This window comes from Cellulomonas humilata (assembly GCF_030814415.1).
GTDB classification, from domain to species: Bacteria; Actinomycetota; Actinomycetes; order Actinomycetales; family Cellulomonadaceae; genus Cellulomonas; species Cellulomonas humilata_A.
Genome location: NZ_JAUSVB010000003.1, coordinates 57,672 through 171,093, shown reverse-complemented (window position 1 = coordinate 171,093; position 113,422 = coordinate 57,672). Strand labels below are relative to the sequence as shown.

Sequence of the window (113,422 nt, the reverse complement as noted above, 5' to 3'; positions counted from 1 at the left end):
GCGCGGAGCTGGTCCGTCAAGCGGTCCGCGGCCGTCCGCGCAGCGAGCAGCTCGCGTTCGTACCGCGAGCGCTCGGTGGCCCGGGACAGCGCCACGTCGACCCGGCGCCCGCCGTCGGCCGCGGTGTGCACGAGCGCCGACATGAGCACGGGAAGGCGACCGTCCGGGCCGCGCAGCTCCACCGCGACCTCGTCGAACCGGCCCTGCATGTGCAGCAGCGGGGACAGGTGCGTCTCCCAGTAGATGCGACCGCCCACGGAGAGCAGGTCGGCCAGGCGCAGGCCCTGCGCGGGGCGACCGACCCAGTCGAGGAGCACGCGGTTGGCGTCGAGGATCGTGCCGTCGCCGTCCAGCCGCAGGAGCGCGACCGGAGCGGCGTCCCAGGCGTCGTTATCGGGAGGGGACACGGGCCAGGTACGCGGTGATGGCCTCGACGACCTGGTCCGGCGCGCTGAGGTTGGGACAGTGCCCGACGGCGTCCAGGAGCACGAGCTCGCTGCCGGCGAGGTGCTCGTGGACGTACCGGCCGACCTCCGGGGGCGCGATGACGTCCTCGCGGCACTGGAGCACCAGGGCCGGCGTGGTGACACCCGCGAGGTCGGCGCGGTTGTCCGCCAGGAACGTGGTCCGCGCGAACCGCCGGGCGATCGCGGGGTCCGTGCGGCAGAACGAGTTGGTCAGCTCCTCGCCCAGCCCGGGCCGGTCCGCGTTGCCCACGATCACCGGCGCGATGAACGCGGACCAACCGAGGTAGTTGTCGTCCATGGTCGCCAGCAGCTCGTCGATCTCCGCAGCAGAGAAGCCACCCCTGTACCCGCCGTCATCATCGTCGACGTACCGCGGGCTGGGTCCGACGAGCACCAGCCGGTCGAACAGCTCCGGCCGGCGCGCCGCCGCGAGGACGCCGATCATCGCGCTCACCGAGTGCCCGACGAACACCACCGGGCCCACGTCGAGCGCGTCCAGGATCTGCACCACGTCGTCCGCGTACCCGTGCAGCGAGCCGTACCGCTGCGGGTCGTAGGCGCCCAGGTCGGAGCCGCCCGCGCCGACGTGGTCGAACAGGACCACCCGGTGGGTCGCCTCGAACGCGGGCGCGACGAACCGCCACATGCTCTGGTCGCACCCGAACCCGTGAGCGAACACCATGGCCGGCGCGCTCGGGACGCCCGAGAGCACGACGTTGTTCCGGGTGAGCACGCTCATAGGGTCGAGCGTATGCGTCAGACCGCGGAGGTCGGTGACCCGTTGGTCGCCGGTACCGGCTCCGTCGGCACGACCAACGTGGAGGAGTCCGTCAGCTGGTGCACGATCTGCGTCAGGTCCAGCCCGGTGGTCGACTTGATCAGCTCCTGGAGCTGCAGGAAGTTGCCCGCGACGGCCTTGGGCAGCGCCGACGCGCCGTCCGTCGAGACGACCGTGAGCGTGTCGATGCTGGCCATGGGCGCGGCGAGCTGCTTGGCGATCTCCGGGAGGGTCTCCAGCAGACGGTCGAACACGGCCGCCTGGTTGAACTCCTTGTACGCCTCCGCCCGCTTCTGCAGCGCCTCGGCGTCGGCCTTGCCGCGGGCGAGGACCGCAGCGGCCACCGCCGCACCCTCGAGCTCGGTGGCCCGCGCCTGGGCCGACCGGAGCGCCAGCTCACCGGCGCCACGGAGCTCGTTCTCGGCCTTGGCCGCCTCGGCGGCCTTGACGGCGGTGACGCGCTGCGCCTCGGCCTGCTGCTCGAGGCGGTAGCGCTCGGCGTCGGCGGGCCGGCGCACGGTGGTGTCCAGCTGGCGCTCGGTCAGGGTGGCCTGCCGCTCCGCGACGAGCTCCTCCTGGGCGAGGATCTCCTGCTGGCGGGCAGCGGCCTCGAGCGGTCCGGCCGACGCCGACAGGGCCTTGGCACGGTCCGTCTCGGCGAGGATCTCCGCCTGCCGCAGGTCGAGCGCGCGCTGGTAGTTGGCCACCTCCGTCTCGGAATGGATCCGCTTCTCCTCGGAGAGCCGGCGTGCCTCGGCCTCGGCGATCTCGGCCTCGCGGCGGATCGCGGCGGCCGACGCGCGGCCCATGTCGAGGATGTACGAGCCACCGCCGTGGTCGCCGACCTCCTGGATGGTGAACGCGTCGAGGCTCAGCCCCTGCGCGCTCAGCGACCCGGTGACCGACTCGAGCACCTGCTGGGAGAACGACTCGCGGTCCCGGATGACCTGCTCCACGGTCAGGTTGCCGACGATGGCGCGCAGCGCACCGGAGAGCTGGTTCGTCGTGAAGCTGTCGATCTCCTCCTGCTGGCTGCCGAAGCGCTGGGCGGCCGCGCGGATGGAGACGTCCTCGTTGTGCACCTTGACGATCGCGACGCCTGACACGTTCAGCGCGATGCCCTGCGACGACGGGGCGCCGTTGACCTCGACCGTGATCCGGCGGGACGACATGTCGAGCACCGACAGCTGCTGGACGAACGGCAGGACGAACACGCCACCACCGGTCACCACCTTCTGCCCCGACAGGTCGTTCGACGTCTTGCCCTTGCGGCCCGTGACGATGAACGCCTCGTTGGGCCGGGCCACGCGGTAGCGCTTGGCGATCGCCATGCCGACGAGCAGGACGACCAGGACGAGACCTGCGACGCCGGCGACGGGAAGCCAGGATTCGGGCACGGAGAGCTCCTAGAGAGACTGGGTGGAGGTGGTGGCGACCTTGACGACGCCGGGACCGAGGTTGGCGACGACCGTCACGCCGGCGCCGGTGGGCACCGGGGCGTCGGCGCGGGCCGCGAGCGCGGTGCTCTGACCGGCGACGACGAGGGAGATCTGACCGAGCCCGTCGGACGGGATCGAGGTGGTGACCGTGGCGGGCTGGCCGACGTAGTCGCTGCTGGTGATCTGGTGGGCCGTCGGGCCGTTGGTCAGCGCACGCGTGGCCACACCGGCCCCGGCGCCGACCGCGGCACCGGCCACGACGCCGGCGAGGGTGGCGAGCAGCACGCTCGCGTCCGTCGTCGCCAGCACCAGGCCACCGACGATGCCGAACGCGGCCAGGAACGACAGCACGACCGTCGACGAGAGGTACCCGCCGGTGACGTCGATCGCGTCGATGACCCCGTCGAGGAAGTCGCCGAAGACGACGGTGAGGAGCAGGAGCAGCAGCGCCACCCCGGCGATCACCCAGAAGATCAGCATGCGTCGGAGTCCTCGGGTCGGCGAAGATGGCGGCCGCTCGGTTATACCGTGCGGGATCGCGTTCGCGAGCCGGTTTGGCGCCCGTGTGGGCGACGAGTTCAGAAACCATCCGAACGGCGGCGCACATAGCCCCGCAACCTGTCCACCACGAGCTCGGGAACCGCGTCCGCGTCGTCCCCGACGGACCTCTCGGGGAAGTCGAAGACCGCGAGCATCATCTGCATCGGGTACGTCGGCGGCCGGGGGCAGCGGCGCACCACCATGCCGTCGACGAGGAACGTGGCCTGCTCGGCCGACCAGTCGACCGCGTACGTGTGGAGCTCGGCGACGTCGAGCGGCAGCCGGACCGCCGCGAAGTCCTCGGCCACGGAAGGGTCGCGGAACGCGTGCAGACCCATGCCCACGGCCGCCGACCCGGGCTCGACGGCGTCGCCGAACATCTCGGTCACGCAGACCTCCGCGCAGCGGTCCGGCTCGTCCTCGAGCCCCACCATCCAGAACGCGACCATCGACCGCGGCGTGACCACGGCACGCGCCCGCAGCTCGACGTACCCGCCGGACGGGGTCCAGCCCCAGAACGCCTCCTGCGCCTCGCGCACGCGGACACCGTCCTGGTACGGCTGCTGCCCCCGGGTGCTGCCGACCGGGCCGGAGAAGTTGCCGGACTGGATGCCCGACACGCGCATCGGCGGCACGTGGTCGTCGGCGCACCACAGCCCCTGCTCCGGCGGGATGCGCAGGTGCAGGCAGGAGTCGCGCAACTCGTAGGAGGCGGCCGTCTGCGCGCGGGAGCTCCACGCCGGCAGGTAGTGCGGCAGCCACACGGCAGGATCGAGCCCGGGGCCGTCGAAGTGGTCCTCGAAAGCCAGCACCCATCCGTCGGGGCGGTCGGTCACGAACCCAGTCTCCGACACCTCCCGACCAGAAGGCAGCCCCCATGACCGTCCCCCGCTGGGCGCTCGCGTCCGCGATCGCCGCCCCCGTCGCCATGATCGGTGGCTGGACGCTGGCCGCCGCACGGCAGCCGTCGTTCGACCCCGTGCAGGAGACGATCAGCGCGCTCGCGACCTCGACGGCGACGGACCCGTGGATCATGACGGCGGGTCTGGCGATCACCGGCGTCGCGCACATGGTCACCGCAGCCGGCCTCCGACCGGTCCCGCGGCGGGCGCGGGTGCTGCACGCGATCGGCGGGGCCGCCACCCTCGCCGTCGCGCTGTTCCCGTCCGACGCCGCCCCGCAGGCGCACGGCGTCGCCGCCGGGATCGGGTTCGGCGCGCTCGCGCTCTGGCCCGCGCTGGCCGCACGCCGCGGTGCGCCCGGCGTCCTGCGGCCGGCCGTCACCGTCGGCGCGTCGGTCGTGCTCACGGGGCTGCTCGGCTGGTTCGTCGTCGAGCTGCAGGGCGACGGCGACCTGATCGGCCTCTCGGAGCGGGCCGTGGCCGGCGCTCAGGCGGTCTGGCCGCTGGTGGTCGTCGTCGCCCTGCGTCGCGCTACGCCAGGTGCCGCGTGAGGACGTCGAACGCCGAGTCCCAGCCGTCGTAGACGCTCTCGTCGCCGGGCTGCCCGCCGTGGCCGTCCACGTGGAAGACCATCCGCGTCCGCTCCCCCAGGTCCTCCAGGGTCACCGTGACCACCGGCGCCCCGTCCTGCGGGTCGCCCGGGTCGGCCCACGTGAACACGAGCCGCTCCGGCTCGACGACCTCGTGGTAGACGCCGCCCGTGGGGTACTTCCCGCCCTTGGGATCGATCATCGTGTACCGGTACGAGCCCCCGGGTCGGACGTCGAGCTCGACCGAGTCCCGAGGGGTGACGACCCCCTCCGGGTGCCACCAGGCCGCAGCCTCGTCGGGGTCGGTCCACGCGTGCCAGATCGCTGCCCGCGGGGCGTCGAAGATGCGCGTGATGGTGAAGGTCTTCTGGTCGGTCTCGGTCATGGTGCCTCTCCTTGTCTCTCGTGGAGCCGCCGCAGCCGCTCGTCCAGCAGGTCGAACCGCTCGTCCCACAGGCGTCGGTGGCTGTCCACCCACGTCGCGACCTCGTCGAGCGGCTCGGTGCGCAGGACGCAGGTACGCCACTGCGCGGTCACCGTCCGCTCGATCAGACCGGCGTCCTCGAGCACCCGCAGGTGCTGGGAGATCGCCGACCGGCTCATGGCGAACGGTGCTGCCACGTCCCCGGCGGTCGAGGGTCCTTGCTGGAGGTGCGTGAGGATCGCGCGCCTCGTGGGGTCGGCGAGCGCGGCGAAGACCACGCTCAACGCGTCCCGAGCTGGCATTTCAGCAACTCCTTAATTAAGGAACGTCTTCAACGTACATCGGCTCCCTGCGGCGGTCAACCGAGAAGATCGGCGACCCGCAGGATCGCGTCCGCGACGGCCGGCGTCCGGACGTTTCCGTAGCCGAGCACCAGCTGCGGACCTGCGGCGACGGACGACGTTCGGTATCCGCTCATCGGGTACAGCCCGACCGACCGCTCCCTCGCAGCCGCGATGACCTCCTCCTCGGACACACCCGGAGGCAGCGTCGCGACGACGTGGAAGCCGGCCGCCAGCCCACCGACCCGCACCCCCGGTGCGTGCTCACGCAGAGCCCCGACCAGCACCGCCCTCCGCTGTGCGTAGCGCACGCGCATCCGGCGCAGGTGCCGGTCGTACCGGCCGGAGCGGACCATCCATGCCAGCGCCAGCTGGTCCAGCACGGGTGACCCGCGGTCCGCGAGCGCCTTGCCGTCGGCGACCGACCGCACCAGCTCTGGCGGGCACACGACCCAGCCGAGCCGGAGCCCGGGCGCCAGCGACTTGCTCACCGAGCCGAGCAGCACCACGCGGTCGGGCGCGAGGCCCTGGAGCGCCCCGACGGGCTCGTCGCCGTACCGGAACTCGGCGTCGTAGTCGTCCTCGAGGATCGCGGCGTCGCGCTCCCGCGCCCATGCGACGAGCTCCTGCCGGCGCCGCGCGCTCAGCAGCACCCCGGTGGGCGACTGGTGCGCCGGGGTCACCAGCACCGCTCCGGCCTCACCGAGCGCCTCGACCACGATCCCGTCGGCGTCGACCGGCACGGGCACCACCCGGATGCCGAGCCCGGCCGCGACCGCGTGCGAGTCGCGGTCCCCCGGGTCCTCGACGGCGAGCGTGGTCAGCCCGCGCGCGACGAGCGCCTGCAGCACGAGGTGCAGCCCCTGCGCGAACCCCGCGCAGACGACGACCTCCGAGGCGCGGGCGTGGGCGTTGCGCACGCGGCGCAGATAGCCGGCAAGAACCTCGCGGAGCTCCGGGACGCCGGCCCCGTCGGGGTACCCGAGCACCGCGTCCGGGGCGTCGCGGACCGCGTCCCGCAGGCAGCGGGCCCAGTCGGCACGCGGGAACGACGACAGGTCGGGCAGCCCCGGACGCAGGTCGACGCGCAGCGGCGGCACCTCGACCGACGGCAGGGCGGCTTCGGCCGTCGGCAGGCCCGCGTCACCCACCCACGTGGCCGAGCCGCGCTGCGAGCGGAGGTACCCCTCAGCCTGGAGCTGTGCGTAGCACTCGGTCACCACCCCCCGCGCGACCCCCAGCTCGCCGGCGAGCGCGCGCGACGACGGCAGCCGCTCCCCTCGCACCAGGCGTCCGTCACGGATCGCGTCCCGCAGCGCGTCCTGCAGCTGGTCGCGCAGGAGGTCCGGCGCGTCGCGGTCCACCCGCAGCACCAGCGGCGGTGGAGAAGTGGACCACTCGACGGTCACAGAAGTGGACCTTACCGGTGGTCCGGTCGCGACCTAGCGTGGGCCGCATGGGAATCGTGCGAGTGAGTGCATCGGTGTCGTTGGACGGGTTCAGCGCCGGACCCGACACGTCGGACGCGGCGCCGTTGGGCGTCGGCGGCGAGCGGCTGCACCGCTGGCTGTTCCCGGCGGGTGGCGACCGTGACGTCGCCGCCGCCGGAACGACACCCACCGGAGCGGACGCCGCCGTCGCGGCGGAGGCGTTCGCCCGCACCGGCGCCGTCGTCGTCGGGCGCCGGACCTACGACATCGGGGTCGAGCTGTGGAAGGACACCCCGTTCCCGGTGCCCACGTTCGTCGTGACGCACCGCCCTCACGAGCCGCGGCCCATGACGAGCGCCACCTTCACGTTCGTCACGGACGGCGTCGCGAGCGCCGTGGCCCAGGCCGTCGCTGCCGCGGGCGACCGGGACGTGCTGGTGATGGGCGGCGCCGACGTGTCCCGCCAGGCGCTGACCGCCGGCCTGGTCGACGAGATCACCCTCAACCTGGTGCCGGTCCTCCTGCACCGGGGCGAACGGCTGCTCGACGTCGACGGGGACACGACGACCGAGCTGGTCCGCACCGGCCTCGTCGCGACGGACGAGGCCACGCACCTCACGTTCCGCGTCGTGCGCTGACGCGTCCCGTCAGGCGCGGCCGATCGCCCGGGCGATCCGCTCGGCGTCGATCCGCAGCTCGCGGAACATGCCACTGATCGGGTTGGTGTACCCCGTGAAGTAGAGACCGGGCGCCGAGTGGAAGTTCCGCGGTCCGTGCACCCGCGGCAGCCCGCGCTCGTCGAGCACGCCGAGGTCGCCGACCAGCGCCTCCAGCCCGCGGCGGTAGCCGGTGGCCGCGACGATCACGTCCGGTGTGAGCCGCGAGCCGTCGGACAGCACCACGGCGCCGTCGTCGTCGAACGACTCGACCGCCGTCACCGGCTCGACCAGCCCCGCCTGCACCGCGGCGATCAACCCGACGTCCTGCAGCGGGACCGAGCCCTCCTTCACGCGCGAGTACAGACCGGTGGTCGGTCGCGGGAGGCCGTACGACGACAGGTCCGGTACCTCGACGCGGGCCACCAGGGCCGCGATGCGGTCCACCACCGGGACGGGCAGGTGGCGCACCAGGATGCCGGTGCCCTGCGCCGGCCAGCCGAGGTTCGAGCGCCGGACGATGTGCGGGGCCGTGCGGATGGCGAGCCGGACGCGCGACGCCCCGCCCTCGGTGAGGTCGACCGCGATCTCCGAGCCGGTGTTGCCCGCGCCGACGACGAGCACGTCCTTGCCGCGGTACGGCGCGGCGTTCCGGTACTCCGAGGCGTGCACGAGCTCACCGGGGAAGTTCTCGACGCCCGGCCACGCCGGCGGCACGGGCGTGTGGTTGTACCCCGTCGCGACGACGACGGTCGACGCGGTGAACGACTCCCCCGCCTCGGTCTCGACCACCCAGCTGCCGTAGCCCTCCCGGGCGACACGCTTCACCTGGACGCCGGTCCGCACGTCGATCCGGTGGTGCACGGCGTACATCTCGAGGTAGTTGACGACGTCCGCGCGGGCGACCCACCGGCCGAAGCGGTGCGGGATCGGAAAGCCCGGCAGCCCCGACCAGCGGCGGGTGGTGTGCAGGTGCAGCCGCTCGTAATGCCGCCGCCACGAGGCGCCGACGTCGTCGGCACGCTCGAGGACCAGGGCGCGCACACCCTGCTGCCGCAACGAGGCGGCGACCGCGAGGCCGGCGGGTCCGGCGCCGATGACGATGACGGGAGAGGTGCTCATGCCTCTTCCTATCGTCTAATGGACGCCCGTCCAAGAGGGTGAGGTGCGCTCGAGAAGTGTGAGCACCTCGTAGTGGGTCGTCTGGGGGAACATGTCGAGCACCTGCGCGCGGCGGGGGCGCAGAGACGGCATGAGCGCGAGGTCGCGGGCGAGCGAGGCCGCGTTGCAGCTGGAGTAGACGACGTGCCGCACGTCGGAGGCCTCCAGCCAGCGGCTCAGGACCTCGCCGATCCCCCGCCGCGGCGGGTTGACGATCACCAGGTCGGGGGCTGGGGCGCTCAGCGCGAACTCCGTCGCATCCCCGGCGGCGAACCGCACGCCGGCGAGGCCGAGGTCAGCGGCGCTCAGGGTCGCGCTCGCGATCGCCTCGACGCTCGTCTCGATGCCGACGACCTCACGGCCACGCGCGGCCACGTGCAGCGCGAACCCGCCCACGCCGCAGTACAGGTCCCACACGGTGGCCGGCGCCAGCTCCTCCACCCAGGACGCCGCGTGCCGGTACAGGGCGGCTGCGACCTCCGTGTTCGTCTGGAAGAAGCTCTGTGGGCGCAGGTGCAGGTCGATCCCGTTCACGCGCATCCGCAGGGTCTCGGTGGCCGTCAGCAGGATCTCCCGCTCGCCCTCGAGCACCGCCTTGTGGTCGGGCAGCAGGTTCACGGACACCACCCGCAGCTGTGGCAGCGCGTCCAGGAGCCACGGCAGGTGCTTGCGTATCCGGGCCACCGGTTCCTGCGAACGCAGCACGAACCGGAGCAGGAGCTCACCGTCCGGGGACTGCGTGAGCAGCAGGTTCTTCAGCTCGCCGGTGCGCGCCGGGACGTCGTAGGGCGTCAGGGTCGCGCGGGTGACGAACGCCGCGAGCACCGGGAAGCAGGCCGCGAGCGAGCCGGGATACAGGCCGCAGCCCTGCAGGTCCACGCCCTGGCCGCCGGCATCGAGGATGCCGAGGGTCGGGTGCTCGACCGTCCCACCGACCACCATCTTCGCCTTGTTGCGGTACCCCGACTCGCGGCCCGCGACCGGGGGCAGCCACACCAGGTCGTCGCGCTCGCCGAGCAGGTTGGCGCAGTGCCGCTCCTTGTCGGCCACCTGCTCGCCGTGCGGGCGCCCCATCCAGGTGCAGGAGCGGCAGACCCCTGCATCGAAGTAGGCACACCGCATGGTCGGGAAGCCTACGCGGGTGGGATCGTGAAAGGATTCAGGGGTTCCGACGAGGGAGACGGTCCATGGACGAGCACGAGATCGCGCTGCGCGAGGACTACGCACCCTGGTCGTTCGGGCAGCTGGCCTCCCCCGCGACCCGCGCCGACCAGGCCGCCTACCAGGACGAGCTGCGTGCCCGCGGCCACACCATCGGGCGGGACTGCGTGGTGTCCCGGCTCGCCGCGGTCCACCCCGACACGCTCACCCTGGGTGACCGGTCGACCGTGGCTGCCTACGCGCACCTGTCGGGTGACCTCGTCATCGGCGCCGACTGCACCGTCAACGTCAGCACGGTCGTGCGCGGGACGGTCCGGCTGGGCGACGCCGTGCGGATCGGCGGCCAGACCAGCCTGCTCGGGTTCGACCACGGCATGGCCGACCTCACCGAGCCGATCTTCCGGCAGCCGATGTCCTCGCTCGGGATCACGGTCGGCGACGACGTCTGGATCGGCTCGCACGTCGTCGTGCTCGACGGTGTCCGCATCGGCTCGCACGCCGTGGTCGGCGCCGGGTCCGTCGTGACCCGGGACGTCCCCGAGTGGGCCGTGGTCGTCGGGAACCCCGCTCGGGTCGTCCGCGATCGCCGGACCGTCGGGGCGTCACCCGACGCCCTGCGCTCCTTCGCCGACCAGGCTCGCGCCGACGCCCCGGACCTGCTCGCGCGGCACTGGGACGGTTCTGCGTGGACCGACTCCCCCGGCCGCGAGCCCACCGTCCGCGCGCACTGCGACGCCGTCGAGATCGCCGACCTGCTGCTCGGCACCCCACCCGCGCCGTGGTCCCGCGCCGAGCACCTGGCCCGGCTGCGCGGCTGGCAGGCGGACGACGGACTGGTCCACGAGCTCGGCTCGTCGGTGGCCGTCCCTGACCTCCCGCTCCCGGGGCTCGGGGACGACACCGACGTCTACCACCTGCTCTGCGTCGGCTATGCCCTCGACCTGCTCGGATCCGGGTGGCCGGCCCCGCTCGCACCCGTCGCCACGCTCGACCCCGCGGGGGTGGTCCGCGCGCTTCAGGACCTCGACTTCCCGCACGACGCCTGGTCGGCCGGCCACCGCGCCGACGCGCTGGGCACCGCGTTGACCTGGGAGCTCCGGGCGGGCCGTCCCGTTCCGGACGGGGTCGTCGATGCCCTGCTGGGCTGGCTCCTGGTGCACCGAGACCCGGGCACGGGCCTGTGGGGTGTCGCGAGGGACGTCGACGGTCTACGGCTCCCCGTCAACGGCTTCTACCGGACGGTCCGCGGGACGTTCGCCCAGCTCGGCGTCGACCTGCCCGGCACCGAGGCGACGATCGACGCGATCCTTCGCCACGCCGCCGACCCCCGCACGTTCGGCCCCGGCCGCGAGACCGCGTGCGACGCGCTCGACGTGCTGCACCCCCTGTGGTGGCTGACCCGGCACGACCGACGCCACCGGTGGCCCGAGATCCAGCAGGTCGCCCGCACGCACGCCGAGCGGATCGTCCGGCGGTGGGTCCCGGGCCGAGGCTTCGCGTTCGAGACCGGGCCTGGCGGCACCCCCACCCTGCAGGGCACGGAGATGTGGCTGGCCACCCTCTGGTACGCGGCCGACCTGCTCGACCAGTCCGACGCCCTCGGCTACCGGCCACGCGGCGTGCACCGGCCGGAGGCGGCGCTCACGCTCGGGTAGAGCGCTCCAGCAGCCCACGCACGTACGCCGCCTGACCGGCGTGCTGGAGGCTGTCGCCGACGATGCTGACCAGCCGGACACCGAGCGTCACCGGCGGGTCCCAGCGCTCGTCGACCACGCGGTCGAGGTCGCTGTCCGTGAGCCCGGCGAGGTAGTCCTGCGTGCGGTCCGCGACCGCCCGGGCATAGGCGAGCAGCAGGTCCGACGACGCCCGCACCCGGCCGACGTCCTGCGCGCTGTGGCCGTAACCCGTCGCCGAGTCGTCGAACGGCAGGTCGAACCGGTCCGCCCAGCCCTGGCTGGTCCACACCTGCTCGGAGCCGGCGACGTCGGCGATCTGCGCGTCCTCGCCGCGCGCGGCGTGCCACGCGAGCCACGCGATGGAGTTCGCCTGCGGGTCGGGCCGGAAGGCCAGCTCGTCGACGCTCAACGCGTCGACGGCGCGGGTCAGCACCCCGTCCAGCCGTCCGAACGACTCGATCAGGAGTCCGGCAACATCCATGCAGCACCATCCTTTGTCAGAGACGATCGACGGTACGTCGGCGTTCGGCCGAGCGCGCGACGGAGACCGGGAGGATCGATGGGCGACACGGTGGTGGTGGTGACCGGCGCGGCGGGCCGCATCGGCACGTACCTGCGGCGGGTGGACGGGGGCCTCCCGGCGCGGGGGTGGGAGCTCGTCCTGGTCGACACCGCGGACCCCGGCGAGGCGCACGCCGCGATCGACATCGGCGACGACGGCGCCCTCGACGCCCTGACGGACGCGATGGCCGGCGCGGTCGCCGTCGTGCACCTGGCCGCCATCCCGCACGAGGACACGTGGGACGCCCTCCGCCGGACGAACATCGACGGCACCTACCGCGTCCTGGAGGCCGCGCGCCGTGCCGGTGTGCGGCGCGCCGTCCTGGCCAGCTCGTGCCACGCCGTCGGGTTCTACCCCACCGGGTCGGTCGCGCCGACGGACCGGCCCGTCCGGCCGGACACCCTCTACGGCGTCTCCAAGGCGGCGCTCGAGGCGCTCGGCAGCCTCTACGCGGACCGGCACGGGCTGGAGGTGGTGTCGTTGCGGATCGGCAGCTGCGTCGACCGGCCGCTCTCCGCGTTCGACCTCGGCATCTGGCTGAGCCCGGGCGACGCCGTCCGGCTCGTCGACGCCGCGCTGCGCGGTCCGGTGAGCGGTCCGACCGTCGTCTACGGCATCTCGGCGAACACCCGCGGCTGGTGGGACCTCACTGGTGCGCGGGCGCTGGGCTACGCACCGCAGGACGACGCCGAACAGTTCGCCGGTGACGTCACCGAGTACACGGGTCCGAGCCTGCTCGGCGGCGACATGGCGGCGTCATGACGTACGAGTTCGAGGCGCCGCTGTGGTTGTGGGACGCCCGCAAGAGCGACGCGTGGACGTTCGTCAGCCTGCCCACGCAGGTCGCCGACGAGGTGCTGGACCTCGTCGGCGACTCCGCACGCGGCTTCGGTTCGGTGCGCGTCGAGGTGACCGTCGGCACCACCGTGTGGCGGACGTCGATCTTCCCGTCGACGGACACGTACGTGCTGCCCGTGAAGAAGGCGGTCCGCAAGGCCGAGGGGCTCGACGTCGGCGACACCGTGCGGGTGCACCTCGCCCTGGTGGACCTCTAGACGAGCTCGGCCAGCATCGCCGCCGCCCGCGCCGCACCGTCCGTGGCGACCGGGCGGTACCGCACGTCGCGGCTGGCCTCCTTCACGATGGCCTCCGCGAGCGCGTCCGGGTCGACCGCGTCCTCGTAGGCCAGGTGCCGGCCCGCCTCGTACCGGTCGAGCCGCTTGCGCACGTGCAGGTTCTGCTCGAAGTGGTGCCGCAGAGGGACGTACACGAACGGCTTGTTCAGGGCCGTCAGCTCCATGGTCGTGGTCAGGCCACCCTGGACCACCGCGACGTCGCACGCGGCCAGGTGCCGGAACAGGTCGGGCACGTAGCCGAGCACCATCGAGCCCTCCCAGGCCGGCAACGACGACGGGTCGATCCGGGGGCCGGTGACGAACGCGAACCGGAGCTCCGGCGCGAGCTGGCGGACCAGCGGCACGACGTCCATGACCCGGCGCAGCAGCGACGTCCCGACGCCGGACCCGCCGACCGTGACCAGGCAGAGCTTCTCCCCCGGACCCACACCGAGCTCCGCACGCAACCGCTCGATGCCCTCCAGCTCCGCGGGGTCGAACCCGGTGACGTACCCGGCGAAGTCGAAGTTCTCCTCCGTCCACGTCCGGATGCTCGGCAGCCCGGGGCCGAAGTCGTCCTCGACCACGTCGTCCGGGTCCCCGACGAACACCGAGCGATCCCGCACACGCGCGAACCGGGCACGCTGCTCGATCATCTCCGCGTTGTAGTCCGCGGTCAGCGCCGCCTCGCGCGGGCCACCGTCGGGCATCGGGAGCCAGCCGACGAAGTCCGTCATCCACGCGAACGAGAACCGCTTGAGCTCGGGGTTCTCGTGCAGGAAGTAGTCGACGTCCCACGCCTCGTCGCCGATCACCAGGTCGTAGCCGCCGTCGGCCACCACCTCGTCGAAGACCATGAAGTTGTGCACCAGGATCTCGTCCATCCGGCGGATGGCCTGGAACGCGTGCAGGTCGTGCTCGCCGGCCTCGTGCTCGATGTGGCCCGACTCGTTGCGCAGCCACGCCGACGCGGGGTGGACCGTCTCGCCGTGCCGCGCGAGCACCCGGGTGACCGGGTTCTGCGCGAGCCAGTCGATCTGCAGCTCCGGCCGGCGTGCCCGCAGCTCCGCCGCGACCGCGACGTCCCGCTGCGCGTGCCCGAGCCCGATGGGCGACGAGAGGTACAGCGCCTTCCGCGGTCGTCGCATCGCCCGCACCCATGTCGTGCGGGATTCCCTGTGCGGGACGAACCGGTCGACGAGCTGTGCGATCAGGTGGTTGATCTTCACCGGGTCGCGCGCCGACGGACCGTGCCCGGCGTGCTCCAGCAGCACGAGCTCTCCGCCGGTGAGCTCGGCCAACCGCTCACCGAACGCCGCCGGCCGGATCCGGTCCTCGGTGCCGTGCACCACGACGACCGGGCACGTCACCTGCCGGGCCAGCGGGGCCACCGGCTCGCACACCGCGCCGTCGCACCCGATCCGCCCTGCGGTGGTGTCCGCGAGCGTCTGCGGCGAGATCTCGTGCGCCCAGCCGACGCAGTCCTCGATCTGCTTGGTCGAGTGCGGCTCGGAGAACATCTTGTGGAAGAAGAACTCCGTGAAGTCGTCGTAGCCGTCGCCGAGCCAGTAGTGCTTGTTGTACTTGGCCCAGCCCTCGGTCGAGTCCAGCGGCTCGTCCCACGGCACGTGGTCACGGCCGGGCGTGGCCACGTCGAGGCCGCACGACGGGGCGATCGCCATGATCCCGAGCACCCGCTCGGGGTCCCCCACCGCGACGTGCACCGCCCAGGACGCACCGCACGACTCGGTGACCAGCACGGCGTTCTCGGTCGCGGTCGCGTCCAGCACCGCCAGGATGTCGTCGGCGTACTGCCGGTCCGTGTACGCCTCGGCTCCCTCCGGCCGGCCCGACCGCCCGCTCCCCCGGCCGTCGAACGTGATCACCCGGTAGTGCCGGGCCAGGAACCCGATCTGCGCCTTCCAGAACCGCGAGGGCACGATCGACCAGGTCGGAACCAGGACCACCGTGGTGGGGTGGTCCTGGTGGAAGACCTCGTACGCCAGCTCGACGCCGTCCCGCACCGTGACGCCCGTGACGTCGGGATCGGCGGACCTGCTCGGGTGAGCACTCACCCGAGCAGTGTCCGCCTGGAGAGGATCCCGAGTCACGGACGGACCTCGAACACGTTGTTGAACGGGGTGGACGCGGCGGTCCGGAACGCCGTGAACCCGGCCGCCGTGGAGACGTCGCGGATCTTCGCCGGACCCGCCTGCGTGCCGAGAGCCAGACCGACGTCCTGGCTCAGCGACGCCGGGGTGCACAGCAGGGTGGAGAACCCGTAGTACGCCCGGCCGACGGTGTTGAAGTTGTCCTCGACGCGGTCGCCGGCCATCGGCTCGACGACCATCCACGTGCCGTCCGGGGCGATCGCCTCGCGTACGTGCCGGGCCGCACCCACCGGGTCGCCCATGTCGTGCAGGCAGTCGAACATCGCGATCAGGTCGTACCCGGTCCCGGTGAACCCGGTCGCGGCCGTGACCTCGAACGTCACCCGGTCGGAGACCCCGGCGGCCGCCGCGCGCTCGCGGGCGACCTCGATCGAGGCCGCGTGGTAGTCCGAGCCGACGAACGTGGCGTTCGGGAAGGCCTTCGCCAGCAGGATCGTCGACGCACCGTGGCCGCAGCCGACGTCGGCGACCTTGCCACCCGCCTCGAGCTTCGCCGCGACGCCGTCGAGCGCCGGGATCCACTCGTTGAGCAGGTGCCCGTTGTACATCGTGCGGAAGAAACGCTCACACCCGTGGTGGACGTCCGTGTGGTGCTCGTGCCAACCGATGCCGTCACCGTCGCGCGCCGCCTGGTAGATGCTCTCGGCGCCGTGGACCGTGCCCAGCGCCAGCTGGAAGAAGCCGGCCAGGTACGCCGGGCTCGTCGGGTCCGCGAGCGCGACGGCGTGCTCGGCGGGCAGCGTGTACCGGCGCGTCTCGGCGTCGTACTCGACGATGGCGCCCGCGGCCTGGTTGTTGAGCCACTCGCGGGCGTAGTGCTCGCTCGTCGACGTCTGCTCCGCGAGCTCCGCGGGGGTCACGGGTCGGCCGTCGGCCATCACCGCGTAGTAGCCGAGCTTGTCGCCCATCACCACCGTCGCGGTGTTCAGGGTGGCGCCGACCTCGTCGACGGCGCGGAACACGAAGGACATGAGCTTGTCGGGGTCGATGGTCCGCTGGGGAAGCGTCTCGGTCATGATCGTGGTTCTCCTCGGAGACGGTGTCGGATATGTCGTGTCCGACCCTGGCCGTCCGGGTGCGACCATCGCATCAGGGGACCCCCCTGGTGTGCTCCCTAGACTCGATCCGTGCTGGTCGGACGCGAGCGCGAACGGCAGGTCATCAGCAGGCTGGTGGCCTCCGCGCGCGTGGGTGAGAGCGGCACGCTCCTGCTGTCCGGCGAGGCGGGGATCGGCAAGAGCGCGCTGCTCGACGACGCCGAGTCGGCGATCGGCGCCGCGGGCATGCGGGTGCTGCGCGCGGCCGGCGTCGATGCCGAGCGGGAGGTGCCGTTCGGAGGTCTGCTCCAGCTCCTGCGCCCCGTGCTGGACCAGCTCGACGCCCTCCCCGCACCGCAGGCCGAGGCCCTGGGCTCGGCGCTCGCGCTGGTGCCGGGATCCAGCGGTGAACGGTTCGCGGTCGGCGCCGCCGTGCTCAGCCTGCTCAGCCGCGTCGCCGAGGACCGGCCGCTCGCCGTCATCGTCGACGACGCCCACCTGCTCGACCCACCGTCGGCGCAGGCGCTCTGCTTCGCCGCCCGACGCCTCACCGCCGACCCCGTCGTCGTCCTGCTCGCCGCGCGCGACGAACCGTCGGTGGTCCGCTCGGCCGGGCTCCCGGAGCTCGTGGTCGGCGGCCTCGAAGCGGCCGATGCGGAGTCGCTGGCGGCCGGGCTCGGCCACCGCCTCTCGGCCGAGGCGCGGTCCCGCCTGCTGACGTCGGCCGCCGGCAACCCGCTCGCGCTGCTCGAGCTCACCGACGAGGGGTTCGACGCCCTGCCGCCCGGTGCACCCGTGCCGGTCCCGGCCTCCCTGGCCCGTACGTTCGCCCGCCGCGCCGACGCGCTCTCGGCGGACACCCGGACGGCGCTGCTCGTCGCGGCGGCAGCCGGCGGGGACCTCGCGACCGTCGCGGGCGCCTGCGTGCTGCTCGGCGTGTCCGTCAGCGATCTCGACGAGGCGGCGCGCGGTGGGCTGCTCACCGTCGACGCGGCCCGGATCGTGTTCCGCCACGACCTGGTCCGGTCCGGCGTCTACGCCGAGGCCCCGCCGACGGCCCGTCGCGCGGTGCACGCCGCCCTCGCACGGGCGGTGCCCGCGGCCGACGTGGACCGGCACGCGTGGCACCTCGGCGAGGCCACGGCCACCCCGGACGCCGCCGTCGCGGGCGTTCTCGACGACGCCGCCACCCGCGCCCGGGCCCGCGGCGCGTGGGCCGTGGCCTCCGCCGGGTACGAGCGCGCGGCGCGGCTGACCCCCGACCCTGCCGACCGCGCGGTGCGCCTCATCTCAGCGGCGGAGAGCGCCTGGCGCGCAGGACTCCCCGACAGCGCCCGCGACCTGCTCGACCGCGCCTCCGCCCTTCCCCTGTCCAACGGGCTGCGCACGCGGTCCGCGGCGCTCGACGGAGCCGTCGCCGCGCGGACCGGTGCCGTCGAACGTGCCCGCGACGTCTACCTCGCCGCCGGCACGCGCGCCGCCGACGACGACCCCGACACCGCCGTCATGCTGCTGGCCGAAGCGATCCTGGCCAGCCAGTTCGCCGGGGACGTCGCCGCGGCAGAGTCGGCGGCGCGGCTCATCGCCGGGCTCGACCCGCAGACCGCGGAGGCCCGATGGGTCGGGGCGATGGCGACCTCCGTGGCGGACATCCTCGCCGGAGCCGGCGGACCGGAGCTCCTGCGGTCGGCGTCCGCGGAGGTCGACACCTTCCTCGACGACCCCCAGCTGGCCCCCTGGCTCGTCGTCGCGCCGCTGTACCTGCGGGAGAGCGCGGTCGGCCGTGACCTCATCCCCACCGTCGTCGCCCACTCGCGACGCCGCAGCGACATCGGCGGACTGCCGATCCTGCTGTTCTACGTCGCCCGCGACCAGGCGACCACCGACCGGTGGGACGACGCCGTCGCCGGGTACACCGAGGCGATCCAGCTCGCGCGCGAGGCCGGTCAGGCCACCGACGTCACCGCGTGCCTGGCGGGGCTGTCCTGGCTCGAGGCACGACGCGGGGACGTCGACGCCTGTCGAGCACACGCCGAGGAGGCCCTGGCGCTCGCCGGTGAGCACCACCTCGGGTTCTTCCAGACCTGGGCGATGACCGCCCTCGCCGAGCTCGAGCTCGGCCTCGGCCGCACGGACGCCGCGCTCGAGCGGTACCGCGAGCTCGACGCCGTCCTGACCGACCTCGGCCTCGTCGACGTCGACCTCTCCCCCGCCGCCGAGATGGTCGAGGCGATGGTGCACCTGGGGCTGGCCGACGAGGCGAGCACCCTGGCGCGGACGCTGACCGAGCGCGCCGAGATCAAGGGCCAGCCGTGGTCGATGGCCCGCGCTGCACGCGCTGCCGGCATGACCTGCCCCGACCCCGACGTCGACGTGTGCTTCTCGGTCGCCCTCGCCTACCACCAGCACACCCCCGACGACTTCGAGGCCGCCCGCACCGAGCTCGCGTACGGCTCGCGCCTGCGGCGCCTGAAGCGTCGCGTCGACTCCCGGCCGCACCTGCGCACCGCACTGGCGGCCTTCGAGCGCCTCGGCGCCGTCCCGTGGGCCGACCAGGCCGCCGCCGAGCTGCGCGCCACCGGAGAGACTGCCCAGCGCCGCAGCTCCACCGGGCTCGACCACCTCACGCCGCAGGAGCTGCAGGTCGCCCGCATGCTGGCCAGCGGGCGCACCACGCGGGAGACCGGCGCGGCACTGTTCCTCAGCCCGAAGACGATCGAGTACCACCGGCGCAACGTGTACCTGAAGCTCGGGATCCGGTCACGCGAGGAGTTGGCGGACGCGATCCCGGTCTGACGGCGCGGTCCTGGCTGAGCACCGTTCAGCCCGCGACGACCACGCGGATCTCGTTGTTCCACGGGTCCTCGAACGTCAGCACGCGGCCGTCGTCGCGGGTCGCGATGCCGCGACTCGCGAGCCGGGCACCGAGGGCTCCGCGCTCGTCGTCGGTGGGCAGCTCGATGGTGACCTCGCCCAGGCCGAGCGCAGGCCACCGACCCTGCGCGCCCCGGCTCTGCCACGTGTTCATCGCGAGGTGGTGGTGGTAGCCGCCGGCGGAGACGAACAGCGCCTGCGTGCCGTACTCGGCGGTGACCTCGAACCCGACAGTGTCGACGTAGAACTCGTGCGCGGTGGTGATGTCGCCGACCTTGAGGTGGACGTGGCCGACGGCGGCGGCCCCGTCGAGGGCGTCGGGGTCGACGAGGTTCTCCCGCAGGAACGCGTTCGGGTCGAGGTACTCGGTGGCCATCGCGACGCGACCGTCCTCCCAGCCCCACTGCTCGCGCGGCCGGTCCCAGTACAGCTCGACGCCGTTGCCCTCGGGGTCGTCGAAGTACAGCGCCTTGGACACGAGGTGGTCGGAGCTGCCGGTGAACGACGTCGGGAAGTGCCGGGCGACGGAGAACACCGACGAGGCGAGGTCGCTCTGCTCGCCGAAGAGGATCGCGGTGTGGAAGAGCCCGGCCGCCGACGACGGCGCGTGCTTGAGCAGGGGGGTGTGCTCGAGCACGACGGACGGGACGCCCAGCCGGCCGAGGGTGACGCGGTCGCCCTCCTGCCCGAGGACGCTGAGGCCGATGCCGCGCGCGTAGTAGTCGGTCATCGCGTCGAGGTCGCCGACCTTGAGGGTGACGGCGCCGACGTCGGTCCGGGCGTCGAGGATCTCGGTCATGCCGTCAGCCCGAACCCGCCGGTCCACGACGTCTGCTCGGTCGCGGCGAGGGTGAGCTGCAGGAACCCGAAGGCCTCGAGCTCGTGCGCGCGCTTGAGCGAGCCGGCGTCGACCACCCGCAGCCCGCCCGCGTCGACGACGGCAGCGAGCGCGGCCTTGGCGTCGGCGTCGTCGCCCGCGACGAGGACCGTGGTCCGCTCGTTGCCCACCTCGCCGGTGGTGAGCGTCGCCGCGAACGTGGTGTTGAAGGCCTTGAGCACCGACGCGCCGGGCACGGCCTCGGCGATGACGGCGGCCGCCGAGCTGCCCGTCGGGACGACCAGGGAGTCGAACGTCGCGAGGTCGACCGGGTTGGTGATGTCCACGATGACCTTGCCGTCGAGCTGGCCCTCGTACTGCGCGAGCACCTCGGGCACGGCGGCGTACGGGAGCGCGAGGACGACGATGTCACCGGTGATCGGGTCCCCGACCGTGCCGTGCTTCGCCCCAGGGATGGCGACCTTCAGCGGCGTCCGGGTGAGCACCTGCGCGTCGTTCCCGCCCGCGATCACGCGCCACGCGATGGCCGCACCCATGTTGCCCGCTCCGACGATCGTCACCGTGCTCATAGCGTCCTCCTCGATTGGTTGTTGCTACAAGTACTCTACGCCTGATAGTTGTAGCGTCAAGTATTTGGTACGGTCGGTGTCGTGACGGACACGCGATGGCTCAGCGACGAGCAGCTGCGCGCCTGGAAGAAGCTCATCGCGGTCGTCGAGCTGCTCCCCGGCACCCTCGAGTCCCAGCTCCAGCGCGACTCCGGCCTGAGCCACTTCGAGTACTTCACGCTCGCGATGCTCTCCGAGGCGCCCGACCGGACCCTGCGGATGACCACCCTCGCAGCGCACACGAACTCCACCCTCGCACGCCTGTCCCACGTCGTCTCGCGGCTGGAGAAGCGCGGGCTGGTGCGCCGGGAGGCGTGCGCGGAGGACCGCCGCGCCACCAACGCGGTCCTCACCCCGGCCGGCTGGACGACAGTCGTGGCCGCCGCCCCGGGGCACGTCGGCACGGTCCGGCAGACGGTGATCGACCCCCTGACCTCGGCCGACGTCGCCGACCTCGACCGCATCATGGGGCGCATCCTCGAGGTTCTCGACCCGTCGCACGTCATGGGCGGGGCCGCACCGACCGATGACTGAGGTGTGCTCCTCCTCCTGTCGCTGATCGGTTTCCTCGCGCTCGCCGCGAGCATCGTCGTGCGGTGGCTGAGGCGACGCGTCGACGTGCTCGGCCGCGTCGCGCCGTTCCCGGCGATCAGCGTCGGGCTGTCGCTCGTGCTGGCGCTGGGCTGCGCGGTCCCGATGGCGCTGGAGGCCTGGCTCGAGCACCGGCTCGAGGCGGCCGCCACCCGGATCGCGGGCGTCCCCGTCGAGGTCGACTGCCAGAGTTTCGGGCAGGCCTTCGTCGATGTCGGGCAGGAGCTCGGCTACGTGAGGTGGCAGCCCGACGGCGTCCCCGAGCGCGCGACCCTCATCAAGGTGCGCGTCTGCAACGACCTGCGCGCCTGGCTCGGCTCGCGGAAGAACGACCCCTCGCTCGACCAGGTCATCGCCGTGCACGTGCTCACGCACGAGACCATGCACATGGTCGGCGTCGTCGACGAGGCCCGCACCGAGTGCGCGGCCGTGCAGCGGGACGCCGCGATGGCCACGGCGCTCGGCGCGTCGCCCGCACAGGCGAGCGCCCTCGCCCTGCGGTACTGGACCGAGGTGTACCCGCGCATGCCGGCGAACTACGTCGGGGGCTGCGGACCGGGCGGCGAGTTCGACGAAGGTCGCCCCACAGCGCCCTGGCTCCCGCGCGGCTGACGCGCCGTAACGTGGGCGGGGTGGGGTCCGTCCGGCGGAGCCCGTGCCGAAGGAGGCCGTCGTGTGTCGTTGGCTCGCGTACACCGGATCGCCCGTCCTCATCGACGACCTGATCTACAAGCCGACCAACTCGCTCGTCGTGCAGAGCCTGCACAGCCGGCTCGGCGCCGAGGCCACCAACGGCGACGGGGTCGGCGTCGGCTGGTACACCGAGGGCTCCCCGACCCCCGGCGTCTTCCGCAGCATCGAGCCCGCCTGGAGCGACCGGAACCTGCGGGAGCTGGCCGAGCACGTGCGCTCGGGCATGGTCCTCGCGCACATCCGCGCCACCTCCGGCTCCGCCGTGCAGCAGACCAACTGCCACCCGTTCCGGCACGGTCGCTGGCTGTGGATGCACAACGGTCTGCTCGCCGGGTTCTCCGCCATGAAGCGTGATCTGGTGCTCGCCGTCGACCCCGACCTGTTCCCCTTCATCGAGGGGTCGACGGACTCGGAGGTGCTGTTCTACCTCGCCCTGACGTTCGGGCTCGAGGACGACCCGCCCGCCGCCGTGGCCCGCGCCGTCGGGCTGGTCGAGGAGGTCGGTCGCGCGCACGGCGTCGCGTTCCCCGTGCAGATGACCGTGTGCACCACCGACGGGCAGCGGCTGTGGGCGTTCCGCTACTCGACGGAGGGCCAGAGCCGGTCGCTCTTCCACAACGCGGACGTCGCCGTGCTCAAGGAGCAGTACCCGGAGAACCCGGTCCTGCACGACCTGTCCGACGAGACGCGGATCGTCGTCTCGGAGCCGCTCGGCGATCTCAAGGGCGCCTGGCACGAGGTGCCCGAGAGCACGTGCCTGCTGATCGACGCCGGTCGCGAGGAGCTCATCCCGTTCGAGCCCAGGTCACCGGCTCACTGATCGGCCAGGCACAGGCAGAACGGGTGTCCCGACGGGTCCGCGTACACGCGGAACGGGTCGTCCGCGTGCCCCTCCTCCTCGGGCGTGCCCGTGAGCGGACGCGCACCCAGGCGTACGGCGTCGTCGTGCCCGACATCCAGGTCGTCGACGTCGAGGTCGAGGTGCACGCGGGCGCCCACCCGCCACGGCGCCACCGTCGCGTCCGAGCGCTGGAACCCCAGCCGCACCGGACGGTACGGGTCGATCAGGAGGAGGAAGTCGTCGCCCTCGGGGTCGGGCTCCTCGTGCCCGTCCGCGTACACCCAGCCCAGCAGCTGCCGGTAGAACTCGGCGAGCTCGCGCGGCTCGGCGCAGTCGAGGGTCGGTTGGCGCAGGTGCCGGGTCGTCATGGATCGACGCTAGGACGAACCGCCTGTCGTCACACGCCGGACACGTGGGTACGGTTCACTCGGGCAGACCATGGACCTCATCTCGCTGGACCGCATCCGTGCGGCACACGACCGGACCGAGCTCGCGCTCGGCCCCCGCAGCGCGCCGCTGGCCGGGGGCACGTGGCTGTTCTCTGAGCCGCAACCCGGCCTGGAGGAGCTCGTCGACCTCACGACGCTCGGCTGGCCCGCGGTCGAGCAGACGGCCGACGGTCTGACGCTCGCCGCCACCTGCACGATCCGGTCGCTGGCGGACCTGCCTCCGGTCGCGGGCTGGCGGTCGCAGCACCTGGTGCAGGAGTGCGCGCGGTCGCTGGTGGCCTCGGAGAAGATCTGGGACTGGGCGACGGTCGGCGGCAACATCTGCCTGGCGCTCCCGGCAGGCGCTCTGACCTCCTTCGCGGTCGCGCTCGACGCGACCGCCGTGGTGTGGACGCCGGACGGCGGTGAGCGCCGGGAGCCGGTCGCGTCGCTGGTCACCGGGGTGCGGACCACCTCACTGAGCCAGGGCGAGGTGCTCCGCTCGGTGTCGGTGACCGCCGAGGTGCTCGCGCAGCCGGTCGCGTTCCGCCGGGTCGCGCTGACCAAGCACGGGAGGTCCGGGGCGATCGTGGCGGGCCGTCGCGACGACGCGGGTGGGCTCGTCGTCACCCTCACCGCCGGTGTGACCCACCCGCACCGCCTCGCGTTCCCGACGATGCCGACCCCCGACGAGCTGTCCGCCTCAGTCGACGCGGTCGACGACTGGTACGACGACCCCCACGGCGCCCCGGACTGGCGCCGGGCCATGACGCTCCGGCTCGCCGAGCAGGTGCGGGAGGAGCTCGCATGAGGTTCGAGGTGAACGGCACGCCCGTCGACGCCGAGCCCGCCCCCGGCCAGGTGCTGCGGACGCTGCTGCGCGAGCAGGGGCACGTCGAGGTGAAGAAGGGCTGCGACTCGGGCGACTGCGGCGCGTGCACCGTCCTGCTCGACGGACGCCCCACCCACTCCTGCCTGGTCCCCGCCTACCGGGCGTCGGGTCGTTCCGTCACGACGGTGACCGGGCTGGACCCGGTGGTGGGCGACGCCTTCGTCGACGCCGCCGCGTTCCAGTGCGGTTTCTGCACCGCCGGCATGGTCACCACGGTGGCGGGTCTCGGCCTCACGACGGACGACGACGAGACCACCCGCCTGCTCAAGGGCAACCTCTGCCGCTGCACGGGCTACCGGTCGATCTGTGACGCCGTCGCCCGCCGCTGCAACACGGTCGACCCCGTGGCCGGCCAGGACGCCGGGCGCTCCGTCCGCTCCCCCGCGGCGCGCCGGATCGTGACCGGGCGCGAACCGTTCACGCTCGACGTCCCCGCCACCGACCTGGCCCACCTGGCCGTCCTGGGCAGCCCGCACGCCCACGCGCGGATCGTCTCGATCGACACCACCGCCGCCCTGGCAGCCCCGGGCGTGCTGACCGTCCTCACGCACGAGGACTCCCCGGCCACCCTGTTCTCGACCGCCCGCCACGAGAGCCGCCTCGACGACCCCGACGACACCCGCGTGCTCGACCCGGTCCTGCGGTTCCACGGGCAGCGCGTCGCCGTCGTCGTCGCCGCGTCGCTGCGCGAGGCGTCGCGGGCGCTGCGCCTCATCGAGGTCGAGTACGAGGTGCTGCCCGCCGTCCTCGACCCGGAGCAGGCGCGGGAGCCCGGCGCTCCCCTGGTGCACGGCGACAAGGGTCCGGAGGCGCGCATCTCGGAGCCGGGCCGCAACGTCGTCGCGCAGCTGCACGCGGAGATGGGCTCCGTCTCGGAGGCCCTCGCCGCCTCCGCGCACCGCGTCGGCGGCACGTACCGCACCAGCCGCGTGTCGCACGCGGCCCTGGAGACGCACGCGACCCGCGGCTGGCTGGACGAGGACGGCCGCCTCGTCCTGCGCACCAGCACCCAGGTCCCGTACCTGGTCCGCGACGAGATCGCACACATCTTCGCGCTCGACCCCGCCCAGGTCCGCGTGCTCACCGGTCGCGTCGGCGGCGGGTTCGGCGGCAAGCAGGAGTTGCTCACCGAGGACGTCGTCGCGCTCGCCGTCCTGCGCACCGGCCGCCCGGTGCAGTACGAGATGACCCGGGCCGACGAGTTCACCATCGTGCCCAGCCGGCACCCGGTCCGCGTCGAGGTCGAGCTCGGTGCCGACGCCGACGGCGTGCTGACCGCGATGCGCATCGACGTCCTCACCAACACCGGCGCCTACGGCAACCACGGGCCGGGCGTCATGTTCCACGGCGTCAGCGAGTCGGTCGCGGTGTACCGGTGCGCCAACAAGCGGGTCGACGCCGAGTCCGTCTACACGCACACGCTGCCGTCGGGCGCTTTCCGCGGGTACGGGCTCGGGCAGGTCATCTTCGCCATCGAGTCGGCGATGGACGACCTCGCGCGGTCGGTCGGGATCTCCGCGTTCGACGTCCGCCGCCGCAACGTCGTCGTCCCCGGCGACCGGCTGCTCGTGGCCGACCCCGACGAGGTGGGCGACCTCGACATGCACTCCTACGGCATGGACCAGTGCCTCGACCTCGTGGAGGACGCCCTGGCCGAGCGCTCCGCGGACCTGCCGGCTCCCCCCGGAACCCTCGTCGGCTCCGGGACGGCCGTCGCCATGATCGCGACCATCGCCCCGCGCGGGCACTACGCCGAGGCGTCGGTCCGCCTGCTCGACGACGGCCGGTACGAGATCAGCGTCGGGACCACCGAGTTCGGCAACGGCACCACGACCGTGCACGGCCAGCTGGTCGCCCAGGCGCTGGGCACCACGGTCGACCGCATCGTGATCCGGCAGTCCGACACCGACGTGACCGGGTACGACACCGGCGCGTTCGGGTCCGCGGGTGTCGTCGTCGCCGGGCTCGCCCTGCACCGCGCCGCCCTCCAGCTGCGCACCAAGATCCTCTCGGCGGCCGCCGCCCTGCGCGACCACCCGAGCGACGAGCCGCGCACCTGGGACGCCCAGGACCTCGGACCCGAGTCGGCGAGCGGCGTCCCGCTGACCGAGATCGCGCGGGCCGTCCCCGGCCTCACCGGCCAGGGCACCCACGACGGCTCCCCACGGTCGGTCGCCTTCAACGTGCACGGGTTCCGCGTCGCGGTCGACCCCGCGACCGGCGAGGTCACCGTCCTGCGGTCTGTGCAGGCGGTCGACGCCGGCACCGTGCTGCATCCCGAACAGCTGCGCGGCCAGGTCGAGGGCGGCACCGGGCAGGCCATCGGCACCGCGCTCTACGAGGAGATGCGGCTCGACGACGAGGGCCGCGTGACCACCGCCTCGTTCCGCAGCTACCACGTGCCGCAGATGATCGACCTGCCCCGCACGGAGGTGCTCTTCGCGCAGACCGCCGACGACCTGGGACCCCTGGGTGCCAAGTCGATGAGCGAGGCCCCGTACAACCCGGTCGCGCCGGCGCTGGCCAACGCCATCCGCGACGCCGTCGGCATCCGCCCCCACGAGCTCCCCATGTCCGCCGACCGCCTCTGGCGCCTGCGGCGGCCCTGACCACCCCCTGCCCCGCCCGGACGTCCGCACATCCGCGCGTCCCGACGACCGAACGTGCGGACGTCCCGTGGTTTTCCTAGGGGACGTCCGCACATTCGCGCGTCCCGACGACCGAACGTGCGGACGTCCGCGTGGGTGGGGGGCGCGCGTCAGCCTCCCGTCGCTGCGTCCGAGCATCTGGCCGACCTGGCGACCGGATGCTCGGACGTCAGGGGTGGGGTGTCGGGGTCGGGCGGTGGATCGGGCCCGCCAGGTCCGTCAGTGGGAGGCCTGTTGCGCCCGTGCGGGACGCGAGGACCTCTGCGAGCACCGACACCGCCGTCTCCCCCGGCGTCGAGGCGCCGATGTCGAGGCCGATCGGGGCGTGCAGCCGGGCCAGCTCGTCGTCGGTGACCCCCCGCTCGACCAGCTCCGCGATGCGGCGGTCCTGCGTCCGTCGCGACCCCATCGCACCCACGTACCCCGCCCCGGACCGCAGCGCAGCGAGGACCAGGTCGGCGTCGAACCGGTCGTCGTGCGCCATGACGCAGACGACGTCGCGAGCACCGAGACGCTGCTGCGCGAGGTGGCGGACAGGCCAGTCGACGACGACCTCGTCGGCCCCGGGGTGGCGGCGCGGGGTGGCGAGCACGGCCCGGGCGTCGCACACGGTGACGCGGTAGCCCACGGCCCGCGCCACGAGGGCGAGGGCCGACGAGAACTCGAGCGCGCCGTAGACGACCATCCGGGGCGGGGCCGACGCGACCTCGACGAACACCTCGACGCCACCGTCGGGACCCTGGACGCGGACGATGCCGGACCGGGCCGGGACGGGCACGTCGTCCGGCAGCGGACCGTCGAGCGCGGTCAGGAGGACGGCCTCGTCGCCGCGGGCCGCCGCGGCGAGCACGGGCACGTCGGCCGGGCCCAGCTCGCGCGCGTGCACGCGCAGCACGCCGCCGCAGGTCAGGCCGACGGCGAACGCGTCCTCGTCGGTGACGCCGTACTCCTGCAGGCCCGGCGCGGCGCCGTCGAGCACCGAGGTGCACAGGTCGTACAGGGCTCCCTCGACGCACCCTCCCGCGACGCTGCCGAGCGCGGCGCCGGTGTCGTCCACGGCCATCGACGTGCCGACGACGGTGGGCGCGCTGCCGGTCATCGACACGACCGTCGCGACGGCGACCCGGTGGCCGGCGGTCAGCGTGGCCAGCAGGCGGTCCGCGATCTCGAGCACGGCGGTCACCTCCCGGGACGCTGACGGGGTTCGACGAGCGTAGACCGCTACCGGATCGCCGCGAGTAGCGTCGGCCCATCGTCCAGGAGGAAACGCGCATGTCACATCAGCCGGGCACACTGCGGCCATGACGGCCCGACTGCACGCCCACCAGTACGGCAAGGCCGAGACGCGCGTGGTCCGGATCGTGCGCGACACGCCCCGCCACGAGATCCGCGACCTCAACGTCTCGACGGCCCTGCGCGGTGACTTCGCGGCCGCCTACCTCGACGGCGACCAGTCGGCCGTGCTGCCCACGGACACCCAGAGGAACATGGCGTTCGCGTACGCCAAGGAGCACGGCGTGTCCTCCCCCGAGGCGTTCGCCACCCTGCTCGCCCGGCACTTCGTGGACGACGTGGTCCCCGTGACCGGCGCGCGGGTCGACGTCCAGGAGCACGCCTGGGTCCGCGTCCTGGTCGACGGTGTCGAGCACGACCACACGTGGGTCCGCAGCGGGCAGGAGGTCCGCACCGCCTCGGTGACCGCCGACGCCGAGGGGACGACCGTGATCGCCGGCCTGAAGGACCTGACCGTGCTGAAGTCGACCGGCTCGGAGTTCCGCGGCTTCCTCACCGACGAGTACACGACGCTCCCGGAGACGTCCGACCGGGTGCTCGCGACCTCGCTCGTGGCCCAGTGGCGCTACGCGGGCGACGACGTGGACTTCGACGTCACCTACGCCCGCGTCCGCGAGGTCATGCTCGCCACCTTCGCCACCCGGCACTCCCTGGCTCTGCAGCAGACGTTGTGGCAGATGGGCGAGGCCGTCCTCGACGCGGTCCCGGAGGTGGTGGAGATCCGGTTCGCGGCGCCGAACAAGCACCACTTCCTGGCCGACCTGAGCCCGTTCGGGCTGGAGAACCCCGGCGAGGTCTTCTTCGCGGCCGACCGGCCCTACGGACTGATCGAGGCGGTGGTCGTGCGGGACGGCACCCCGGACGCGGGCGACGCCTGGACGCGATCGGTGGGTGCACCGTGACCCCCGACGACGAGAGCTGGCTGTCGCAGGCCGTCGCGCTCGCGACCGCGAACGTCGCCGACGGCGGTGGCCCGTTCGGGGCGGTCGTGGTGCGCGCCGGGGTGGTGATCGGCGCCGGTCAGAACCGTGTCACGCGCGACAACGACCCCACCGCGCACGCCGAGGTCCTGGCCATCCGGGCGGCGTGCCAGACCATCGGCACCTTCTCGCTGGCCGGCTCCACCGTCTACACGTCGTGCGAGCCGTGCCCCCTGTGCCTGGCCGCCTGCCTGTGGGCGCGGGTGGACCGCGTCGTCTTCGCCGCCGACCGCAACGACGCCGCCCGCGCGGGCTTCGACGACAGCGTTTTCTACGACCTGTTCGACTCCGACCCCGCCACGTGGCCGATGCCCGTGCTCGGGCACCGGGTCCCGACGGCGACCGCCCCGATGGAGGCCTGGCTGGCCCGGCCGACGCGCGTCGAGTACTGAGCCGTCAGCTTCCCCGGTACGTCGAGTACGCGAACGGGCTGAGCAGCAACGGCACGTGGTAGTGCCCGTCGTCGACCACGTCGAACACCACGACGACCTCCGGGTGGAACCCCACCTGCCCGGTCGCGGCGAAGTAGGCAGCGGTGTCGAACACGAACCGGTACCGCCCGGGCGGCACGGCGTCCGGTCCGAGCGACCGTGCCCGGCCGTCGTCGTCGGTCATCCCGGACGCCAGCTCGGTCCAGACTCCGGACACGGACGCCGCCAGGGTCACCGGTACGCCGGCCGCGGGCTGCCCGAGGGTGGTGTCGAGGACGTGCGTCGTGAGCTGGCTCATGAGGCGAACAGGGTCGGGAGGCGCAGGAGCGCGATCTGGCGGAGCTGGTCGGCCACCTCGGCGGCCTCCTCGGCGTCGGAGAGCCCGAGCCTGCGGTGCAGCTCGGCGAGGACCTCGACGCGGCTGCGACCGGCGGCGCGGATGAGGAAGATGCGACCGAACCGCTGCTCGTACGTCTCGTTGCCGACGGCCATCGCCTCGATGAGCGCGGGGTCGTCGGTGGCGGACGCGGCCTGCTCGGCGCTGCTCAGCCCGGTGGACCTCTCGCCGATCCGGGGGTGGGCGGCGAGGGCCTGGTCGACCTCCGCGGGGGTCAGGGTGCGCGCGGCGAGGTCCGCGACACCGAGGAGCGCGTCGACGGAGGGGTAGGGGCAGCCGGACGCGACCTCGTCGATCCAGCGCGGGACGTGCAGGGCGGTCGCCAGCAGCGACCGCGTCTCGGGTCCGTCGTCGATCATCAAGGCCGCCTCCCGGGTAGCGCTCCGCACGCGCGCACTGGCACCGTACGGGACGTGCCTCCCACCGACGCAAGCCTCAGCGGCATCGTGCTCGCGGCTGGGGCGGGCACGCGGCACGGCGGCCCGAAGGCGCTGGTGGTGCCCTGGCTCGCCGACGCCGTGCGGCTCCTGCTCGACGGCGGCTGCGCCCGCGTCGTCGTGGTCCTGGGCGCGGCGGCCGACGAGGCGCGCAGCCTCGTCCCCGACGACGCCCGGGTCACGACGGTGGTCGCGCGGCAGTGGGCGGACGGGCTCGGCGAGTCGCTGCGCACGGGGCTCGCGCACGCAGCCGGCGACGCGGTCGTGGTCACGCTCGTGGACCTGCCCGGCACCCCGGTGAGCGTCGTCGAGCGCCTGGCCGCGACGTGGGACCGGCACACGCTCCGGCAGGCGGTCTACGACGGGCGCCCGGGGCACCCCGTGCTCATCGGCGCGGACCACTGGGCTCCCCTGTCCGACACCCTCACCGGCGACCGGGGTGCGCGCGGCTACCTCGTCGCGCACGGCGTCGTCGAGGTCGAGTGCGGCGACCTGCACGACGGGCTGGACGAGGACGTGTCGAGAACCGCGGACCCTCCGCGTCATGCCCCGACAGCACCCACACCAGGAGGTCCATCGTGAAGTACCTGATCCTCATCCACTCCAACCCCAAGCCGTGGGCGCACCCGACGTCGCGATTCACCGACGAGGGCCGCGCGCTGAGCGTCGCCGAGCACGAGGAGGGCGACCGCAAGTTCGACGTGCTGCTCGGGGAGCTGTCCGCGAACGGCGAGCTGGTCACCGCGGAGGCCCTGGCCGATCCCGCGTCGGCCACCGTGTACCGCTGGCGCAGCGGCGACTCGCTGGCCAGCGAGGGGCCGTACGCCGAGACGCAGGAGCACCTGGCCGGCTTCTTCCTGGTCGACTGCGCCACCCGCGAGCGCGCGGAGGAGGTCGCGGCGCAGTTCGCCGGGCCGGGGAGCATCGCGGAGCTGCGGCCGGCGTACGTCTGGGAGTGAGCGGCCCGAGGGCGGCTCGCACCCCGCCCAGGGTGCGGGTCGCTCGGGCCGAACGTCCCTGGTCGGGCACGCCTCGCACCGGAAGGATCGTGGGTGTGAACGCACCCTGGTGGCGTCTGGCGGCCGACAGCCGGCAGACCACGAACGACAGCTCCACCCGCACCGAGAACGTCGACGACGCCGCCGACCTCCTGCCGCCGTTCTACGACTGACGGGCGCTACCCGACGGTCCTCGACCGCGTCGCAAACTCCTCCGACACCGGCGGCAGCAGGCAGAAGAGCAGCCCGACCGGGTCGGCCATCACGGCGTAGTCGTCGTAGCGGGTGCGCACGGTCGCGCCGAGCCCTTCGAGGCGCGCGATCTCGGCCTCGAGGTCGTCGGTCTCGATGTCGAGGTGGAACCGCGGCCCGTCGTCGCCCCCGAGGCTCTGGGTCGCCACGTGCGGCAGCGACGCGGCGCCCCGCAGGGCCACGAACGGCTCCCCCGGGATCGGCTGCGGGCTCGCGTCCAGCGCGCCCGACCAGAACGTGGTGACGGCGTCGATGTCGGCCGCGGGTGCGTCGATGATGACCTCGCGGAGCATGATCCGGTGCATGTCGCAACCCTAGTGTCGGCCCGATGTCAGACGTAGGTTCGAACATGTGTTCGTGCGCTCCACCATCCTGCATGCCGACCTCGACGCCTTCTACGCGTCCGTCGAGCAGCGCGACGACCCCCGCCTGCGCAACCGACCTGTCGCCGTCGGCGGTGGGGTGATCCTGGCGGCGTCGTACGAGGCCAAGCGCCGCGGCGTGACCACGCCGATGGGCGGCCGCCAGGCCCGGGCGCTGTGCCCTGGCCTGATCATCGTGCGCCCGCGGTTCGACGCCTACCTCGAGGCGAGCAAGGCGGTCTTCGAGCTCTTCCGGCAGACGACACCGCTGGTCCAGGGGGTGTCGATCGACGAGGCGTTCCTCGACGTCGGCGGCCTGCACAAGATCGACGTGCCGCCCGTGGACATCGCGGCGCGGCTGCGCGCGCAGGTCCGGGACGTCGTCGGCCTGCCGATCACGGTCGGCGTGGCGCGGACGCCGTTCCTGGCCAAGGTCGCGTCCCGGGTGGCGAAGCCGGACGGGCTGCTGCTGGTGCTCCCGGCCGACGAGGAGTCGTTCCTGCACCCGCTCCCGGTCGAGATGCTGTGGGGCGTCGGCGCGGTGACCGCGGCCAAGCTGCACGCCTACGGGCTGCGGACCGCCGGGGACGTCGCCCTGCTCCCCCAGTCGGTCCTGGTCGGCGCGCTCGGGCCGGCGGGCGGGCGGCACCTGTACGCGGTCGTGCACGGGCACACGCCGGCGAAGGTGGTGGTGGGCGGGTCGCGCGGGTCGATCGGTGCGCAGCGCGCCCTCGGCCACGGACCGCACGACCAGGCGTTCGTCCGCGCCGCGCTGCTGGGGCTCGTCGACCGCGTGTGCCGACGGATGCGCAAGGCGGACCGGATCGCGCGGACGGTCGTGCTGCGGCTGCGGTTCGAGGACTACACCAAGGCCACGCGGTCGCGGTCGTTCCATGCCGCCACGGACTCGTCCGAGGACATCGCGGCCGCCGCAGTCGGGCTGCTGGAGGCCGCCGGACCGCTGATCCGCGAGCGCGGGATCACGCTGGTGGGGGTCGCACTGACGGGGCTGTCGTCGGACCGGTTCGTGCAGCTCGCCCTTCCCCTGGACCACCCCGACCACGGCGGGCTCGACGAGGCGGTCGACGCGGTCGCGCTGCGGTTCGGGACGCAGGCCGTGATGCGCGCGAGCCTGCTGCGCCGCGGCGAGGGGATCGCCGTGCCGCTGCTGCCCGACGCGTGAGGCCCCGGCCGCGACCGGGGCCTCCACGCGGATGCGGTCAGGAGACGGAGACGCTCTCGCGTCGCCCGGACCCGACCACCTCGGAGGTCTCGGAGACCTCGGAGGTCTCGGACGTGTCGTCGTCGGAGAACAGGTCCTCCGCGGACGCCGACGCGTACCGCTCCAGGTCGAGGATGCCCTCACGCTTCGCGACGACCGTGGGCACCAGCGCCTGCCCCGCGACGTTCACGGCCGTCCGGCCCATGTCGAGGATCGGGTCGATCGCGAGCAGCAGGCCGACTCCGGCCAGCGGCAGCCCGAGCGTCGAGAGCGTGAGGGTCAACATGACCACGGCGCCGGTCAGGCCGGCGGTCGCGGCCGAGCCGACGACGGAGACGAACGCGATGAGCAGGTAGTCGGTGATCGACAGGTCGATGCCGAACAGTTGCGCGACGAAGATCGCGGAGATCGCCGGGTAGATCGAGGCGCAGCCGTCCATCTTGGTGGTGGCCGCTAACGGAACCGCGAACGAGGCGTAGGAGCGCGGCACGCCGAGGTTGCGCTCGACCACCCGCTGCGTCACGGGCAGCGTGCCGACGGACGACCGCGACACGAACGCGAGCTCGATCGCCGGCCACGCGCCCCGGAAGAAGCTGCGGATCCCGAGCCCGTTGGTCCGCAGGATCACGGGGTAGACGACGAACAGCACGAGCGCCAGGCCGACGTAGATCGCGACGGCGAACGACCCGAGCGGGGCCAGCAGGTCCCAGCCGTAGGTCGCGACGGCACGGCCGATGAGGCCGAGGGTGCCCAGGGGCGCGAGGCGGATGACCCACCAGAGGATCTTCTGCACGACCGCGAGCGCGGACCGGGTGAAGCCGAGGAACGGCTCGGCGGCCGTGCCGCTGCGCAGGGCTGCGATGCCGACGACGATCGCGACGACCACGATCTGCAGCACGTTGAAGGAGATCGCCGTCGTCAGAGACCCGTCGGTCTCCTGCGTGCTGGCACCGAGGCCGAGGAAGTTGCTCGGGATCAGACCGTTGAGGAAGTCGAGCCAGCTGCCCGTGGTGCCGACCTCGGAGCCCGACTCGGGACTGAGCGTCGAGTTGTTGCCCGGCTGGAAGACCAGCCCGAGGCCGATACCGATCGCCACGGAGATGCCTGCGGTGATGGCGAACCAGAGGAGCGTCTGCCAGGCGAGCCGAGCGGCGTTGGTGACCTGCTGCAGGTTGGCGATCGACGCGACGATCGCGAGGAACACCAGCGGAGGCACGATCGTCTTGAGCAGGGTCACGAACGAGGCCCCGATGGTGTCCAGCGTCGTGGTCAGCCAGTTCGGGTCGCCCGACGCGGTCGGGCCCATCTGCAGCGCGACCCAGCCGAGGAGGATGCCGAGCCCGAGGCCGAGCAGGACCTGGACCGAGAAGGACGGCAGGCGCAACCGGCGCGCGCGCTGCGTGGTGGTGTCGGACACGGGACTCCCAGAGGGTGCGACGGCGGCCGGCGTTCTCCAGCCTCCGTCCGCAACAGGACGAGCCGGGTGTCTTCTTCCGAGACGGTGGTCACAGTCCGACGTTCGTCTCCATCGTTGTATGTCCATTTCCAACGTTGTAGAAATGTGCCAGGATGTGCCACGGCGAGCCCCCACGACGATGTGGAAGTAGAGGACACCCGATGAAGCGCACCTCCCTGACGACCGTCCTGATCGCGATCGCGGCCCTGCTCGGCGTGATCGGCCTGACGGCCCCCGCGACCGCGGCACCGACCGCGCCCACGTCCCGACCACCGGCCGCCCGGCCCGTCGACCCCATCGCGCACGACCCGACGATCGTCAAGGAGAAGGGCTGGTACTACGTCGCGATCACGGGCGACGCCGCCTTCGACGACACCTACCTGCCGCTCAAGCGCTCCCGCGATCTGGTGCACTGGGAGGAGCTCGGCCCGGCGATCACCGAGCTCCCGACCTGGGTGCTCGAGTCGCTCGGGGTGACCCCCGAGAACGCACCGCGCGACGCCTGGGCACCCGACCTGAGCTGGTCCGGCACCGAGTGGCGCCTCTACTACGCGGTGTCCCAGTTCGGCACCAACAACTCCGTGATCGGGCTGCTGACCTCGCCGACCCTCGCGAACGCGCAGTGGGAGGACCGCGGCCTGGTGGTCCGCTCGCAGCCGGGCGTCGACACGTTCAACGCCATCGACCCGAACCTCGTGACCGACGCCGACGGCGGGACCTGGCTGTCGTGGGGCTCGTTCTTCTCCGGCATCCACGTCGTGCCGGTCGACGTCGCCACCGGCAAGCCCGTCGCCGGCGAGCAGCCCGTCCGGATCGCTCAGCGCCAGTTCGCGCCGAACGCCGAGGAGAACCCGACGATCGCCTTCCACGACGGCTACTACTACCTGTTCGTGTCCTGGGACTACTGCTGCCGCAGCGTCGAGAGCGACTACCGGACGATCGTCGGCCGCTCCCCCAGCCTGACCGGCCCGTACGTCGACGCCGACGGCGTCCCGCTGCTCGGCGACAAGGGCGGCACCGAGATCCTGCGCGGCTACAACGAGTTCGTCGGCGCCGGTGGCGGCGACCTGCTCATGGACAAGAACGGCCGCACCGGGCTCTTCGTGAACCACTACTACGACGCGACCGACGGCGGCGCCCCGCGACTGAACGTCCGCACCCTGACCTGGGGTCGCGACGGCTGGCCGGTCATCGGCGACCCGATCAACCCGAGCCGCTCGATCGGCCACGGCGACGCGTTCGTGCAGATCGTCCCGCGGGACGGCACGGCGGTCGTCGAGAACGCCGGCTGCGGGTACGAGGGCGCGAACATCGCCCTCTGGCTCGACCTCGACAACCGGTGCCAGCACTGGCAGCTCTCCGACCGCGGCAACGGGACCCGGATCCTCAACCGGTTCAGCAACAGCGTCGCCGAGGTGGGCGCGTGCCAGAACGTCGACGGCGGGAACGTCGCGCAGTGGGGCTGGCTCGGGTTCCTGCCGAACAACGACTGCCAGCGCTGGAGCTTCACGGCGGCGGGCGACGGCTGGACGACGGTCGCGAGCGTGCTGCCCGGCAACCGCGCCTGGACGGTGCAGGGCGGCCCGGTGGCGGGCGCCAACGTCGCGATCAGCTCGCCGACGGGCGGGGCGGAGCAGCAGTTCCGCGTCGAGCCGGTGGGCGACGTGCTCCTGGCGAGCCCCACGGACGCCGACCGGACGCTGAGCGTGGCGCGCTGCCAGGCGAAGCACGCGCCGAAGGCAGGCACGGTCACGTTCGAGCCTCGCGACCCGCGTGCGTGCCAGACGTGGCGGGTGGAGTCCGTGCCCGGGACCGCCGGCTACACCGTGCGCAGCGTCGAGGCGGACGTCCGGCGCGGGCAGGTCGCGTGCCTCGGCTCCGACCTGACGCTCGTCCGCTCGGGCAGCGACGGGGCCGGGTGCGGCACGTGGACGCTGCTGCCGACGGACGACGGGACCTGGTCGCTGAGCAGCGGCGGGACCACGCAGGCGGTGCGCGTCCTGCTGGTGTGACCGGCGCGCACCGGTCGGCGCCGTGATACTGGCGAGTAACGCCAACGACGGCCGACAGGAGCACACACGTGAAGACGACGCACACCCTGGACGCACCGGGAGCGACCCTCACCTACGACGTGCGAGGGCCGCTCCCGGCCGCGGACGGCAGTCCGCCGCTCCTGCTGATCGGCCAGCCGATGGACGCGTCCGGCTTCGGCACGCTCGCGTCCCACTTCCCGGACCGGACGGTCGTGACGTACGACCCGCGCGGCCTGGGACGCAGCACGCGTCGCGACGGTGAGCTGGTGAACACCCCGCAGCAGCAGGCCGAGGACCTGCACCTGCTGGTCGGCGAGCTGGGTGGGACGGTCGACCTGTTCGGGAGCAGCGGCGGCGCCGTCACGGGGCTGCACCTGGTGGCGACGCACCCCGAGGACGTCCGCACGTTCGTCGCGCACGAGCCGCCCGTGCTGTCGGTCCTGCCGGACGCCGCCCAGGCGTTCGCGGCGGAGCAGCGCGTCCAGGAGGTGTACCACCGGCGCGGCTGGGGCGCCGGCATGGCGGCGTTCATCGCGCTGACGTCCGTGCAGGGCGAGTTCAGCCCCGACTTCGGCCGAGAGCTGCCCGACCCGTCCGCGTTCGGGCTGCCGACCGCCGACGACGGGTCGCGCATCGACCCGCTGCTGTCGGGTGCCTCCAACGCGATCACGGCGTACCGCCCGGATGTCCCCGCGCTCACGGGTGCCCCGACCCGGGTGGTCGTCGCGGGCGGCGTCGAGAGCCAGGACACGATGACGTGGCGCACGTCGGCGGCACTCGCGGAGCAGCTCGGCCTCGGGCTGACGGTCTTCCCCAGCAACCACGGCGGCTTCCTCGGCGACGAGTTCGGCCAGGCAGGGCAGCCGGAGGCGTTCGCCGCGCGGCTACGTCAGGTCCTCGACGGCGGGGCGTGAGGCACCGCCCCGCCGTCGTGCGACGTCAGCCCGCGCTGCGCGCCATGTGCCGGGCGGCCCGCAGCCCGAAGACGGCGGCCGGCCCGATGGTCGAGCCGGGACCCGGGTAGGTGCGGCCCATGACGGAGGCGGAGTTGTTGCCCGCCGAGTAGAGGCCCTCGATGACGGAGCCGTCGTCGCGCAGGACGCGGGCGTCCGCATCGGTCACCACCCCGCCCTTGGTGCCCAGGTCCCCGATGACGACCTTGAACGCCGTGAACGGACCCTTCTCGAGCGGGCCGAGGTTGGCGTTGGGGTGCACGGTCGGGTCGCCGTAGTAGCGGTCGTAGGCCGAGTTGCCGCGCCCGAAGTCCGCGTCGACCCCCGAGCGTGCGAAGCCGTTGAACCGGTCGACCGTCGCCGGCAGGTGCGGTGCGCCGATGCCCCGCGCGAGCTCCTGGAGCGTCGCCGCCTTCACCATCGTGCCGGCGGCCGCCATCGCCTTGGTGACGCGCGGGTCCATGGCGTAGCCGCGCAGGTAGCGGCGGGCGTGCCGGGCCTCGGCGACGAGCCAGTAGGTGCCGTCCTTGTCGTGGTCGAGCATGTGGTGGCCCAGGTCGACGTAGGACTCCGACTCGTTGGCGAACCGGTCCCCCTCCGCGTCGACCATGATCGAGTACGGCATCGACCGCTCGCCGACGAGGAAGCCGGGGCTCGTCCCGGGCAGCGGCGCCACCGAGGCACCCCACCAGGCGTCGTCCATCAGCTCGACCGACGCGCCGAGGTCCTGCACCATCTCCAGGGTGCTGCCGACGTTGCCCGGGTTCCCCGACGGGTTGCCGTCGATGCCCTGGTACTTCTGCCGCAGGATCGTGTTGTGGTCGAAGCCGCCGGCGGCGAGCACGACGCCGCGGGTCGCGGTCACGGTCACCGCGCGCCCGTCGCGCACGGTCTGCACCCCCACGACGCGGCCGTCGACGGTGACGAGGCCCTCGACCGGCGCGTTCAGCCACAGGGGGGTGCGCTGCTCGTTCACCACGACATGGAGGAACGAGCACGCGAGCCCTGCCCCGGTGCCCACGAGGCGCTTGCCGCGGACCGCCCCGCCGAGCGTGCGGAACACGAAGCCCGCGCCGCGCACGAAGCCGGCCGGGGTCGACCAGGCCCGGCTCAGGAGCCAGACGTCGTCGGTCTTGAGCGGCAGCGGCATGAGCGCCCGGCTGGTCTTCCACCAGGCGCCGATCTTCTTGGAGTCGAACGGCTCGACCTCGAGCGCCCGCCCGATCTTGCCGCCGGGGAGCTCCGGGTAGTAGTCGGGGTAGTCGGCCGCGCGGGCGAAGCGCATGCCGTACTTCTCGGCGGTGGTGACGAAGTCCGCGACCCCGTCGACGAAGGCCTCCTTGCGCTCCCGGGAGGTGGCGCGGTAGTCGTCGCCGATCGTGGCCTCCATGTACGTGAGGGCCTCCTCGCGGGAGTCACCGACACCGGCGCGCTGCCCGAGCGGGTTGTCCGGCAACCACATGCCGCCGCCCGACATGGCCGTGCTGCCACCCCACTTGTCGGTGGACTCCAGCATGAGGACGGACAGTCCTTCGTCGGCTGCGCCCATGGCTGCGGCGAACCCCGCACCACCCGTTCCGACGACCACGACGTCGTAGCTGAGCTCGGACATTCACCGCTCCTTCGAGGTAACCGGACAACAGTGTCCGGATGTCTAGGATGACAGCATGCCCAACGCGACCCGCGGAAGCAACCGTGGCCCCGCCGCCGCGCCGGAGAACCGCCGCGCCCTGCTCGACGCAGCCCGTCGCGTGTTCGCCGAGCGCGGGTACCGCGCCCCGCTCAGCGCCATCGCGCAGGAGGCCGGTGTGGGTCAAGGCGTTCTGTACCGGCACTTCCCGACGCGGCTCGACCTCGCTCTCGAGGTGTTCGAGCAGCACTTCGTCGAGCTCGAGGCCCTCGCCGCCGAGCCGGACGCGGGCGCGTTCGGCCGCCTCTGGACGCGGCTCCTGGAGCTCACGGTCGAGGAGTCCGCGTTCGTCGAGATGTTCCTGGCGGCACGGCACGACCTGGCCGAGACCGACCTCGCCGACCGGCTGCCCGCCCTCGTCGCGGCCACCCTGCCGCGCGCGCAGTCGGCCGGTCTCGTCTCCGCCCACCTCACCGTCGCCGACGTCCTGCTGCTGCAGCGCATGGTCTACGGCGTCGTCGCGACGGCTGTCACCGACGACGAGGCCCGAGATGCGGTGGCCCAGGCGCTGGCGCTGCTCGACGGGGTGCTGGAAGGCTGACCACCCCCGGGTGGACGATGGGGTGATCACCCGCCGACGAGGGAGTCGAGATGGCATCGCAGGACGAGCGCGCGACAGGGATGGACCTCCAGAAGATCATCCGGCTGATCACGCTGGCGCTGGCGGTCGCCGCCGTCGTCAAGGAGCTGCGGACGCCGCCCGAGGAACGGACGTGGAACGGCGTCCTGGGCTTCGTGCCCTACGACTTCCGCGTCCCGACCCTCGCGCGCGTCAAGGAGCGCATGTGGGACCCCGAGGGTGCGCACCTGATCAGCCCGCGCGTGTTCGGCGTCGGGTGGACCCTGAACGTCGGCCGGCTGGTCGAGCTCGTGCGGCAGCGGGTCGCCGCCGCCGGCTGACCCTGTCGCGGAGCCTGTGAGCCACACCTACGCTCGGGAGAGTCAGCTGGACCGAGCCACGGGAGGACGTTCATGGGCACCATCACCACGACGGACGGCACGGAGATCTTCTACAAGGACTGGGGCTCGGGTCAGCCGCTCGTGTTCAGCCACGGCTGGCCGCTGTCGGCCGACGACTGGGACACCCAGCTGCTGTTCTTCCTCCAGCACGGCTACCGCGTCATCGCGCACGACCGCCGCGGCCACGGGCGGTCCACGCAGACGAGCGACGGCCACGACATGGACCACTACGCCGACGACCTGGCGGCGCTCACCGAGCACCTGAACCTGCACGACGCCGTCCACATCGGGCACTCGACCGGTGGCGGCGAGGTCGTGCACTACATCGCCCGGCACGGTGAGAGCCGCGTCGCCAAGGCCGTGCTCATCGCCGCCGTCCCGCCGATCATGGTGCAGACCAACGCCAACCCCGGCGGCCTGCCGAAGAGCGTGTTCGACGGGCTGCAGGAGCAGGTGGCCACCAACCGGTCGAACTTCTACCGCGACCTGCCGTCCACCGCGTTCTACGGGTACAACCGCCCGGGCCGCGAGCCCTCCGAGGCGATCATCGAGAACTGGTGGCGCCAGGGGATGATGGGCGGCGCGAAGGCGCACTACGACGGCATCGTCGCGTTCTCCCAGACCGACTTCACGGAGGACCTGAAGAAGATCACCGTCCCCGTGCTCGTCATGCACGGCGACGACGACCAGGTGGTCCCCTACGCCGACTCCGGCCCCCTGTCGGCCGAGCTGCTGCAGAACGGCACGCTGAAGACGTACGCCGGGTTCCCGCACGGGATGCCGACCACGGAGGCCGCGACGATCAACGCCGACATCCTGGAGTTCATCCGCTCCTGAGCGCCGACGACGAGGGCGGCTGCGCATCCGCGCAGCCGCCCTCGTCCCCTCTCAGCGCTTGCCGCGCATCGCGTCCAGGACCACCGTGAACACGTCCGTGTTGTCCTGCGCCCGCGCCAGCCGCTCGGCCCGTGGGCCCTCGGCCGTCAACGGCGTCGCCGCACCGGTGTGCCTCCCGGTCGTCCAGTCGACCGTGAACTCCAGGTCGCTGTTCGCGATCGGGAACGGCCCGTCCTCGAGGCTCTGCACGACGGCGGGGTCGGTGCTGGCGGGATCGCCGGACTCGTCGGCGCCGGAGACGTTCTCGATCGCCAGCCCACCCGTCTCGTGGTCACCGACGATGACCACCAGGGTGTCGGGGTGCTTCGCGACGTACTCCCGCACCAGCGCCACTGTCGCGTCCAGCGCCTGTCCGGCCTGGATAGTGCGCTCGGCGTTGTTGGCGTGCGCGAACTCGTCGATGGCCTCCTCCTCGACCAGGAGGAAGAACCCCTGCCGGTCGCGCGAGAGGACGTCGAGCGCCTTCGCGGTCATCGTCGTGAGCGGGACCACGGGCGCGTACTCGTCGCCCTGGCCCTCCGGGAACTGCTCGAACATCTCCTCGTTGGCGAACAGCCCGAGCACCTTGTCGGACCGGGTAGCGGCGAGCTCGTCGGGGGTGCTGACGTAGTCGTAGCCCTGCCCCTCGGCCAGCTCGACGAGGTTCCCGATCGTGCTCTTGCTGACCTCGGGCCGCGGGTCGGCGGGGTCGTCCGGGTACGCACCCGGGTCGCCCACGGGGTACCACCAGTCCTCGCCGCCGCCGAGGATGACGTCGGGCTTGGTCTCCTCGAGGAACTGCCGGGCGATCTCGGTCTGCGTGCCCCGGTCGGGGACGTGGGAGCCGAACGCGGCGGGCGTCGCGTCCGTGACCTGGGCCGTCGTGACAAGCCCGGTCGCCTTGCGCAGGTCCCTCGCGTGCTCCAGGAGCGTCTTCACCGCGTTGCCGTTCACGTCGACCGAGACGGCCCCGTTGTACGTGCGGAACCCGGTGGCGAACGCCGTGGCGGCGGCGGCCGAGTCGGTGACGGCCTCCTCGGGGTCCAGCGAGTCGGTGTAGGTCCAGCCGGCGTACCGCAGCGAGTCCATCTGCAGCTGCCCGTCCTTGCCGACGGTCGCCAGCCGGGTGGCGTCCCGGGCCGCGATGCTCAGGCCGTCGCCCACCATGAAGATCACGTTCTTGGCGACGGCCCGGCCGCCACCTTGCCCGTTGTCCCGGCCGTCACCGCCCCCGGCGATCCCGGTCGTCGTGAGCCCAGCTGCTGCGAGCACGGCAACGCTGCCGGCTCCTAACCATGTGTGTCGTGAGTTGAGCATCGTGTGCCGTCCCTCGGACTTCGTTGTCCCTCTCGACGTCGGCGCGCTTCTCGACCGTGCCGTCCATGGTTCGACCGTTCGGGTGAACGCGCATCCCGAGCCGGGACCTACGGACGGGGCGGGCGGCAGACGACGACCTGGAGGTCGTCCCCCTCGAGCGTGACCGGCCCGGCAACAGCGGGCAGGAGCACCGTGTGTCCCCGACGCAGCGGCAAGGACTCGCCGTCGGCGACGAGCGTGCCTGCACCGTCGACCACGACGAGCACCGCGAGGCCCGCGTCGAGCTCCCGCGGACCGGTCCACCGCTCCACGCGGAAGAACGCCGCCGCGTCGGGCAGCAGGTCCCCCGACGACGCCGCGGTCGCGCCGCGCAGACGCGCGATCTCGTCGGCGGACCAGCCACGACGGTCGACGGCCGCGAGCGCGACGTCGAACCCGAGGCCCAGGTGCCCGTCGGCGACCCCGTCGATCGGGAACCCGGACCACTCCAGCAGGATCGACAGGTCGGTCGGCTCCTGCAGCTCGACGACGAGCGCGCCGTGCCCGATCGCGTGCGGGAGCCCGGCGGGGACCAGGACGGCGTCGCCGGCGGCGAGGTCGAGGACGTGCATGGCGCCGAGCATCGCGCCGGTGTCCTGCGTCCGCACCCAGCCGGCCAGCTCGTCGACGCCGATGTCCCGCGTGAACCCGAGGTGCACCCGGGCGGGCTCGAGCACCACCCATGCCTCGGTCTTGCCGTGCGCCAGACCCAGGTGCTCGGCGGCGAACGGGACGGCGGGGTGGGCGTGCACGGGCAGGCGCTGGCCCGCGTCCAGCAGCTTGACCAGCAGCTCGGGGTCGGAGCCGTAGGCGGCGACGTGCTCGGCGCCGAGCCACGCGACCGGGTCGGCGTCGATCGCGTCGCGGAGCAGCCGGCCGTCGGGCAGCACGGTCAGCCCGACGGGCTCGTGCCCGAACACCGACGTGGCCGAACCCACCCAGTCCTCGGGCTCGTGGCTCGCCGCCGGCCCGGTCCCGCGCAGGTCGGCGATCTGCCGACCTCCCGCGTAGAACCTGTCGGCGGGCTGGTTGGCGGGCAGGAACAGCGGTCTCATGTAAGCCCTTCGACGGCGATGCGGACGCCCGTGCGCCAGGTAGCGCCGGGCTCGAGGACCGGCGCGCCCGCGTGCGGCAGGTCCCGCTCCGGGCCGAACAGCGGGGCGTTGGTGGGTTCGACGCCGAGCACGTACGCGTTGCTCGCCGGCCAGCTCCAGGTACAGAGCCGGGGCAGGGTGTCGCCGGTCCAGGTCACGACGAGGTCGGGGAACTGCTCGTCACCGACGAGGGTGGCCCGCGCGCCCCGCACGCCGAGGTGTTCGGCGACCACGGGGGCGAGGCCGGGTGCGGGCTCCGGGGTGACCAACGGGTGGCGGTCCGCCGGGAGCGGCTCCCGGACGGCCCACTCGTCGGCATCCACGTCCAGGCGTGCACCCGGCCGCAGGAAGGGTGCGCCGAGGTTGACGTGGTAGAGCAGCGGGACGCCGACGGGCTGGTCGCCGACGTTGCGCACGACGTCACTGACCTCGACGGCCGACGTGCCCGTGGACGCCACCACCGACCGCTCGACGAGGATGCGGGGGCCACCCAGCGAGGTGTGCGCGACCGTGCCCGTCACGCGCACCTGCCAGGTGTCGGCCACCCGCTCGCGCGACCAGCGCACGTCGACCGCGGGGGTCAGGTGGTGGGTGCCGTGCTGACCCGACGAGCCGCGCGGCTCGCCGATGTTGTCGGGACCGCACGTGGCCAGGAGCCCGCCGAGGAACCGCGACTCCCAGTCGCGCCCGGGGCCCGGGTCGGCCGGGTTCGGGGACCGCCACGCGACGGGCGTCGACCCCCACCACGTCGCTCCGAGGTCCAGCCCCCGGTCCGGCAGGACGTCGAACGCGAGCCCTCCGGCCAGGCGGACGGCGATCACGCCCCCGCGCACGTCGACGCTCGCGAGCGCCTCGGGCTGGGAGACCCGACCGTCGTCGGTGAGCTCGCCCCAGGTCGTCATCGCCGGTCCAGCGCGGCGAGGAAGCCGCCGACGAACGAGTCGCCGAGCCCGATCGTCGTCGGTGTCGCGACGCCGGTCAGGTCGAGCGCCGGCACCACGCACGCGTCGGGTCCGAGCAGGTCGGCGACGTCGGACACGAGCCGTTGCGCGGTCGTGCCGGGCGTCAGGGAGGCCGTCGCGGCGTAGTCCTCGGTCGTGAAGCCGTCACCCATCCAGTAGCGGGTGCTCGCCATCGTGATCCCGCCGACGAGCGCCGGCCGGAGCTGGGTGGCCCGCGCCCCGACCGCCAGCGCCCAGTACTTGGTGTGCACCACCAGCGTCGGCGCCGGGACCACCTCGTGCAGCTCCCGCACGGCCTTCGCGACGGTCGGCGCGTCGAGCAGGTCGACCGTGCGCCCCAGGTAGGCCTGCATCTCGTCCTCGTTGAGGCTGTAGATGTCCGCCGACCACACCATCTCGTCACGCACGCGGCGGCTCAGGGCCGGCACGTGGTAGCCCGCGTCCTCGAACACCACGAGCGCGTCCGGCGGGAGCACCCGCATCGCGTCGCGCACCTGCGCCAGCCGGGACTCGAGCGTGGCCGGGTCCTGGATCACGTTGAACGACGAGAGCAGGAAGACGTCCGCCCTGCGCAGCGCGTCGGGCAGGTCGGCCGCGATCCGCAGCTCGCGGTGCGGCGGGTCGTTGGCGTAGATCACGCGGTTCGGGTGCGGCGCCACCAGCTCGAGGTCGCCCACCCGGACGCGGGTCCCGGCCGGGTACTGCACGATCAGGTGCGGGTCGAGCGTGTCCTGCACGGCGCTCGACACGTAGTCGACCGAGGCCGGGAGCAGCCGCCGCACCGTGTCGTCGATCGAGACCAGGTGCATGGTGCTCGGGATGCCCAGCACGTCCATCGCGATCGCCGCCCGCACGCAGGTGCCACCGAGGGTGACCTCCTTGGCGAACCGCGCGGCGACGGCCTCGACGATGTCGGAGGAGGCGACGAACCGCTCTCCCCCGACACCGTCGCGGACGAACGCGAGCAGGCTCCGCACCAGGTCGCGCACGGAGTCGACCGGGGTGTCCAGGTCGAGGTCCTCCGGCCCGATCCCGTGCTCCGCAGCGAGCTTCTCGAGCACCGTCGGGTCCCAGCGGATCTCGTAGTCGACCGTCCCACCCATGCCCAGCACGAACCTCGTGCTCATCGGTCGGCTGCCCTCTCTCGCGTCAGGACGTGCTCAGTACAGGTCGGCCTTGCCGGCGGCGTCGAACAGGTGGATCTTCTGCGCGGCGACCTCCTGCATGGCCTCGATGCACGGCGGCTGGATGCTGTTGGGCTCCCGCAGCGAGGTGTCCGCGAGGACCTCTCGCATCTTGTCGTGGTACGCGACCTTGATGTCGCTGGAGATGTTGATCTTGTTCACGCCGAGCTTGACCGCCTGGCCGATCTCGTCGTCCGGGTTGCCGGAGCCGCCGTGCAGCACCAGCGGGATGGGCAGGAGCGCCTTGATCTGCTGCAGCAGGTCGAGCTTCAGCTGCGGGGTCACGTGCTTCGGGTACAGACCGTGCGCGGTACCGATGGCGATGGCCAGGCTGTCCACGCCGGTGCGCTGGACGTACTCGACGGCCTCGGCCGGGTCGGTGAACGCGATCTGGTCGACGAGCACGCCGTCCTCGGCCTGCTCGTCGAGCTTCCCGATGGTGCCCAGCTCGCCCTCGACCGACAGGCCGACGGCGTGCGCGGTGTCGACGACCTTCTTGGTGATCGCGACGTTGTCCTCGAACGGCTGCATGGACGCGTCGATCATGGCCGACGTGAACCCGAGCTGGATGGCCTCGAGCACCTGCTCGTAGGTGCCGCCGTGGTCCCAGTGGATGGCGACCGGGACGGACGAGCGGTGCGCGCGCTGGATGAGCGCCGCGAGCGCGTCGCCCCCGATGTGCGACACCTCGTCGGGGTGGATCGCGACGATCAGCGGGGCGTTCAGCTTCTCGGAGATCTCGAAGATCCCCTTGCCCATCGCGTAGTCGCTGATGTTGAAGGCGGGGATGGCGAAGTAGTTCTCGTTCGCCACCGCGAGCAGGTCTCGGCCGTTCATCAACATGGTGTGTATCAACTTTCCTGTGTGTGGGTGTTTCTCAGGGAGGGGGTCTAGATCTTCACAGCGCCGGCGGTCATTCCCCCGATGAAGTAGCGCTGGAAGAAGAGAAAGAGAATGAGAACAGGAATGCAGCCGAGGATGCTCATCGCCATCATCTCGTTCCATTCGTACGAGTGCTGGCCCATGAGGAGCTGGATGCCGATGGGAACGGTCCGCATGTCCTCTGTCCGGGTGAGAGTCAGTGCGAACAGGAACTCGTTCCAGCAGATCATGAACGTGTACACGCCGACGGACACCAGGCCGGGCACGGAGATGGGCATGAGAATGCGCCACAATGCGGTCAACGGCCCGGCGCCATCCACCTTGACGGCCTCGTCCAGCTCTTTGGGAAGGGTATTGAAATACCCTGTCATCATGATGATCGCGTAAGGCAGCGTGAACACCATGTAGGTGAGGATCAGGCCCTGGTAGGTGTTGTAGAGCTTGAGCGCGACGACCAGGCCGAAGTACGGGATCAGCAGCGTGATCGGCGGCACGGCCTGGACCGATACGACGATCACGTTGATCGTCTTCTTGCCCCAGAACTCGTACCGGCTGAACGCGTACGCCGCGTGCACCGCCACGATCAGCGACAGCGCGGTCACCGACAGCGCGATGACGTAGCTGTTGAAGAAGAACCGCAGCTTGGTCGGGTCGGTGAGGATCGTCGTGTAGGCGTCGAACGAGAAGCCCGGCGTGATCAGGCGCGGCGGGAACTCGAAGATCTCCGGGTTGGTCTTGAACGAGCTCGACAGCATCCACACCACGGGCAGCGCCGCGAAGCAGGCACCGAGGATCAGCGCGACGACGAGCAATGCCCTCTGGCCGGTCTTCTTCGGGGGCGTGCGCAGAGCCGGGGGCTCGGACGTCAGGGGGCGGGTGGCCAGCGTGGTCATCTCAGTCCCTCGCCTTCTGGTGCCGCACGTAGAAGAACGCGAGAACCATCGACATGAGGAGCACGAGGACCGCGGACGCGGAGGCGACCGAGAACTCGTACTCGGTGAACGCGAGCTTGTACGTGAAGGTCGAGAGGACCTCGGTGGAGTTGATGGGTCCGCCGCCGGTGGTCATCCAGATCAGCGCGAACTGCTGCGTGGTCCAGATGAAGTCCAGGAGCGCCATCGAGATGATGATCGGACGCAGCTGCGGGAGCGTGACGTTGCGGAACTGCGCGACCACGCCGGCGCCGTCGACCCGTGCGGCCTCGTAGAGGTCCTTCGGGATCCCCTGCAGGCCGGCGAGCAGCGAGATCATGAAGAACGGGTAGCCCGACCAGATGTTGATGAACGTGACCGCGGCCAGCGCCGTCGACGGGTTGGCCAGCCACTCGGTCTGCCCGTCGGTCAGACCGGCGGTCCCGAGCAGGTAGTTGACGACGCCGTTCGGGCTGAGCAGGAGCCGCCACAGGACCGCGACGATCGCGACCGTGAACAGCCACGGCAGGATGTACAGCACCCGGAAGAACGCCTTGGTGCGGTCCTTCAGCAGCGGCGAGTTGAGCATGAGCGCGAACGCCAGGCCGATCGCGAAGTGCACGATCACCGACGAGATGGTGAACACCAGCGTGTTGCGCACCGCGGTGAAGAACACCGGGTCGGTCAGCACCTCGACGTAGTTGTCGAAGCCCACGAACGCGGGGTTCTTGTTGGTGATCACCCGGTCGAGCAGGGAGTAGCTGACGACCATGATGATCGGCGTGATCATCAGGATGATCAGCAGCACACCGGTGGGGCTGAGGAATCCGTAGGGCGTCAGCGTCCGCTTGACCCGGCCGATCGTGCGGGTCCGGGCGGAGTCTGCGCCGGGCGGCGGGGCGGACTGGACGGTCCGCGCCTCCGCGGGAGTGGTGGTCTGTGACATGGGCTCGCGGCTCTCTCCTGGGGGTCGGGCCGCGCCGGTCGTGCCTCCGGCGCGGCCCGGGTGTTCCGGGCTGGTGGCCTAGAACTCCTCTTCCCACTTGGTCTGGGCCGCGGCGAGCGCGTCCTGCATCGACTGCTGACCGTCGAGCGCCTTCTGGAACTCCTCACCGAAGTCCCGCATGAGCTGCTCGGCCACGGGCAGGCCGGTGAACTCGTTGGCCGGGAACCCGGACTGGTAGATCTCGAACGCGGTGCCGAACAGCTCGTCCTCCTCGACGAAGTCGGGGACGGAGGTCGTGTTGCCCGGGAAGGCGTTGGCGATCGACGACAGCTCGCTGTTGACGGACTCGCTCATCAGGAACTCGACGAGCTTGAACGCCTCGGCCTTGTGCTCCGAGTTCTCGGCGATGCCGATGCCCCAGGAGGCGTAGGGGATGCCTCGCTCACCGGTGTAGCCGTCCTCGGCCGGGATCGCCGCGATGCTGAAGTTCAGGTCCGGGTTGGACTCGCGGATCAGGTTCACGTGGGCCAGGGAGTCGATCATCATGCCGACCCGGCCGTTGCTGAACTCCTCGACCTTGTCCTGCTCCTTCATGGTGAAGGAGCCGGGGGCGATCACGCCGTCGTCCCACATGCCCTGGATGTAGTCCGTGGCCGAGGTGACGTCCTCGTTGTCGGTCAGCGCAGGCTGGCCGGCGTCGAGCATCGAGCCACCGGACGCCCACACCCAGGACATGACGTCGTTCTGGATGCCGTTGGGGGCCTCGAGCGACAGCGGGAGGATCCAGCCGTAGGTGCTGTCCGTGGTGATCTTGGCGGCCGCGTCCGCGAACTCCGTGCGGGTGGCGGGCGGCGCGGTGACCCCGGCTCCGGCGAGCAGGTCGTCGTTGGTGAACATCGGGTAGACGAAGTTCACGACGGGGATCATGTAGGTCTTGTCGTCCACCTGGACCTGGCTGGCCAGCTGCGACTCGTCGTAGCCGGCCTCGGTCATGACCGCGGACAGGTCCGTGATCGCGCCCTGGTCGGCGAAGTCGCTGACCCACGCGCCGTCGAGGCCGACGACGTCGGACATCGTCCCGGCGGCGGCGCCGGCGACGACCTGCTCCTTCGTCGAGGCGTAGGGGCCCGACAGCAGTTCGACCTTGATGCCAGGGTTCTCCTCCTCGAACTGGTCCATCAGCCCGCGGAACGCGCCGTCGGGGAGCTCGGGCTCCCACCACTGCGAGAACTCGAGGGTGACGTCACCGCCCTCGTCCCCGCCCGTATCTGCGTCTCCCCCGCCGGAGCACGCCGCGAGTGCGAGCGATGCGACACCGGTGAGTGCAATGAAGCGTCCAACGTGAGCGCCCTTGCCCATGACTCTCCCCATCCTCAGATCCTGCCGCTTCGTGCGACTGTGTGCGCACTTTTGCGTGTTTCCGCCAAAGTAGACCCGCTCTTCTGCATCGTCAAGCGGTACTTGCGGTTCGCAACGAAGCCGTGACCTCGCGCCACGAGGCCGCTCCAACCTGGGACAGCGCTCCCACACGCGCCTGAACTGGGCGAATGACCTGGTTCACCCGACTCCACGAGACCTGGATCCGGGACGTCCGGGTCCGCGCAAGTTCTCGCACAAACCCGCACGTGTGTGGTTCAGTACTCCCATGTCTGCGACCACCGACGGCTCACGCCGCCTGCCCGCGGGCCGCAAGGCCGACCTGGCGGCCTACGTGGCCGAGCACGGGCAGGTGACCGTCGCCAACCTCGCCGAGCGGTTCGACGTCTCCCCCGACACCATCCGCCGCGACCTCGACGCCCTCGACGCCGACGGTGTCCTCATCCGCACGCACGGTGGCGCGATCAGCCCGCAGGCCGTCCCGCGGCCCGACACGGGCGTGGACGTCCGGCTCCGCATCCAGACGTCCGCCAAGGACCAGATCGGGGCTCTCGCGGCGGGCCTCGTGCGCGACGGCGCGTCGCTCATGATCAACGCGGGCACCACGACGCTCGCCGTCGCACGCCACCTGTCCGAGCACCGCGACCTCACCGTCGCGACCAACTCCCTGCGCATGCCGACCGAGATCAACCCGCTCGCGTTCCGCGACCTCTACGTCTTCGGCGGCGTCGTCCGGCTCAGCGCCCAGGGCACCATCGGCGCTGTCGCGTTCCCCTCGGAGAACGGCACCGACCGGGACATCCGCTGCGACCTGGCCCTCATCGGCGTCGGTGCCGTCAACGCCGACGCCGGCTACTCGACGAGCAACCTCGGAGAGGCCGCGATGATGAGCGCGATGATGGACCGGTCCACCAAGGTCGCCGTCCTCGCCGACGCCACGAAGTTCGGGCGCCGCCTGTTCGCGCAGATCGCGGAGCTGGGCCGGGCCGACTACCTGGTGACCGACGCGCCGCCGCCGCCGGACCTGGCGGCCGCGCTGGAGTCCGCGGGCGTCGAGGTCATCCTGCCGCCCGCCGCCGGCTGAGCCGCTCGACCAGCATCGGAGCGACCGCCATCGTCAGCGGGACGAACGCCCACACGCGGCCGGCCCGCAGGTCGTAGTCGGCGACGAGGTCCGACAGCGGCAGCCCCCGCACGGCACCGGCACCCAGCTCGAACGCCAGCGTGCCCACCGACCATCCGAGCCCGACCCGCAGGGCGGCCTCGCGGTCGAGCAACGGGTGCGTACGCTGCAGCACCGCCGCGGTCGCCACGATCGTCGCGACCAGCACGCCGCTCGACACCTGGTGCGCCCGCAGGGTCCCGAGCCGCGGCACGAGCACGCGTTCCCGCAGCCCGCCGTTCGCGACCGCGGCCCCCGCGATCCCGCACCAGCCGAGCGCCCAGGCACCGCGCGCCGTCGTCATCGCTCCCCCACCAGGGGAAGGACCTCGTCTGCCAGCAACCGGTCGACCGCGTCGGCCTGCTCGAACGCCACGGCGTGCGCGGCACCCTCGAACGTCACCAGCCTCTTCGTCGGTGCATCCAGAGTTGCGAACCACTCGAGGGCGAGATCGCGCCGACCGTCGAGCTCCGCCGCACCGTCGAGCAGGAACACCGGGACCTCCAGCCGCGGCACCTCGCGCCGCAGGTCCAGGCCCTGGAGCTGCGGGTACATGACGGAGAACGTGTCGAAGAGGCCCCGGAGCACGTCGACCTTGTCGACGAACCGGTACTCCGGGCCGCGGATCCCGAACGCGTCCAGCCCGGAGGCGGCGCCGCGGTCCCGATAGCCCTGGGACGGTGTGTACGGGCCGTACAGGTGCTCGTAGGCCAGCATGACGTCGGCGTTCGCCCAGGGCAGGTCGGCGTAAGGCGGTTCCCCGATCCGCTCGGTCAGCGCGGCCACCGCGTGGTCGTCGGTCCGGTCCGCGTAGGCGACGAGGTCACGGTAGATCCGTCGGTCGGTCTCGGTGACGTCGACCATCTGCCCGCTGCCGAGGTACGCGTGGAACAGGTCGGGACGCCGCTCGACGGCCAGGACGCCGAGGATCGTGCCCCAGGACTCCCCCATGAGAATGACCTTGTCCTCGCCGAAGCGGGCTCGCAGGTACGTGGTCAGCTCGATGACGTCGGTGACCGCGCGGTCGAGCGTGGCCTCCTCGGTCGGCAGGAGCGCGGCGTAGGACGTGCCGTTGCCCCGCTGGTCGAAGGTCGCGAAGACCACGTCGTCGACCCACGGCTCGGACAGTGCCCTGGCCAGCGCGAGGTCGGACTGCCCAGGTCCGCCCGACAGGTAGAGCAGCACGGGGGCGTCCGGGTCGGCGGCCCGGACCATCACCGTGTGGGGGTCGCCGCCCAGCAGCACCGTGTCGAGGCTGGCGATACTGCCCGGGACCACGTCGCCGTCGGCGTCGCGTACCGGCGGGGTGCCGGCGGGCAACGCGACGACGACGGCGAGCCCGAGCGTCAGCGCACCGACGACGAGCGTTCCCGCGCGCCGACGTCGCGCTCCGACGCGAGCACCGAGCACCATGGGGAGCATCAGCAGCAGCGCAGGGACCCCGCGTCCGAGCACCAGCGCCAGCCAGCCCCACATCGAGTCGATGCGCACGTCGTGGGTGGTGGGCAGGAGCACGTCGCTGCGGGCGATCTCGACGGCGGCGACGTTCACGAGCGCGAGTGGGATGACCACCCAGACCGATCGGGCCACGCGCCCGCCGACCAGACCGAGCACCGCGCCGGTCGCCATCACCACCAGGGCACCGGCCGTGGTGACCGGGCCGAGCGGTGCCACGTGCCCGGTGATCATGCCCGCGACGGCCGCCATCGCCAGGATGCCGGCCCACGGGCCCCAGCGGCGGGCGTCCGTCCACACACCGTGGTGCGGTTCGTGTCGGGTCGGCTGCTCCTCGACCCGAGAGGGGTTGATCGTGCTGGCCATGGCTGCCTCCGGTGCGCCGGACAGCGGTCTGCGGTCTGCGGCCCAAGGTGACCCACCGCGCCGCCGCTCCACGTCCAGCCTGCTCAGCACGGAGGCCGGGACTAGATCCATTGGTCCCTGATCAGCTCCGGGGTACAGGGTTGATGTGACTGCGCTGTATAGGGTCCCTGACGATGACTACACGACCGAGTCCGAAGGCGCGCTGGAACCCGCAAACCGTCGAGGAGCCCCTGGCGGGTCCGGTGGGAGAGTCCGTCCCCCTGGTGTCGGACCTGTACAACAACCGGGCGTTCGGCTGGCTCCCCGAGTCCGAGCGCCTCGCACCGTTCAGCGCGCTCGACGCGTCGACAGGCCCGTTCCTGCCCGTGCTGACCCCAGGCGGCACCGCGCTGGTGTTCGAGCGCGCGCGCTACGACGGCGGCTCGGCGGATCTGCCCCCGATGCAACGGCACAGGATCCTCGGCATCTACCGGTACGACATCGCCTCCGGGCAGGAGGAACGAGCACCCTTCGACCCCGTACAAGGCCATGGTGCGACCGTGTACTACGCGATGTCGCCGGATGGCGTCTCCGCCGCGATCGCCCAGTGCTGGTGGCCGGGCTGGCAGCCGGGAATGCGGTCTGTCGTGAGCGAGTACCGCGTCTCGCTGACCGTCGTCGGGTTCGCGGAGGGTTCGCCTCGCACGGTCGTCGAGCTGAGCGGCTTGCTGCAGCCGACCAGCGAGAGCTCGGTCGTCCAGTGGTCACCCGACGGTTCGACAATCGCCGTCTCGGTGATGACATTCACCGCCCGCGGCTCTGTCGAGCGAGCGACCCTGGTCGTCGACGTGTCCACAGGTGAACACACCCAGGTGCCCGCCGCGCTCCTCGGTTCGGTGTCCTGGGACCACGAGGGTCGCCGGCTGCTCGTCGTCGGCGACGACGACGTGCCCCGCGTCCTCGACGTGCGCGCCGGGACGTCGTCGCCGATCCCGGCACTGGGCGCCCGCGTGGCGCAGGCCAACTCCCAGGGTCGACCGCGCGCGCTCGGCTGGGCCGACGAGCGGCGGCTCCTCGTCGCCGTCTGCCGAGGCACCACCACCCGGGTGTGCGTGCTCGACCCGGACGAGGGCGTCGTCGCGACCCGTGTGCGGTGGACCGCCGGTCCGCTGGACTCCGTCCGGCTCGCTCCGATGCCCGCCGGCTTCTGGACCTGATCGTTCAGGCGAAGCGGACGGCGATCCCCGGGTAGTCGACGACCAGCCGGTCGTCGTCGTACGCGAGCACCGCCTCGAACCCGCCTTCCGACGTGTACGCGAACCGGTGGTCGTCCAGGCGTCGGTACGTCTGGTCCAGGCGTCGGACGCTCAGGTCGATTGCCTGGACGTACACAGCGGACACCGCGACGACCTCGCCCACGGGCATCGTCAGCCGGTGGACGGGCAGCGTGTTCGTGCAGGCCGATGCCTCGAGGTCGACGTCGACGAGCCCGTCCAGGTGCGGCGCGGCGACCCCGTCGACCGTCCAGCTGCCCCGACCGTCCGAGCGCAGGTGCACGGAACGGCGCCCAGCCACCGTGTCGGACGTGACACGCACCTCGCGGGTGGTCCACCCGTCGTCGAGCGTGATCTCGTACGCCACCGCATACGCCCGACCGTCCTCGACCGCGGACGTGTGCCCGCGGAGCCGACCCGGTTCGAGGTAGACCACCTCGAACCCGTCGACCGCGTCGACGAACCGCCACGCGGCGAACGACGGCAGGGGCGCGTTCATGGGTTCATCGGTACCAGTCCGGCTCCTGGTCCGGAAGAGGGGCTACCGGCATGGCATTCGCCACGCCCGCAGGCCGGGGTCGCCTCCTCGCGGCAGGGATCATCCCGCCCGGCGCAGCACTTCCTCGGCATGCTTCAGGACGGGTCCGTCGACCAGGCGCCCGTCCCACCGGAACGCCCCGTGCTGCCCCACGGCCGCGGCGAGCACGCCGCGCGCCCACTCGACTTCGGCGTCCGTCGGCCGGTAGGCCGCGCGGATCACGTCGACCTGCGACGGGTGGATGCACGCGGTCGCGGTGAACCCGCTGGCCGCAGCGTCGGACGCCTCTGCGGCCAGCCCGTCGACGTCGCCGATGTCCAGGTGCACGGCGTCGATCGCGGCCTTGCCGTACGCGCCCGCAGCCACCAGCACGACGGACCTCGCGTGCACGGCGACGTCGCGGTAGGACCCGTCGGGACGCCGGCTCGACGTGCCGCCCAGCGACGCGACCAGGTCCTCCGCACCCCACATGAGCCCGACCACGTTCGGCTGGGCGGCGATCTCCACCGCGTGCGCCACGCCGGCGGCGGTCTCGACCAGCGCGACGACGTCGTACCGGGCCAGCACGCGGACGTCGGCGGCGGACGACGTCTTGGCGAGCATGACCGTCCCGTACGGCGTCATCCGCAGCGCGACGAGGTCCTCCTCCAGGTCGGCCGTGCCGAAGGGGTTGACGCGGACGATCGTCCGGGCCGGGTCGAGCGCGCTCGCCGCCAGGTGCGCACGGGCCGCCGCCTTGGCGTCCGGGTTCACCGCGTCCTCCAGGTCGAGGATCACGGTGTCGGACCGCGCGGCGGCCTTCTCGTACCGTTCCGGACGGTCCGCGGGACAGAACAGGAGCGCGGGGCCTCTCACGGGCGGCACCAGAACAGGACGGTGCGGGTCGCGATGGCGACGACGACGTCGTCCTGGTTGCGGCCCGTGTGCTCGAGCGTGACGACACCCTGACCCGGCCTCGACGACGAGACCCGCTTCTCGAGCACGACGGTCGACGAGTACAAGGTGTCCCCGTGGAACAGCGGATGCGGGAACCGGACGTCCGTGAAGCCGAGGTTCGCGACGATCGTGCCCTGGGTGAGCTGCGCGACCGAGCTCCCCACCAGCACGGCCAGCGTCATCATCGAGTTCACCAGCCGCTGCCCGAACGGCTGCCCGGCCGACCACGCGGCGTCCAGGTGCAGGGCCTGCGGGTTCATGGTGAGCGTCGAGAACAGGACGTTGTCCGCCTCGGTCATCGTGCGCCCGGGCCGGTGCAGGTAGCGGACGTCCTGCTCGAGCTCCTCGTAGTACAGCCCCCGCTGCTCGATGTCTCGGGTCATCGCGACGCCCCGGAGAAGCCGAGCTCCCGTGCGATCACCATCAGCTGCACCTGCGTCGTCCCTTCGCCGATCTCCAGGATCTTCGAGTCGCGGTAGTGCCGCGCGACGGGGTTCTCGTTCATGACCCCGTACCCGCCGAAGATCTGCGTCGCGTCGCGCGCGTTGTCCATCGCCGCCTCGCTGCTGATGAGCTTGGCCAGGCTGGCCTCCAGCTTGAACGGCTGACCCGCGACCAGCCGGTGGGCGGCGTCGAGCCAGGCCAGCCGGGCGGAGTGCACGCGGGCCTCCATGCGGGCGATGGTGAACGCGATGTGCTGGTTGTCGCCGATGGGGTGGCCGAACACGTTGCGGCTCTTGGCGTAGCGCATCGCCTCTTCCAGGCAGCCCTGCGCGGCTCCCGTGCAGAGCGCGGCGAACGCGACGCGTCCCTCGTCGAGGGTCTGGATGAACTGGGCGAACCCGCGCCCCCGCTCGCCCAGCAGGTTCTCCTCCGGCACGCGGACGTCCTCGAACCGCAGCGGGTGGGTGTCGGAGGTGTGCCAGCCGACCTTGTCGTACGCGGGCAGCACGGTGAACCCGGGGGTGCCGCTGGGGACCAGGATCGCGGTGAGCTCCTTCTTCACCGACCCGTCGGCGCGGACCGACTCCCCCGTCACCGCGGTGATGGTCACCAGCCTCGTGATCTGCGAGCCGGAGTTGGTGATGAACTGCTTGGTCCCGTCGATGACCCACTCGCCGCCGTCGAGACGCGCGGTGGTCTTGGTCCCCGCGGCGTCCGAGCCGGCGTCGGCCTCCGTCAGCCCGAACGCCGCGAGCGCCTCGCCCCGCGCGAGCATCGGGATCCACTCCTGCTTCTGCGCCTCGGTGCCGCTGCGCCACACCGGCATCGCCCCGAGCCCGACCCCGGCCTCGAGCGTCACGGCGATGGACTGGTCGACGCGCGCGAGCTGCTCGACCGCGAGGCACAGGTCGACGTAGTCGCGGCCCTGCCCGCCGTACTCGACGGGGAACGGCAGACCGAACAACCCCATCTCCCCCATCTGGGCGAGGATCTCGTAGGGCAGCTCACGCTTCGTGTCGTACTCGTACGCGGCGGGGGCCACGACGGTGTCGGCGAAGTCGCGCACCTCGTCGCGGAGCTTCTGCTGCTCGGGGGTGAGGTCGTAGGTCATGCCGGGGTCCCTTCGTCGGGGTGGCCGGTGATGGTGGCCACCACGTGGTCGAGTGCCACCTGGTCGGTCGGTCGGACCGTGAGGGTGACGATGCCGTCGCTCGGCGCGACGACCCGGTGCTCCATCTTCATCGCCTCGATGGTGAGGAGGATCTGGCCGGCGACCACGCTGTCGCCGGTCCCCACCTCCACCGAGACGACCGTGCCGGGCATGGGGGAACGCACCTGTGGGTCGACAGGGCGCGTGCCGCGCGTGAGGGCGGCGAGCTCGTCGGCGAGGCGCTCGACGCGGGTGCGGAACCGGAGCTCGAACGCAGACCCCTGGTCGCCGACCCAGGTCACGGGGCCGTGCGTCACGAGGCGCAGGGGGTGCACGACTCCCCCGAGCTCCAGCACGACCGCGTCGGGTCCGCGTCGCTCGAGACGTGCCGTCACCGGCTCGCCGTCCCCGACCGTCACCGTCGAGCCGAGGACGGAGACCTCCACGTCGCCGACCTCGTAGCGGATCGGTCGGGGCTCGCCGAGGCGCCAGCCGTCGGAACCCCACGCACCCTCGCCGACGTCGTGCCGCGAGAGCGCCGCCGCGACGACGTGGGCATCCTCCGGGGTCCGGAGCGTCAGGGTCGGGATCAGCCGAGCGAGCAGTCCGGTGTCGAGCCGGCCGGCGCGGACGTCGGGATCGGCCAGCACCTGCCGCAGGAACTCGACGTTGGTGCGGACGCCGAGGATCGTCGTGCGCGCCAGGGCAGCGTCCAGCCGCGCGATCGCCGTCGCCCGGTCGGGTGCCCACGCGATCACCTTGGCCAGCATCGGGTCGTACGTCGACCCGATCTCCAGACCCTCCTGCAGCGCGCTGTCGACGCGGATCCCCTCGCCGGTCGGCTCGTCGAGCACGTGCACCGTGCCGGCGGACGGCAGGAACTCGCGGAGGGGGTCCTCCGCGTAGACGCGGGCCTCGATCGCGTGACCGGTCAGGACCACGTCGGACTGCCGCACCGTGAGGGGCTGTCCCGCCGCGACCCGCAGCTGCCACTCGACCAGGTCCAGCCCCGTGACCAGCTCCGTGACGGGGTGCTCCACCTGCAGCCGGGTGTTCATCTCCATGAAGAAGAACTCCGTCGGCGCCTCGTCGGACACCAGGAACTCCACGGTCCCCGCGCCGACGTAGCCCACGCTCCGGGCGACGTCGCAGGCTGCCTCCCCGATGCTCTGCCGCGTGACCTCGTCGAGCAGGGGCGAGGGCGCCTCCTCGATGACCTTCTGGTGCCGACGCTGCAGCGAGCACTCCCGCTCGCCCAGGTGGATGACGTGCTCGAAGCCGTCGGCCAGGAGCTGCACCTCGATGTGCCGCGGGCTCCTGACCAGCCGTTCGAGCAGCAGCGTGTCGTCGCCGAACGCCGCGGCGGCGACCCGGCGGGCTCCGACGAGAGCGTCGGCCAGGTCCTCCGCCCGCTCGACGACTGTCATGCCCTTCCCGCCCCCGCCCGCCGACGGCTTGACCAGCAGCGGATACCCGACGCGGTCGGCGGACGCGGCGTCGATCGACGACGAGCCCGGGATCACCGGCACGCCCGCTGCGCTCACGTGCTCCTTGGCGCGGATCTTGTCGCCCATGACCTCCAGCGCCTTGACCCCGGGGCCGACGAACACGACGCCCGCCGCCTCGCACGCCCGGGCCAGGTCCGCGTTCTCGGAGAGGAAGCCGTACCCGGGGTGGATCGCATCGGCACCCTGTGCCGCAGCCACGACAGCCTCGATGGACAGGTAGCTGTCGATCCTGACCGCGCTGTCGGCGCGCGCCACGTGCAGGGCGTCCCGATCCGCGTCGGTGTAGACGGCGACCGCACGGATCCCGAGCCTCTGGAGGGTCGCGATCACCCGGCAGGCGATCTCCCCGCGGTTCGCCACGAGCACGGTCCGGAACATGGCGCTCACATCCGGAAGAGCCCGAAGCGGGGCTCGCTCAGAGGGACGCCTGCGCAGACGTCGAGGGCCATCCCGAGCACCCGGCGCGTGTCCGCAGGGTCGATGATCCCGTCGTCCCACAGGCGCGCGGTCGAGTAGTACGGGCTGCCCTGCGTCTCGTACTGGTCGCGCAGCTGCTTCCGGAACGCCTCTTCGTCCTCCGCGGACCACTCGTCGCCCAGCTGCTCGCGGCGGATCGTCGCCAGCACGGACGACGCCTGCGGCCCGCCCATGACCGAGATCCGGCTCGCGGGCCACATCCACAGGAACCGCGGGCCGTACGCCCGTCCGCACATGGAGTAGTTGCCGGCCCCGAACGACCCGCCGATGACGACGGTCAGCTTGGGCACCCGCGTCGTCGCGACGGCCGTCACCATCTTCGCGCCGTGCTTCGCGATGCCCCCGGCCTCGTAGTCCTTGCCGACCATGAAGCCGTTCACGTTCTGCAGGAACACCAGCGGGATGCCGCGCTGGTCGCACAGCTCGATGAAGTGCGCGCCCTTGAGCGCCGACTCGCTGAACAGCACGCCGTTGTTGGCGACGATCCCCACGGGGTGCCCGTGCAGCCGCGCGAACCCGGTCACCAGTGTGGTGCCGTACTCGCGCTTGAACTCGTGGAGCTCGCTGCCGTCGACCAGCCGCGCGATGACCTCGTGCACGTCGTAGGCGGTCTGCAGGTCGGTGGGCACCACCCCGTAGAGCTGGCCCTCGTCGACCTTGGGCGGCCGGCTCTCGTGCACCTCCCAGGCCGTCTGCCGAGGGACGGGCAGGGTCGCGACGATGTCCCGGACGATCTGCAGCGCGTGCGCGTCGTTCTCCGCCAGGTGGTCGGTGACGCCCGAGGTCCGCGAGTGCAGCTCACCGCCGCCGAGATCCTCCGCGGTCACCACCTCACCGGTCGCCGCCTTCACCAGCGGCGGCCCGGCCAGGAAGATCGTGCCCTGCCCGCGCACGATCACGGTCTCGTCGCTCATCGCCGGGACATAGGCGCCGCCCGCGGTGCACGAGCCCATCACGCACGCGACCTGCGGGATGCCCTCCGCCGACATCCGGGCCTGGTTGAAGAAGATCCGCCCGAAGTGGTCGCGGTCCGGGAACACCTCGTCCTGCTTGGGCAGGAACGCGCCGCCGGAGTCGACGAGGTAGATGCAGGGCAGCCGGTTCTCCAGCGCGATCTCCTGCGCCCGCAGGTGCTTCTTCACCGTGAGCGGGTAGTAGGTGCCGCCCTTCACGGTCGCGTCGTTGGACAGGACCATGACGTGCCGGCCGTGCACGAGCCCGATGCCCGCGATCACTCCTGCGCCCGGGGCATCGCCGTCGTAGAGGCCGTCGGCGGCCAGCGGCGCGACCTCCAGGAACGGGCTGCCCGCGTCGAGGAGCACGTCGATCCGCTCGCGCGGGAGCAGCTTGCCGCGGGCCACGTGCCGTTCCCGCGAGCGCTGCGGGCCACCTTGGGCCGCGGTCCGGAGCCGGTCCCGCAGCTCCGTGACGAGGGCGCGCTGGGACGCGTCGTTCGCTGCGAACGAGGTCCCGGCAGGGTCGGCTGCCGTGCTGAGCATCTCCATCGACGCTGTCTCCGCGGGGGTGGTGGGAGAGATCAAACTGAGTTAACGATCGCTAACCGAATTGAGGCTAGTCTGCGATCACGGTGTTGTCCACGGAAGGAGCAGGCCGGTGGCCGAGCAGGTCGATGCGATGCCGACCGCCCGCGGTCGCGCCAAGGCCGAGCGCCGCGACGCGCTCCTCTCGTCCGCCGCGCAGTTGTTCGCCGGCCGTGGCTTCGACGGCGTCTCGATCGAGGACCTGGGCTCGTCGGTCGGCGTCAGCGGCCCCGCGGTGTACCGCCACTTCCCCAGCAAGCAGGCGGTACTCGCAGCACTCCTGGTCGGGGTGAGCGAAGGGCTGCTCGCGGGCGGCCGGGCCGTGGTGTCCTCCACCGCGGACGACGCGTCGGCCCTCACCCAGCTCGTGCGCTTCCACGTCGACTTCGCCCTGCGCGACCCCGACGTCATCCGCGTGCAGGACCGCGACCTCGCCGCCCTCGCCCCGCAGGACCGCGAGTCGGTCCGTGACCTGCAGCGTCGCTACATCGACCTGTGGGTCGACGTGCTCGCCCGGCTCAGCCCGTCGACCGACCGCGCCGAGCTGCGCCTGCGCGCCCAGGCGACGTTCGGCCTGCTCAACTCCACCCCGCACAGCGCCCGCTCGGTGTCGTCCGCGCGGACGCGCGCCCTCCTGGAGGAGATGGCCCTGGCAGCACTGGGTGGACCTGCGACCCAGCCCTGAGCGCCGCGAACCTTCCCCGTTCCGCCACCCACGACTTGGTCCCCACCACCGCGAGCGCGGACCTCGACGCGACCACGCCATGAGTGCCGTCGTGAGGGGCCGCTGCAGCACTCATGGCTCGGTCCCGGACGACGGGGCGGAGGGTCCGTCGTAAGGTCGGCGCGTGAGCGTGCGGAGCGTGGACGACGGGATCCAGCCGGACGACGTCGACGTGTTCGAGAGCCTCCGGCCGCGCCTCGGAGCCATCGCGTACCGCCTGCTCGGCTCCGCCGCGGAGGCCGAGGACCTCGTCCAGGAGACGTTCCTGCGCTGGCAGGCCGCCGACCGCGACCAGGTCCGGGTGCCGGCCGCGTGGCTGACGCGCGTGCTGACCAACCTCTGCCTGACCCACCTCCAGTCCGCGCGCGCCCGTCGGGAGGTCTACGTCGGGCAGTGGCTCCCGGAGCCCTTGCTCGAGGGCGACCCGATGCTCGGTCCCGCGGACACGGTCGAGCAGCGGGAGTCGGTGTCGACCGCCGTCCTGGTGCTGATGGAACGGCTCACCCCGACCGAGCGTGCGGTCTACGTGCTGCGCGAGGCGTTCTCCTACTCGCACGCGGAGATCGCCGAGCTGCTCGACGTCACCGAGGCGAGCAGCCAGCAGGTCTTCCACCGCGCCAAGCAGCACCTGGCACGCGAGCGGGTCCGCACCGAGGTCGACCGCGCGGCCGCTCGCCAGGTGGTCGAGGAGTTCCTCGCAGCGGCGACCAGCGGCCGGACCGAACCCCTCGTCGCGCTGCTGACCTCGGACGTCCAGGGCGTGGGCGACGGTGGCGGCACGATCCCGGCGCGCGCCAAGGCGTTCGTCGGCGCCCAGGCCGTCGCACAGTTCCTGCGTGGCCTGTTCCGGCCCGCGGACTCCAAGCGCGCACTCATCGGCGGGTCGCCCGACGTCTACGCGTGGACCGCCAACGGCAACCCGGCCGTCGTCGTCGCTGTCGGCGACCGGCTCGTCGGAGTGATGGCCCTGGAGCTGGGCGACGGCGGGATCTCCGCCGTCCTCACCCAGGTCAACCCCGACAAGCTGGGTCGCGCTCAGCGTCAGTGGGCGGCGTCGGACCACGGGGACGCCCTGCTCACCGCGTGGTGACCCAGGTCACACCTGGTCGCTGTCAGGGATCGCGCGGCCGCTCAGTTCAGGAGGGACAACCCCTCCACCACGGGAGCTGAGTCTCATGAAGCACCGCATCGTCATCCTCGGGGCCGGCTACGCCGGAGCGTCCGCAGCCGGCCGGCTGGCGCGACGCCTGCACGGCGACGACGTCGAGATCACCCTGGTCAACGCCGAGCCGGACTTCGTCGAGCGCATCCGCATGCACCAGGTGGCCACCGGCCAGCATCTGCGCGACCGACCGCTGCGCGACCTGCTGGCCGGCTCGGGCGTGGCCCTGCGCGTCGCGCGCGTGACCTCGGTCGACGTCGAGAGCAAGACCGTCCTTCTCGACGACAGGCACGAGCTCCGGTACGACACGCTCGTCTACGCCCTGGGCAGCGCGCGCGACGACCACGGGGTGCTCGGCGTGTTCGAGCATGCGCACGAGGTCGCCAGCCGCCCAGGTGCCCTCCGCCTGCGCGAGCGACTCCGCGCGCTGCCACCCGGAGCGTGCGTCGTGGTGGTCGGCGGCGGGCTGACCGGCATCGAGTCGGCGAGCGAGATCGCCGAGTCCTTCGAACAGCTCGACGTCGCCATCGTGACGACCGGTGCGTTCGGCGACTGGCTCTCCCCCGCCGGGCAGCACCATCTGCGCGGGACCTTCGCCCGCCTCGGCGTCACCGTCCTGGAGCACACCTCCGTCACGCGGGTCGACGCCACGTCCGTGACGACCGACGACGGCACACCCGTCCCCGCGGACGTGACCGTCTGGGCCGCCGGGTTCGCTGCCCACCCGATCGCAGCCGCCTCGGCACTGAAGGTCACGGACCGCGGGCAGATCGTCGTCGACGGGACCATGCGCTCGGTCTCCCACCCGGATGTCTACGCCGTCGGGGACGCCGCGTTCGCGCACGGCCCGGTGGGCAACCCGCTGCGCATGTCGTGCGCCTCGGGCATCCCGATGGCGTGGCAGGCCGCCGACTCGGTCGTCGCACGCCTGACCGGCGGCAGGCTCCCGCGCACGCCGATGGGCTACGTCCACCAGTGCATCAGCCTGGGCCGACGTGACGGGCTCATCCAGCTCGTGACCGCCGACGACCACGCCAGGTCCGTCGCGCCCGGCGGACGGGCGGCTGCCCGGTACAAGGAGCTCGTCTGCGCGGGCGCCGCGTGGCTGGTCGCCCATCCGGTCCCCTACCCGGCTCGTCGTCGTCGCCTCGCGACGACCACCGCGGCCCCAGCCGGGACGACCGCCGCCGTGCGGTAGCTCGTGAGACGACGCACGGGTGCCGCCTCTAAGCGACGTCGGGCCGGGTCATCAGCGGCGACCGCAGGTGGAGCTCCAGGTCCGGGCTGGTCAGCGGCACCGTGCTCCACGTCGCGGCCGCCGTGCCCGCACCGGCGTCGACCGTGAGCCGGACCCGGTGCGGGGTCGTGATGACGCGCAGGTCCGCGACGAACGTGTCGCCCTGCCAGGCACCCGACGCGACGACGGGGCGGCCGAGCGGTGCGCTCTCCCGCCACTCGCCGTGACCGACCTCGACGTCGAGGGACGGTCCGAGCCGCACGAGCCACCCGCCGCCCGTCGGTTCGACGATGACGGGGGTCCCGTCGGGGAGAGCCGAGCCCTCCGCGGCCGCGTCGACCTTCGCCTCGACCGATCGCCTGCCGGAGGACCCCTCGACCGGCGGGAGCGACAGGTGCCGCAGCCGCTCGGCGAGAAGGTCGCCGTCGGGGGCGCTCCCCACCTCGTCGATGCCGGGCAGCAGGCAGTCCCAGAGCGCGTCGAACACCTCCTGCGCTTCCCCTTGGGCGGTCACGGCGACCACGAGGTCGTGCGACGGGATGACCACGCACTGCTGGCCGAAGGCACCGTGACCGTGATACCCGTGGCGCGACCTCCAGAACTGGTAGCCGTACCCCTGGCTGAAGTCGGCGTCGTCCGAGTCGTCCTTAAAGTCCACGCTGTCGACGTGGTGCCGGGTCGCGAGCTCCACCCACTCGCGCGGCACCAGCTGCCGGCCGTCCCAGACGCCGCCGCGCAGCAACAGCTCGCCGAACGCCGCGACCGCCTCGGTCGTCAGGTGCAGCCCGTGGAACCCGAACGCCGCACCGCTGGCAACCCGGTCCCACTCGGCGCGGTCGATGCCCATCGGCCCGAAGAGGCGGTCGTCGAGCAGCTCCGGGAGGCCTCGGCCGGTGACGCGCTCCACCATCCGAGCCAGGACGAACGTCGTCGAGTTGTCGTACTCGTGCCGGGTTCCCTCGGCGTCGGGCATCGCCGCGCGCAGGAAGCCCGTCACCAGGTCGTCGGGTTCCAGCTCCCAGGCCTCGGCCAGGCTGTCCGGGCGGTGCCCCGTCGTCATCGACAGCAGGTGGTGGACGGTGAGCCGGCGCGCCTGCTCGGAGACGTCGGCGGGGACGTGGTCAGGCAGCACGTCGACCACCCGGTCGTCCAGCGAGAGCAGCCCGTCGCCGACCGCGATCCCCACGGCGATCGCGGTGAACGACTTGGTCAGCGAGTACAGCAGGTGCGGTCGGTCCGCCGAGTACGGCGACCACCAGCCCTCCGCGACGACGTGACCGTGGCGCACGACCATGAGCGAGTGGAGCTCGACGGCCGACGCCTCCAGGCGGTCCAGGAGCGCCGTCAGCGCGTCGGTCGACACCCCCGAGGCAGCGGGGGTCGAGCGTGGCAGCAGGGCGCGAGACGACACCCGGGCACCCTAGGTCGTCGTGCGGGTCCACTGCTGGTTGGTGCCGCCGTTGCAGGTGTACTGCACGATGTCGCCGCCGTCCGCCGTCGACCGGGAGAGGACCTCGAGGCACTTGCCGCTGTGCCGGGCCCGCAGGCTGGAGTAGCCGCCGCTCTCGGCCTGCCACAGCCACTGCTGGTTGGCCCCTCCGTTGCAGGTGTACTGCACGACGTCGGCGCGGTCCGCGGTCGAGCCGCCGACGACGTCGAGACACTTGGCACTGTTGCGGTTGACGATCCGGTAGTAGCCGTTCCCGGCGTCCTCGAAGCGCCACTGCTGGTTGAGCCCACCGGTCCACTGCCACTGCAGGACGTTCGCGCTGTCCGCACCGGAGCTGCTGGCGACGTCCGCCACCTTCCCGCTGTTGCGGTTGGTGAGCCGGTAGTGGGTGCTCGCGACGCCCGCCACGACGCCGGTCGCCGCATCGACGGTGATCTGCGGGCTGAAGGCCAGGGACATCGAGGTGCTCGACGGGAACCCGATCGGCAGCCAGACGTACTGCGAGTCCTGGACCTTGCCTCCCCAGGCACCCGCCCACCGGTCCCCCAGATAGAGGTAGCTGGTGGTGCTCGTGCCCTGGACGGGGAGCACGTAGGTCGGCTGGGACCCGAAGGTCGTGCCGTCCCCGACGTTGGTGAAGCCCGACCACGGCCCGGCCATGCTCGCGGCGGTGGCGTACCTCGCCTGGTTGGGGCTCCAGCCGGTCGCGCCGGAGGTGAGCAGGAAGTACACGCCGCCGCGCTTGAACACCGCGGGTGCCTCCCGGTGCTGGCCCGGCCATGGGTTGCCGACGAGGCTGTCGATCCCCAGGTAGTCCGCCGTCAGCCGGTAGATGTGCAGGTCGTAGTTCTCCCGGGCCGCGGAGACCAGGTATGCGGTGCCGTTGTCGTTGAACAGGGTCAGGTCCCGCGACATGTGGCCGAGCGGACGGAAGCTCCCGTGGTACGTGTAAGCCCCGTCGACGGTGGCCGACGAGGCGACGGCCACCCTGGCCTCCGAGTAGTTCCCGGCCTGCTCCTTGTGCATCCACATGACGAACCGGCCGGTCGCCGCGTTGTAGATGACCTTGGGCCGCTCGATGTTGCCGGAGTCCAGCTCGGGAGCGGACGCCTCGGTCAGGACGTGGTTGCGGAGCTCCCAGGTGGCCAGGTCGGTCGAGCGGTACACGGAGACGTACCGGAAGCTGTCGTCGGCGTTCCGGTCCTCGCCGAACAAGTAGTAGTACGCCCCGACCTTGAGCACGCCGCCGCCGTGCGCGTGGAGCGGAGCGCCTGCGGTGTCCCGGAACTGGGTCCCGTTGGTGATCGTGACCGTCGCCGCGACGGCGGCCGACGCGGCCAGGCCGAGCGCCAGCATCGCGGCGCCGATGGCTGCCAGCAGGCGGGCGGTCCTCATGACGACCACAGCTGGTTGGTTCCGCCGTTGCAGGTGTACTGCTTGAGCCGCGTGCCGTTCACGGCGGAAAAGCCGGGCAGGTCGAGGCACTTGCCCGAGTGCCGGGCCACCAGCTGGAAGGAGCTGCCGACCGCGCGCACCTGCCACTGCTGGTTGGTGCCGCTCCCGCACGTGTACTGGATCACCGCGGCGCCGTCGGCCGTCGAGGCGCCCGTCACGTCCAGGCACTTGCCGGAGTGGGCCGCCACCACGTTCACGTACCCGTTGCCGCGGTCCGTCAGCCGCCACTGCTGGTTGGCCGCGCTGCCGCAGGTGTACTGGATGATCTCGGCGCCGTTCGCGGTCGAGCCACCCACGACGTCGAGGCACTTGGCCGAGGCCCTGTTGACGATCCGCACGGTCGAGCCGCCGGCGCCGTTGCCCGTGTCCGGGTCGACCGCGTCACCCCACGCCCAGCGCAGACGGTTGGCACCGGAGGCGCTGCGGACCGTCAGGTTGGCGTTCGCCCCGGTGCCGGTCTTCGCGTACATCGAGTACCAGTCGTAACCGATGGTCCCGGGCTTGCCGCCCAGGGCCGGCCAGTACGTGCCGCCCATCCCGTTGTCGCGCATGACCTGCGTGACGGCGCGGATGTAGCGGACGAAGTTGTCGGTGCTGTTCGCGTCGCCGTAGTTGAGCCCGCTGTCCATCGGGGCGCCGAACTCGGTCGCGACGGCGCGCGAGGCGCAGTTCCCGAGGCGCGTCGCGACGTTGCTGCGCCAGCCGTCGTACGTGTTCGCGCCGTAGAAGAAGGCGTAGGTGTGGAACGAGAGCAGCGTGGAGGCGAAGCGGCTGTCGTTGCAGACGTCGCGCAGATCCTGGCTGAAGCCGGTGCCGCCGATGAGCACCCGGCCCGTGGGCACCGAGCCGTGGCGGGCGAGCCAGTCGGCGGCGACGTTGCGCCACTCGGCCGACGAGTAGCCGTGCGGCTCGTTCATCGGCTCGAAGTAGACCAGGCCGTTGGAGCCGTACTGCGAGGCCACGGTCGACCACATCGCGTGGAAGGCCGTCAGGTTGGTGATCCGCCCCCCGGAGGCGGCACCGTCCTCCCAGTACGCGAGGATCACCTTCCAGCCCCGGGCGGTGGCCGCGTCGATCACCCCGCGGTAGCTGCTCCACCACGCGGTCCCCACCGTGTGCGTGTTGATCGGCAGCCGCACCGTGTTGATGCCGAGCGTCGACTGCATGTCGTCGAACACCGCGTTCGCCGTGGCCTGCACCTGTGCGTAGCTGTCGGAGCTGTTCAGCCCGTCGATGACCAGCGGGCCGGTGCTGAAGTTGTCGCCGGTCACCGCCCAGTTCATGCCGCGGAACGGTGACGTCGCGGCGCTGGCGGGCGACGGTGCGGCCAGAGCGGCGAGCGGCAGCAGCGCCAAGGCGCACAGCACGCTGAGCACGCGGCGACGGAGGGTGCGCTCGGCGGGCGCGCTGGAGCCGTTGACGCTCATGGTGTCGACCTTGTCTGTGCGACGCTGCACGTGTCAGGAGTGTGGTGAGACTGCCGTCCTGCACGTCAGGGACATGTCAGGACGTCGGCTACCGTCACATCCGCTCGCGACTCGGTCAAGATCGATCGACACTGTGAAACGAATCAGTACTTGATCGATCAGAATCGATCAGGTAGCGCCGCTACACCATGGCGAGGACGGTGCCCGGGCGCGCCAGGACCCCCCCGACGTCCGCGAGGAACCGCGCGGCCTCGGCGCCGTCGACCAGGCGGTGGTCGAACGACAGGCTCACCGTCATCACGCTGCGCAGCGCGATCTGGTCCTGGAACTCCCACGGCTGGCGCCGGATCGCCCCCATCGCCAGGATCGCCGCCTGCCCGGGCACCAGGATCGGTGTGCCCGTGTCGACGCCGAAGACCCCGATGTTGGTGATCGTGATCGTCCCGCCGGCCAGGTCCGCCGGTGTCGTCGTGCCCGCCCGCGCCTCCTCCGTCAGGTGACCGATCGCGTCGGCGAGGTCCGGCAGCCGGAGCCGGTCGGCGTCCTTGATGCTCGGCACCAGCAGCCCGCGCGGGGTCGCCGCGGCGATGCCCAGGTTGACGTACCCGTACTGGACGATCTCCCCCGCGGCCTCGTCCCAGTGCGCGTTGAGCGACGGGTTGCGGCCGATCGCGATCGTCACCGCCTTGGCGACGAGCGTGAGGATCGAGATGCGGTGCCCATCGAGCGCGCGGTCCTGCTTGAGCTGTGCGAGCAGCTCCAGCGTCGGCGTGACGTCGACGGTCAGCGACGTCGACGCGTGCGGAGCCGTGAACGCGCTGGCCACCATCGCGGCGGCGGTCTGCTTGCGGACGCCGGCGATCGGCGTGCGCGTCTCGCGCGCGGCGGCATCGGGGCGCGTCGGCGCCGGAGCGTCCTTCATCGGTCGCGCGAGACCGGGACGGTGCGCGGCGGACAAGGCATCGGGCCGTCGCGCAGCCGGTGAGACCTCGACACCTGACACGGCGCGCAGGACGTCGTCCCGCGTGATCATCCCGTCCTTGCCGGAGCCGACCATCTTGTTCAGGTCGACGCCCAGGTCGTGCGCGAGCTTGCGGACCGGCGGCAGCACCTTCGGACCGATCCGACCGCCCGACAGGGCGAGCCCGACGTCGTCGGCGACCGCGTGCGCCGCGGCCCAGTCGGCCGACCGGGACTTGCGCCGGGGTCGCGAGGACCCCTCGACCAGCGGACCGTACCCGACGAGCACGGCGGTCCGCTCGGGCGCCGCAGGCGCCGTCGACTCGGGGGCATCAGCACCGGCTGTCGGCGCCGGCTCCGCACCCTCGTCGGCAAGCGCAGGCTCCTCCACCGCGATCGTCAGGAGCCCTGTCCCGACCGGCACCGTCACGCCCGGCTCGACGAGCAGCTCGGCGACCACCCCGGCGTACGGCGACGGCAGCTGGACCAGCGCCTTCGCGGTCTCCACCTCGGCGACCACCTGGTTGAGCTCGACGGTGTCGCCGACGGCCACGACCCACTCCACCAGGTCGGACTCGGTCAGGCCCTCGCCGAGGTCCGGCAGCGTCACGGTCTTGATCGTCGTCATGACGCCCTCCATCCGGTCAGGGAGTGCTGTCTGCCCATCACGCGGTCGACGGCGTCGAGCATCCGGTCGAGGTTGGGCAGGAAGTGCTCCTCGACCTTCGCGGCCGGGTACGGGGTGTCGAAGCCGGTCACCCGCGCGGGTGCGGCCTTGAGGATGTCGAAGCAGCGGTCGGTGATGCTCGCGACGATCTCTGCACCCAGACCACCGCTGCCCTGTGCCTCGTGCGAGACGACGAGCCGCCCGGTCTTGCGGACGGACACCTCGAGGGTGTCGAGGTCGACCGGCGACAGCGAGCGCAGGTCCACCACCTCGACGGACAGCCCCTCGTCCTGCGCGGCGAGCGCGGCGTCCCGCGCGGTGATGACGAGCGGGCCGTAGGTGGCGAGCGTGACGTCGGTGCCCTCGACGACCACGCGGGCGCGGTCGAGCAGCGGCGCGTCGTGCATCGACTCGTCCACCTCGCCCTTGACCCAGTAGCGCCGCTTCGGCTCGAAGAAGACCACGGGGTCGTCGCACGCGACGGCCTGCCGGATCATCGTGTGGGCGTCCTGCGGGCTCGCGCAGGTGACCACGCGCAGCCCGGGCGTGTGGGCGAAGTACGCCTCGGGCGACTCGGAGTGGTGCTCGACGGCACCGATGCCGCCGCCGTACGGGATCCGGACGGTGATCGGCATGCGGACCGCGCCGGCGGTCCGGTAGTGGATGCGCGCGACCTGGGTGACCAGCTGGTCGACGGCCGGGTACACGAACCCGTCGAACTGGATCTCCACCACCGGCCGGTACCCGCGGTACGCGAGGCCGACGGCGACGCCCATGATCCCGGCCTCGGCCAGCGGCGTGTCCATGACGCGGTCGATGCCGAAGTCGCGCTGGAGCCCGTCGGTCACCCGGAACACCCCGCCGAGCGTGCCGATGTCCTCGCCGAGCAGCACCACCGTGGGGTCGTCGTCGAGCGCGTGCCGCAGGCCGGAGTTCAGGGCCGCGGCCAGGGTCATCGTGGCCATCACGCCTCCTCGTCGAACATCGCGAGGTACGCGGCGTACTGGCTGCGCTGCCGTTCCAGCTCCGGTGTCGGCTCGACGAAGACATCCTCGAAGACGCTCAGCGGCTCAGGGGTGGGCAGGCCGTAGCAGCCCTCGCGCATCTGCGTGGCGAACGAGTCGGCCTTCGCCTTGATGGCTGCGGCGCGCTCGTCGGACAGCGCACCTCGGGCCGTCAGCAGGCGTTCGATCCGCGCGATCGGGTCCTTGGCCGCCCACTCGACCTTGTCCGACGGGTCGACGTAGCGGGTGGGGTCGTCGGACGTCGTGTGCGGACCCATCCGGTACGTCACGGCCTCGATGAACGTGGGGCCGTCGCCGCGTCGTGCCCGGTCGAGAGCGACCCGCATCGCGGCCAGGACCGCGAGGACGTCGTTGCCGTCGACCCGGATGCCGGGGATGCCGTAGCCGGCCGCGCGGTCCGCGATCGGGCGCTGGGCCTGCAGGCCGACGGGCTCCGAGATCGCCCACTGGTTGTTCTGGCAGAAGAAGATCACCGGTGCCGCGAACGTCGCCGCGAAGACCATCGCCTCGTGCACGTCACCCTTGCTGGTGGCGCCGTCCCCGAAGTACGCGACGGCCACGGAGTCGACGCCGTCCTTGACGCAGCCGAGCGCGTACCCGGTGGCGTGCAGCGTCTGCGAGCCGATCATCACCTGCGGCGTCGCCATGCCGATCGCCCGCGGGTCCCAGCCCGCCAGGGCCGTCCCCCGCCAGACGCGCATGAGGTCGGTCGGCTGGGCGCCCCGGCAGTACGCGACACCGTTCTCGCGGTAGCTGCTGAACACGAAGTCGTCGCTGCGCAGCGCGCGGGCCGAGCCGATCTGCGCGGCCTCCTGGCCCAGCAGCGGTGGCCACAGCCCGAGCTGTCCCTGCCGCTGGAGCGCGACGGCCTCGGTGTCGAAGCGGCGCACGACGACCATGTCCTCGTACAGCGCCAGGAGCTTCTCGTCGTCGACGTCGGCGACCACCGGGTCGTACACAGGGTCGTCTCGACGGACACCGTCGGGGGTCACCAGCTGCAGCGCTTCCGCCTGCTGATGGGTGGGCAGGGCACGGCCGGGTGACACATCTGCACGCAACATGTTTCGCTCCGTTGTGGTGGCGGAACCGTCGCTCTCGTGAAGCTAGGCCCCATTGCCTGATGTCCCGCCAGGGTAAGTCCGCAAGGGACCTTGTGCCCATGGGCTAGCGCGAGTGTCGATCTGTCGGCGCACAATGACGTCGTCGACAGGAGGCAGTAATGGACAAGGTCGTCCAGTCCGCCGTCGAGGCGGTAGCCGACATCCCCGACGGGGCGACCCTCGCGGTCGGTGGGTTCGGCTTGTGCGGTATCCCGAGCGTGCTGATCCGCGCTCTGCTCGACTCAGGCGTCCAGGACCTGGAGGTCGTGAGCAACAACTGCGGCGTGGACGACTGGGGGCTCGGCCTGCTGCTGCAGGCCGGTCGCATCCGGCGCATCGTCGCCTCGTACGTGGGCGAGAACAAGGAGTTCGCGCGGCAGTACCTGGCCGGGGAGCTCGAGGTGGAGCTGACCCCGCAGGGCACGCTCGCCGAACGTCTTCGTGCAGGTGGGAGCGGGATCGCCGCCTTCTACACGCGCACCGGCGTGGGCACGCTGGTGGCCTCGGGGGGCCTCCCGTGGCGGTACTCCCCCGACGGTTCGGTGCTGGTGTCGTCGCCCCCGAAGCCCGTCGAGACGTTCACCGTGCGGGGTGTCGCGCACGAGTTCGTCCGCGAGGAAGCGATCACCGCGGACTACGCCCTGGTGCGTGCGGCGCGCGGGGACCGGCACGGGAATCTCGTGTTCCACTCGTCGGCCCGGAACTTCAACCCGCTCTGCGCGGCCGCCGGTGCGGTGACGATCGCGGAGGTCGAGGAGCTCGTCCCGGTCGGTTCGCTGGACCCCGATTCCATCCATCTGCCGGGCATCTTCGTCGACCGGGTGGTCGCACTTTCACCCGACGAGGCCACCGACAAGCGCATCGAACGGAGGACGGTCGCATGAGTCTCACGCGCGAGCAGATGGCGGCGCGGGCCGCTCTGGAGCTGGCCGACGGGTCCTACGTGAACCTCGGGATCGGGCTGCCGACGCTGGTGCCGGGGTTCGTCCCGCCCGGCGTCGAGGTGGTCCTGCAGTCCGAGAACGGCGTGCTCGGCGTCGGTCCGTACCCGCTCTCCGACGACGTCGACCCCGACCTGATCAACGCCGGCAAGGAGACCATCACGATCGCGCCGGGGGCGTCGTACTTCGACTCCGCGGTGAGCTTCTCGATGATCCGCGGCGGCAAGGTCGACGTCGCGATCCTCGGGGCGATGCAGGTGTCGTCCTCCGGCGACATCGCCAACTGGATGATCCCCGGGAAGATGGTCAAGGGCATGGGCGGCGCGATGGACCTCGTGCACGGCGCGCGCCGGATCGTGGTGCTCATGGAGCACGTCGCGCGCGACGGGTCTGCCAAGATCCTCACCGAGTGCACGCTGCCGCTGACCGGCGTCGGCGTGGTGGACCGGATCATCACCGACCTCGCCGTGCTCGACGTCGGTGCGGACGGCCTCGTCCTGCGGGAGTGCGCGCCCGGTGTGTCCGTCGACGACGTCGTCGCGGCCACGTCCGAGGTGACCTTGGTGATCGGTGACGACGTACGGGAGATGGTGCTGTCATGAGCGTGTCGACCGACCGCGAGGTCGTGATCCTGTCGTTCGCGCGGACGCCGATGGCTCGCCTCAACGGCGGGTTGTCGTCGCTGTCCGCCGCTGCCCTCGGGGCCGTCGCGATCCGGGGCGCTCTCGACCGCGCCGGCGTCCCGGACTCGCTCGTCGACCAGGTCCTCATGGGTCAGGTCGTCCAGGCCGGCGCCGGCCAGAACCCCGCACGCCAGGCAGCGGTGGCTGCTGGGCTCCCGTGGACCGTGCCCGCGACGACCATCAACAAGGTCTGCCTCAGCGGGTTGACCGCGATCATCGACGCGGCCCGCATGATCCGCCTCGGCGAGGCCTCCGTGGTGGTCGCCGGCGGGCAGGAGTCGATGAGCCAGGCACCGCACCTGCTCCCCGGCTCACGTCGCGGGTGGACCTACGGCGACATCCAGGCCGTCGATTCCCTGGCGTTCGATGGGCTCACCGACGCGTTCGACCGCGAGTCGATGGGCTCGTCGACCGAGCGCGGCAACAAGGTGCTCTCGATCGCCCGCGAGGCGCAGGACCGGGTCGCCGTCGAGAGCCACCGGCGCGCCGCTGCGGCGGTGCAGTCCGGGGTGTTCGCCGAGGAGATCGTCCCGGTCGAGGTGCCGCAGCGGCGGGGTGCGCCCGTGGTCGTCGCCCTGGACGAGGGGATCCGGCCCGAGACGACGGTCGACTCGCTGGCGTCGCTGCGGCCGGCGTTCTCCGCCGACGGGACCATCACCGCGGGCAACGCCTCTCCCTTGACCGACGGAGCCGCGGCTGTCGTGGTGGCGGCCCGCGAGGTCGCCGAGGCGCACGGGCTGACCTGGCTCGCGACCGTCGGTGCGTCGGGACAGGTGGCCGGGCCGGACAACTCCCTGCACTCGCAGCCGTCGGCAGCCATCTCGGCAGCCCTCGGCAGGGCCGGGTGGTCGCTGGACTCCGTCGACCTGCTCGAGATCAACGAGGCGTTCGGGTCCGTCGTCGTGCAGTCGCTGGACGACCTGGCGTACCCGCTGGACCAGACGAACATCCACGGCGGCGCGATCGCGCTCGGGCACCCGATCGGGGCCTCGGGAGCACGGCTTGCGGGTCACGCCGCGATGGAGCTGGCGCGGCGGGGCCAGGGTCGTGCGGCGGTCGCCCTGTGCGGCGGAGGCGGGCAGGGCGAGGCGCTGCTGATCTCACGCGACTGAGCGGCTCAGCGGGCTCCGGTGCGATCCGCGCGGCGCCGCGCGGTGAGGCGCTTCGACTTCGCCTGGTTGCCGCAGTCCGTCATGCTGCACCACCGGCGGCTGCCGTTCTTCGACGTGTCGACGAAGAGGTACTGGCAGCCGTCCTGCGACGCGCACGCCTTGACCCGGCCGAGCGAGGCGCTCGTCGCCAGCTCGATCGCCGACTGCGCGACGAGCCAGCGGGGTAGCCGCAGGTCGGGCTCCCACGTCCAGCGCAGACCGGCGGCGCCGGGCGCGAGTCGGCCGTGCCGGAGCGCGTCGGTGTACGCCTCCTGCACGGCTGCGACGTGACCGGCGTCGGCGACTCCGTCGGTGGCGTGCCCGTAGAAGAGGGCGAACACGGACTCCCGGAGCGTCCGGGCGCGGATCAGCTCGTCCCTCGCGGCCTCGGGATCAGCGTCCGCACGGGTCAGCAGCTCCCCCGCCTCCGCGGCGGACACGCCACCGGCGCGCATCGCCCAGTCGACGAGGTCGGCGTAGGTGGCGAGGTAGTCCAGCGGGACCTCGAGGACCCGTCCGTCCACCGAGTTCGCGACGTCGAGGCACAGTGCGCCACCGACGAGCTCGGGAAGTCGCTCCACCGTCACCACCTCCGATTCCTGCATACCTTGTTTTGATGGTAGCGCAGAGGTAGGCTACCGGTATAACTCGTTTCACCGGTAGCGGAGGCGATCATGATCGAGGCACTGGCGTTCATCGGAGCGAGGGCCACGTGGAACCTGCAGCACTCGGCGATGCCGGATGCGCCGGTGCTCCCGGAACAGGCTCGGCGACGACGCCGCAGCAGCAGCCTGCGGCCGCACGTCGCAGCCACCTTGCGGCGGGCGGCGGAGAAGCTCGACCCCGTCGGGGGCCCACGCGCGATCTACCGCTGAACGCGTCGGTGCACTCGGCGAGCAGGCTCCCCCGGTTGCGAGTGATCCCGGACGGCAGTCCAATCGACCGCGGGGGGTCGAGCTCCGAGGAGGAGAACCATGGACACCGTCTGGATCATCATCGTCGTCGCCGTCGTCCTGCTGATCGTCGCGGCCGTCGTCCTGAGCCGACGCAGCGGGTCACGCCGGGCCGACGCCGAACGCGCACGCGCCCAGGAGATCCGCGAGAAGGCCGCCGCCGACCAGGTCGAGGTCGAGCGCCGCGAGGCTGAGGCCGCCCGGCTGGACGCCCAAGCACGACTGGCGCAGGCCGAGGCCGACGCCCGGGCAGCCGACGCCGCCGCGTTGCAGACCGAGGCTCAGGCTCGCACCGCCGAGGCGAGCGGCGCACGGTCCGAGCTGGACGAGCGGTTGAGCACGGCGGACCGCATCGACCCGGACGTGGTCACCGAGGAGCGGCCCGCCAACCCGGTTGCCGTCGAGGAGCGAACCACCAACCCGGTCGTCGTCGACGAGCGGCCCACCAGCTCCCCGGTCGCCGAGGAGAGGCCCACGAATCCCGTCGTCGCCGAGGAGAGGCGTACCGGCCCCGTGACCTGAGCCCGAAAGGGCCAGGTGATCCACAACGAGCGGAGTGACCTCTGCCCGTCGTGGTGTCGTCGCTAGAGTGCCGAGCGTGACCCAGGCCGAGTCGACGTCGACCGCCTCGGGCCTGCGCGTGCACGTCGCGGAGCGCACGGACGTCCTCGTCGACGCGTTGGCGGACGTCCTCGCGACCGTCCCTGCCGACCCGTTCGCGCCCGACGTCGTCGCGGTCCCCACGCGCGGCGTGGAGCGCTGGGTCGCGCAGCGGCTCTCCCACCGGCTGGGCACGGCCGCGGGGGACGGCATCTGCGCGAACGTGTTGTTCCCGTCACCGCACCGGCTGGTGGGCGACGCGCTCGCCACGACCGCCGACGAGGATCCGTGGAGCCCGGCCGAGCTTCCTTGGCACGTCCTGGCGGCGATCGACGCCCAGCACGGAGCCGACTGGCTCCGCACGGTGAGCCGCTATCTCGGTGACGACCAGGACGAGGTGCGCCGCGGTCGCCGGTTCCGGCTGGCCCAGCGAGTCGCCCGCTTGTTCGGCACGTACGACGTACAGCGCCCGGAGATGCTGCGCGCGTGGGCGGACGGGCGCGACGAGGACGGTCTCGGCGCACCCCTCCCCGACGATCTCCTCTGGCAGCCGCGCCTGTGGCGGGAGGTCCGCGACGCAGTCGACGAGCCGTCGCCGGCGGAGCGGCTCGAGGCGGCGGTGGAACGGCTGAGAGCCGACCCGGCGGTCGTCGACCTGCCGGCACGGCTCTCGGTCTTCGGCGCGACCGCGCTCCCGGAGGGCCACCTGCGGGTGCTCGACGCCCTCGCGGAGCATCGCGAGGTCCACCTGTGGCTGCCGCAACCGTCGCTCGCGCTCTGGAGAGGGCTGACCCCGAGCGGATCGATCCGACGGTCCGACGTGCCGACACCGGCGACGCACCCGTTGCTCGCCTCGATGGCGGGCGACGCGACCGAGCTCGCGAGGCGCGTCCTGCGGCTCGACCGCGAGATCGCGATCCTCCCGTCCTCACCACGGCCGGACACGTCGCTCGGCGCCCTCCAGGACCGGATCGCCGACGATCTCGCCACCGGCCCGAAGCACGACGCCACACCGAGCGACCGGTCGGTCCAGGTCCACGCCTGCCATGGCCGGTCACGCCAGGTCGAGGTCCTGCGCGAGGTGATCGTCGGCCTGCTCGCGGACGACGCCACCCTCGAACCGCGCGACGTGATCGTGATGTGCCCGGACGTCGAGACGTTCGCGCCGCTGGTGGAGGCCGCGTTCGGGCCGGCGGCCGGGGTCGACGACGGAGCCCCCGAGCACCCCGGCCGCACGCTGCGGGTGCGGATCGCGGACCGTGCACCGCGGAGCGCCAACCCGGTCCTCGCCGTCGTCGCGACCCTGCTGGAGCTCGCCGACTCGCGCGTCGGGGCGTCGGCGGTGGTCGACCTCGCCGGCCAGGCGCCGGTCCGCCGACGGTTCGGCTTCGACGACGAGGAGCTCGACCGCGTGCGGGCGTGGGCGCTGGAGTCGGGGGTGCGGTGGGGCGAGGACGTCTCGCGGCGCGAGCGCTACCAGCTGGGCTCACTCCCGCAGGGAACGTGGGCGACCGCGCTGGACCGGCTCCTGCTCGGGGTGGCGATGGCCGAGGAGGACCAGCGCTTCGTCGGCACCGTCCTGCCCGTCGACGACGTCGGCTCGAGCGACGTGGACCTGGTCGGGCGGCTGGCGGAGTTCGTCGACCGGCTCACCGCGACCCTCCACGAGCTCGCCGGGGCGCGCCCCGCCACCGAGTGGTTCCGCTCGCTCGACCGCGCCGTCCACCTGCTCACCGACGTCGCCCCGGCCGATCGCTGGCAGCAGGCGGAGGCCGCCCGGGCCATCGACGCCGTGCGGACCGCGACGAGCACCACGCTGCGCCTCGCGGACGTCGTCGCGCTGCTCGAGCCGCACCTGGCCGGGCGGCCGACCCGGGCGAACTTCCGCACGGGCGCGCTCACGGTGTGCTCGCTCGCGCCGATGCGCGCGGTGCCGCACCGGGTGGTCGCGCTGCTCGGGATGGACGACGGCGCGTTCCCGCGCGGGTCCGGCCGCGACGGCGACGACGTCCTCGCGCGCGACCCGCTCGTCGGTGAGCGTGACGCACGCCAGGAGGACCGTCAGCTGTTCCTCGACGCGGTGACGAGCGCGCAGCAGCACCTGGTCGTCGTGTACTCGGGGGCCGACGAGCGCACCGGCGCGACGCAACCGCCCGCGGTCCCCGTCGGCGAGCTGCTCGACGCCCTCGACGGTGCCGTCACCTACCCCGAGGGCAGGACCGCGCGAGACCAGGTGGTCCACCACCCGCTCCAGACCGTCGACGAGCGCAACTTCGTGGCGGGCAGGCTGGGCCGGGCCGAACCGTTCAGCTTCGACGTGCTCGACCTCGCCGCGGCGCTCACCCGACGCCGGGCTGACGCGCCCGACCAACCGACGCGGCTGGACCCTCCGGAGAGCGACCACCTCGACCTCGAGGACCTGGCGTCCACCCTGGAGCACCCGGTGCGGGCGTTCATCCGGACCCGGCTCGGCGCGACCCTGCCCGGCGACGAGCCGCAGCTCGACGACCGGCTCCCCCTGGAGCTGGGCGGCCTCGACCGCTGGGCCGTCGGCGACCGGCTGCTGCAGGCCGCGCTGGACGGCATCTCCCTCGACGACGCCGGCGCGGCCGAACGGCGCCGCGGTCACATGCCGCCGTCCACGCTCGGCGGCGTCACGCTCCAGCAGATCCGTGGGCAGGTCGAGCCGCTGCTCGCGGCATCGGCGAGGTACCTGGTCGAGCCCGCGACGAGCATCGACGTCACGATCCCGCTGCAGGACGGACGCGTGCTCACGGGCACGGTCAACGGCGTGCACGGCGACGTCCTGGTCCGCACGGTCTTCTCCCGGCTCGGCGCCAAGCACCGCCTGCGCGCGTGGGTGCAGCTGCTCGCGCTGTCGGCGGCGTTCCCCGACCGCACCTTCGAGGCGGTGACGGTCGGTCGCGGGCAGGTCCGCCCGTCGCGCGTCGCCCGGCTCGTCGCTCCCGAGCAGCCCCACGAGATCCTGCGCCGGCTCGTCACTCTCCACGACGAGGCCATGTGCGGCCCGCTCCCCCTGCCGCTGGCGACGAGCCTGGCGTACGCCCACCCGCGCACCGGCGGTGGCGACGAGGCGGACGCGCTGACCAGCGCGCGCACGGAGCTCGGGACCGCCGAGGACGCGGCCGCGGGACGTGGTGGGTTCGAGGCCGTCGACGACTACCACCTGCTCGCGTTCGGCGACCCCGTCAGGTTCGACCGGTTGCTCGTCGAGAAGGTCACCGGTCCGGAGTCCACGCGCTTCGGCGCGCTGTCCATGGCCCTCTGGTCCGACCTCATCGCGCACGAGGAGGTCGGATGATCGAGCCGTTCGACGTGTGCGGCCCTCTTCCGCAGGGCACCGTGGTGCTGGAGGCCAGCGCGGGCACGGGCAAGACGACGACGATCGCGTCGCTGACCGCCCGGTACGTCGCCGAGGGCGTCGCGCGCCTGCCCGAGCTCATGCTCGTGACGTTCGGCCGGCTGGCCACCTCCGAGCTGCGCGAACGCGTCCGCGAGCGCCTGGTCGAGGTCGAGCGCGCACTCCGGAGCGGCACGGTCTCCGCAGACCCGGTCATCACCCTGCTGGCCGGCACCGACCGCAGCGCCCGGGCGCAACGCCTCGCGGTGGCGCTCGCGGAGCTCGACGCCGCGACGATCACCACCACGCACGGCTTCTGCCAGCAGATGCTCACGTCGCTGGGCACGCTCGGTGACGTCGAGCCCGACGCGCGGCTGGTCCCGGACATCGCGTCCCTGGAGGCGGAGGTGGTCGACGACCTCTACCTGCGCAAGTACGCGTCCACGGACTCCCCGACGCTGTCCGTGCAGGACGCCCGCACCATCGCGCACGAGGCGATCAGCGACGCCGCCGCGACGCTGGAACCTGCCGACGCGACGTCGGCGCGGGCACGTGACTCGTACGGCCTGGCCACGGCCGCCCGCCGCGAGCTCCTGCGGCGCAAGCGCGCGCTGCGGGTGCTCGACTACGACGACCTGCTGGTGCTGCTCCGCGACGCGCTGACCGACCCGGAGACGGGACCCGCCGCCGGGGAACGGGTCCGCTCGCGGTACCGCATCGTCATGGTCGACGAGTTCCAGGACACCGACCCGGTCCAGTGGGACATCCTGCGGACCGCGTTCCACGGGCACCGGACCCTCGTGCTCATCGGGGACCCGAAGCAGGCCGTCTACCGGTTCCGCGGCGCCGACGTCGCCACGTACCTGCGCGCCCGTGCCGTGGCGTCCACCCAGACGCTGCACCGCAACTGGCGGGCCGATCCGGACGTCCTCGACGGGCTCGCACCGATCCTGTCCGGCACCGCGCTGGGCGATCACCGCATCGTGGTCCACCCGATCGAGCCCGCGCGGACGGGTCGGCGCCTGCGTGGCGGACCGGCCGTGCGCGTCCGGCAGATCACCCGGGCGGCCCTGGGCGCGGCGGACGGCACGGCCAACCCGCCCGTCGGCAAGGTCCGCGAGCTCGTGTACGCGGACGTTGCCGCGCAGGTCCTGCGCACGCTGGGCGAGGAGCAGCTGGCCGACGACGACGGCTGGCGGTCGGTCGAGCCGGGCGACATCGCGGTGCTCACCCGCGTCAACCGGGATGCCGTCGCCGTGCAGCGTGCGCTGGCGTCCGTCGGCGTGCCGGCCGTCATCTCGATGCTCTCCAGCGTCTTCGCGACACCGTCGGCCCGTGACTGGCTGGTCCTGCTGTCGGCGCTGGCGCGCCCCGGCGTCGGTGGCTTCGTGTCGGCCGCCGCGCTCACCCCGTTCGTCGGCTGGACCACGTCCGAGCTGGCGGAGGCGTCCGACGAGCGTCGCGACCAGCTCGCCGACCTGCTGCGCACGTGGTCGCGCGTGCTCGACGACCACGGCGTCGCGTCCCTGCTGGAGGCCACCGCCGCCGCGGGCCTGCGCGAGCGGCTGGTGCGTCTGCCGGACGGCGAGCGCCGGCTGACCGACGTCCGGCACGTCGGCGAGGCGCTGCACGCGGCCGCGACGGACGACGGGCTCGGCGCGGCGGCACTGCTCGAGTGGTTGCGTGCCCGGGTCGACGAGGCCGGCCAGGACTACGCGGAGGAGCGCAGCCGACGCCTCGAGACCGACACCGCGGCCGTCCAGGTCATCACCGTGCACGCGAGCAAGGGGCTGCAGTTCCCCGTCGTGCTCGTGCCGTTCCTCTGGGACAAGTACTCGCCCCCCAGCCCCGCGACCATCGGGTACGACAGCGCCGACGTCCGGCTGCTGCACGTCGGCGGCAAGGGCAGCCCGGGGTACGACGAGGCCCGCGCGGCCGGTGCTGCAGCCGATGACGGCGAGGGTCTGCGCCTCGCGTACGTCGCCCTGACGCGCGCCACCAGCCAGGTCGTCGCGTGGTGGGCACCGTCGGCGAACTCCCCCCGCGGCGCCCTGACGCGGCTCCTGCTCAGCAAGCGCGACGCCGACGGGAACCCCGCCGAGCTGGTGAGGTCGACGACCGACGCGGTGGCGACGGCCGCGCTGCGGGCTCTCGCGACCGACACCCTCGAGGTCGAGGTCGTGACGGCCGCGACGCCGGCCGGCCCCTGGGCACCACCCGCGATGCCGGCCGTGGACCTGCGCGCAGCGACGCTCGATCGACGGCCCGACGTGGTGTGGCGCCGGACCTCGTACTCGGCGCTCACGACCGCCGCGCACGACAGCGGTCGCGTCGGGAGCGAGCCGGAGTCGCCCGGGGTGCAGGACGAACCCGACGGCGCGACCGGCACCCCGGTCACCGCCGACACCGCCGACGACCTCGGCCGCGACATCCCCTCCCCGATGGCCGACCTGCCGTCCGGCACCACCTTCGGCACCTTCGCCCACCGCGTGCTGGAGCTCGTCGACACGAGCGCCGCGGACCTGGTCACCGAGCTCACGGCCCGCTGCGTCGAGGCGGGCGCGTTGCTGGCGACCGACCCGGCGGCGACGGCATCGGCGCTGCTCCCGTCACTGCACACCCCGCTCAGCCCCCTGGCCGGCGACCTGTCTCTCGCCGAGATCAGCCCGCGTGACCGCCTCGCCGAGCTCGACTTCGAGCTCCCGCTCGCAGGCGGCGACACAGGCTCCCGCCGAGCCGCCACGACCGTCCGCGACGTCGCCGGCCTGCTGCGCACGCACCTGCCTGCGGACGACCCGTTCGCCCCCTACGCCGACCACCTCGACTCCCTCTCCACCACCAGCCTGCGCGGGTACCTGACGGGCTCCATCGACGCGGTACTGCGCGTCCCGGCCGACGCGCCGGGCGGGCACCGCTACCTCGTCGTCGACTACAAGACGAACCGCCTCGGCACGTTCGACGAACCGCTCACCCTGTGGCACTACCGCCCGTCGTCGACGCTCGCCGCGATGATGGACGCCCACTACCCGCTGCAGCTCCTCCTGTACTCCGCGGCGCTGCACCGCTACCTGCGCTGGCGGCTCCCGGACTACGACCCGGCGTCGCACCTCGGCGGCGGGCTGTACCTGTTCCTCCGCGGGATGGCCGGCCCGACCACCCCGTCCGTCGACGGCGTCCCGTTCGGCGTCGTGTCGTGGCGCCCGCCGGCCGCGCTCGTCGTCGCCCTCTCCGACCTGCTGGCGGGCTCATGACGATCGCCGACGACCCGTACGCCGCGACCGTCCCGTGGCGCGTGACCGGTCTGCTCGGGAGCCTGACCGAGCTGACCTCCGCCGACGTGCACGTCGCCCGACGCCTGGGCGCGATCGGCGGAGAGGACGACGAACGCGTCCTGCTCGCCGCCGCGCTCGCCGTCCAGGCGCTGCGCGGCGGATCCGTCTGCGTGGTCCTCGACGACGGCCCGTGGCCCTCCGTGGACAGGTGGCACGAGGCGGTCCGCCGCAGCCCGCTCGTCGCCGACGGCCCGGACGGACCCGCCGACCGCCCGCTGCGCTGGGTCGACGGCCGCGTCTACCTCGACCGCTACTGGCGCGACGAGCAGACGATCCGGTCGGCGATGCGCGAGCGCCTCGCCCGACCGGCGCCCGCCGACCCGGTCGCGCTCGCGTCGACGATCGACCGCCTGTACCCGTCGCCGACCGACGACGCCCAGCGAGAGGCACTCCGCACCGCCGCGACGTCGCACCTCACCGTTCTCACCGGCGGACCCGGCACCGGCAAGACGTCGACGGTCGCCCGCCTGGTCGCCGCGCTCCAGGCCGCCGCCGGACCCGGCCTGCGCGTCGCCCTCGCAGCCCCCACCGGCAAGGCTGCGGCCCGTCTCCAGGAGTCGGTCAACGCGGAGGTCGCCGGGCTCGACGGGGTCGACTCGCTGCACGCCACGACCCTGCACCGCCTGCTCGGCTGGCGCCCCGGCACGACCACCCGCTTCAAGCACGACCGCCTGCGCCGGCTCCCGCACGACGTCGTCATCGTCGACGAGTCCTCGATGGTGTCCCTGTCCCTGATGGCGCGACTGGTCGAGGCGCTCCGGCCGACCGCCCGGCTGGTGCTCGTCGGCGACCCGGACCAGCTGGCCAGCGTCGAAGCGGGCGCTGTGCTCGGCGATCTCGTCGCCGCGCTGCCCCGCGGCGTCGTCCGCCTCACCCACGCGCACCGCTACGGACCGGCCCTCGCCGCGCTCGCGGAAGCGATCCGGCGCGGCGACGCCGACACCACCCTCGCCCTGCTGCGCTCCGGCGACGAGCACCGGTCCCTGGTGGAGCCGACCGACGACCGCCTGACTGCACAGGACGTCGCCGGGCTCCGCGCCGACGTCGAGGCCAGCGGCCGCGCGCTCGTGGACGCCGCGCACGCCGGCGACGCCCCCGCCGCGCTCCGGGCGCTGGGCGCCCACCGCCTCCTGGTCGCCCACCGGGAGGGCCCGTTCGGCCTGGCCCACTGGGCCGCCACCGCCGAGGCGTGGGTCGGCTCCGGCACAGGTGCGTGGCCGCTGGGCCGACCGCTCCTCGTCACCGAGAACGACCGCGCGAGCGGCCTGTACAACGGCGACACCGGCGTGGTGATCTCCGACGGACTGGGCGGTGTCGTGGTCGCGTTCGGCGAACCCGACGACCCGCGCCTCGTCCGCCCCTACCGCCTGCCCGCCGTCCAACCCGTGCACGCGATGACGGTGCACCGAGGCCAGGGCAGCCAGTTCGCCCGCGTCACGCTCCTGCTCCCACCGGCCACGTCCCCGCTGCTCACCCGCGAGCTGCTCTACACCGGAGTCACCCGCGCCCGCGAGCACGTCCGCGTCATCGGCACCGAGGACGCCATCCGCGCCGCCGTCGAGCGCCCCGTCCGCCGGGCGAGCGGCCTGCGCGAGCCGCGCTGACTCAGCGAAAGTCGCGCAGAGCGGTCCGACCCACGCGTCGCGCCGGGGCACTGTCGGAGTCGCCGAGCCGGCTCGCTGTCGACAGCACGGCCGCCCGCAGGTCCGGGCTGCGTCTGCCCACCGCGCGCAGCGCCATGGAGATCGACTTGCTCACCAGCGGGCGCTCGTCCGTCGCGTGCTGCTCGACGAGGTCGAGCCCGGCGCGGAAGCTGTCGTCCGCGGCGGCGCGGTCATGCAGCGCGAGGCTCCACAGCAGGGCGAAGGACGCGCGGCGCACGAACAACGCCTCGTCGGCGGCCCACGGCTCGAGCCGGCTCCAGGCATCCGGTGCACCGTCGAAGAGCGTGAAGCACACGGTGTCGCAGATCGCCCAGCTGTCGAAGTCCGCGCACCAGGAGTCCATCTGCTCGATCGTCACCACGGCCGGGTCGTCGACGAGCCCGGCGACGACGCGCGCCTCGTAGACGCCGGTCGACCACAACTCGGCCGCGAGAGCGTGGTCGCGTCCGAGAGGACGAGCGAGGCGTTTCATGTCCGCCATCGACACCCCGAGGGCCTCGTCGACGTGGATCCCGTACCGCGGACCCAGCTGCGCACGCGCGTCCGCCGACGCGTGCTCCTGCAGCAGGGCCAGCACCTCGGATGCCTGCACGTCGGGTCTCCGTCCGTCGGCGGACGACGTCGGAAACCGCCCGCGGATAGTCTCCCCCGTGTCAGGTCGCCGCTGGGAGGGGTTCACGTGTCGTACGCCGTCAACTTCGTCGAGGTGTCCACCGAGGGGCTGGAGTCCTCTCCGGTGGCCGACGCACTCGCTGGGCTGCGCGCCAACGAGGCGCGCTACTTCACGAACAAGTACGACCACGTATTCACCGTGGACCCGGCGAGCGAGGCGACGGACACCGTCGAGTGGGTGCACGGGATCCTGAAGGACGAGCGCGACCTGGTGATCTCGGCCCGCCCGCTCGAGGCGACGCAGTTCGTGGTCGACGGGACCCGGTGGGCGTACGTGTTCTACGAGTCCGGGCTGTCGATCAACGTGCTGTACGGCCTGGCGGAGGGGTCGAAGCGTGCGGTGGGGTTCAAGCTGTCGGACGGCATGGACGTTCCCGAGGAGCTGGCGGAGCGCTTCAAGTTCGCGCGGCAGAAGTCCACGCTGGCCGGCACGATCCGCGGCTCGTTCTTCGTGATCAAGAACGAGCACTGACTGCCGTGCAGGACGACGGTCGGCCAGCGTCGACCCGGGGGCACCGCCTCGCGCGGATGACCGGGCGCGACCCGGGGGCGGACCATCGGGCTGCCTCGCCGCTGGAGCTGCTCTTCGACCTCACGTTCGTCGTCGCCTTCGGGCAGGCGGCCGACGAGCTGGCGCACCTCGTCGTGGACGGCCACGCGGCCCAGGGCGTCCTCGGTTTCGTCTTCGCCATCGGCGCCACGTGCTGGGCCTGGATCAACTTCTCCTGGTTCGCGTCGGCCTACGACACGGACGACTGGCTGTTCCGGATCCTGACCCTGGTCCAGATGATCGGGGTCGTCGTCTTCACGCTCGGGCTCCCGGCCATGTTCGGGTCCCTGGAGGCCGGCGGCAGCGTCGACAACGGCGTGCTCGTCGCCGGTTACGTGGTCATGCGGGTCGCGATGATCGCGCAGTGGCTCCGCGTCGCGGTCCAGGATCCCGACCGCCGCCGCACCGCCCTCGCCTATGTGGTCCTCGTGGGGGTCGCGCAGCTCGCGTGGATCGTGCTGGCCGTCGCGCAGCAGTCCGCGCTCGGCTTCTTCCTCTGCGCCGCACTGCTCTTCGTGTTCGAGGCCGCCTGCCCGGTGATCGCCGAACGCCGGTCGTCGGGAACGCCGTGGAACCCTCTGCACATCGCCGAGCGCTACGGGCTGCTCGCGATCATCGCGCTCGGCGAGGGGATCTTCGGCACCGTGGCTGCCGTGTCGGCGCTGGTGGACCAGCAGGGCTGGAGCACGGACGCCGTGATGGTCGTCGTCGCGGGTGTCGGCATCACGTTCGGCCTCTGGTGGACGTACTTCCTCGTGCCGTCCGGGGAGATCCTCGCTCGGCACCGCGAACGGTCGTTCGTGTGGGGCTACGGCCAGATCGTCGTCCTCGGTGCCATCGCGGCCATCGGTGCCGGGCTGCACGTCGCCGCCTCGGTCATCGAGGGGCACGCCGAGATCGGTGTGACCGGGGCGATCGTCTCGGTGGCAGTGCCTGCCGTGGTGTTCTCGGTGACGCTGTTCGCCCTGCGGACCTACCTCCTGCGCCAGGTCGACGCGTTCCTCACCGGCCTCGTCGCCGGGTGCGTCGCGATCCTGCTGGGGGCGATCGGCCTTGCCGCCGCGGGCGCGCCGATCGGGCTGTGCCTCGTGGTCGTCACCGTCGCGCCCGCGGTCGTCGTGGTCGGCTACGAGACGCTCGGGTACCGCCGCGAAGCCGCCGCCGTCGAGCGAGCACTCACCTAGCGAGCCCGGAACGCGCGGACGACCTGCGCGATCGCCACACCGGCCGCTGAGACCAACGGCGCGGAGACCACGATCAGGGCGATGACGTTGGGCCGGAACGTCAGCCCGTCCGGACCGCCGACGTAGGCGCCGATCGGCACCGCGTAGCCACCGCCACCGCCGCCGCTCCCCTCGCCCCTGCCTGTCGCGCCATCGGTCCCGTCCGGCACGTCGCCGGACCCCTCGCCCCCGCCGAAGCCGAAACCGACGAGCGCGACCGGGACGAGCTCATGGCTGCCCAGCGTCACCTTCTCGCCGTACGCCAAGGTCGCCCCCCAGGACGACACCGAGTCCGCCAGCTTCTCCAGGAGAGTCGTCATAGGCCGACGCTAGCCAAGTTCGCATGAACCGGACAGGGTCAGCGCAGCTCCGCGGGCACGATGTCGAGGGCGTTCTCGCGCACGTGGTCCAGTGCCCGCTTGACGGCTCCGACGGTCACGATGTCCCGACCCAGCCCGGACGCGAGGACCTGGATGCCCGGGGGGTCGACGTACCGGTCGAGCTCGTGCCGCACGAGCTCCAGCAGCGGCTCACTGGACTCGGCGACGGCGCCCGCGATGATGACGCGCTCCGGGTCGTAGATGCTCGCGAACGTGGCGACGATGCGTGCCAGCCGCCCCGCCACGTGCTCGATGACGCTGACGGCGAGGGGGTCCTCGTCCAGGGCGGCAGCGAAGACGCTCGCGGCGTCCAGCGTCGCTGGGTCCATGTCCTGCAGCGACGAGCCCGTGTGTCCGTCGAGGCGGGCCAGCTGCGCGCGGGCGTCGTCGCGCACCATGGCCGCGATCCCGTCCGCCGACCCGACGCCCTCGACGAAGTCCAGGTAGCGCATCTCCCCCACACCGCCGTGGGCGCCGCGCAGCAGGCGTCCGTCGTCGACGACACCGGCGCCGAACCGCTCGCCGGCGAGCAGGGTGATGTGGCACCGCGCGTCGCGGCCGTGCCCCTGCCAGTGCTCGGCGACCGCGGCGAGGTTCGCGTCGTTGTCGGTGAGGGTGGTCCAGCCGAGCCGGTCGCGCAGGTGCAGGGCGATGTCGGGGTTCATCAGCTCCCAGAACGGGTTGTCCTGGAAGACGGTGCGGCCGTCCCGGTCGACGGGGGCGGGCACGCCGACCGCTACGGCCAGCACGCTCCGAAGGTCTGCACCCGAGTCCGCCAGGGCGGCGAGGATGCCCTCCTCGATGAGGGCGAGCCTGCGAGTGGGGGTGCCGTCCTGCGGTGTGACGGGCAGCACCGTGCGGGAGAGCGTCGCCCCGCGGAGGTCGGCGACGGTCGCGCTGATCCGGTGCTGACCTGCGTCGACACCCACGACGACACCGGCGCGGGCGTCGAAGGCGTAGCGGCGGGCGGGCCGCCCGTTGCGATGGTCCGCGGCACGCAGGCTCTCGAGCTCGGTGACCCAGCCCTGCTCGATGAGCTCGTCGCAGACGCCGTGCACGGTGGCCCGCGAGAGCCCGGTGGCATCGATCAGCGCTGAGCCCGTGACGTCGTCCGCGTCCCACAGATGGTCGAGGACGAGACGCGCACTCGCCTCGCGCAGGTGCCGAGACGACACCGGGACCCGATCCACCACTTGACCTCCTCGGTCGACAGCGTCACTCTAGTGCCGGGAGTTAAATTTAGGACCTACATCAAACCGGAGGATGGAGTGACGGTGCTGTCAGAGCTCGACGAGACCTCGACCCCGCCCGATGCGGCATGGTGGCGGCAGGCGGTGGTCTACCAGGTCTACCCGCGCAGCTTCGCCGACTCGAACGGCGACGGCATCGGCGACCTGCCCGGGATCACCGGCAAGGTGCCCTACCTGAGCGAGCTGGGTGTCGACGCCGTGTGGCTGAGCCCGTTCTACCCGTCCGCGCTGGCCGACGGCGGCTACGACGTCGACGACTACCGCGACGTCGACCCGCGGATCGGGACGCTCGAGCAGTTCGACGAGCTCCGCACCGCCCTCCACCGCGCGGGTATCCGGCTGATCGTCGACATCGTCCCGAACCACACCTCCAACCGGCACGTGTGGTTCCAGGAGGCGCTCGCCTCCGGGCCGGGCTCGCGGGCCCGCGAGCGCTACATCTTCCGACCGGGCCGCGGCGAGCACGGCGAGCTGCCGCCCAGCGACTGGACCTCGACGTTCGGCGGCCCCGCCTGGGAGCCCGTCGGCGACGGCGAGTGGTACCTGCACCTGTTCGCTCCCGAGCAGCCCGACCTCAACTGGGCCGACGACGAGGTGCGCCAGGAGTTCCTCACGACGCTGAAGTTCTGGGCCGACCGCGGGGTGGACGGGTTCCGCATCGACGTCGCGCACGCGCTGGCCAAGGACCTCACCGAGCCCTTCGCCAGCCAGGCGGACCTCGAGGCCGACATCTGGGGGGATGCCCACCCGCTCGAGGACCGCGACGAGGTCCACGACATCTACCGCGAGTGGCGCCGGCTGTTCAACCAGTACGACCCGCCGCGTACCGCCGTCGCCGAGGCGTGGGTGCCCGCGCACCGGCGCTCCCGCTACGCCTCCCCGGAGGGGCTGGGCCAGGCGTTCAACTTCGACCTCCTCGAGGCAGGGTGGGACGCGACGACGTTCACGGCGATCATCGACAAGAACCTCGAGCTCGCCCAGGAGTCGGGCGCGTCGTCCACGTGGGTGCTGTCCAACCACGACGTGGTGCGGCACGCCACCCGGTACGCGCTGCCGGAGGGCACCGACCTGGTCGCGTGGCTCAACCACGACGGCGCCGAGCCGCAGGCGGACGACGAGCGCGGTCGTCGTCGCGCCCGCGCCGCGACCTTGCTCACGCTGGCGCTCCCCGGGTCCGCCTACCTCTACCAGGGTGAGGAGCTGGGCCTGCCCGAGGTGGCGGACCTGCCTGCGGAAGCTCTGCAGGACCCGACGTACCTCCGCTCCGGCGGCGAGCAGAAGGGCCGGGACGGCTGCCGCGTGCCGCTGCCGTGGTCGGCGGACGGCCCGACGCTCGGCTTCGGCGACCAGCTGGCGCACCTGCCGGTCCCCGCCGGCTTCGGTCGCTTCGCCGTCGAGCGCCAGGAGTCCGACGAGACGTCGACCCTGAGCTTCTACCGGCGGGCCCTCGCCGAGAGGCGCCGTCTGCAGACCGGGGAGACCCTGGACTGGCTCACGCCCACGCACCCGACGGTCGTCGCCTTCACGCGGCCCGGTGGCTGGGTGTCCGTGACCAACTTCGGGAGCTCGCCGGTGCCGATGCCGGCCGGCTCCGTGATCGTGTCCAGCGCTCCAGTAGAGGGGCGAGAGGTACCAGCGGAGACGACCGTCTGGCTTCAGCAGGACGGCGCACACGGCGGCTGACGAAACACGCGGGCCGCGGCTCCCCCGGCTCTCGTCCGACTTCGACCAATGGAGGCGAAGGCATGACGTCCAGTTCCCCCTCGATGTCCCCCCTCATGTCGGCTCAGCTGGGCCGACGCGACTTCCTGCGCGGGATCGGGGTCGCTGGCGCGAGCCTCGCCCTCGCGTCGTGCGCGCGCAGCTCTGGCTCGGGTCCCACCGAGATCGTCTTCTACCAGTCGAAGCCGGAGGTGATCGGCTACTTCGACGAGCTCATCGACCAGTTCCACCAGACCCAGTCCCGCGTCCGGGTGCGCCACGACTCCGCGTCCAACCTGGCGGGGACGTTCGTGCGGGAGTCCCCGCCGGACATCGGCTGCCTCAACTACAACTTCGAGGTCTCCCGCTACGTGGAGCGGGGAGCGCTCAGCGACCTCGGGGACATGCCCGAGGCCGGCCGGATCCTCGACGAGCTCAAGCCGCTCATCGACGTCACGGCCACCTACCCGGACCGCACCAGCGTCATCCCGTACTCGCTCATGGCGGCGGCCGTGCTCTACAACCGGCAGATCTTCGCGGACCACGGCCTGACGGTCCCGACCACCTGGGACGAGCTCATCGCCGTGTGCGACACACTCGCGGCCGCGGGTGTCACCCCGCTCTACAGCACGTTCAAGGACCCGTGGACGATCGCGCAGGGTCCCTTCGACTACTCGGTCGGCGGCACGGTCGACACCACCACGTTCTTCAACCAGATCAAGCGGCAGGGCACCAACGTCGGCCCCGACTCCCCCGTGTCGTTCGAGAAGCAGTTCCTCGCGCCGGTCCAGCAGATGCAGCAGCTCGTCCCGTACTCGCAGGACAACGCGGCGAGCCGCGGCTACGGGGACGGGAACCTCGCGTTCGCGAACGGCGAGGCGGCCATGTACCTGCAGGGTCCGTGGGCGATCGGGGAGATCGCGAAGTCCAACCCCGATCTCGACGTCGGCGCGTTCCCCCTGCCGATGACGGACGACCCGGCGGACCGCAAGGTGCGGGTCAACATCGACCTCGCGCTGTGGATCCCCGAGGGCTCCACGAAGAAGGAGGCGGCGCGCGAGTTCCTGAGCTTCCTCATGCAGCCCGACGTCATCGACGCCTACAACGCCCAGGCGCTGGGCTTCGGCGTGACCAAGGACGCGGCCCCGGTGACCAACGAGACGCTCGTGGAGCTCAAGGAGTACTACGACGACGCGGCCTTCTACCTGGGCGCGTCGCAGCTGGTCCCGCAGTCGATCCCGCTGCAGAACTACACGCAGTCGCTCGCCTCCGGGGCCGACCCGGAGCCCATCCTGCGGACCCTCGACGCCGACTGGCGGCGCCTGGCCTTCCGTTCCTGACGACTCGGCCCCACACCCTCGAACGGAGACATCTCATGGCCACTGCAGCTGCCACCCGGCCGAGGAGCCGCGACGTCGCGGCACCGACGCCGATCAGAGCACGTCGCCCCCGGGTCAACCGGACGTTCTACCTGTTCCTGCTGCCCACGCTGGTCCTCTTCACGCTCTGCATCACCCTGCCGGCGATCATGGGCATCACCTTCAGCTTCACCGACTCGGTCGGCTTCGGCGAGTTCCAGTTCATCGGCCTGACCAACTACGTGGCGTTGTTCTCGGACCCGGCGATCCGCAGCTCGTACCTGTTCACCATCGGGTTCGCCCTCGTCACGGTGCTGCTGGTGAACCTGATCGCGTTCCTCCTGGCCGTCGGCCTGACCGCCAAGATCCGGGGCAAGGTCGCGCTGCGCGCAGCGTTCGTGCTGCCGATGGTCATCTCGGGCATCGTCATCGCCTACGTCTTCAACTTCCTGTTCTCCAACTCGCTGCCGCAGCTCGGGCAGGCGGTGGGCATCACGGCCCTCGAGCAGAGCCTGCTGGCCAACCCCGACCTCGCCTGGGTGACGATCGTCATCGTCACGGCGTGGCAGGCGATCCCCAGCGCCCTGCTCATCTACATCGCGGGGATCCTGTCGATCCCGGCCGAGGTCTACGAGGCGGCGTCGATGGACGGCGCGTCCCCGCTGCGACGCCTGATCTCCATCACCCTGCCGCTCGTCGCGGGGTACGTCGTCATCAACCTGGTCATCGGCTTCAAGAACTTCCTGAACGCCTACGACATCATCGTCGGCCTGACCAACGGCGGTCCCGGCACGGCGACCCGCAGCGTCGCCATGACGATCTTCTCCGGCTTCACCGGCGGCGACTACGCCTACCAGATGGCCAACGCGACGATCTTCTTCCTCATCGCCGTGGTCCTCGCCGTGATCCAGCTACGCCTCAACCGCGGAAGGAGCGCGTTCTGATGACTGCGCAGACCCTGGTCACCACGACCCCCGCCCAGGTACCGATCCGTACCCGCCGGCGCTTCCTCGGCAAGGGCGGCGAGGACCGCCCGAGCTGGGGCACCACCGTCGTCCTCGTCCTGTGCACGCTGGCCGTCATCGTGCCGCTCTACGCGACGGTCACGATGGCCTTCAAGACCACCGAGCAGTCCGTCGACGGGCAGGTCTTCTCCCTGCCGTCCCCGCTCAGCGTCGACGGGTTCGTCCAGGCGTGGGAGCTCACCGACTTCCCCCGCGCGTTCGCCATCTCGGTGTTCGTCACCGCGGTGACCGTCGTCGGCACCGTCATCCTCGCGGCCTTCGCGGCCTACGCCATCGCGCGCAACTGGGACCACAAGTTCTTCCGCTGGTCGTTCTTCTACCTGCTGGCGGCGATGTTCCTGCCGTTCCCGGTCCTGGCCCTGTCCCAGGTCAAGCTCACCGGGATGGTCGGCCTCGCCAACCCCGTCGGCGTCGCGCTCCTGCACGTGATGTTCCAGCTGTCGTTCAGCGTCCTGCTGTTCACGGCCTTTATCCGAGGACTCCCGGAGGAGCTCGAGGAGAGCGCCCGGCTGGACGGTGCGACGACCTGGGTGGTGTTCCGGCGCATCGTCTTCCCGATGATGGCGCCCATGAGCGCGACCGTCGCGATCTTCGCGTTCCTCGCCTCGTGGAACGACTTCATGATGCCGTCGCTCATCACGGCCGACTCCACGCTCCAGACCCTGCCGGTGCTGCAGAACATCTTCCAGACCCAGTTCAGCAGCAACTACAACGTCGCGTTCGCGTCCTACCTCATGGCCATGACGCCCGCGATCATCGTGTACCTGTTCACCCAGCGCTGGGTGATGTCCGGGGTGACGCAGGGGGCGATCAAGTAGGAGGCCGGGCCAGCCCGCGGCGCTTCTGCACCCCCCAGTCGGTCTTGCCGCGGGCGATGTCCACGTACCCCAGGAACCGCCAGACGTTGTGCAGCTGGTGGTACCCGACGCTCTCGAGCACGGTGTAGGCGAGCAGTCGCGCCACGTCCGTGCGGCGCTCGTACCGTCCGTACCCGACCTGGTCGATCGCCAGCGCCAAGGTCGAGAGCACCACGCCCATCCCGATCGAGACGGCGAGGAACGACACGAAGTACCCCGTGGAGACGGCGCCGGAGGCGTACAGCCCCACGCTGACCAGCAGGCCGAGCAGGGCGAAGATCGGGCTGAGGAACTCGAAGAAGGCGAAGTACACCGCGGACACCAGGCCGATCGGACCGTACCGGGGGTTGCCGATCATGACCCGGTGCCGGCGGAGCGCCTCGTACAGGCCGCGCTGCCAGCGGCGTCTCTGCCCGCCCAGCGTGGCGAAGTCCTCGGGGACCTCGGTCCAGCAGACCGCGTCGTCGACGAACACGACCCGGTACGGCTCGTCCCGCTCCCGAAGGTGCCGGTGCAGGCGCAGGGTGAGCTCGAGGTCCTCCCCCACGGTGCCCGTCCACAGCCCGCCGACGGTCTGCAGCAGCGACCGGTCGAAGATGCCGAAGGCGCCGCTGATGAGCCCCAGGGCGTGCAGGCGACCCCATCCGACGCGGGCCACCAGGAACGCGCGGATGTACTCCAGCGTCTGGATCGTCGCCAGCCTGCTGTGGCCGAGCCGCACCGCCTGCACCTGACCGTGGTCGATCTCGCAGCCGTTCGCCACCCGGACGGTGCCGCCGGCCGCGACCACGGACTCGGGGTGGTCCAGCAACGGCTTGGCGATGCGCAGGAGCGCGTCGTGCTCGAGCAGGGAGTCCGCGTCGATCATGCAGACGTAGGGGTGCCGGGCCGCGTTCACGCCCGCGTTGATCGCGTCGGAACGGCCGGCGTTCTCCTTGTCCAGCACCAGCAGGTCCGGGTGGGACCGCGAGGCGTAGGCGGCCCGGACCCGTGCGGTGGGGATCCCCTCGCGCAGCGCCTGACGCACCGGCACGAGGTCGAACGCCGCGACCAGCACGGCGATCGTGCCGTCGTTCGACCCGTCGTTGACGACGATGACCTCGTGCTGGGGGTAGCGCAGCCCGAGGAGCGACCGGACGCTCTCGACGATACCCGCCTCCTCGTTGAAGGCCGGGACGATCACCGAGATGCCCGGCGTCAGCGGCGACGCGAACGCCTCGTCGAGCCCCAGGTAGCGGCGCCGCCAGATCGTCCCCCGCAGGTCGTTCCACGCGAGGCCCGTGAGCAGCAGGTACAGGAGGTCGATGATGACGAAGTACACGAACGACGCGACGGAGAACGCGACCAGTGCCGCCTCGAGCAGGCTCACAGCGCCAACCGGTCCGCTGCCTCGCGCAGGTGCGGCCCTGCGTCGGGGTCCTCCGCGCAGGACAGCACCAGCTCCGGGTCGATCCGCGCCAGTGCCCTGCCGGCCTCCGCGGCCGGGTCGAACTCGTCGTGCCGGGCCACCTCGAGCAGCGCGGCCGCCGCCGACCGACCCCCGATCTGCCCGAGCGCGCGGGCGGCGGCGGCCCGGACGAACGGCACCCGGTCCGCCAGCAGGTCGATCAGCTGGTCCCGCCCGGCACTGGCGCCGAGCCGCCCCATCGCGGCGGCCCCGGCGGCGCGGACCTCCGAGGAGGCGTCGCGCAGCCGAGGCAGGAGCACGTCGGCGGCGTCGGCCGAACCGAGCAGCCCGACGAGGTCGGCGGCGTGCACGCGGAAGTGCGCGTCGGGGTGGTCGAGCAGGTCCAGCAGGTGGGGCACCGCGGCGGGGCCGATCTCGAGCAGCGCCGCACCGGTGACCGATCGCGGTACCCGCTGCGCGACGGAGGCGCCGATGAGGGGTTCGACCGCAGCGGTGGCGCCCAGGCGACCGAGGCTCCTGGTCGCCGCGGCCCGGACGTCGACGCTGGGGTCGTCGAGTGCGAGCAGCAGATCCGGGATCGCCCGCTCCGAGGCCATGTCACCCAGGCCGAACGCGGCCCCCACCCGACGTCGCAACCGGCGGCTGCGCAGCCGGAGCCGCAGCTGGTCCACCGCGCCGGAGGCCTCGAAGTACGCGCCGATCCGTTCGTCGTCGTCACCTCGCAGCATCCGTGAGTAGTGCGCCAGCAGCTCGGCGAACACCCGGGCCTCGGTGCCCGTCAGTGCTGGCGGCTCGGCGTCCGGGGTGTCCACCAGCTCGATCGCCGCGGGCCGCAGGCGTTCGGCCACGTCGCGCAGTCGCCGGTCCCGCGCGCTCCGCCAGGTGCGGAGCACGATCAGGGCGAGCACCAACGCCACGCCGGCCAGGGCCAGGACCAGGACGACGGAGACCAGGGTCACGTGCGGGCCTACCGACGGCCGAGGATGGCTTGCACCCGGGAGCGGAGCTCTTGCGGGCTGAACGGCTTGCGCACGTAGTCGTCGGCACCGGCGTCGAAGCCGCGCTGGACGTCCCCGTCCTGCACCTTCGCGGTCAGCAGGATGATCGGCATCCGGCGCGTCGCCTCGTCGGCCCGTAGCGCCCGGGTCACCTCGTACCCGTCGAGCTTCGGCATCCGCACGTCCAGCACGGCCAGGTCGGGGACGTGCTCCCGGGCCACCCGGAGCGCCTCCTCGCCGTCCCTGGCGCTCACCACCGTGTAGCCGGACCGTTCCAGCCGGAACGTGAGCAGGTGGAGGATGTCCTCGTCGTCGTCGGCGACCAGGATCACGGGCTGGGGCGACGACGCCTCCGTGCTCATTCGGCAGCCTCCGTCTCGGCCGGGCGCGTCGCCGGCAGGCGGACCGGCAGCTCGATCGTGAACGTCGTGCCCACCCCCTCGGCGCTGGTCACCGCGATCGTCCCGTCGTGGACCTCCACGATGGACTTCACGATGCTCAGCCCCAGGCCCGTCCCGTCGACCGCACCGACCGTCGAGGCGCGGAAGAACCGCTCGAACAGCCGGTCGACCTCGCCCGGTGGGATCCCGATGCCGGTGTCGGCGATCTGTGCGCTCACCATGTCCTCAGCTCCGCTCAGGGTCACCGTGATCGTTCCGCCCGGGGGCGTGAACTTGACCGCGTTCGTGATCAGGTTGTCGAACATCTGCGTGAGCCGGGTCTGGTCCGCCCAGACCGGCTCGAGGTCGTCCGGCGCCGTGAGCCCGATCGTCAGCTCCCCGAGCCGGGCCCGGGGCAGCGCGGCTTCCACGCACACCGCCGCGACCGCGGCCACGTCGACCCAGCTGCGTTCCAGCGACAACCGTCCCGCGTCGACCCGGGCGACGAACAGGATGTCGTCGATGATCCGGTTCAGGCGTCGGGCGTTGCGGTCGATGACCTCGACGAAGTCCTGCTGGTCGTGGTTGAGGTCCCCGAACTCCCGGCCGAGCAGCATCTCGGAGTAGCCGCCGATCGAGGTCAGTGGGGTACGCAGCTCGTGCGAGACCGAGCTCACCAGCTGGTCCTTCATCCGGTCCAGCTCGCGCAGCTGCGCGTTCTGCTCCGCCAGGCTGTCCGCGGTCGCCTGCTCGGCGGCCAGGAGACTGTCGCGCTCCAGCGCCAGCGACAGACCGCGCGCGACCGTGACGAGCGCGTCCTGGGTCCCCTGCTCGGCGGTCAGGCGCTGGTCCGCGACCACCGAGCCGACCACTCGGCCGTTGACCACGACGAGCGCCGTGAAGAGGGCACTCTCGTCGATCGCCTCCGACCCGGCCTCGATGACCCGGGCCGACCCACCGGGGACGAGCTCGTCGGCCGCCCGCTGTGCCGTGGTGACGAGCTCCTCGTGCCCGGAGCGGAACAGCAGGTCGGAGCCGAAGCGCGACAGGGCGGCCTCGCGCTCGGCCGCCCGCAGGGTCCGCCCGACGAGGTCGACGAAGCGGGTGACGACCAGCGCCGCGATCGCGACCATCGCGAGGAGCGTGATCCAGACGTAGTCCACTCTCCCCGTCAGGGCCTGGATGGTGAGGACCACGACCGGGACCAGGCTGATCAGGTACAGCGAGACCACCCGACGCACGCTGTAGCGCGGCAGCGTCACCTCGCCGGCCGTGGCGGTCAGGGCAGTCATCGAGGGGTGCAGGCCGGCGAGCCCCAGGAGGAGCACCCCGGCGAGCAGCAGCGCGTCGGCCAGCCTCTTGTCCCCGCCGGAGGTGTACAGCTCCTGCACGCTGTAGAAGATGTCGCCGACGAGGATCAGGGCGAGGCTCACGGTGAGGAGCCGCAGCGCGAGCGGTCGCCAGCTGGTGGACAGCAGGAACTGTGCCGTGACGGCCAGCAGCAGCACGTCGGCCAACGGGTAGGCGCTGGCCACGATCGCCGCGGCCAGGGACAGGTCCGGGTCGGCGATGTACGTCGAGGTGATCAAGAGGAGCGCGAACAGCGTCGCGGCGATGGTGATGATCCCGGCGTCGATGAACGTGCCCCGTCCGCCCTCCCGGAACCCGGCCCTGCTGGCGACCACCAGCCCGCCCGCGAACAGGGGGTACGCCAAGAGGTAGAAGACGTCCGCGACCGACGGGAAGCCTTGCGTGCCCTGCACCTCGAGGATGGCGAGCATGACGTCCGCGACCGTGAACGAGGCGAGCCCTCCGGCGATCAGCAGCCACGCCCCGGGCGCTCGCGGCCGGTACCGGCGGACCCCGTAGACGACGGCGACCACCGCGGCGACGTCGCCGAGCGGGTACAGCACCAGGCCGCGCAGGACCGTGTGCTCGCTCGGGACGAGCACGTAGGTGGCCCACAGGGCGGCCGCGAACCACGCAGCCGCACGCCACAGGTGGGCGTCCGCTCGATGCCCGGCCTCGGCCGTCTCGGTGTGGAGCCTCGCTGTGGCCACGTCACGATGCTCCCACGCGGCGGCGGGCGCAGGACCGGATCGGCCCCGCGCGGCGCAGCCCGCATCACGGCCCGCCTGTCAAGGTGCCGAACGACCCTGGCGGCGCGGCCGTGGCTGACTAGCGTCGTGGGAGCCGGACGACAACGAGATCGGCACCGACACCGGAGGAGATGCCGATGCCCCTGCTCGACGGCAAGACGATCCTGGTGACCGGGGTGCTCACGGAGGGCTCGATCGCCTTCCACGTGGCCCGGCTCGCCCAGGAGCAGGGTGCGCAGGTGGTCCTCACGTCGTTCGGCCGCCAGCAGCGGCTGACCGAGGCGATCGCCCGGCGGCTGCCCGACGTGGCGCCGGTGGTCACTCTCGACGTCACGTCCTCCGCGGACCTGGCGGCCCTGGCCGGGGCGGTCGGAGAGCACGCGGACCGTCTGGACGGCGTCGTCCACTCCATCGGCTTCGCCCCGCAGTCAGTCCTCGGCGGCGACTTCCTCGGCGGCCAGTGGTCCGACGTGTCGACCGCGCTGGAGGTCTCGGCGTACTCCCTGAAGGCCCTGGCGGTCGCGACGCAGCCGCTCATGCGCCGGGGCAGCTCGGTCGTCGGCCTGACGTTCGACGCGAGCGTGGCGTGGCCGGTCTACGACTGGATGGGCGTCGCCAAGGCCGCCCTCGAGTCGACCTCGCGCTACCTGGCCCGAGACCTGGGTCCCGAGGGGATCCGGGTCAACCTGGTCGCCGCGGGCCCGGTCCGGTCGACCGCGGCCAAGTCCATCCCCGGCTTCGAGACGATCGAGAGCGGGTGGGACCATCGCGCCCCGCTCGGATGGGACGTCCACGACGCCGGCCCGACCGCTCGCGCCGTCGTGGCGCTGCTCTCGGACTGGTTCCCCGCCACGACCGGCGAGCTCGTGCACGTCGACGGCGGGGTGCACGCGATGGGGCTGTAGGCCCCACCGGCCCGGCGCTACCGACGTCCCACCACCCTGGAGAGCTCGATGTCGACTTCCCTGCCCGTGCCGGCACTGCGACGAGCGCTCCCGCCGATCATCCAGGGTGGGATGGGGGTGGCCGTCTCGTCCTGGCGGTTGGCGTCGGCCGTCGCGAGGCGCGGACAGCTCGGCGTGGTGTCGGGGACCGCGCTGGACCTCGTGCTGGCGCGACGGCTCGAGGACGGGGACCTCGACGGCTCGGTCCGTCGCGCGATGGCGGCGTTCCCGGTACGGGCGATCGTCGAGCGCGTGCTCGCGCGGTACCTGCGGCCCGGCGGGCGGGCGCCGGGCGTGGCGTACACCCCGGTGCCGCGGCTCAGCATCCGACCGGGTCGAGCCGTCCAGGAGCTGACCGTGCTCGGCAACTTCGTCGAGGTGTGGCTGGCCAAGGCCGGCCACAGCGGCCCCGTCGGCATCAACTACCTGGAGAAGGTCCAGATGGCGCTGCCCGCCGCCGCGTACGGGGCGATGCTCGCGGGCGTCGACGCCGTGCTCGTCGGCGCCGGCATCCCGCGCCACCTGCCGCACCTGCTCGACGCCCTCGCGGCGCACCGCCCGACCCGGCTGCCCGTCGACGTGGCCGGCGACCCCGGCGGCGACCACGCCGTCACGATCGACCCGCCCGACCTGCTCGGTCCCGGTCTGCCGCCGCTGGAGCGGCCGATGTTCCTGGCGATCGTGTCCAGCGAGGTCCTCGCCGCCTACCTGACGCGCGACCCCGCGATCCGGCCCGACGGCTTCGTCGTCGAGGGGCCGCGGGCGGGAGGCCACAACGCGCCGCCGCGGGGACGGCCCGTGCGGGACGAGCGCGGCCAGCCGGTGTTCGGCGCCCGGGACCAGGCAGACATCGGCAAGGTCGCGGCCGTGGGTCTGCCGTTCTGGCTCGCCGGCTCGCTCGGCACCCCCGAGGCCGTCCGGGCTGCGGTGGCGACGGGCGCGACCGGGGTCCAGGTGGGGACGGTCTTCGCGCTGAGCGCCGACTCGGGGCTGACCCCGGAGCTGCGCGCGCGGCTCCTGGCCCGGCTGCGGGCAGGAACCCTCGAGGTCCTCACCGACGGCGACGCCTCACCGACCGGCTTCCCGTTCAAGGTCGCCCAGCTCGAGGGGTCACTCTCCGACCCGGCCGTGCGCGCCGCCCGGCCACGCCTGTGCGACCTGGGCTACCTGCGCTCGCCGTACCGCAAGGACGACGGCCGCGTGGGGTACCGCTGCCCGGCCGAGCCGGTCGAGATGTTCGTCCGCAAGGGCGGGTCTGCCGACGACGCCGCCGGCCGGGCGTGCCTGTGCAACGCGCTGTCGGCCGACGTCGGCCTCGGCCAGACCCGGCCCGACGGGCGCACCGAGGAGGCCCTGGTCACCCTGGGCGCCGACCTCAGCGGCGCCGGCCGGCTGGCCGAGCTGTACCCCGACGGCTGGTCCGCCGACCAGGTTGTCGACTGGCTCCTGTCCCGGGCTCCTGCGTAGCCGCGTCCATCCACGTGTGTGAGTGTGATCCCGTGCACCACGCGCTCCCCGCGCTCCGCGTCACGTCGCTCCGGCGTCGCGCACCCCGGTCCGGCGTCCGCCTGCCGGCGATCGCAGGCGGGCGGACGGAGCTCGGCTGGTTCCTCACCGCGGAGCAGCGCGGCAACGACGCGACGCGCCTCCGACCCTGGACCGAGGGCAACGCGGTGCGCCCGCTCGTGCACGGCTCCACGTACTTCGCCGCCCTCGCCGAGGCGCTCGCGCAGGTGGGCCGGGGCGACCTGGTGCTGTTCAGCGACTGGCGCGGCGACCCCGACCAGCGGCTCACCGACGGTGGTGCGACCGTCACCGAGGCGCTCTCGGCCGCCGTGCTGCGCGGCGCACTCGTCAAGGGTCTGATGTGGCGGTCGCACCTGGACCGGTTGCGGTTCTCGAACGAGGAGAACCGCAGCCTCGCCGAGCGGGTCAACGACGCGGGCGGCGAGGTGCTCCTCGACCAGCGCGTCCGCGCCGTCGGCAGCCACCACCAGAAGTTCGTGGTCATCCGCCACCCGTCGCGGCCCGCTGACGACGTCGCCCTGCTCGGTGGGATCGACCTGGCGCACGGTCGGCGGGACGACGCGGGGCACCGCGGCGACCCCCAGGCCGTCCCGTTCGCCCACCAGTACGGGCCGCGGCCCGCGTGGCACGACGTCCACGTCGAGATCCGCGGCCCGGCGGTCCGCGACGTCGAGGACGTGTTCCGGGAGCGGTGGGAGGACCCCGCCGCGCTCTCGCGGCTGCCGTGGCAGGCGGTGCCGGACGTGCTGCACCGGGAGGACCGGGAGCCCGGCCCGCTCCCCCCGCCGGCGCCCGATCCACCCCTGGCCGGCACCTGCGCGGTCCAGCTCCTGCGCACCTACCCGCAGCGCCGTCCCGGGTACCCGTTCGCGCCGGACGGCGAACGCAGCGCCGCCCGCGGGTACGCCAAGGCGCTGCGGCGAGCCCGGCGCCTCGTGTACATCGAGGACCAGTACCTGTGGTCGGCCGACGTCGCGCGGGTCTTCGCCGCCGCGCTGCGCCGCGAGCCCGGGCTCCACCTCGTCGCCGTCGTCCCCCGCCATCCGGACCAGGACGACCGGCTGAGCCTGCCGCCCGTGCGGCTCGGCCACGCGCAGGCCCTGCAGATCGTGCGCGCCGCGGGGGGCGACCGCGTGACGGTGCTCGACGTCGAGAACCACGACGGCGTCCCCGTCTACGTGCACGCGAAGGTCTGCGTGATCGACGACGTGTGGGCCACGGTGGGCAGCGACAACTTCAACCGCCGGTCCTGGACGCACGACTCCGAGCTCACCGCAGCGGTCCTCGACCGGCGACTGGACGGGCGCGAACCGCGGGACCCGGCGGGCCTGGGCGACGGAGCACGTGCCTTCGCGCGCGAGCTCCGGCTCGAGCTGTGGCGCGAGCACCTCGATCGCGACGACGACGCCGGGCTGATCGATCCCGCCGACGCCGTCGAGGCCCTCCGTTCGAGCGCGGCCGCCCTCGACGCGTGGCACGACGGCGGGCGCTCGGGCCCACGCCCGCCGGGCCGGCTGCGGACCCACGCGGTCGTGCGGATCCCGCTCTGGCAGCGGCTGCTCGCGACCCCGGCGTACCGCACGGTCGTGGACCCCGACGGGCGGCCGGCGTGGATGAAGGCGCGCAGTCAGCACTGAGGTGTCAGGGCACGTTCGCCCCGCCGTTGACGTTGATGACCTCGCCCACGACGAAGCTCGACTCCGGCGAGGCGAGGAACACGTAGGCCGGTGCCTGCTCGACCGGCTGGCTCGTCCGGCCGAGCCAGGACGACTCTCCGAACCCGTTGAGCTTCTCCGTCGGCTGCCCGTCGGACACCTGCAGCGGCGTCCACACCGGACCCGGTGCGACGGCGTTCACGCGGATGCCGCGGGGCGCGAGATCCGCGGCGAGCGCCTTGGTGAAGCCGATGATCCCGAACTTCGTCGACGCGTAGTTGATGATCATCGGCGACGGGTTGTACCCCTGGACCGACGTGCTGTTGATGATCGTCGAGCCCGGGCCCAGGTGCGGCAGAGCGTCGCGCGTGATCCAGAACATCGCGTACAGGTTCGTCTGGATCGTGCGGTCCAGGTCGGCCTCGTCCAGCTCGTCGAAGCTCTGGTGGTACACCTGGTGCGCCGCGTTGTTCACCAGGATGTCGAGCCCGCCGAGGCCCTCCACCGCGTCGGCGACCAGGGACCGGCAGAACTCGCGGTCCCGGATGTCACCGGGCAGGAGGACCACCGTGCGGCCCGCCGCGCGCACGTGCTCCGCGACGGCCTCCGCGTCGACCTGCTCCTCGGGCAGGTAGCTGAGCGCCACGTCCGCACCCTCGCGCGCGAACGCGATGGCCACCGCCGCGCCGATCCCGGAGTCACCGCCGGTGATGAGGGCCTTGCGGCCGGGCAGGCGACCGGTCCCCCGATAGCTGGTCTCGCCGTGGTCGGCCTTCGGGTCGAGCTCCGCGTCCAGGCCCGGCAGCGGCTGCCAGGAGGCGTGCGGCTTGATGTGCGAGTGCCGCTCGACGGGGTTGTCGAACGTGAGCTGATCGGGGGACATCTCATCTCCATCTCGCCGGTGAGTTCGATAACGATATCGGAGCGACGGGTTGCGGGCGTCGGCCCTGGTCAACGCGAACCTCGGGGCCTAGCCTCGGTCCGGGGGTGCTGCCATGACGGAGCTGCTCGAGCTCAACGGCATCGACGTCTCGACGGGCACGTACGCCACGTCGCCCGTGTCCCTGAGCGCCCTCGCGGCCGCGCTCCGGGACAACGGTGCGGCGCCCCCGGACGCCCGCGACCTGCGCCGCCGCCACCGCGCCTCCGAGGCCCACTTCGGGTTGGCCTACGGCTATCGCGCGGACGACCTGGCCTCGGCGGGCTGGGGGATGGTGGTCGCCGAGACCATCTCGATGGAGATCATGGACGCGCTCGCACCGCTGCTGCAGCTCCGGAAGGACGAGGCGGGCGAGGTCTTCCAGGTGCTGGCCGTGCGCGCCGGCGAGTCGAAGAACGACTTCCTCGCGCGCCACGGGACGGGGCCGTCGGTGGTCGATCCGCACGTGGTGCCCTACTACCTGCTCCTGGTCGGCGGCCCCGAGCAGATCCCGTTCGAGTTCCAGTACCAGCTCGGCGTCTCGTACGCGGTCGGGCGGCTGGACCTGCCGGACCCGACGGCCTACGCGGCCTACGCCGCGTCCGTGGTCGCGGCCGAGCGCGACGACGCCGCGCGCCGCGCAGAGACCTCCGCGCGACGAAGCCTGCAGCTGTTCGCCACGCGCCATCCGGACGACACCCCCACGGCGCTGAGCTCGTCCCGGCTGGTCGAGCCGCTCGGCAACCAGCTCGGTGCGCACACCGGCGTGTGGGACACGTCGTCGGACGTCGGCGCGGGCGCGACCAAGTCGCGCCTCCTCGACCTGCTCGTCGGCCCGGACGGCCCCGACGTGCTGTTCACGGCGGGGCACGGCCTGTCCGCGGCGCCAGGCACGCCACCGGAGGTCGTCGGCGCCCTGCTCTGCCAGGACTGGCCGGGGCCGCTCGCGGCGTCGGGTCCCGTCGACGCGGAGCACTACGTGGCGGCGGACGACCTCGGGGATGCCGCCGTGCGTCCCCGGGTCGTGTTCACGTTCGCGTGCTTCGGGGCGGGCACCCCACGCCGGTCGGACTACCCGGGCGGCACGGGTTCGCTGGTCGAGCTCGCCGACCGGGCGTTCACGTCCCGGCTGCCTCAGCGGATGCTGAGCCAGCCTGCCGGAGGTGCCCTCGCCTTCGTCGGGCACGTCGACCGGGCCTGGAGCTGCTCGTTCCTGTGGAAGCGGATGGCGACGCAGATCACGCCGTTCCGCAGCACGCTCCTCGCGCTCATGAACGGTGAGCGGCTCGGCTTCGCGATGGAAGCCATGACAGCCCGGTACGCCGAGCTGGCCACGGAGGTGACGGACCGGCTCCAGACCGAGCGCACGTACGGCACGGCGGTCGACGCGACGGAGCTCGTCGGCCTGTGGACCGCCCTGCACGACTCGCGGGGCTACGTCGTCCTCGGCGACCCGGCAGTCCGGGTCGCCCCCGCGGGCTCCGCAGGCCTCGGCCCCGGGACCTGAACAGTGGCGCCGGCCGTCAGCAGACGTCGTGGGAGAACTGGGCGCACTCCTTGGCGGTGAGCTCGCGCGTGACCTTGTCCTCGACGACGCGCAGCAGCTCGGCGTCGTCGAGCGGGAGCTCGATCTCCGAGCCGCCGGCCGTGACCGCGATCACCGCCCCGCCGTCCGGGGTGAGGCTCGCGCCCACGAGGTGGGCCTCGACCGGCACGGAACGCACCTCGGTCCCCGTGTCGCCCTCGGCCACCCAGACGCGACCGTCGGCGCTCGTCGTCACGATGCGGTCGGCGGCGAAGGTCAGGGTGCTGACCTTCCGCTGGTGCGGACCCTCCTCCCACACCTGATCCCCCGAGGCGGCGTCGAAGGCAATGACGGCGCCCAGGCTGGTGCCGAGGACCACAGTGTCGGTGTCGGCACTGAATGCTGCAGCAGTGATGACCTCGCGCCACGAGCGACCCTCAGCGAGGGCGAGCTCGAGGGACGTCCCCTCCTCGACGTCCACCAGCAACGCCACCGGCGCACCTCGCCACACGGCGTCCGCGGTCAGCGCGACCAGCGCGCGTGCACCGTCAGCCGACAGCTCGACGAACTCCGGTTCGTACCCGTCGCTGAGCTCGAGCAGTCGGACCGACGTGCCGTCGAGGGCGTCCCACAGCTCGACCTGCCCGGCGTCGTCGATGGTCGCGACGACCGGCCCGCCGATGCTCGCGCTGCGGAACCGCTCGGCACCGCTGTCGACCAGGACGGCGTCGCCACCGACGTCGAGGTCCATGGCCGTGGCGCGACCGGACCGAGCGACCGTGACGCCCCGGTGGCTGGCCGTGTCCGCGTCGAAGGCGACGACCTGGTCGCGCTCGGCCGCGGGCGCTCCCGCATCCGGCACCGCCGAAGAGATCTTGGGGAGGAACGCCGAGCGGTCGACGGCTGCCGCCAACGGAGGTGCCGCGCGGTCGAGGGCTGACGCCAACGGGGGCGCCGAGGGGTCGACCGACGCCGACGGGGGCACCGGCCGCTCCGCGCGTGGCGCCGCGTCGGTCGACGGTTCGGGCGCCGTCGGAACGCTTCCGGGCGTGGTGCGCACGCGCCCGTCGGCCCAGACGGTGTACGTCACGCCTGCGTCGATCGCGACGGCCGCCGGCGCGGCAGTCAGCTCCGTTCGCCAGATCGAGGCCGCACCCTGGTCCGGCAGCACGATGATCTGTCCCTCGTCGGCCGGGTCGACGACGGCGGCCAGCACAGCGGCCCCCGGGACGTTCGCGACGGCGATGATCTCGCCCGTCGTCGCGTCCGACACCGACACCCGCCCGTCCGCGAGGACGTCGACGCGACGCGTCAGATCGACGCTGGGATACGTCGCGCCCCCGACCACGGACTCAGGTGGTACGGACTGCGAGGTCTGCGCAAGAGTGTCGAGGTTCCAGACGGTCATGGTCCCGTCGTAGCTGATGGTCGCGACCGACCTGCTGTCCGGGCCGAAGGAGACGGCGCCGCCCGAGCCGTGGGGGATCGTCCCCGCCGCCGCGCCGGTCGGCAGGTCCCAGAGGGACGTCACCAGGTCGCCGGCCCCCGCGAGGAGAGTGCCGTCGGGGCTGAAGTCCGCGTACCAGATCCCGGTCGTGGTCGGCTCCAGCGGCAGCTCGACGCCGTGACGGTCGTGCAGCCTCAGCACGCCGGTGACGTCGGTGGTGGCCACCGCGCTCCCGTCCGGCGCGAGCGCGAGCCGGAAGACGTCCTCGTCGCCGGCCGGCCACACCTCGGACGCCCCGGTCGCGACGTCCCAGACGACGACCGACCTGTCGTCCAGCGCGGCCGCTGCCGTGCTCTGGTCCCGGCTCAGGTCGAGGCCCCCCAGGACGAAGGTCTCCTCCGGCAGCTCGAGCGCCATGTCCGGGGTCACTGTGCCGGCCCCGTCGGGATCGCGGGTCCACAGCGTCACCCCGTCGAGCGTGGCCACCACGATCATGCGACCGTCCTCGGCGACGTCGAACGACAGGACGACATCTTCCTGCTCGCCCATCACGGCGGTCACGCCGGACGCGCTGGCGGAGCGATAGAGGACGTCGCGCGCCACGTCGTCGATGTCGCCCACGTCGAGCTCGCCGGCGACTTCCGCCGTGAGGCCCACCCCCGCCTCCTGGTTCCACTGCAGCGCGTTGGACGCAGCGAGCAGGAGCCGATGCCGTGCGCTCTCCTGCTGCGCCGACACCTGGTTGACGAAGGCGGCGCCGGCCATCACCCCGACGATCGCCAGGGCGACGACGAGAGCCGCGAGCACCCTCGTCGTCCGCCGCTCGCGCCGCCGCCGTGCGTCCAGCGCGCGGGACGCCGTCAGGAACTCGGCCTCCCGAGGAGCGAGCGGCACACGGCGTCCGGCCAGGTACGCCTCGGCCTGCGCGAGCGCCGGCCCGGTGAACAGCAGGTGCTCCGGCTGGCTCTCGGCAGCCCACTGCTGCGCCCCTCGCTCGAAGGGGGTCGTGTGGGCATGGCGCCACGCGGCGTTGCTGCCACGGATCGGTGCGACGAACCGGTCGTGCGTCAGCTCGTACCAGGTCGCCTGGCGGCGGTGCTCGGCGCGGACGAGGTGCGCGTCGATGAGCCGGGTCAGCAGAGCGGCGTCAGCGGGTCCCGAACGCAGCGGGCCGGCGAAGTCCTGCCCGCGCAGACCCTGCGGCGTGATGAGCCGCTCCTCGAACCAGTCACGGACCAGCCCGCTGGGCACACCCACCGACCAGGCGGCCCATTCGACGTGCATGTCGTAGTACACCGAAAGGGCGTGCTCCACACCGCCCTGGGCGATGCCGTCCGTCTCGTCGATGCGCGTCGCCCCCGGCTGCAGACGGGACCAGAGGCTGGTGCAGGCGACCTGCAGCTGGACCGGCTCGACGTACTGGCCGAGCACATCCGCAGGACCGTCCGGCCGCTGGGCCCGTACCCGGCGCAGGTCGTCGACGAGCTGCTGCGCCGCATCCCGCTCGAAGGTCACGCCCGCGTGCCGTGCCGGTTCGATGACGGCCTCGAGCGCCTGCTCGGCCGTCAGCAGGTCCAGCCGGTACCGCGTGGCCAGGCGCGTCGGGATGTGCCGCACGTAGGGGTCGAGCGCGGCGAGGAAGTCCTCGCGCATCGCGAACACTGCCCATCGCGTCCGGTCCCGCAGTGCCGCTCCGAGCTCGACGAAGAACTCCCGGCGACCGGCCTCGTCCGTCGGGTCCGCGGTCAGGATGTCCTCGAACTGGTCGAAGACCAGCACCTCGTTGCCCGGCACACCGTCCATGTCCGGTCGCGCCCGGAGGTACTCGTCCAGCGTCATGGTGGCGAGCAGCTCCGCGGGCAGCTGGTGGTCGGGTGGCACTCCCTCCTCCAGCGAGAGCAGCGCGCTCAGCACGTACCGGTTGCGCACCGGCACGCCGCCGAGGTCCAGCGGGGGCACGTGGCCGACCTTGACCACGGGCAGCACCTCGAGCCGCACCTCCTCCAGCGCGGTGAAGAGCGCAGCGTTCAGCAGCGACGACTTGCCGGCGCCGGACGGCGAGTACACCAGGACGATCCGCTCGGAGACGACGAGGTCGCGCAGGTCGTTGCACTCGGCGGTGCGGCCGTACAGGGGGTCGCCCCTGCGGAACGACCGCGGCCCCACGTAGGGGTTGTCGGTCCGCAGGCCCACGGTGTCGGTGGTCATCGCGCGACCCACCCGTGCAGCTCCTTGAGGAACGCGTCCGAGCTCCCCCAGTACAGGCTGATGTCGGTCTTGAGCATGTACCGCTCCAGGTAGGCCCTCGCGCGTGCCGCGTCGATCGTGCTGCCCTCCTCCGGGTCGATCTGCACAGCGACGTGACTGAACCCCTTGCGGAGGTTGGCCCCCTCGGTCTTCATCAGACCGCTGAACAGGACACGGAAGTCCCACTCGTCGATGCGGAACCCGACGAACATCAGCGCCGAGGCGGAGAGTGCGGCGCGGACCGACTTGGGGACCACCTCGCGGTCACGTGTCACCCCGGTGAGGAAGTCGAAGTAGTCGTCCTCGGTCAGGACGAGCGACGACGGGAGCTCGAGTAGCCCGAGCAGGTGGTAGACGAGCGGACGCTGCACAGTCGGCTTGTAGCCCGGCTCGCGGTCGAAGACCGACTCGGGCCAGTCCGTCTCCTCGTTCCAGCGGCACAGGACGACCTCCGGCTCGCGTCCCACGGCCTCGAGGGCGTTCGCGAGCAGCCGGGACGGCTGGGTCGTGAGGTAGATCGGCAGCGGCAGGTCGGCCAGGACCGAGTACGGCTCGACGGCCCCGCGGGCGTGCAGCGCGGTCCAGCCCGCGGCGAGCACGTCCTCGATCGGCGCGGTGGGCTCCAGCGCCTCGGGCGGCAGCTCCCCCTCGAACCTCGTGTGCAGCGCACCGCGCAGCTGGCTGTCGAGCTCGAGCCCGAGGAGCGGGCGGCTGTGCGCGACCGACAGCCACTGCGCGACCTGCGGGAGGCTCTCCCGGTTGTGCGGAGCCATCGGGTACCGGTACCGCGTGGCCCACGCGCGCGCGATCTCCTGCCGCGTCCCGAGCAGGGCGTCGCTGATCGCCGGCCCGATGATCGGTGTGCAGAATCCCGCCTTGATCATCGTGATCAGATCCGGCCAGATGTCGGGGCCGGCGTCGCCGCCTGCGCTGCCTGAGGCGTACCAGAGCCGTCCGCTCTTGAGCCGCATGAACAGCGTGGGGGCCCACCAGTCGGGTCGTCCGCGAACCGCTCCGCGGGCCACCGCCGTCGCGCGGTCGACCAGGCCGTCGTCGTTCAGGGCGCGGAAGAACGCGGTGGCGAACTCGCCCGCGGTCGTCATCGTGATGTTGCCCTGCATGGCGATCACGGCGGGGACACCCGACGCGGCCAGGCGGGGGCCGAGCGCGCACAGCACCCCGGCGTCCTCGCTGTGCCGCTCGTCGCCCGCGCCGGCGGTCTGGCAGGACGCCAGGTAGACGAGCCGGGGCAGCCGGGTCAGCTCACGGATCCGGTCGGCGAGCTCGCTGCCCAGGATCGTCCTCGGCTGCCCGTCCTCGCCCTCGAGCACCAGCACGGGTTCCTCGTGGTGCAGGTAGCCGTGGCAGACGAGGTAGAGCACGTCGTACCCGGAGCGCAGCTTGTCGACGATCTGGTCGATCGTCGGTCTCCCGGTGGCGCTGGGCAGCGCGTCGATCCGGTAGCCCACCAGCCCGTCGCGTGCGCGGCGCAGCTCGTCCTCGGCGTCGAACGGCTCGAGGACGCGCCCGTCGGTGAGGCGGAGCTGCCCGGACGGCGCGGCCACGACCACCAGGGCGCTCAGGCTCTCGCGCGGACCGAGCGTGACCGATCGCCAGTCGAGGCTGCCGAGGTAGCGCGAGAACAGCACGTTCTCGCTCGTCGTGAGGGTCGAGCCGTCCCGCGGGTCGCGGATCGTCTCCCACCGCAGCTCGTGCAGCGCCGCCGCGCTGGAGTCCATGACGAGCCGGACCCGCAGCCGGACGCCCTCGCTCTGCGACGTCGCGACAGCCATCCGGAACGCCGTCCCGAAGCCACCACCGAAGAGGCACTCGCCGAGCGCGCGACCGTACTCGTCGTCGTCCAGGTCCTGCAGCGCGTCGGGATCGATGTGGGCCACGAGCGGTCCGTCGGCGTCGAGCCGGACATCGGTGTCCGACTTGGGCCGGGCGAAGCGCGGCTGGATGACGTAGGTGACCGAGTCCCGGCGCAGCAGTGTGATCTCCAGGTCGGCGTAGTCACTCATGCCACACCCCGTCCCGCACGCGCGGCACCGCGCGGCGATCCTCCGGCCGGAGACGACGAGCCCCCGTCCCTAGTGAGGATCACCGCGCACCGGGCCTGATACAGGCAGGTCCGCGCACGACGCCCTCACCTGCATAGTCCTCCCGCGGGATCGCTGCGGATAGGGCCGCCCGTCTACTCCAGGATCGGCGCCAGGGCGTTGATCAGGACCGTCGCGGGACCGGTGGTCCCGGCGGCGCCGCTGGCTGGGTCTCTAGGCTCCAGGCATGGCCACAGTCCTCCTCGTCCGGCACGGTCGGAGCACGGCGAACGTCGCGGGCATCCTGAGCGGGCGGGCGCCCGGAGTGGACCTCGACGACGTCGGGCAGGGCCAGGCGATGCGCACGGCGGAACGCATCGGCATCGTGCCGCTGGTGGCCGTGATCTCCAGTCCTCTGGAGCGGTGCAGGCAGACGGCGCAGATCATCGCGGAGCACCAGCCGGGCGCCGATCCGGTGCGGCTCGAGCCCGACCTCACCGAGTGCGACTACGGGCAGTGGCAGGGGCGGCCGCTTCGTGACCTGGCCAAGGAGCCGTTGTGGTCGGCCGTGCAGACCCAGCCGTCCGTGGCCGTGTTCCCCGGCGGCGAGTCGATGGCGGCCATGCAGGCCCGGTCGGTCGCGGCGGTCCGCCGGCACGACGCGGCGCTGGAGGAGGAGCACGGCGCCGGCGCGGTGTGGGTGGCCGTCACGCACGGCGACATCATCAAGTCCGTCCTCGCCGACGCCCTCGGCATGCACCTCGACCTCTTCCAGCGCATCACCGTCAACCCCGGATCGGTGTCGATCGTCCGGTACGGGACCAGTCGACCCGAGGTGGTGGCCACCAACACGGACTCGGGCGATCTCTCGTGGCTGCGCGCCGCCGGTCCGGTCGGCGACGCGCAGGTGGGTGGCGGCGCCGGGCCGGGAACGGCTCCGCCCTCCTAAAATGGTCGGCATGCCGGATCTTGTCCACCAGTTCGACTGGCCCGATCGCGTCGTCGTCGGCACGGTCGGTCACCCGGGTTCCCGCACCTTCTACCTGCAGGTGCGCGACGGCGCTCGGAGCGCGAGCGTCGCGCTGGAGAAGGAGCAGTCCGCCGTGCTCGCCGAGAAGATCGACGAGATCCTCGACGCACTGATGGCCGACGAAGGGAACCGCTTCAGCGTCCCCGCCGCCACTCCCGCCGAGCTCGTCGACAACGAGCCGCTCGACCAGCCCGTCGAGGAGGAGTTCCGCACCGGCCTGCTGCGCCTGGCCTGGGATCCGTCGAATGCGCAGATCGTCGTCGAGGCGTTCCCGTTGGACGAGACCGAGGACGAGGACGCCGAGCCGAACGAGATGCTCCTGGTCCGGATGCCCGTGGGCACCGCGCGGGCGTTCGTCGAGCGCACCCGCCAGGTCGTCCGGTCCGGCCGGCCGCTGTGCCCGAGGTGCGGCGAGCCTGTCGACGACGACGGCCACGTGTGCGACGCACCCAAACCGTGACGCCCGATCTCGTCGGCGGTGAGCTCGAGCTCGTCGGACGCATCACGGTCGCCTCGAACGCGACGTTCCTCGCGACGATCGGCGGGACCAGCGTCGTCTACAAGCCCGTCGCCGGCGAGCGGCCCCTGTGGGACTTCCCCGACGAGACGCTGGCGAACCGGGAGGCCGCGGCCTACCTGGTCTCCGAGGCGTTCGGGTGGGACATCGTGCCGGAGACGCTCCTGCGCGACGGCCCGCTGGGACCGGGCATGGTGCAGCTCTGGCAGCAGCCGGATGCCGCGCAGGACCCGGTCGATGTCGTCCCCGCCCACGCCGTGCCACCGGACGGCTGGCGCTCGGTCTTCGACGGCATCGACGACCGCGGCCAGCCGCTGACCCTGATCCACGAGGACTCCCCCGCGCTGCGCCGGATGGCAGTCTTCGACGTCGTCGTCAACAACGCCGACCGCAAGGGCGGGCACGTCCTCCCCGTGGCCGACGGTCACCGCTACGGCGTCGACCACGGGGTCTCGTTCCACGTCGAGCACAAGCTGCGCACGGTTCTGTGGGGCTGGCGGGGCGAGCCGCTGGACGCTGCCGAGGTCGCGGGAGTCGAACAGGTACGCGCCGGACTGGATCGCGAGCTCGGTCAGCGCCTGTCTTCGCTGCTCAGCACCGCAGAGGTGGAGGCGCTGGCCGAGCGCTGCGACCGGCTGCTCCGGACCAGCACGTTCCCCGGCCCGTCGGGCGACATGCCGGCGTTCCCCTGGCCGTTCTTCTGAGCTCTACCAGTCCTCGTCGCGACCCCACCCGCCGAAAGCGCCGTTGCGGCGCGAGCTCAGGTAGGACCCGATGACCGCGGCGCCCAGGTCGTCCGTCTCGGGCGTGACGACGGTGCCGCCCGCCCGCTTGGCCATGGCGTCGACGAAGCGCGCGAGACCCGGGTCGTCGCCCAGGCGGAAGAACGTCGTGCGGGCGCCCAGACGCGTCGAGCCGTCGAGCTCGCGCACCGCGAGCGCGATCGTGATCGGGTTCGGCGGGTAGTCGAAGAAGACCTCGCCGTCGGACTCGAGGTGGGACGTCGGCTCGCCGTCGGTGACGATGAGGAG

General features: G+C 72.4%; 103 protein-coding genes (2 of these 103 only partly in view). 47 read left to right on the top strand and 56 right to left on the bottom strand.

The genetic code is table 11. The annotated features are described in order from the left end of the window. The 5 genes from J2X26_RS11815 to J2X26_RS11795 form a co-directional block, all read right to left on the bottom strand. Positions 1–407: the beginning of a SpoIIE family protein phosphatase gene (locus tag J2X26_RS11815; protein WP_307492502.1), read on the bottom strand. The gene continues 1,135 nt to the left of window position 1, outside the view; 407 of the gene's 1,542 nt are visible here — the first part of the coding sequence; the start codon lies at positions 405–407; its stop codon lies beyond the left edge, outside the window. Continuing rightward, positions 391–1,206, bottom strand: coding sequence for an alpha/beta fold hydrolase (locus J2X26_RS11810; protein WP_307492501.1), 816 nt, complete (start codon positions 1,204–1,206; stop codon positions 391–393). The genes J2X26_RS11815 and J2X26_RS11810 overlap by 17 nt, the downstream gene beginning before the upstream one ends. 17 nt (positions 1,207–1,223) lie before the next feature. After that, positions 1,224–2,642, bottom strand: coding sequence for a flotillin family protein (locus tag J2X26_RS11805; RefSeq protein ID WP_307492499.1), 1,419 nt, complete (start codon positions 2,640–2,642; stop codon positions 1,224–1,226). 9 nt (positions 2,643–2,651) lie between these two features. Then, positions 2,652–3,164, bottom strand: coding sequence for a hypothetical protein (locus tag J2X26_RS11800; protein WP_307492498.1), 513 nt, complete (start codon positions 3,162–3,164; stop codon positions 2,652–2,654). Positions 3,165–3,262: 98 nt separating this feature from the next. Further along, positions 3,263–4,060: a glycoside hydrolase family 16 protein gene (locus J2X26_RS11795; protein WP_307492496.1), complete on the bottom strand. Its 798-nt coding sequence runs from the start codon at positions 4,058–4,060 to the stop codon at positions 3,263–3,265. 41 nt (positions 4,061–4,101) lie between these two features. Between J2X26_RS11795 and J2X26_RS11790 the strand changes: the two genes are divergently transcribed. Continuing rightward, on the top strand, positions 4,102–4,677 hold the full coding sequence (locus J2X26_RS11790; protein ID WP_307492495.1) for a DUF998 domain-containing protein: 576 nt from the start codon (positions 4,102–4,104) through the stop codon (positions 4,675–4,677). Here the strand turns inward: J2X26_RS11790 and J2X26_RS11785 are convergent. Genes J2X26_RS11785 through J2X26_RS11775 form a run of 3 tightly spaced genes read right to left on the bottom strand, consistent with a single transcriptional unit; the run spans position 4,658 to position 6,890 of the window. After that, positions 4,658–5,101, bottom strand: coding sequence for an SRPBCC family protein (locus J2X26_RS11785; protein WP_307492492.1), 444 nt, complete (start codon positions 5,099–5,101; stop codon positions 4,658–4,660). The genes J2X26_RS11790 and J2X26_RS11785 overlap by 20 nt on opposite strands. Then, positions 5,098–5,442 carry an ArsR/SmtB family transcription factor gene (locus J2X26_RS11780; protein ID WP_307492490.1) on the bottom strand — a complete coding sequence of 115 codons (345 nt, stop codon included), beginning with the start codon at positions 5,440–5,442 and terminating at the stop codon, positions 5,098–5,100. The genes J2X26_RS11785 and J2X26_RS11780 overlap by 4 nt, the downstream gene beginning before the upstream one ends. Before the next feature lie 56 nt (positions 5,443–5,498). Next, complete coding sequence (locus J2X26_RS11775; protein WP_307492488.1) at positions 5,499–6,890, bottom strand: PLP-dependent aminotransferase family protein; 1,392 nt, start codon at positions 6,888–6,890, stop codon at positions 5,499–5,501. 47 nt (positions 6,891–6,937) lie between these two features. On the opposite strand from J2X26_RS11775, the gene J2X26_RS11770 reads away from it, so the two are divergent. Beyond that, on the top strand, positions 6,938–7,549 hold the full coding sequence (locus tag J2X26_RS11770) for a dihydrofolate reductase family protein (protein WP_307492486.1): 612 nt from the start codon (positions 6,938–6,940) through the stop codon (positions 7,547–7,549). A gap of 9 nt (positions 7,550–7,558) precedes the next feature. On the opposite strand, the gene J2X26_RS11765 is transcribed toward J2X26_RS11770, so the two are convergent. Together J2X26_RS11765 and rlmC are read right to left on the bottom strand one after the other, a co-directional pair. Continuing rightward, positions 7,559–8,689 carry a flavin-containing monooxygenase gene (locus J2X26_RS11765; RefSeq protein WP_307492484.1) on the bottom strand — a complete coding sequence of 377 codons (1,131 nt, stop codon included), beginning with the start codon at positions 8,687–8,689 and terminating at the stop codon, positions 7,559–7,561. A 15-nt stretch (positions 8,690–8,704) separates the two neighbouring features. Continuing rightward, a complete protein-coding gene (rlmC, locus tag J2X26_RS11760; protein ID WP_307492481.1) occupies positions 8,705–9,850 on the bottom strand; it encodes a 23S rRNA (uracil(747)-C(5))-methyltransferase RlmC in 1,146 nt (381 codons plus the stop codon). 65 nt (positions 9,851–9,915) lie between these two features. Between rlmC and J2X26_RS11755 the strand changes: the two genes are divergently transcribed. Next, entirely contained in the window at positions 9,916–11,544 is a 1,629-nt protein-coding gene (locus tag J2X26_RS11755; RefSeq protein ID WP_307492479.1) for an acyltransferase, read from the top strand. Here the strand turns inward: J2X26_RS11755 and J2X26_RS11750 are convergent. Further along, a complete protein-coding gene (locus J2X26_RS11750; protein ID WP_307492477.1) occupies positions 11,531–12,046 on the bottom strand; it encodes a mycothiol transferase in 516 nt (171 codons plus the stop codon). The genes J2X26_RS11755 and J2X26_RS11750 overlap by 14 nt on opposite strands. A 78-nt stretch (positions 12,047–12,124) precedes the next feature. On the opposite strand from J2X26_RS11750, the gene J2X26_RS11745 reads away from it, so the two are divergent. Beyond that, a complete protein-coding gene (locus tag J2X26_RS11745; protein WP_307492475.1) occupies positions 12,125–12,889 on the top strand; it encodes an NAD-dependent epimerase/dehydratase family protein in 765 nt (254 codons plus the stop codon). Continuing rightward, positions 12,886–13,182 (top strand): DUF1905 domain-containing protein, encoded by a 297-nt coding sequence (locus J2X26_RS11740; protein ID WP_307492473.1) that lies wholly within the window; start codon positions 12,886–12,888, stop codon positions 13,180–13,182. The genes J2X26_RS11745 and J2X26_RS11740 overlap by 4 nt, the downstream gene beginning before the upstream one ends. Here the strand turns inward: J2X26_RS11740 and J2X26_RS11735 are convergent. Then, positions 13,179–15,317, bottom strand: coding sequence for an alpha/beta hydrolase (locus tag J2X26_RS11735; protein ID WP_307492472.1), 2,139 nt, complete (start codon positions 15,315–15,317; stop codon positions 13,179–13,181). The two genes, J2X26_RS11740 and J2X26_RS11735, sit on opposite strands and share 4 nt — an antisense overlap. A gap of 32 nt (positions 15,318–15,349) precedes the next feature. Further along, positions 15,350–16,429, bottom strand: a complete 1,080-nt coding sequence (locus J2X26_RS11730) for a class I SAM-dependent methyltransferase (RefSeq protein ID WP_307492471.1) — start codon at positions 16,427–16,429, stop codon at positions 15,350–15,352. A gap of 111 nt (positions 16,430–16,540) precedes the next feature. Here J2X26_RS11730 and J2X26_RS11725 point away from each other — a divergent pair, with 111 nt between their 5' ends. Further along, on the top strand, positions 16,541–19,246 hold the full coding sequence (locus J2X26_RS11725; RefSeq protein ID WP_307492470.1) for an AAA family ATPase: 2,706 nt from the start codon (positions 16,541–16,543) through the stop codon (positions 19,244–19,246). A gap of 25 nt (positions 19,247–19,271) precedes the next feature. Here the strand turns inward: J2X26_RS11725 and J2X26_RS11720 are convergent, their stop codons facing one another. Continuing rightward, positions 19,272–20,123 (bottom strand): VOC family protein, encoded by an 852-nt coding sequence (locus tag J2X26_RS11720; RefSeq protein WP_307492468.1) that lies wholly within the window; start codon positions 20,121–20,123, stop codon positions 19,272–19,274. After that, a complete protein-coding gene (locus J2X26_RS11715; protein ID WP_307492467.1) occupies positions 20,120–20,731 on the bottom strand; it encodes an NADPH-dependent F420 reductase in 612 nt (203 codons plus the stop codon). Before J2X26_RS11715 ends, J2X26_RS11720 begins: the two co-directional genes overlap by 4 nt. Before the next feature lie 81 nt (positions 20,732–20,812). Here J2X26_RS11715 and J2X26_RS11710 point away from each other — a divergent pair, with 81 nt between their 5' ends. From J2X26_RS11710 to J2X26_RS11700, 3 genes are all read left to right on the top strand, one after another. After that, on the top strand, positions 20,813–21,304 hold the full coding sequence (locus J2X26_RS11710; RefSeq protein WP_307492466.1) for a MarR family winged helix-turn-helix transcriptional regulator: 492 nt from the start codon (positions 20,813–20,815) through the stop codon (positions 21,302–21,304). A gap of 3 nt (positions 21,305–21,307) precedes the next feature. Then, complete coding sequence (locus J2X26_RS11705) at positions 21,308–21,973, top strand: hypothetical protein (RefSeq protein ID WP_307492464.1); 666 nt, start codon at positions 21,308–21,310, stop codon at positions 21,971–21,973. 61 nt (positions 21,974–22,034) lie between these two features. Continuing rightward, positions 22,035–22,874 (top strand): class II glutamine amidotransferase, encoded by an 840-nt coding sequence (locus J2X26_RS11700; protein ID WP_307492462.1) that lies wholly within the window; start codon positions 22,035–22,037, stop codon positions 22,872–22,874. Here J2X26_RS11700 and J2X26_RS11695 read toward each other — a convergent pair. After that, positions 22,868–23,263 carry a VOC family protein gene (locus J2X26_RS11695; RefSeq protein WP_307492460.1) on the bottom strand — a complete coding sequence of 132 codons (396 nt, stop codon included), beginning with the start codon at positions 23,261–23,263 and terminating at the stop codon, positions 22,868–22,870. The genes J2X26_RS11700 and J2X26_RS11695 overlap by 7 nt on opposite strands. Positions 23,264–23,333: 70 nt before the next feature. On the opposite strand from J2X26_RS11695, the gene J2X26_RS11690 reads away from it, so the two are divergent. After that, positions 23,334–24,134 carry an FAD binding domain-containing protein gene (locus J2X26_RS11690; RefSeq protein WP_307492458.1) on the top strand — a complete coding sequence of 267 codons (801 nt, stop codon included), beginning with the start codon at positions 23,334–23,336 and terminating at the stop codon, positions 24,132–24,134. Beyond that, positions 24,131–26,824 carry a molybdopterin-dependent oxidoreductase gene (locus J2X26_RS11685; RefSeq protein ID WP_307492456.1) on the top strand — a complete coding sequence of 898 codons (2,694 nt, stop codon included), beginning with the start codon at positions 24,131–24,133 and terminating at the stop codon, positions 26,822–26,824. Before J2X26_RS11690 ends, J2X26_RS11685 begins: the two co-directional genes overlap by 4 nt. A 208-nt stretch (positions 26,825–27,032) precedes the next feature. Here the strand turns inward: J2X26_RS11685 and J2X26_RS11680 are convergent, their stop codons facing one another. After that, positions 27,033–28,037: an XdhC family protein gene (locus tag J2X26_RS11680; RefSeq protein WP_307492454.1), complete on the bottom strand. Its 1,005-nt coding sequence runs from the start codon at positions 28,035–28,037 to the stop codon at positions 27,033–27,035. A gap of 127 nt (positions 28,038–28,164) precedes the next feature. Between J2X26_RS11680 and pucL the strand changes: the two genes are divergently transcribed. Together pucL and J2X26_RS11670 are read left to right on the top strand one after the other, a co-directional pair. Beyond that, on the top strand, positions 28,165–29,058 hold the full coding sequence (pucL, locus tag J2X26_RS11675) for a factor-independent urate hydroxylase (RefSeq protein ID WP_307492452.1): 894 nt from the start codon (positions 28,165–28,167) through the stop codon (positions 29,056–29,058). Further along, complete coding sequence (locus tag J2X26_RS11670; protein ID WP_307492450.1) at positions 29,055–29,528, top strand: nucleoside deaminase; 474 nt, start codon at positions 29,055–29,057, stop codon at positions 29,526–29,528. Before pucL ends, J2X26_RS11670 begins: the two co-directional genes overlap by 4 nt. A 4-nt stretch (positions 29,529–29,532) precedes the next feature. On the opposite strand, the gene uraH is transcribed toward J2X26_RS11670, so the two are convergent. Both uraH and J2X26_RS11660 read right to left on the bottom strand, forming a co-directional pair. Next, positions 29,533–29,865 (bottom strand): hydroxyisourate hydrolase, encoded by a 333-nt coding sequence (gene uraH, locus J2X26_RS11665; protein WP_307492448.1) that lies wholly within the window; start codon positions 29,863–29,865, stop codon positions 29,533–29,535. Then, positions 29,862–30,323 (bottom strand): 2-oxo-4-hydroxy-4-carboxy-5-ureidoimidazoline decarboxylase, encoded by a 462-nt coding sequence (locus J2X26_RS11660; RefSeq protein ID WP_307492446.1) that lies wholly within the window; start codon positions 30,321–30,323, stop codon positions 29,862–29,864. Before J2X26_RS11660 ends, uraH begins: the two co-directional genes overlap by 4 nt. 54 nt (positions 30,324–30,377) lie before the next feature. Between J2X26_RS11660 and J2X26_RS11655 the strand changes: the two genes are divergently transcribed. After that, positions 30,378–30,983, top strand: coding sequence for a nucleotidyltransferase family protein (locus tag J2X26_RS11655; RefSeq protein WP_307492444.1), 606 nt, complete (start codon positions 30,378–30,380; stop codon positions 30,981–30,983). Beyond that, on the top strand, positions 30,980–31,360 hold the full coding sequence (locus J2X26_RS11650) for a YciI family protein (RefSeq protein WP_307492442.1): 381 nt from the start codon (positions 30,980–30,982) through the stop codon (positions 31,358–31,360). Before J2X26_RS11655 ends, J2X26_RS11650 begins: the two co-directional genes overlap by 4 nt. A 218-nt stretch (positions 31,361–31,578) precedes the next feature. Here J2X26_RS11650 and J2X26_RS11645 read toward each other — a convergent pair whose 3' ends face one another. Then, a complete protein-coding gene (locus J2X26_RS11645) occupies positions 31,579–31,956 on the bottom strand; it encodes a VOC family protein (protein ID WP_307492440.1) in 378 nt (125 codons plus the stop codon). 52 nt (positions 31,957–32,008) lie between these two features. On the opposite strand from J2X26_RS11645, the gene dinB reads away from it, so the two are divergent. Then, the gene (gene dinB, locus J2X26_RS11640; RefSeq protein WP_439897845.1) at positions 32,009–33,196 is read left to right on the top strand and encodes a DNA polymerase IV; all 1,188 of its coding nucleotides are present in this window, start codon (positions 32,009–32,011) and stop codon (positions 33,194–33,196) included. A 37-nt stretch (positions 33,197–33,233) separates the two neighbouring features. On the opposite strand, the gene J2X26_RS11635 is transcribed toward dinB, so the two are convergent. Continuing rightward, positions 33,234–34,652: a dicarboxylate/amino acid:cation symporter gene (locus J2X26_RS11635; protein ID WP_307492437.1), complete on the bottom strand. Its 1,419-nt coding sequence runs from the start codon at positions 34,650–34,652 to the stop codon at positions 33,234–33,236. A gap of 200 nt (positions 34,653–34,852) precedes the next feature. Here J2X26_RS11635 and J2X26_RS11630 point away from each other — a divergent pair, with 200 nt between their 5' ends. Then, on the top strand, positions 34,853–36,703 hold the full coding sequence (locus J2X26_RS11630; RefSeq protein WP_307492435.1) for a family 43 glycosylhydrolase: 1,851 nt from the start codon (positions 34,853–34,855) through the stop codon (positions 36,701–36,703). Positions 36,704–36,771: 68 nt separating this feature from the next. Continuing rightward, a complete protein-coding gene (locus J2X26_RS11625) occupies positions 36,772–37,638 on the top strand; it encodes an alpha/beta fold hydrolase (protein WP_307492434.1) in 867 nt (288 codons plus the stop codon). 25 nt (positions 37,639–37,663) lie between these two features. On the opposite strand, the gene J2X26_RS11620 is transcribed toward J2X26_RS11625, so the two are convergent. Next, a complete protein-coding gene (locus J2X26_RS11620; protein WP_307492433.1) occupies positions 37,664–39,289 on the bottom strand; it encodes an FAD-binding protein in 1,626 nt (541 codons plus the stop codon). 55 nt (positions 39,290–39,344) lie between these two features. Here J2X26_RS11620 and J2X26_RS11615 point away from each other — a divergent pair, with 55 nt between their 5' ends. The 3 genes from J2X26_RS11615 (at position 39,345) to J2X26_RS11605 (ending at position 41,164) form a co-directional block, all read left to right on the top strand. Beyond that, entirely contained in the window at positions 39,345–39,908 is a 564-nt protein-coding gene (locus tag J2X26_RS11615; RefSeq protein WP_307492431.1) for a TetR/AcrR family transcriptional regulator, read from the top strand. 50 nt (positions 39,909–39,958) lie between these two features. Next, complete coding sequence (locus J2X26_RS11610) at positions 39,959–40,267, top strand: DUF5808 domain-containing protein (protein WP_307492429.1); 309 nt, start codon at positions 39,959–39,961, stop codon at positions 40,265–40,267. A gap of 72 nt (positions 40,268–40,339) precedes the next feature. Next, positions 40,340–41,164, top strand: coding sequence for an alpha/beta fold hydrolase (locus J2X26_RS11605; protein WP_307492427.1), 825 nt, complete (start codon positions 40,340–40,342; stop codon positions 41,162–41,164). Positions 41,165–41,215: 51 nt separating this feature from the next. On the opposite strand, the gene J2X26_RS11600 is transcribed toward J2X26_RS11605, so the two are convergent. The 8 genes from J2X26_RS11600 to J2X26_RS11565 all read right to left on the bottom strand — a co-directional run bounded on the left by J2X26_RS11600 (position 41,216) and on the right by J2X26_RS11565 (position 49,909). Continuing rightward, positions 41,216–42,475, bottom strand: coding sequence for an alkaline phosphatase (locus J2X26_RS11600; RefSeq protein ID WP_307492425.1), 1,260 nt, complete (start codon positions 42,473–42,475; stop codon positions 41,216–41,218). Positions 42,476–42,627: 152 nt separating this feature from the next. Next, positions 42,628–43,614: a class I mannose-6-phosphate isomerase gene (locus J2X26_RS11595; protein WP_307492424.1), complete on the bottom strand. Its 987-nt coding sequence runs from the start codon at positions 43,612–43,614 to the stop codon at positions 42,628–42,630. Beyond that, positions 43,611–44,555, bottom strand: a complete 945-nt coding sequence (locus J2X26_RS11590; protein ID WP_307492422.1) for a DUF4432 family protein — start codon at positions 44,553–44,555, stop codon at positions 43,611–43,613. The genes J2X26_RS11595 and J2X26_RS11590 overlap by 4 nt, the downstream gene beginning before the upstream one ends. Then, entirely contained in the window at positions 44,552–45,742 is a 1,191-nt protein-coding gene (locus J2X26_RS11585) for an ADP-dependent glucokinase/phosphofructokinase (protein ID WP_307492421.1), read from the bottom strand. Before J2X26_RS11585 ends, J2X26_RS11590 begins: the two co-directional genes overlap by 4 nt. Before the next feature lie 33 nt (positions 45,743–45,775). Further along, positions 45,776–46,636: a ketose-bisphosphate aldolase gene (locus tag J2X26_RS11580; protein WP_307492420.1), complete on the bottom strand. Its 861-nt coding sequence runs from the start codon at positions 46,634–46,636 to the stop codon at positions 45,776–45,778. 53 nt (positions 46,637–46,689) lie between these two features. Next, positions 46,690–47,574 (bottom strand): carbohydrate ABC transporter permease, encoded by an 885-nt coding sequence (locus J2X26_RS11575; RefSeq protein ID WP_307492418.1) that lies wholly within the window; start codon positions 47,572–47,574, stop codon positions 46,690–46,692. 1 nt (position 47,575) lies between these two features. Then, positions 47,576–48,538: a carbohydrate ABC transporter permease gene (locus J2X26_RS11570; RefSeq protein ID WP_307492416.1), complete on the bottom strand. Its 963-nt coding sequence runs from the start codon at positions 48,536–48,538 to the stop codon at positions 47,576–47,578. A gap of 78 nt (positions 48,539–48,616) precedes the next feature. Further along, positions 48,617–49,909, bottom strand: coding sequence for an ABC transporter substrate-binding protein (locus tag J2X26_RS11565; protein ID WP_307492413.1), 1,293 nt, complete (start codon positions 49,907–49,909; stop codon positions 48,617–48,619). A 274-nt stretch (positions 49,910–50,183) separates the two neighbouring features. Between J2X26_RS11565 and J2X26_RS11560 the strand changes: the two genes are divergently transcribed. Continuing rightward, on the top strand, positions 50,184–50,999 hold the full coding sequence (locus J2X26_RS11560; protein ID WP_307492411.1) for a DeoR/GlpR family DNA-binding transcription regulator: 816 nt from the start codon (positions 50,184–50,186) through the stop codon (positions 50,997–50,999). Here the strand turns inward: J2X26_RS11560 and J2X26_RS11555 are convergent. Both J2X26_RS11555 and J2X26_RS11550 read right to left on the bottom strand, forming a co-directional pair. Then, the gene (locus J2X26_RS11555; RefSeq protein WP_307492409.1) at positions 50,974–51,381 is read right to left on the bottom strand and encodes a hypothetical protein; all 408 of its coding nucleotides are present in this window, start codon (positions 51,379–51,381) and stop codon (positions 50,974–50,976) included. The two genes, J2X26_RS11560 and J2X26_RS11555, sit on opposite strands and share 26 nt — an antisense overlap. After that, positions 51,378–52,898, bottom strand: a complete 1,521-nt coding sequence (locus J2X26_RS11550) for an alpha/beta fold hydrolase (RefSeq protein WP_307492408.1) — start codon at positions 52,896–52,898, stop codon at positions 51,378–51,380. Before J2X26_RS11550 ends, J2X26_RS11555 begins: the two co-directional genes overlap by 4 nt. A gap of 173 nt (positions 52,899–53,071) precedes the next feature. Between J2X26_RS11550 and J2X26_RS11545 the strand changes: the two genes are divergently transcribed. Continuing rightward, positions 53,072–54,094, top strand: coding sequence for a hypothetical protein (locus J2X26_RS11545; protein ID WP_307492406.1), 1,023 nt, complete (start codon positions 53,072–53,074; stop codon positions 54,092–54,094). Between the two features lie 4 nt (positions 54,095–54,098). On the opposite strand, the gene J2X26_RS11540 is transcribed toward J2X26_RS11545, so the two are convergent. From J2X26_RS11540 to J2X26_RS11515, 6 genes are all read right to left on the bottom strand, one after another. Beyond that, positions 54,099–54,650 carry a putative glycolipid-binding domain-containing protein gene (locus J2X26_RS11540; RefSeq protein ID WP_307492404.1) on the bottom strand — a complete coding sequence of 184 codons (552 nt, stop codon included), beginning with the start codon at positions 54,648–54,650 and terminating at the stop codon, positions 54,099–54,101. A gap of 99 nt (positions 54,651–54,749) precedes the next feature. Continuing rightward, on the bottom strand, positions 54,750–55,553 hold the full coding sequence (locus J2X26_RS11535; protein ID WP_307492403.1) for an HpcH/HpaI aldolase/citrate lyase family protein: 804 nt from the start codon (positions 55,551–55,553) through the stop codon (positions 54,750–54,752). Then, complete coding sequence (locus tag J2X26_RS11530; RefSeq protein WP_307492402.1) at positions 55,541–56,008, bottom strand: MaoC family dehydratase; 468 nt, start codon at positions 56,006–56,008, stop codon at positions 55,541–55,543. Before J2X26_RS11530 ends, J2X26_RS11535 begins: the two co-directional genes overlap by 13 nt. After that, positions 56,005–57,180, bottom strand: a complete 1,176-nt coding sequence (locus tag J2X26_RS11525; protein WP_307492401.1) for an acyl-CoA dehydrogenase family protein — start codon at positions 57,178–57,180, stop codon at positions 56,005–56,007. Before J2X26_RS11525 ends, J2X26_RS11530 begins: the two co-directional genes overlap by 4 nt. Beyond that, complete coding sequence (locus tag J2X26_RS11520) at positions 57,177–59,105, bottom strand: acetyl/propionyl/methylcrotonyl-CoA carboxylase subunit alpha (RefSeq protein WP_307492399.1); 1,929 nt, start codon at positions 59,103–59,105, stop codon at positions 57,177–57,179. The genes J2X26_RS11525 and J2X26_RS11520 overlap by 4 nt, the downstream gene beginning before the upstream one ends. Positions 59,106–59,110: 5 nt before the next feature. Continuing rightward, complete coding sequence (locus J2X26_RS11515) at positions 59,111–60,709, bottom strand: carboxyl transferase domain-containing protein (RefSeq protein WP_307492398.1); 1,599 nt, start codon at positions 60,707–60,709, stop codon at positions 59,111–59,113. A 130-nt stretch (positions 60,710–60,839) separates the two neighbouring features. Here J2X26_RS11515 and J2X26_RS11510 point away from each other — a divergent pair, with 130 nt between their 5' ends. The 3 genes from J2X26_RS11510 to J2X26_RS11500 all read left to right on the top strand — a co-directional run bounded on the left by J2X26_RS11510 (position 60,840) and on the right by J2X26_RS11500 (position 63,829). Continuing rightward, positions 60,840–61,430: an SACE_7040 family transcriptional regulator gene (locus tag J2X26_RS11510; protein ID WP_307493158.1), complete on the top strand. Its 591-nt coding sequence runs from the start codon at positions 60,840–60,842 to the stop codon at positions 61,428–61,430. 163 nt (positions 61,431–61,593) lie between these two features. Continuing rightward, positions 61,594–62,559 carry an RNA polymerase sigma-70 factor gene (locus tag J2X26_RS11505; protein WP_307492396.1) on the top strand — a complete coding sequence of 322 codons (966 nt, stop codon included), beginning with the start codon at positions 61,594–61,596 and terminating at the stop codon, positions 62,557–62,559. A gap of 85 nt (positions 62,560–62,644) precedes the next feature. Next, the gene (locus J2X26_RS11500) at positions 62,645–63,829 is read left to right on the top strand and encodes an NAD(P)/FAD-dependent oxidoreductase (protein WP_307492394.1); all 1,185 of its coding nucleotides are present in this window, start codon (positions 62,645–62,647) and stop codon (positions 63,827–63,829) included. Positions 63,830–63,857: 28 nt separating this feature from the next. Here the strand turns inward: J2X26_RS11500 and J2X26_RS11495 are convergent, their stop codons facing one another. The 6 genes from J2X26_RS11495 to pdhA all read right to left on the bottom strand — a co-directional run bounded on the left by J2X26_RS11495 (position 63,858) and on the right by pdhA (position 71,913). Next, positions 63,858–65,279 carry a serine hydrolase domain-containing protein gene (locus tag J2X26_RS11495; protein WP_307492392.1) on the bottom strand — a complete coding sequence of 474 codons (1,422 nt, stop codon included), beginning with the start codon at positions 65,277–65,279 and terminating at the stop codon, positions 63,858–63,860. 9 nt (positions 65,280–65,288) lie between these two features. Beyond that, entirely contained in the window at positions 65,289–66,713 is a 1,425-nt protein-coding gene (locus J2X26_RS11490) for an RICIN domain-containing protein (RefSeq protein ID WP_307492390.1), read from the bottom strand. Continuing rightward, positions 66,710–68,230 (bottom strand): ricin-type beta-trefoil lectin domain protein, encoded by a 1,521-nt coding sequence (locus tag J2X26_RS11485; protein WP_307492388.1) that lies wholly within the window; start codon positions 68,228–68,230, stop codon positions 66,710–66,712. The genes J2X26_RS11490 and J2X26_RS11485 overlap by 4 nt, the downstream gene beginning before the upstream one ends. A gap of 151 nt (positions 68,231–68,381) precedes the next feature. Next, positions 68,382–69,788, bottom strand: a complete 1,407-nt coding sequence (locus tag J2X26_RS11480) for a dihydrolipoamide acetyltransferase family protein (protein WP_307492386.1) — start codon at positions 69,786–69,788, stop codon at positions 68,382–68,384. Beyond that, positions 69,785–70,792, bottom strand: coding sequence for an alpha-ketoacid dehydrogenase subunit beta (locus J2X26_RS11475; protein WP_307492385.1), 1,008 nt, complete (start codon positions 70,790–70,792; stop codon positions 69,785–69,787). Before J2X26_RS11475 ends, J2X26_RS11480 begins: the two co-directional genes overlap by 4 nt. Continuing rightward, on the bottom strand, positions 70,792–71,913 hold the full coding sequence (gene pdhA, locus J2X26_RS11470; protein WP_307492384.1) for a pyruvate dehydrogenase (acetyl-transferring) E1 component subunit alpha: 1,122 nt from the start codon (positions 71,911–71,913) through the stop codon (positions 70,792–70,794). Before pdhA ends, J2X26_RS11475 begins: the two co-directional genes overlap by 1 nt. A gap of 158 nt (positions 71,914–72,071) precedes the next feature. Here pdhA and J2X26_RS11465 point away from each other — a divergent pair, with 158 nt between their 5' ends. Genes J2X26_RS11465 through J2X26_RS11455 form a run of 3 tightly spaced genes read left to right on the top strand, consistent with a single transcriptional unit; the run spans position 72,072 to position 74,688 of the window. Then, positions 72,072–72,836, top strand: coding sequence for a CoA transferase subunit A (locus J2X26_RS11465; RefSeq protein WP_307492383.1), 765 nt, complete (start codon positions 72,072–72,074; stop codon positions 72,834–72,836). Continuing rightward, positions 72,833–73,495 carry a 3-oxoacid CoA-transferase subunit B gene (locus J2X26_RS11460; protein ID WP_307492381.1) on the top strand — a complete coding sequence of 221 codons (663 nt, stop codon included), beginning with the start codon at positions 72,833–72,835 and terminating at the stop codon, positions 73,493–73,495. The genes J2X26_RS11465 and J2X26_RS11460 overlap by 4 nt, the downstream gene beginning before the upstream one ends. Next, positions 73,492–74,688 (top strand): acetyl-CoA C-acetyltransferase, encoded by a 1,197-nt coding sequence (locus J2X26_RS11455; RefSeq protein WP_307492379.1) that lies wholly within the window; start codon positions 73,492–73,494, stop codon positions 74,686–74,688. Before J2X26_RS11460 ends, J2X26_RS11455 begins: the two co-directional genes overlap by 4 nt. Positions 74,689–74,693: 5 nt before the next feature. On the opposite strand, the gene J2X26_RS11450 is transcribed toward J2X26_RS11455, so the two are convergent. Beyond that, positions 74,694–75,308 carry a CGNR zinc finger domain-containing protein gene (locus J2X26_RS11450; protein ID WP_307492378.1) on the bottom strand — a complete coding sequence of 205 codons (615 nt, stop codon included), beginning with the start codon at positions 75,306–75,308 and terminating at the stop codon, positions 74,694–74,696. A gap of 93 nt (positions 75,309–75,401) precedes the next feature. Here J2X26_RS11450 and J2X26_RS11445 point away from each other — a divergent pair, with 93 nt between their 5' ends. From J2X26_RS11445 to recD, 5 genes are all read left to right on the top strand, one after another. Then, positions 75,402–75,602 carry a hypothetical protein gene (locus tag J2X26_RS11445; RefSeq protein ID WP_307492376.1) on the top strand — a complete coding sequence of 67 codons (201 nt, stop codon included), beginning with the start codon at positions 75,402–75,404 and terminating at the stop codon, positions 75,600–75,602. A gap of 99 nt (positions 75,603–75,701) precedes the next feature. Further along, positions 75,702–76,202, top strand: coding sequence for a hypothetical protein (locus tag J2X26_RS11440; protein WP_307492375.1), 501 nt, complete (start codon positions 75,702–75,704; stop codon positions 76,200–76,202). Between the two features lie 76 nt (positions 76,203–76,278). Further along, positions 76,279–79,602: an exodeoxyribonuclease V subunit gamma gene (gene recC, locus J2X26_RS11435; RefSeq protein ID WP_307492373.1), complete on the top strand. Its 3,324-nt coding sequence runs from the start codon at positions 76,279–76,281 to the stop codon at positions 79,600–79,602. After that, positions 79,599–82,892 carry a UvrD-helicase domain-containing protein gene (locus tag J2X26_RS11430; RefSeq protein ID WP_307492371.1) on the top strand — a complete coding sequence of 1,098 codons (3,294 nt, stop codon included), beginning with the start codon at positions 79,599–79,601 and terminating at the stop codon, positions 82,890–82,892. Before recC ends, J2X26_RS11430 begins: the two co-directional genes overlap by 4 nt. Next, the gene (gene recD, locus J2X26_RS11425) at positions 82,889–84,577 is read left to right on the top strand and encodes an exodeoxyribonuclease V subunit alpha (protein ID WP_307492368.1); all 1,689 of its coding nucleotides are present in this window, start codon (positions 82,889–82,891) and stop codon (positions 84,575–84,577) included. Before J2X26_RS11430 ends, recD begins: the two co-directional genes overlap by 4 nt. A gap of 1 nt (position 84,578) precedes the next feature. Here the strand turns inward: recD and J2X26_RS11420 are convergent, their stop codons facing one another. Next, on the bottom strand, positions 84,579–85,229 hold the full coding sequence (locus tag J2X26_RS11420) for a DNA alkylation repair protein (RefSeq protein ID WP_307492366.1): 651 nt from the start codon (positions 85,227–85,229) through the stop codon (positions 84,579–84,581). A gap of 87 nt (positions 85,230–85,316) precedes the next feature. Here J2X26_RS11420 and J2X26_RS11415 point away from each other — a divergent pair, with 87 nt between their 5' ends. Together J2X26_RS11415 and J2X26_RS11410 are read left to right on the top strand one after the other, a co-directional pair. Beyond that, complete coding sequence (locus tag J2X26_RS11415) at positions 85,317–85,781, top strand: phage tail protein (RefSeq protein ID WP_307492365.1); 465 nt, start codon at positions 85,317–85,319, stop codon at positions 85,779–85,781. Between the two features lie 56 nt (positions 85,782–85,837). Then, positions 85,838–87,043: a low temperature requirement protein A gene (locus J2X26_RS11410; protein ID WP_307492363.1), complete on the top strand. Its 1,206-nt coding sequence runs from the start codon at positions 85,838–85,840 to the stop codon at positions 87,041–87,043. On the opposite strand, the gene J2X26_RS11405 is transcribed toward J2X26_RS11410, so the two are convergent. Together J2X26_RS11405 and J2X26_RS11400 are read right to left on the bottom strand one after the other, a co-directional pair. Then, a complete protein-coding gene (locus J2X26_RS11405) occupies positions 87,040–87,402 on the bottom strand; it encodes a hypothetical protein (protein WP_307492362.1) in 363 nt (120 codons plus the stop codon). The two genes, J2X26_RS11410 and J2X26_RS11405, sit on opposite strands and share 4 nt — an antisense overlap. 38 nt (positions 87,403–87,440) lie before the next feature. Then, positions 87,441–88,655, bottom strand: a complete 1,215-nt coding sequence (locus tag J2X26_RS11400) for an ROK family transcriptional regulator (RefSeq protein ID WP_307492360.1) — start codon at positions 88,653–88,655, stop codon at positions 87,441–87,443. 81 nt (positions 88,656–88,736) lie between these two features. On the opposite strand from J2X26_RS11400, the gene J2X26_RS11395 reads away from it, so the two are divergent. The 4 genes from J2X26_RS11395 (at position 88,737) to J2X26_RS11380 (ending at position 93,614) form a co-directional block, all read left to right on the top strand. Next, positions 88,737–90,395 (top strand): glycoside hydrolase family 13 protein, encoded by a 1,659-nt coding sequence (locus tag J2X26_RS11395; protein WP_439897857.1) that lies wholly within the window; start codon positions 88,737–88,739, stop codon positions 90,393–90,395. A 62-nt stretch (positions 90,396–90,457) separates the two neighbouring features. Beyond that, positions 90,458–91,753, top strand: coding sequence for an ABC transporter substrate-binding protein (locus J2X26_RS11390; RefSeq protein ID WP_307492357.1), 1,296 nt, complete (start codon positions 90,458–90,460; stop codon positions 91,751–91,753). Between the two features lie 35 nt (positions 91,754–91,788). After that, on the top strand, positions 91,789–92,715 hold the full coding sequence (locus J2X26_RS11385; RefSeq protein WP_307492356.1) for a carbohydrate ABC transporter permease: 927 nt from the start codon (positions 91,789–91,791) through the stop codon (positions 92,713–92,715). Further along, positions 92,715–93,614 carry a carbohydrate ABC transporter permease gene (locus J2X26_RS11380; protein WP_307492354.1) on the top strand — a complete coding sequence of 300 codons (900 nt, stop codon included), beginning with the start codon at positions 92,715–92,717 and terminating at the stop codon, positions 93,612–93,614. Before J2X26_RS11385 ends, J2X26_RS11380 begins: the two co-directional genes overlap by 1 nt. Here J2X26_RS11380 and J2X26_RS11375 read toward each other — a convergent pair. From J2X26_RS11375 to J2X26_RS11360, 4 genes are read right to left on the bottom strand one after another with little or no spacing between them, the layout of a single operon-like run. Then, the gene (locus J2X26_RS11375; RefSeq protein ID WP_307492352.1) at positions 93,607–95,022 is read right to left on the bottom strand and encodes a glycosyltransferase family 2 protein; all 1,416 of its coding nucleotides are present in this window, start codon (positions 95,020–95,022) and stop codon (positions 93,607–93,609) included. The genes J2X26_RS11380 and J2X26_RS11375 overlap by 8 nt on opposite strands. After that, positions 95,019–96,020, bottom strand: coding sequence for a HEAT repeat domain-containing protein (locus J2X26_RS11370; protein ID WP_307492350.1), 1,002 nt, complete (start codon positions 96,018–96,020; stop codon positions 95,019–95,021). Before J2X26_RS11370 ends, J2X26_RS11375 begins: the two co-directional genes overlap by 4 nt. A gap of 8 nt (positions 96,021–96,028) precedes the next feature. Continuing rightward, entirely contained in the window at positions 96,029–96,421 is a 393-nt protein-coding gene (locus tag J2X26_RS11365) for a response regulator transcription factor (protein WP_307492348.1), read from the bottom strand. After that, positions 96,418–98,499: a sensor histidine kinase gene (locus J2X26_RS11360; protein ID WP_307492347.1), complete on the bottom strand. Its 2,082-nt coding sequence runs from the start codon at positions 98,497–98,499 to the stop codon at positions 96,418–96,420. Before J2X26_RS11360 ends, J2X26_RS11365 begins: the two co-directional genes overlap by 4 nt. Positions 98,500–98,675: 176 nt before the next feature. On the opposite strand from J2X26_RS11360, the gene fabI reads away from it, so the two are divergent. The 3 genes from fabI to J2X26_RS11345 are packed head-to-tail and all read left to right on the top strand — an operon-like array spanning position 98,676 to position 102,646. Beyond that, entirely contained in the window at positions 98,676–99,443 is a 768-nt protein-coding gene (gene fabI, locus J2X26_RS11355; RefSeq protein WP_307492345.1) for an enoyl-ACP reductase FabI, read from the top strand. Between the two features lie 48 nt (positions 99,444–99,491). Continuing rightward, positions 99,492–100,949: a nitronate monooxygenase gene (locus tag J2X26_RS11350; RefSeq protein ID WP_307492344.1), complete on the top strand. Its 1,458-nt coding sequence runs from the start codon at positions 99,492–99,494 to the stop codon at positions 100,947–100,949. Positions 100,950–100,981: 32 nt separating this feature from the next. Continuing rightward, positions 100,982–102,646: a phospholipase D family protein gene (locus J2X26_RS11345; RefSeq protein ID WP_307492342.1), complete on the top strand. Its 1,665-nt coding sequence runs from the start codon at positions 100,982–100,984 to the stop codon at positions 102,644–102,646. A gap of 4 nt (positions 102,647–102,650) precedes the next feature. Here J2X26_RS11345 and J2X26_RS11340 read toward each other — a convergent pair whose 3' ends face one another. Continuing rightward, positions 102,651–103,547, bottom strand: coding sequence for an SDR family oxidoreductase (locus J2X26_RS11340; protein WP_307492340.1), 897 nt, complete (start codon positions 103,545–103,547; stop codon positions 102,651–102,653). 112 nt (positions 103,548–103,659) lie between these two features. Between J2X26_RS11340 and J2X26_RS11335 the strand changes: the two genes are divergently transcribed. Beyond that, positions 103,660–105,090 (top strand): hypothetical protein, encoded by a 1,431-nt coding sequence (locus tag J2X26_RS11335; protein ID WP_307492338.1) that lies wholly within the window; start codon positions 103,660–103,662, stop codon positions 105,088–105,090. A gap of 16 nt (positions 105,091–105,106) precedes the next feature. Here J2X26_RS11335 and J2X26_RS11330 read toward each other — a convergent pair whose 3' ends face one another. Next, positions 105,107–108,763 carry an NACHT and WD repeat domain-containing protein gene (locus J2X26_RS11330; protein WP_307492336.1) on the bottom strand — a complete coding sequence of 1,219 codons (3,657 nt, stop codon included), beginning with the start codon at positions 108,761–108,763 and terminating at the stop codon, positions 105,107–105,109. Continuing rightward, entirely contained in the window at positions 108,760–110,826 is a 2,067-nt protein-coding gene (locus J2X26_RS11325) for a CHAT domain-containing protein (RefSeq protein ID WP_307492335.1), read from the bottom strand. Before J2X26_RS11325 ends, J2X26_RS11330 begins: the two co-directional genes overlap by 4 nt. 265 nt (positions 110,827–111,091) lie before the next feature. Between J2X26_RS11325 and J2X26_RS11320 the strand changes: the two genes are divergently transcribed. Genes J2X26_RS11320 through J2X26_RS11310 form a run of 3 tightly spaced genes read left to right on the top strand, consistent with a single transcriptional unit; the run spans position 111,092 to position 113,095 of the window. Next, complete coding sequence (locus J2X26_RS11320; protein WP_307492333.1) at positions 111,092–111,793, top strand: histidine phosphatase family protein; 702 nt, start codon at positions 111,092–111,094, stop codon at positions 111,791–111,793. A 10-nt stretch (positions 111,794–111,803) separates the two neighbouring features. Next, positions 111,804–112,334 (top strand): DUF3090 domain-containing protein, encoded by a 531-nt coding sequence (locus J2X26_RS11315; RefSeq protein ID WP_307492331.1) that lies wholly within the window; start codon positions 111,804–111,806, stop codon positions 112,332–112,334. Further along, entirely contained in the window at positions 112,331–113,095 is a 765-nt protein-coding gene (locus J2X26_RS11310) for an SCO1664 family protein (RefSeq protein WP_307492329.1), read from the top strand. The genes J2X26_RS11315 and J2X26_RS11310 overlap by 4 nt, the downstream gene beginning before the upstream one ends. Positions 113,096–113,098: 3 nt before the next feature. On the opposite strand, the gene J2X26_RS11305 is transcribed toward J2X26_RS11310, so the two are convergent. Next, positions 113,099–113,422, bottom strand: the end of a protein-coding gene (locus J2X26_RS11305; protein WP_307492327.1) for a vWA domain-containing protein. Its footprint extends 1,662 nt past the window's final position; the window shows 324 of its 1,986 coding nt (coding positions 1,663–1,986); the start codon falls outside the window, past its right edge; the stop codon is at positions 113,099–113,101.

Excerpts from the sequence above, each read along its gene's own strand:
- J2X26_RS11465 (WP_307492383.1), top strand. The coding sequence starts at position 72,072 with ATGGACAAGGTCGTCCAGTCCGCCGTCGAGGCGGTAGCCGACATCCCC.
- J2X26_RS11780 (WP_307492490.1), bottom strand. The coding sequence starts at position 5,442 with ATGCCAGCTCGGGACGCGTTGAGCGTGGTCTTCGCCGCGCTCGCCGAC.
- J2X26_RS11660 (WP_307492446.1), bottom strand. The coding sequence starts at position 30,323 with ATGATCGACGACGGACCCGAGACGCGGTCGCTGCTGGCGACCGCCCTG.
- J2X26_RS11720 (WP_307492468.1), bottom strand. The coding sequence starts at position 20,123 with ATGACCGAGATCCTCGACGCCCGGACCGACGTCGGCGCCGTCACCCTC.
- J2X26_RS11550 (WP_307492408.1), bottom strand. The coding sequence starts at position 52,898 with ATGGCCAGCACGATCAACCCCTCTCGGGTCGAGGAGCAGCCGACCCGA.
- J2X26_RS11520 (WP_307492399.1), bottom strand. The coding sequence starts at position 59,105 with ATGTTCCGGACCGTGCTCGTGGCGAACCGCGGGGAGATCGCCTGCCGG.
- J2X26_RS11390 (WP_307492357.1), top strand. The coding sequence starts at position 90,458 with ATGACGTCCAGTTCCCCCTCGATGTCCCCCCTCATGTCGGCTCAGCTG.
- J2X26_RS11445 (WP_307492376.1), top strand. The coding sequence starts at position 75,402 with ATGATCGAGGCACTGGCGTTCATCGGAGCGAGGGCCACGTGGAACCTG.
- J2X26_RS11560 (WP_307492411.1), top strand. The coding sequence starts at position 50,184 with ATGTCTGCGACCACCGACGGCTCACGCCGCCTGCCCGCGGGCCGCAAG.
- J2X26_RS11315 (WP_307492331.1), top strand. The coding sequence starts at position 111,804 with ATGCCGGATCTTGTCCACCAGTTCGACTGGCCCGATCGCGTCGTCGTC.
- J2X26_RS11515 (WP_307492398.1), bottom strand. The coding sequence starts at position 60,709 with ATGGAGATGCTCAGCACGGCAGCCGACCCTGCCGGGACCTCGTTCGCA.
- uraH (WP_307492448.1), bottom strand. The coding sequence starts at position 29,865 with ATGAGCCAGCTCACGACGCACGTCCTCGACACCACCCTCGGGCAGCCC.
- J2X26_RS11405 (WP_307492362.1), bottom strand. The coding sequence starts at position 87,402 with ATGACGACTCTCCTGGAGAAGCTGGCGGACTCGGTGTCGTCCTGGGGG.
- pdhA (WP_307492384.1), bottom strand. The coding sequence starts at position 71,913 with ATGTTGCGTGCAGATGTGTCACCCGGCCGTGCCCTGCCCACCCATCAG.
- J2X26_RS11590 (WP_307492422.1), bottom strand. The coding sequence starts at position 44,555 with ATGACGACCTGGGGCGAGCTCACCGACGACGGTCGGGTCTCCCAGCCC.
- J2X26_RS11770 (WP_307492486.1), top strand. The coding sequence starts at position 6,938 with ATGGGAATCGTGCGAGTGAGTGCATCGGTGTCGTTGGACGGGTTCAGC.
- J2X26_RS11740 (WP_307492473.1), top strand. The coding sequence starts at position 12,886 with ATGACGTACGAGTTCGAGGCGCCGCTGTGGTTGTGGGACGCCCGCAAG.
- J2X26_RS11365 (WP_307492348.1), bottom strand. The coding sequence starts at position 96,421 with ATGAGCACGGAGGCGTCGTCGCCCCAGCCCGTGATCCTGGTCGCCGAC.
- J2X26_RS11430 (WP_307492371.1), top strand. The coding sequence starts at position 79,599 with ATGATCGAGCCGTTCGACGTGTGCGGCCCTCTTCCGCAGGGCACCGTG.
- J2X26_RS11565 (WP_307492413.1), bottom strand. The coding sequence starts at position 49,909 with ATGGGGAGAGTCATGGGCAAGGGCGCTCACGTTGGACGCTTCATTGCA.
- recD (WP_307492368.1), top strand. The coding sequence starts at position 82,889 with ATGACGATCGCCGACGACCCGTACGCCGCGACCGTCCCGTGGCGCGTG.
- J2X26_RS11480 (WP_307492386.1), bottom strand. The coding sequence starts at position 69,788 with ATGACGACGATCAAGACCGTGACGCTGCCGGACCTCGGCGAGGGCCTG.
- J2X26_RS11605 (WP_307492427.1), top strand. The coding sequence starts at position 40,340 with ATGGGCACCATCACCACGACGGACGGCACGGAGATCTTCTACAAGGAC.
- J2X26_RS11785 (WP_307492492.1), bottom strand. The coding sequence starts at position 5,101 with ATGACCGAGACCGACCAGAAGACCTTCACCATCACGCGCATCTTCGAC.
- J2X26_RS11755 (WP_307492479.1), top strand. The coding sequence starts at position 9,916 with ATGGACGAGCACGAGATCGCGCTGCGCGAGGACTACGCACCCTGGTCG.
- J2X26_RS11730 (WP_307492471.1), bottom strand. The coding sequence starts at position 16,429 with ATGACCGAGACGCTTCCCCAGCGGACCATCGACCCCGACAAGCTCATG.
- J2X26_RS11790 (WP_307492495.1), top strand. The coding sequence starts at position 4,102 with ATGACCGTCCCCCGCTGGGCGCTCGCGTCCGCGATCGCCGCCCCCGTC.
- J2X26_RS11320 (WP_307492333.1), top strand. The coding sequence starts at position 111,092 with ATGGCCACAGTCCTCCTCGTCCGGCACGGTCGGAGCACGGCGAACGTC.
- J2X26_RS11410 (WP_307492363.1), top strand. The coding sequence starts at position 85,838 with ATGACCGGGCGCGACCCGGGGGCGGACCATCGGGCTGCCTCGCCGCTG.
- J2X26_RS11540 (WP_307492404.1), bottom strand. The coding sequence starts at position 54,650 with ATGAACGCGCCCCTGCCGTCGTTCGCCGCGTGGCGGTTCGTCGACGCG.
- J2X26_RS11545 (WP_307492406.1), top strand. The coding sequence starts at position 53,072 with ATGACTACACGACCGAGTCCGAAGGCGCGCTGGAACCCGCAAACCGTC.
- J2X26_RS11510 (WP_307493158.1), top strand. The coding sequence starts at position 60,840 with ATGCCGACCGCCCGCGGTCGCGCCAAGGCCGAGCGCCGCGACGCGCTC.
- J2X26_RS11620 (WP_307492433.1), bottom strand. The coding sequence starts at position 39,289 with ATGTCCGAGCTCAGCTACGACGTCGTGGTCGTCGGAACGGGTGGTGCG.
- J2X26_RS11685 (WP_307492456.1), top strand. The coding sequence starts at position 24,131 with ATGAGGTTCGAGGTGAACGGCACGCCCGTCGACGCCGAGCCCGCCCCC.
- J2X26_RS11340 (WP_307492340.1), bottom strand. The coding sequence starts at position 103,547 with ATGTCCCCCGATCAGCTCACGTTCGACAACCCCGTCGAGCGGCACTCG.
- J2X26_RS11695 (WP_307492460.1), bottom strand. The coding sequence starts at position 23,263 with ATGACGACCCGGCACCTGCGCCAACCGACCCTCGACTGCGCCGAGCCG.
- J2X26_RS11570 (WP_307492416.1), bottom strand. The coding sequence starts at position 48,538 with ATGTCACAGACCACCACTCCCGCGGAGGCGCGGACCGTCCAGTCCGCC.
- fabI (WP_307492345.1), top strand. The coding sequence starts at position 98,676 with ATGCCCCTGCTCGACGGCAAGACGATCCTGGTGACCGGGGTGCTCACG.
- J2X26_RS11555 (WP_307492409.1), bottom strand. The coding sequence starts at position 51,381 with ATGACGACGGCGCGCGGTGCCTGGGCGCTCGGCTGGTGCGGGATCGCG.
- J2X26_RS11585 (WP_307492421.1), bottom strand. The coding sequence starts at position 45,742 with ATGAGCACGAGGTTCGTGCTGGGCATGGGTGGGACGGTCGACTACGAG.
- J2X26_RS11530 (WP_307492402.1), bottom strand. The coding sequence starts at position 56,008 with ATGACCCGAGACATCGAGCAGCGGGGGCTGTACTACGAGGAGCTCGAG.
- J2X26_RS11335 (WP_307492338.1), top strand. The coding sequence starts at position 103,660 with ATGACGGAGCTGCTCGAGCTCAACGGCATCGACGTCTCGACGGGCACG.
- J2X26_RS11350 (WP_307492344.1), top strand. The coding sequence starts at position 99,492 with ATGTCGACTTCCCTGCCCGTGCCGGCACTGCGACGAGCGCTCCCGCCG.
- J2X26_RS11490 (WP_307492390.1), bottom strand. The coding sequence starts at position 66,713 with ATGAGGACCGCCCGCCTGCTGGCAGCCATCGGCGCCGCGATGCTGGCG.
- J2X26_RS11645 (WP_307492440.1), bottom strand. The coding sequence starts at position 31,956 with ATGCACCGGATCATGCTCCGCGAGGTCATCATCGACGCACCCGCGGCC.
- J2X26_RS11610 (WP_307492429.1), top strand. The coding sequence starts at position 39,959 with ATGGCATCGCAGGACGAGCGCGCGACAGGGATGGACCTCCAGAAGATC.
- J2X26_RS11385 (WP_307492356.1), top strand. The coding sequence starts at position 91,789 with ATGGCCACTGCAGCTGCCACCCGGCCGAGGAGCCGCGACGTCGCGGCA.
- J2X26_RS11330 (WP_307492336.1), bottom strand. The coding sequence starts at position 108,763 with ATGACCACCGACACCGTGGGCCTGCGGACCGACAACCCCTACGTGGGG.
- J2X26_RS11615 (WP_307492431.1), top strand. The coding sequence starts at position 39,345 with ATGCCCAACGCGACCCGCGGAAGCAACCGTGGCCCCGCCGCCGCGCCG.
- J2X26_RS11810 (WP_307492501.1), bottom strand. The coding sequence starts at position 1,206 with ATGAGCGTGCTCACCCGGAACAACGTCGTGCTCTCGGGCGTCCCGAGC.
- J2X26_RS11745 (WP_307492475.1), top strand. The coding sequence starts at position 12,125 with ATGGGCGACACGGTGGTGGTGGTGACCGGCGCGGCGGGCCGCATCGGC.
- J2X26_RS11475 (WP_307492385.1), bottom strand. The coding sequence starts at position 70,792 with ATGGCCACGATGACCCTGGCCGCGGCCCTGAACTCCGGCCTGCGGCAC.
- J2X26_RS11715 (WP_307492467.1), bottom strand. The coding sequence starts at position 20,731 with ATGAGCACGGTGACGATCGTCGGAGCGGGCAACATGGGTGCGGCCATC.
- pucL (WP_307492452.1), top strand. The coding sequence starts at position 28,165 with ATGACGGCCCGACTGCACGCCCACCAGTACGGCAAGGCCGAGACGCGC.
- J2X26_RS11500 (WP_307492394.1), top strand. The coding sequence starts at position 62,645 with ATGAAGCACCGCATCGTCATCCTCGGGGCCGGCTACGCCGGAGCGTCC.
- rlmC (WP_307492481.1), bottom strand. The coding sequence starts at position 9,850 with ATGCGGTGTGCCTACTTCGATGCAGGGGTCTGCCGCTCCTGCACCTGG.
- J2X26_RS11630 (WP_307492435.1), top strand. The coding sequence starts at position 34,853 with ATGAAGCGCACCTCCCTGACGACCGTCCTGATCGCGATCGCGGCCCTG.
- J2X26_RS11690 (WP_307492458.1), top strand. The coding sequence starts at position 23,334 with ATGGACCTCATCTCGCTGGACCGCATCCGTGCGGCACACGACCGGACC.
- J2X26_RS11460 (WP_307492381.1), top strand. The coding sequence starts at position 72,833 with ATGAGTCTCACGCGCGAGCAGATGGCGGCGCGGGCCGCTCTGGAGCTG.
- J2X26_RS11575 (WP_307492418.1), bottom strand. The coding sequence starts at position 47,574 with ATGACCACGCTGGCCACCCGCCCCCTGACGTCCGAGCCCCCGGCTCTG.
- J2X26_RS11595 (WP_307492424.1), bottom strand. The coding sequence starts at position 43,614 with ATGAGACCGCTGTTCCTGCCCGCCAACCAGCCCGCCGACAGGTTCTAC.
- J2X26_RS11765 (WP_307492484.1), bottom strand. The coding sequence starts at position 8,689 with ATGAGCACCTCTCCCGTCATCGTCATCGGCGCCGGACCCGCCGGCCTC.
- J2X26_RS11440 (WP_307492375.1), top strand. The coding sequence starts at position 75,702 with ATGGACACCGTCTGGATCATCATCGTCGTCGCCGTCGTCCTGCTGATC.
- J2X26_RS11800 (WP_307492498.1), bottom strand. The coding sequence starts at position 3,164 with ATGCTGATCTTCTGGGTGATCGCCGGGGTGGCGCTGCTGCTCCTGCTC.
- J2X26_RS11455 (WP_307492379.1), top strand. The coding sequence starts at position 73,492 with ATGAGCGTGTCGACCGACCGCGAGGTCGTGATCCTGTCGTTCGCGCGG.
- J2X26_RS11750 (WP_307492477.1), bottom strand. The coding sequence starts at position 12,046 with ATGGATGTTGCCGGACTCCTGATCGAGTCGTTCGGACGGCTGGACGGG.
- J2X26_RS11325 (WP_307492335.1), bottom strand. The coding sequence starts at position 110,826 with ATGAGTGACTACGCCGACCTGGAGATCACACTGCTGCGCCGGGACTCG.
- J2X26_RS11525 (WP_307492401.1), bottom strand. The coding sequence starts at position 57,180 with ATGACCTACGACCTCACCCCCGAGCAGCAGAAGCTCCGCGACGAGGTG.
- J2X26_RS11580 (WP_307492420.1), bottom strand. The coding sequence starts at position 46,636 with ATGAACGGCCGAGACCTGCTCGCGGTGGCGAACGAGAACTACTTCGCC.
- J2X26_RS11380 (WP_307492354.1), top strand. The coding sequence starts at position 92,715 with ATGACTGCGCAGACCCTGGTCACCACGACCCCCGCCCAGGTACCGATC.